Origin of the sequence: Glaciihabitans sp. INWT7 (assembly GCF_014217685.1) — a bacterium.
Taxonomy (GTDB): Bacteria; Actinomycetota; Actinomycetes; order Actinomycetales; family Microbacteriaceae; genus Lacisediminihabitans.
On sequence record NZ_CP043653.1, the window covers coordinates 564,239 to 677,507 of the forward strand.

Here is a 113,269-nt window from a genome sequence, read left to right on the forward strand (position 1 = left end):
CGCGAGGATCTCCGCCGCATCCTGGTCGACCAGGTAGTCGCCACCCTTGACGGTGTCGTAGGTGTGCCACTCCCAGTTGTCTTCCTCGACGTTGGCGAGAGCCGCCGCCATGCCGCCCTGTGCCGCACCCGTGTGGGAGCGCGTGGGGTAGAGCTTCGAGATGACTGCGGTGCTCGCGTGCGGTCCGGCCTCGATGGCCGCACGCATCCCGGCGCCGCCGGCGCCCACGATCACGATGTCGAACTGGTGGTAGTGCACCCCGTCGATGACCGACGAAGTCCCCTGTGCGTCTGTTCCCATTATGTGTCCGGCCCTACTTGGCCGGGCAGAAGGACGGGAGGAGCTCGGCTGGCGAGCCCGCAGGACAGGGATTGAAGGTGTAGATCACGAGGGTTCCCAGCAGGATCAGTAGAACGGCGGACGCGAGGAGTGCGCCCTTGAATATGCGGCGGACAAGAGGGTTGGAGGCGTAGTCGTTCACGATCGTGCGCATGCCGTTCGCGCCATGGATGAGAGCGAGCCAGAGCAGCAGGGTGTCCCAGATCTGCCAGAAGGGCTGCGACAGCTTGCCGCCGACGAAGCCGAAGTCGATGGCTTTGACTCCCTCTCCGGCGACGAGGTTGACGAAGAGGTGTCCGAAGATCAGCACGACGAGAACGACGCCGCTCGCGCGCATGTAGATCCAGCCCCACTTCTCGAGGTTGACCTGGGAGTTGTGCTGTGCTCGTGGTGAACGCGGCGTTTCAATGGTGGTGGTCATGATCACGCCCCTCCGAAGATGTGCATGAGCTGACGGGGGAGGAAGCCCGCCATCAGGACGACCCAGATTCCGATGACGATCCAGAACATGAGGCGCTGGTGCTTGGTGCCGACGCTCCAGAAGTCGATGAGGATGATGCGCAGGCCGTTGAGGGCGTGGAAACCGATGGCGGCGACCAAGCCCGCTTCACCGAGGCCCATGATGGGCGTCTTGTACTGGTCGATCACCGCGTTGTAGGCCTCCGGGCTGAGCCGCACGAGCGAGGTGTCGAGGATGTGCACGAGCAGGAAGAAGAAGATCGCGACCCCGGTGATGCGGTGGAGTACCCACGACCACATCCCTTCCCGACCCCGATACAGCGTGCCTCGTGGCACCCGCGGAGCTGAGATCCTGGGTGTCGGAAATTTCTTATCTGGCGTAGGTGCAGCCAGGGCCCCCGCCGACTTCTCTGGCACGAACAACCCTCCTTGGCGTCGGTGAGCTCCATAACAGAAGCTGTGAAAGTTCACAGATGAACTGAGTCGATTCTATTCCCGGCGATGGGGAGCACTCTGCCAAGAGGCCTCCAGAACGTCTCGGTATCGAGACATTTCCCAGCTTGTGCGGCGCGGTGGACCATGCTGCCCCGGTGAGGGTCGCGGTCCCGACGGATAGTGTGGGCGACATGGTCACACCTCCGGAACCGCTCGCCCGTTTCTACAGCGTGATTCCCGCCGGCGGCATCGGCTCCCGGCTCTGGCCGCTGTCCCGTGCCGATGCCCCGAAGTTCCTCCACGACCTCACCGGCTCCGGAAGCACCTTGTTGCGCGCCACCTGGGATCGCCTCGCGCCCATCTCCGGTCCGGATCGCATCATGGTCGTGACCGGCCGGGCGCATCGCGCGGCCGTCGAGGCGCAGCTGCCCGATCTGACCGACCCGAATGTGGTGCTCGAAAGCGAGCCGAAGGATTCCTCCGCCGCGATCGGACTGGCCGCGGCGATCCTGGTGCGCCGGGAGCCGGATGTCATCATCGGATCCTTCGCCGCGGACCATGTCATCTCCGACCAGCGCGGTTTCCGCCGGGCGGTCGTCGAAGCGGTCGCGGCGGCGGAGGCCGGATATATCGCGACGATCGGCATCACCCCGACGGATGCCGCCATCGGCTTCGGGTATATCCACTGTGGGGAGCCGCTCGATATTGCGGATGCCCCCCGAGCCGTGAGCGTCGACAGCTTCGTCGAAAAGCCCGACCTCTCCACGGCCCAGTCCTACCTCGCCGACGGCAACTACCTCTGGAACGGGGGCATGTTCATCTCTCGTGCCGACGTGCTTCTCACACAGCTCGGGGAGACGGAGCCGCAGCTGCTCGCGGGTCTCGAGGAGCTCGCCGAAGCGTGGGACACCCCCCGCCGCGGAGCCGTGGTCGACAAGGTCTGGCCGGAACTGAAGAAGATCGCCATCGACTACACCGTCGCGGAGCCCGCGGCGGCGGCTGGCCGCCTCGTCGTCATCCCCGGAGACTTCGACTGGGACGATGTCGGCGACTTCGCGGCGATCGCCAAGCTTCACTCCGGAGGGCGCAAGTCCGATCTGGCGATCCTCGGCGAGAACGCGCGGGTGCTCGCCGATGCCTCCAGCGGTGTGGTGATCAGCCAGACCGGTCGCCTGATCTCCCTCATCGGCGTGACCGACATCGTTGTCGTCGACACCCCGGACGCACTCCTCGTCACCACCAGCGCGAACGCGCAGCGGGTGAAGTCCGTGGTGGATGCCCTCAAACTGTCTGGTCGCAGCGACGTCCTCTGACTTCATGGGCGAAATCCGCGTGATTATTTCTGCAACATTTCCTGACCATCGCATCTTGGTAACCATTGGGTCCCAGAGGTCACGGATGGCTGATCCGCTGTCGTAACATTCGGTAACCTGACACCACTATGGCCACGGCAACCGATGCCGTGGCTGCACCTTCTTGGAGGACATCTTGAGAATCACCACCCGTAAGGCCGCGCTCAGCGGTCTTGCTCTGGTCGGCGCCGTTTCCCTGCTCGCGGGTTGCGCAGCAGCGCCCAAAGCCGACACCACCACCGCAGCAACGACGAAATTCCTTCCGTGCATGGTCTCTGATGCTGGTGGGTTCGACGACAAGTCCTTCAACCAGCTCGGCCTCGAGGGCCTGCAGTCTGCGGCCAAGTCTCTCGGTGCTTCGTACAAGAAGGCGGAGTCCAACGCCGACACCGACTACGCACCGAACATCGACAGCATGGTCGCCGCGAACTGCAACCTGATCATCACCGTCGGCTTCAACCTCTCCGCCGCGACTCTCGCTGCGGCCAAGGCCAACCCCGACATCCAGTTCGCCATCATCGATGACGCTGCCGACGCCAACTTCGACGGCAAGGTCGACGAGCCGAACATCAAGCCGATCCTCTTCGACACGGCCCAGGCCGCGTTCCTCGCGGGATACGCCTCGGCGAGCTACAGCAAGTCGGGCATCGTCGGCACCTTCGGTGGCATGCAGTTCCCGACCGTCACGATCTTCATGGACGGCTTCGCCGATGGCGTCGCGCAGTTCAACAAGGACAAGAGCAAGGACGTCAAGGTCGTCGGCTGGGATGTCACGAGCCAGAAGGGTTCGTTCACCGGTGGTTTCGACGCGAACGACACCGCGAAGAGCACGGCCCAGAACCTGATCGACCAGGGTGCTGACGTCATCTTCCCCGTCGGTGGCCCGATCTTCCAGAGCGCGGGAGCGGCGATCACCGACTCGAAGAAGGACATCGCGCTCCTCGGAGCCGACGCCGACGTCTACAACACGTTCCCGCAGTACGACAAGCTCTACCTCACCTCGGTGCTCAAGGGCATCGATCCGGCCACGCAGGCCGTCGTCAAGGCGAGCGCCAAGCAGGCAAAGGGCTCGTTCGACAACGTGGCCTACGTCGGCAACCTGAAGAACGACGGAGTGGGCATCGCCCCGTTCCACGACTTCGAGTCGAAGGTCGATTCCGGACTGCAGGGCGAGCTGGACAAGCTCAAGGCCGACATCATCAGCGGCAAGCTGACGGTGAAGTCCTACCTCTCCGGTAGCTGATAACACACGAAACGACGGGCGGGGAGGCCAGCGATGCTGGTCTCCCCGCTCTGCTTAACCATCCACTCTGCCGCTCGCAGACCTGATTGACTTGCGGCTACAACTCCTGCAACGTTGCCGGATAGATTGGGACGCATGAAGCTCGAACTCCGTGGGATCACCAAGAGATTTGGTGCCCTTGTGGCCAACGATCACATCGATCTCGTCGTCGAACCCGGCGAGATCCACTGCCTCCTCGGGGAGAACGGCGCCGGCAAGTCCACGCTCATGAACGTGCTCTACGGCCTCTATCAGGCCGAGGAGGGCGAGATCCTGCTCGACGACGCCGTGCAGCACTTCGCCGGCCCCGGTGACGCGATGGCGGCCGGTATCGGAATGGTGCACCAGCACTTCATGCTCATCCCCGTCTTCTCCGTCGCGGAGAACGTGATGCTCGGCCACGAGCAGACCTCCTTCGGTGGCCGCCTCGACCTCGCGGCGGCACGCGAACAGGTGCGCCAGATCTCGAGCCGCTTCGGATTCGACGTCGATCCCGACGCCCTCGTCGACGACCTTCCCGTCGGGGTCCAGCAGCGGGTGGAGATCATCAAGGCACTCTCCCGCGACGCGAAGGTGCTCGTCTTCGACGAACCGACCGCGGTGCTCACCCCTCAGGAGACGGATGAGCTGATGGTGATCATGAAGCAGCTCAAGGCGGCAGGCACCTCCATCGTCTTCATCACCCACAAGCTGCGCGAGGTGCGCGAGGTCGCCGACCGGATCACCGTCATCCGGCTCGGCAAGGTCGTCGGCGAAGCATCCCCGACCGCGACCAACACCGAACTCGCCTCGCTGATGGTGGGTCGACCGGTCGAACTCACTGTGAACAAGGGCCCGGAGAAGCCCGGCGACGCGGCGCTCGTGATCAGTCACCTCTCGGTCATCGATCACCGCGGGCAGCTCGTCGTGAACGACGTGAGCTTCGAGGTGAAGTCCGGGGAGATCCTCGCGATCGCCGGCGTGCAGGGCAACGGGCAGACCGAGCTCACCGAGGCGATCATGGGGCTTCAGCCCCGGGTCACCGGATCCATCATGCTCGACGGCACCGATCTGCGTCGCGGATCGACCAGGAAGGTGCTCGACTCCGGAGTCGGCTTCGTGCCGGAGGACCGCGGGGAAGACGGACTCATCGCGGAGTTCACCATCGCCGAGAATCTCATGCTCGACCGATCCGACGGGGCTCCGTTCGTGAAGGCGGGGACCCTCCAGCTCGGCGGCCTCGCGGAGTTCGCCGAGCAGAAGATCGTGGAGTTCGACATCCGCGCTCAGGGCATCGGCACCCACGCCGGCAAACTCTCCGGGGGCAACCAACAGAAGGTCGTGCTCGCCCGCGAGCTGAGCCGCGACCTCCGGCTCTTCGTGGCCGCGCAGCCGACCAGGGGACTGGATGTCGGCTCGATCGAGTTCGTGCATACGCGCATCGTCGCGACGCGCGACGCCGGCACCGCCGTGATCGTCGTGTCCACCGAGCTCGATGAGGTCGTCGCGCTCGCAGACCGCATCGCCGTGATGTACCGGGGAGGGATCGTCGGGATCGTGCCGGGCAACACCCCTCGTGAAGTGCTCGGGCTCATGATGGCGGGCGAACTGCCCGACACGGCGGAGGTGGCGGCGTGACCGACTCGCAATCGCCCTCTCCGGCATCTCCACAGCCCCAGACGACGGTCGGACCTGTCGACAACCAGCCCTCCCGGTTCAGCGGGGTGTTGCGGGAGATCACCACGGGCAACGCCCTCATCTCCGTGCTGGCCGTCGTGCTGGCACTCGTGGCTGGCGGCGTTCTCATCGCGCTGACGGACCCGGCGGTCAAGACGGCCTCCGGCTACTTCTTCTCCCGCCCCACCGACACGCTCCAGGCCATCTGGACCGCCGTGTCCGGAGCGTACATCGCCCTGTTCCAGGGGTCGATCTACAACTTCGGCCGGCCAGACTTCGCCAGCGGCATCAAGCCGTTCACCGAGACCCTCTCCTTCGCGACGCCGCTCATCGCGGCCGGTCTCGGGGTGGCGCTGGCCTTCCGGGTGGGGCTGTTCAACATCGGTGGGCGTGGGCAGATGCTCATCGCCGCCGCCGCCGCCGGCTGGGTCGGCTTCTCCTTCGACCTGCCATTCCCACTCCACCTCATCGTCGCGCTGCTCGCGGGGATCGCGGGCGGCGCGATCTGGGGCGGCATCGTCGGACTGCTCAAAGCGCGAACCGGGGCGAACGAGGTGATCGTGACGATCATGCTCAACTACGTGGCGTATTACCTCCTCGCCTACATGCTCCGCACCCCCGGCCTTCTGCAGGCCAAGGGGTCGAGCAATCCGAAATCCCCGGCGATGAAACCCTCCGCGATCTTCCCCGACCTCCTGGGGCCGAACTACAACCTCACCATCGGGTTCATTCTCGTGATCGTCGTGACCGTCTTCGTCTGGTACCTGCTCAACCGGTCGAGCCTCGGCTTCAAGTTCCGGGCGATCGGCGAGAATCCCCACGCCGCGCGCGTCGCGGGCATCGACGTGAAGAACATGTACGTCTACGCGATGCTCATCTCCGGTGGGCTCATCGGGCTCGCCGGGGCGAACCAGGTGCAGGGATCCATCACCTCGGGATTCGGATCGGGCATCGACGCGGGTATCGGGTTCGATGCCATCACCGTCGCCCTCCTTGGTCGGTCACAGCCGTGGGGCGTGTTCGTGGCAGGCATCCTGTTCGGCGCGTTCAAGGCGGGGGGATTCACCATGCAGGCCTCCCAGGGCATCCCCATCGAGATCGTGTCGGTCGTCCAGTCGCTCATCGTGCTCTTCATCGCGGCTCCTCCGCTGGTGCGGGCGGTATTCCGACTCCCGAAACCCTCCGGCATCCCGAGAACCCGAAACTCGAAGATCTCCGGCAAGAAGGCTGTGGTGACCAAATGACCACCGTGACAGGCAATCAGGGCGTCTCGAGCAGCGCCCCCATCGCGCTCGAGTCGGCAGTGGTGAAAAGCTGGAAGGCACCCATCGCCCTCGGCTTCTTCGCCCTGCTCTCGCTCGTGCTCTTCGGCATCTTCGGCCGCTCGGGAATCAGCACCTTCCGGCTGTCCACCGACTCCGACTTCTTCCAGATTCCCCCCATCCCCGTCGACGCCCGCCCCGCCTCGATCGTCACGTCGGTGCTGTTGCTGCTCATCGCCGGTTGGGCGGCCTGGCTCGCGCAGCACGCGCGACGCGTTCCGCTCTGGGTCACCGCCGTGTTCGCGATGCTGTTCCTGTTCACCTTCCTGGTCTGGGCATCCGCGGGTCTGCGCTCCATTCCCGTGGCCGGACTGCTCGTCGGCGCCGTCGGACTCAGCGTTCCGCTGATCTTCGGGGCGCTCGGAGGAGTGATCTCGGAGCGGGTCGGTGTGGTCAATGTGGCCATCGAAGGCCAGCTTCTCGCCGGAGCCTTCGTTTCGGCGCTCGTCGCCTCCGCGACCCGCCTTCCCCTCCTCGGGTTGCTCGCGGCTATGGTCGCCGGCATGTTGGTGTCGTTCGTGCTCGCGGCTTTCTCGATCAAGTACTTCGTCGACCAGGTGATCGTCGGCGTGGTTCTCAATGTGCTCGTCACCGGGCTCACGAGCTTCTTGTACACGACCCTGTTGAGCCCCAACCAGACCACCCTCAACTCCCCGGAGCGGTTCCAGCGAATCAACATCCCGCTGCTCAGCGAGATCCCGATCATCGGACCGACGCTGTTTCGGCAGACGATCATCATCTACATCATGTACGTCGCGGTCTTCGCCGTCTGGTACGCCCTCTTCCACACCAAGTGGGGTCTCCGGCTGCGGTCCTCGGGAGAGAACCCGCAGGCCGCGGACACGGTAGGCATCAACGTCAACCGCACCCGCTTCTGGAACGTCTCCCTCGCCGGCGCCATCGCGGGGTTCGGCGGAGCGTACTTCACCCTCGGATCCGTGGGCAGCTTCAGCAAGGAGATGACGGCCGGCGCCGGGTTCATCGCCCTCGCCGCGGTGATCTTCGGGCGCTGGGATCCGATCCGCGCGACCCTCGCCGCCCTGCTGTTCGGGTTCGCCACCAACCTCCAGAGCGTGCTGTCGGCCATCGGCTCCCCGGTGCCCAGCGAATTCATGCTGATGTTGCCGTACGTGATCACCATCTTCGCCGTCGCCGGGCTCGTCGGATCCGTGCGACCCCCCGCCGCATCGGGCAAAGCGTACGTGAAGGGCTGATGATGTCGGAGATCGACTGGGAGGCCCTGCGGCTCGTCGCCAACGAGGCGAACACGCACGCCTATGTGCCCTATTCGAAGTTCCCGGTGGGTGTCGCCGCGATCGTCGATGACGGAAGGATCATCTCCGGCGCCAATGTGGAGAACGCGTCCTACGGCCTCACCCTCTGTGCCGAGTGCGCCCTGGTCTCCTCGTTGCACATGACCGGGGGCGGGCGCCTCGTGGCCTTCACCTGCGTCGACGGCCACGGCAACATCCTCATGCCCTGCGGCCGGTGCCGGCAGCTGCTCTACGAACATTCCGCACCTGGCATGCTTCTCGAGACCGTCTCCGGCGTCAAGACGATCGATGAAGTGATCCCGGATGCCTTCGGGCCGCGACAGCTCGCCGAATACCGCGACGCGGACTGAATTCTCTCTTCCCCAACGATCGGACTCTCCATCATGGCCATCGAAGCCTTCGACGTCGTCGACCTCATCCACGCCAAACGCGACCGCGGGGTGCTCTCGACGGAGCAGATCCGCTGGCTGGTGGACGCCTATACCCGGGGCTACGTCGCCGACGAGCAGATGGCCGCCATGGCGATGGCGATCTTCCTCAACGGTATGGAGCGGCGGGAGATCCGTGATCTCACGCTCGCCATGATCGCCTCCGGCGAGACTATGGACTTCTCCGGCCTGTCGAAAAAGACGACCGACAAGCACTCCACCGGAGGCGTCGGTGACAAGATCACCCTTCCGCTCGCCCCGCTCGTGGCGAGCTTCGGAGTGGCCGTTCCCCAGCTCTCCGGACGCGGTCTGGGACACACCGGTGGCACGCTCGACAAGCTCGAGTCGATCCCCGGCTGGCAGGCGAATATCTCCGGGCAACGGATGCGCGAGATCCTGGATGACGTCGGTGCGGTGGTCTGCGCGGCCGGATCCGGCCTCGCTCCCGCCGACGGCAAGCTCTACGCCCTGCGCGACATCACCGGGACCGTCGAGTCGATCCCCCTGATCGCGTCATCGATCATGTCGAAGAAGATCGCCGAAGGAACCTCCGCGCTCGTGCTCGACGTGAAGTTCGGCTCCGGGGCCTTCCTGAAGGACATCGCCCAGTCTCGCGAACTCGCCCAGACGATGGTGGCGCTCGGCGAGGATGCCGGGGTCGCGACATCCGCTCTCCTCACGAACATGAACGTGCCGCTCGGTCTGGCCATCGGCAATGCCAACGAGGTGCGTGAATCGGTGGAGGTGCTCGCCGGCGGTGGCCCTTCGGACATCGTCGCGCTCACCGTCGCCCTCGCCCGGGAGATGCTCAGGCACGCCGGGCAGCCGGACGCCGACGTGGAAGCGGCGCTCTCCGACGGACGCGCCATGGACAGCTGGAACCGGATGATCCGCGCACAGGGGGGGGACCCCTCGGCCGCACTGCCGGTGGCGCGAGAGACCCACGTGGTCAGCGCGGAACGCGATGGGGTGCTCGTCGAGCAGCAGGCGCTGCCCTTCGGAATCGCGGCCTGGCGGCTGGGAGCGGGGCGCGCGCGGAAGCAGGACCCGGTGCAGCACGCCGCGGGCATCGACCTCCATGCGAAGCCGGGCGACCGGGTCACGGCCGGGCAGCCGCTCTTCACCCTCAGCGCCGACGAGCCTGAGCGATTCGCCCGGGCGCTCGAGGCCCTCGAGGGGGCGTACCGTGTGGGAGAGGCGGGCGAGGAGATCCTCGACGGAGGCCCGCTGATCGCCGAACGAATTGGAGCCTGATGTCACGCCGTAAGGACCGCCTGGACTGGATGTTCCGCAGCCGCGAGAACGGCAAGATCACCATCGGCCAGCCCGCCAACCTCGAGCAGAAGATCTTCTCTGGTGCGACGCTGGTGGGCGTGATGCTGCCCGCATCCAAGCTGCGCACCGGAGTCGGTGTCGTCGCGGTGCTCGCGCTGGTCGTCTGGGCGGTCGACGAAATGGCTCGAGGGGTCAATCCGTTCCGCCGCATCCTGGGTGGTGCGGCCCTCGGTGGGCTGGCCTGGCTCGCCGTGCGCCGGCCCCGCCACTGAGGCATCCGCCCCTCAGCTTCCGTCCGCACGCCATGTTCATCATTCAGGAACATGCGGGGCGGGAGTGACTGGAGTAGGTGGAGTGAAACTTTCCACTCCCACTGACCACTCCCGCCACAGAAGCTCCTGAATGATGAGGTCGCGCTCTCCCGATGGGACTGCACGATCGTGCTTTCATCATTCAGGAACACGTGGGGCTGGAGTGAATGGAGTGTCAGATCGATGCCTCACCGGTCTCGGTATTCACTCCCGTCCCGGATGTTCCTGAATGATGCGAACCGGAGGGCAACGGTCGCTATCGGGACGGGTCGCCGATGCGCACCAGGGCATCCACGATCATGGCCCAGAAGCGCGGCACATCCAGTGCGGTCGCCGCATGGGTGGTGCAGCCCTCCGGCGCCTCGGTGCGGAAGTCGGCGACGGTCATTCCCAGGGTCAGCGTGCCCGCAAGCTCGATGTCCAGGGGCACGCGCACGACGGTCATCACGGTCGGGTCGATGACGAGGGCGACAGCGCAGGGATCGTGCACGGGCGGGTGCTCAAAGCCCTGCGCGTTCCGGTAGGTGGTGCCGAAGAAGTCGAGCAGTTCGCCGACGAAGCGCGCCGGCGCGGTGTCGACGGCGGCGATGGCCGCGATCACCTCCGGGGTCGCGAGAGCCTGGTGCGTGACATCCAGCCCCACCATCGTGAGCTTCCAGCTCTCGTTGAAGACGATGTGAGCCGCCTCCGGATCGATCACGATGTTGAACTCCGCGGCGGCGCTCCAGTTGCCGACGTTATAGCCGCCGCCCATCAGCACCACCTCCTTCACGAGGGACGCGATGCGCGGCTCCTTCCGCACGGCGAGGGCGATGTTGGTGAGAGCGCCGGTCGGCACGAGGGTGATGGTGCGGGCAGGCGCGGCCATGATCGTGTCGATAATGAGATCGACGGCGTGCCGCGGATCGGCGGCGAACAGGGGCTCGGGGAGTTCGGGTCCGTCGAGACCGGACGAGCCGTGGATCGACTCTGCCACTTCGGCGGTGCGCACCAGGGGCCGATGGGCGCCGGCGGCGAACGGAATGCCGGTGATTCCGGCGATCCGGGCGATGGCCAGCGCATTGCGCGTGACCTTCTCGATGGTCTGGTTCCCGTGCACCGTCGTCACCGCGACCAGCTCGATCTCGGGGTTGCCGTGGGCGAGGATCAGCGCGATCGCGTCATCGTGCCCCGGGTCACAATCCAGAATGATCTTCTTGGCCATTCCGTCAGGTTAGCGGCCGGCGGCACCCGATAGATTTGGGGCATGACCACCTCAGACTTCTTCATGCCCGGCGGCGGCGCGAACATCACCGCGCTTCCCAAGGTCTCCCTCCACGACCACCTCGACGGGGGCCTCCGTCCGCAGACCATCGTCGAGCTCGCCGCCGAGATCGGCCTGGAGCTCCCCGAGACGGATGCCGCGGCGCTCGCCGACTGGTTCGCCGAGAAGGCGGATTCCGGCTCCCTCGTCGACTACCTGAAGACCTTCGACATCACCACCGCTGTCATGCAGACGGCAGCGGGGCTCACCCGCGTCGCCCGCGAGTTCGTGGAGGATCTGGATGCCGACGGCGTGATCTACGGCGAGATCCGTTGGGCCCCCGAACAGCACCTCGCCCGCGGCCTCAGTCTCGATGAGGCCGTCGAAGCGGTGCAGGAAGGCATCGAGGAGGGCATCAACGCCGTCGCCGAGGCGGGGCGCAGCATCCGGATCGGGCAGTTGGTCACCGCTATGCGTCACGCCGATCGTGGGCTCGAGATCGCAGAGCTCGCCGTGCGCCACCGCAACAACGGGGTCGTCGGCTTCGACATCGCCGGCGCAGAGGCCGGATTCCCCGCGGGCAACCACCGCCATGCCTTCGACTATCTCGCGTCGCACTTCTTTCCCACGACAGTGCATGCGGGGGAGGCCGACGGCCTCGAGAGCATTCGTGGAGCGCTGTTTGACGGCCGCGCGCTGCGCCTCGGGCACGGCGTTCGCCTCGCCGAGGACATCACGGTGGACCGTTCGGACGACGAGAACACCTACGTGGAGCTCGGGCGGCTCTCGCAATGGGTGAAGGATCGGGAGATCGCGCTCGAGTTGAGTCCCTCGTCGAACCTTCAGACGGGTGCTATCGCGCAATGGGGCGACGAACTCATCGATCACCCCTTCGACCTGCTCTACCAGCTCGGCTTCCGAGTGACGGTCAATACCGACAACCGGCTGATGAGCCGTACTTCGCTGAGTCGCGAGCTCGCACTTCTCGCGGAGACATTCGACTACGACCTGACCGACCTCGAGGTGTTCCAGCTCAACGCCGCCGGATCGACCTTCCTCCCGTTCGAAGAGCGCGAAGAGCTGGCCGATCGCATCAGCGCCGGTTTCGAGCGGGCCTGATGCCACTTCCCCTTCTCGCCGAATCGGCGATCATCGTGGGAGCCGAGGCCGGTGACTGGCGCGAAGCCGTGCGGCTGGCCGGCCGCGCCCTCACGGCTTCCGGTGCCACCAGACCGGGTTACGCCGACGAGATGATCCGCATGATCGACGAGCACGGACCCTACGTCGTGATTGCTCCAGGGCTTGCACTCGCTCACGCGCGACCGGGACCGGATGTGCTGGCCGACGGTCTCGCGGTGGTGACGCTTGCCACTCCGGTGTCGTTCGGGCATCCGCACAACGACCCGGTCAGCGTGGTGCTCGGCCTCGCGATCAAGTCGGCGGACTCGCACATCGAGGCCGTCGCCGAGCTCGCGAACGTCTTCAACGACTCGAGCGCGATCGCCAGGCTCACGGCGGCGACTTCGGTGTCCCAGGTGCTCGAGATCATGGGGACAGGCTCGTGAAGATCGTTGCTATCTGCGGGGCGGGGATCGGCAGCTCCGGCATCCTCAAGGTGAACGCGGAGCGGGTGCTCGCGCGGCTCGGCCTGGAGGCGGATGTCACGGCAGCCCATCTCTCGAGCCTCAGCACCGATGCGGCGGATGCCCAGGTCATCCTCACCTCTGCCGAATTCGTGGATGCGATCGGACCGACGAATGCCGACGTCATCGTGATCGAGAACTATTTCGACACCGCCGAACTCGCTCGGAAGCTCGAAGAGTCACTCGGCTGAAGTTTCATATATAAAAACTGCTTTCATAGGCGTAAGCTCGATGGCATCATCCCATCCGAGTGAGGAACGACCATGTCCAGTGAGCTCGTCGAACGCGGCCATCAGCGGCTGGAATGGATCCGGTCGCGAATGTCGCTGCTGGCGGCCGCACGGCAGGAGTTCTCCGCCTCCCAGCCCTTCGCCGGGCGCCGGATCGGCGTCGCAATCCATCTCGATCCGAAGACCGCGGTGTTGCTCGAAGTGCTCGCGGTGGGCGGGGCGGAGATCGTGGCCACCGGGAATCACGGATCCACCCAGGACGACATGGTCGCCGTGCTTCGCGAGCAAGGCCTCGTCGTGTTCGGGCGGCGGGACGACACCATCGAACAGCACCGCGCCAACGTCGCGAGCGTGCTCGATACGAAACCCGACATGATCCTCGACAACGGGGCGGACCTCATCGCCGGGGTGGTGCACCGCGGTGTCGCCGCAAGCGTGATCGGGGCGACCGAAGAGACTTCATCGGGTGCCGACCGGCTGCGCGGCGAACTCGCCGACCACATCCCCTTTCCCGTCATCGTCATCAACGACAGCCCTCTCAAGGCGATCGGCGAGAATCGGCATGCGGTTGGACAGTCCGTCGTCGAGAGCCTCATGCGCATCACCGGGCTCATGGTGCCCGGCCGCCGCTACGTCGTCGTGGGATACGGCTGGTGCGGTCGAGGCATCGCCCAGTACCTTCGCGCGCTCGGCGGTCGGGTCGCGATCGCGGAGGTGGACGACCTCAAGGCATTCGAGGCGGCGCTCGACGGCTATCGGGTTGCACCGATCGCCGAGCTCGCGGGATGGGCGCAGACGGTCATCACGGCCACCGGGCGGCCGGGGGTGATCGGGGCATCCGAGTTCGCGCTGCTCGAATCCGGCACCGTGCTCGCCAACAGCGGGCACTTCGACTGGGAGATCGACGTGCCGGCCCTCACCGCCTCCGCGAGTCGGGTCGTGCCGGTGGATGACGCGATCGAGCGGGTGGAATTCGCGGACGGGCGTCACGTGGTGCTTCTCGCGGGTGGGCGCATGGTCAACCTCGCCGGCCGAGAACCGCGCGGCAATTCGCTCGAATCGATGGATCTCGGCTTTCTCCTGCAAGCGCTCTCGCTAGAACGGATCGCCGGATCCGCCGCCCTGCTCCCCTCGGGCGCCCAGCCCGTGCCCGACGACCTCAACCGCCTGATCGCACGTCGGATGGTCGCGGCGATGTCGGCGTCCCGATGAGTGGTACCGCACTCCCGGGCTCCGCCGCTCCGATGCCCGGCTCCCAGCGGTCCGACTCCCCGGCCCCCGACTACTCGGTTCCGGCGCTGGACAAGGCGCTCGATATCCTCGAACTCCTGGCGGCACGATCAGGCGGGCTCAGCCAGGCTGCCATCGCGGAGGCGGTCGGTCGATCGGTCAGCCAGGTCTTCCGGGTTCTTCAGACCCTGGAGGGGCGGGGATACCTCGTGCGCGAGGAGCGCTCGGGGCTCTACCGCTTGTCGATGCAGCTGTTCACGCTCGCCCATCGGCAGGAGCCGCTTCGCGGTCTCGAGACTGCCGCGCTTCCGGCGATGCGGGCCTTCGCGGACGAGGTGCGGCAATCCTGCAACCTCGGAGTTCTCTCGGCCGGCCGGGTTCTCGTGCTCGCCCAGGTGGAGAGTCCGGCGAACTTCGGATTCCGCGTGCGGGTCGGTTCGGAGTTCCCGCTCGAGGGCACCGCGACCGGTGCCGTGCTCGCGGCCTTCGGCGAGGAGTCGGTGACCGAGCCGTGGTTGTCGGGTCTTTCCCGCGGCGCTCGGGATCGGGTCGATCGTGTGCGACTCCGGGGCTTCGAACGCGCGGACGACAGCCTCCAGCCGGGCATCACCGACATCGTCTTTCCGGTCTTCGGGAGGGGAGGCTCGGCGGTGGCGGCACTCACCGTGCCCTATGTCTCGACGAGTTTCAGCGCGGCACGCACCCACCAGGTCGAGGCCCGGGCACGGGCGGCAGCCGAGACGATCTCAGGCGCGCTCGGCCATTAGCTGGCGCATGGCGGATTCGAGCCGGTCGACGGCACCCTGGGCGACCGCCTGCCGGTGCGCGGCGGTGCCCTCGGCGCTCGAGGCGTCGATGTAGACCTTCACCTTCGGCTCGGTGCCGCTCGGACGCACGATCACCCGCGATCCATCATCGAGCAGGTAGCGCAGGATGTCGCTGGCGGGCAGGCCGGCGAAGCCATCCGCGAAGTCATCGACCTGTCGAACGGCCACGGCGCCGATCCGCTCTGGTGGGGACAGCCGCAACGCAGACATCAGGCGCGGGATGTCGGCGAGATCAGTCATCCGAATCGACACCTGCGACGAGGCGAAAGCGCCGAAGCGCTCGGCGAAGTCGGTGAGGTGATCGGTGACGGTGCGGCCGACGGCCTTGAGGTCCGACACGAGCCCCAGGAACTCGACCGCCGCCGAGATCCCGTCCTTGTCGCGCACCTTTTCGGGGTCGACGAGGTAGCCGAGGGCCTCTTCGTAGCCGTAGGAGAGGCCGGGCACACGCGACACCCACTTGAATCCGGTGAGCGTGTCGACGTAATCGAGCCCGTACTGGCGCGCCACCTCGGCGAGGGCCGGGGAGGAGACGATCGATGCCGCGAGGGTGCCAGAGGCGCCCGCCGCGGCAAGTCGCTCGGCCGCGCGCCAGCCGAGCAGCGCACCGACCTGGTTGCCGCTCAGCCGCTGCCACTCGCCGTCAACGTCGGGGATGCCGATGGCGAGGCGGTCGGCATCCGGATCGTTGGCGATCACGAGTTCGGCGTCGGCGGTGATGGCCGCATCGAACGCGAGATCCATCGCCCCGGGTTCTTCCGGGTTGGGGAAGGTGACCGTGGGGAAGGCCGCATCCGGCTCGATCTGTGCCGAGACGACTGTGGGTTCGCCGAATCCGGCGTCGAGGAAGACACGATGTGCCGTCTCCCAGCCGACCCCGTGCATCGCGGTGTAGACGTAGCGCACCGCGGCCGGGGGGCGCCCGGCGATGGCAGCCGTGCGGCGCACGTAGGCGTCGATCACCTGCTCGTCGGCCGTCTCATAGGCCGTGGATCGGGGCAGCTGCAAGACGCTCTGGTCGGCGGCGACGGTCAGGATGTGCGCCGCGATCTCGCCATCCAGCGGCGGCACGATCTGGGAGCCCTGGTCGGCGTCACCGAGGTAGACCTTGTAGCCGTTGTCCTGTGGGGGGTTGTGGCTCGCCGTGACCATCACCCCGGCGCTGACGCCGAGCTCGCGCACGGCGAACGCCAGAACGGGAGTGGGAAGCAATCGGGGAAGCAGCACGGCGCGCACTCCGGCGCCGGCCATCAACTCCGCGGTATCGGTGGCGAAGATCTTCGAGTTCTTGCGGCCGTCGTATCCGATCACCACGCTCGGTGCGCCCCCGCGGGAGACCAGGAAGCTCGCGAATCCGGCGGCGGCCTGACTCACGAGCACCCGGTTCATCCGGTTCGAGCCGGCCTCGATCCGGCCGCGAAGCCCGGCGGTGCCGAACTCGAGTCGGGTATCGAAGCGGTCGTGCAGTTGCGCGAGCGCGATGTCGGAACCAGACTCGGCGTCTGCCAGGAGCAGGGCGAGTTCTGTTCGGGTCTCGTCATCCGGATCCTGGTCGTGCCAGGCGCGCGCGACATCGACGACGCTCACTACAACTCCTGCACAATGCGCGCCAACAGCGCCGAGATCACCGGTTCGGCATCCCGACCGGCCTCGAGCACCTCGGCGTGGCTCAATGGAGACTTCTGGATGCCCGCAGCGAGGTTGGTGATCAATGACAGTCCGAGGATCTCCATGCCGGCCTGCCGGGCCGCGATCGCCTCGAGGGCGGTGGACATCCCCACGATGTGGCCGCCGATGGTCTTCGCCATCTGCACCTCCGCGGGAGTCTCGTAGTGCGGTCCGCGGAACTGGGTGTACACGCCCTCGTCGAGGGTGGGATCGACGGACTTCGCGATCGCACGCAGGCGGGCGCTGTAGAGGTCCGTGAGATCGATGAAGGTCGCACCCTCGAGCGGTGAGTCCGCGGTGAGGTTGATGTGGTCGCTGATGAGTACCGGGGTGCCGGGCTTCCAGGTCTCGCGGATGCCGCCGGCACCGTTGGTGAGGATCATGATTTTCGCCCCGGTGGCTGCCGCTGTGCGCACGCTATGCACGACCCGGCGCACGCCGTGGTTCTCGTAGTAGTGGGTGCGCGCCCCGATCACGAGGGCGTTCCTGCCATCGGCGAGGCGGATGGATCGCAGCGTTCCCACGTGGCCCTCGAGCGCGGGAGCGCTGAACCCGGTGATCTCTGCAGCGGGAATGGTCGTGGTGGTCACACCGATGAGGTCGGCCGCCTTGCCCCAGCCGCTTCCGAGTGTCAGGGCGATGTCATGGTGGTCGACACCCGTCCGCTCGGCGATCTCGGCCGCTGCGAGAGCAGCGATCTCGAAGGGGTCGGCAGCGTTGTCGTCGAGAGGATTCGGCATCCGCCCAGCCTATGGGAGAGCCGCGTCGGTTGCGCGGATGCCGGCCTTCGCTGCCCTGATTCGCCGCTCCGCCGCTCTCTACGGGAGAATGGGCGCATGTCCTATGAATTCGAGCGCAAGCAACGTATCGCCGTGGTCGGGGGCGGTCCCGGGGGATACGAAGCTGCGCTCACCGGAGCCCAGATGGGCGCCGAGGTCACCGTCGTCGAGCGCGTGGGGGTCGGCGGATCAGCCGTGCTCACCGATGTCGTCCCCTCGAAGACGCTCATCGCGACCGCCGAGGCGGCGAACGCGATCGGCGAGGCTGCCGATCTCGGAGTGCAGTTCTTCGTGCGCGGAGATTCCGGCAGACCCGTGCGGCCAGAAGTCACCGTCAATCTCGCCGCTGTCAACCAGCGCCTCCTGCGCCTGGCCCGCCAGCAGTCCGAAGACATGAAGTCGCAACTCATCAAGGCCGGCGTCACCGTGATCCAGGGTGACGGTCGACTGGACGGACCGAATCGCGTCATCGTGTCCACCGGCAAGGGCAAGACCAGCACCGACTTCGACGAGATCAATGCCGACACGATCGTCGTCTCGGTCGGCGCGAGTCCGCGCATCCTTCCTTCCGCCGTTCCCGATGGCGAACGCATCTTCACGTGGACGCAGCTGTACACGCTCAAGGAGACGCCCGAGCACCTGATCGTGGTCGGATCCGGTGTCACCGGCGCGGAGTTCGCTTCGGCGTTCACGGCGCTCGGCTCCAAGGTCACGCTCATCTCGTCCCGCGACCAGGTGCTTCCGGGCGAGGATGCCGATGCCGCGCGCGTGATCGAGGACGTCTTCAAACGCAATGGCATGACCGTGCTCTCCAAGTCCCGGGCAGATTCCATCGTGCGAACCGCGGATGGCGTCGTCGCGACCCTCTCGGACGGCCGCACCGTGGAAGGCAGTCACTGCCTCATGGCGGTCGGCTCGGTACCGAACACCGCCGGCATCGGGCTGGAAGAGGCTGGCGTTCAGCTCACCGACTCCGGGCACATCCGGGTGAACCGGGTGGCGCGTACCTCGATGCCCTCCATCTACGCGGCCGGTGACTGCTCGGACTTCCTGCCCCTGGCATCCGTCGCGTCCATGCAGGGCCGCACCGCCGTCTTCCACGCCATGGGCGATGCGGTGAACCCGACGGAACTCCGTAACGTCACCTCGAACATCTTCACGCAGCCGGAGATCGCAACTGTCGGCTGGTCGCAGAAGCAGATCGAGGACGGCATCGCGCAAGGCGTGATCTACAAGCTGCCCCTCGCCTCGAATCCGCGGGCGAAGATGATGGGGATCAGGGACGGCTTCGTCAAACTGTTCGCCCGCACCGGCTCCGGCACCGTCATCGGCGGCGTGATCGTCGCGCCCCGGGCATCCGAGCTCATCCTGCCGATCGCGATCGCAGTCGAACACCGGCTGACCGTCGACCAGGTGGCGCGGGCCTTCGCCGTCTACCCCTCGCTCTCCGACAGCATCACGGATGCGGCGCGCGCGATGCACATCGTCAACTAGCGCCGTCGCCCGTCACCCGTCCCGACTGCGGTTCATGCGGCCTTCATCATTCAGGAAGGTTTGTGACGGGAGTGGCGGGAGTACACGGTGGGGTGGTCTCGCGCCTCCTTAGCCCCTTCCCTCACAGGAATTCCTGAATGATGCTTCTCCACCGGGTGCTGAGGTGGGGGAGCGGAGCGGATGCTGGCAGCCCACGCTGGCGCGATGACAGACCTTGCTCACGCCATCGACGTCCTCGGCGGCATCGCGACCAGGCAGCAGCTCCTCGCGATCGGCTTCACGGGCGCTGACCTCACTCGCGCCGTGCGAGGTGGCGGGATATGGCGCGTCCGGCAGGCACGCTACGCCTCGCCGACAGCGCACATCGACCGTGTCGCCGCGGCACGGGTCGGTGGCCTGCTCGCCGGGCCGAGTGCCGCGGCGACATACGGACTGTGGGCGGGCCTCGATCCCCGACTCCACATCAGCGTCGGCCGCAATTCGGCACGTCTGCGCACCAATGTCGCTCCCTCGTTCAGCGACCGGATGACGCTCAGTCCGGACTCGTCGGGACGACCGATCGTGCTGCATTGGATTGGCGGAGGGGCCGTTCCCGAACGGGGTCCGGAATGCTGGCGGACGTCCTTCGAACAATGCCTTCGCCAGACCGTGGCCTGGTGCGACACCGAGACCGCAGTCGCGTGCCTCGACACCGCGCTCGCGGTGGCGAACTGCTCGCCCGCCCGGATCTTCGAGATCTTCTCACCTGCTTCGGCATCGGACCGACTCACCGCTTCTCTCTGCCGGCAAGGGAGCGATTCCGGCAGTGAGTCGCTCGTGCGCCAGCGGCTCGACCGGCTCGGCATCCGCTATCGACAGCAGGTGGAGGTTGCCTCGGTCGGTCGGGTGGACTTCGGTCTGATTGGCACGCGCATCGTCATCGAAGTCGACAGCTGGCGATATCACGGCGACCGAATCGCGTTCGAACGCGACCGCCGGCGCGACGCCGAACTCGTGGCTCGCGGGTATACCGTCATCCGACTCACCTATCAGCGGATCATGAACGACTGGCCGTGGTGCGAGCGCATGATCCTCGCCGCGCTCGCTGCGGGGCGCTGACGATCCTCCGCCCGCTCGTCGGGCGACGATGCTGCCTCGCATCATTCAGGAACATGTGGGGCCAGTGAGGCTGAAGAGTCGCGTGTATGCCTCGGGCGTCACTCTTTCCTCGGGAATCACAGGAGTTCCTGAATGATGCGGGGATGCGGAGATGCGGGGATGCGGGGATGCGGAGATGTGGATATGCGGGGGTGCGGAGATGCGGAGATGCGGGATGCGGAGGCGGGGATGCGGTAGGCGGGCTAGAACGGCGGCGCAGCCGGCCGCTCAGGAAACGATATCGAGCAGCAGGTAGCCCGACGACACGGTCTCACCGACGGCGGCGTTCACGTTGGCGATGACCCCGTCTTTGTGGGCGGCGATCGGCTGCTCCATCTTCATCGCCTCAAGCACCAGGATCAGGTCGCCCTTCACCACGGTGTCGCCCTCGGCGACGGCGAGTTTCACGATCGTGGCCTGCATCGGTGCCTTGACCGAATCGCCGGTGGCCGTCACGACCGCGCCAGCGCCACCGCGGCGCTTGGGAGCGGCCCCGAGGGTAGCGGAGGCGCCTCCGGATGCCGCGGCAAGGCGAGCCGGGAGTGACACTTCGATGCGCTTGCCGTCAACCTCGACGACGATGGTCTGGCGTGCGGCTGTGGACGCCGCATCCGGGAGGGATCCGCTCCACGGCTCGATGTCGTTGACGAAGTCGGTCTCGATCCAGCGGGTGTAGATGGAGAAGGGGGACGACGTGAAGGCCGGGTCGCGCACGATCTTGCGATGGAACGGCAACACGGTCGGCAGTCCGGCGATCTCGAACTCGTCGAGGGCGCGGCGGGAGCGCTCGAGGGCATCCGCGCGGGAAGAGCCGGTGACGATCAGCTTGGCGAGCAGGGAGTCGAACGCGCCGCTGATCACGTCGCCGGTGGTCACGCCGCTGTCGACCCGCACGCCAGGACCGCCGGGAAAACGCAACGCGTGCACGGGGCCGGGAGCGGGGAAGAAGTTGCGTCCGGGATCCTCGCCATTGATGCGAAACTCGAAGGAATGCCCCTCGGCAATCGGGTCGTCGTAGTCGAGGGCGCCGCCCTCGGCGAGGCGGAACTGCTCGCGGACGAGGTCGATTCCGGTCACCTCTTCGGAGACGGGATGCTCGACCTGCAGTCGGGTGTTGACCTCGAGGAACGAGATTGTGCCGTCCTTGGCGACGAGGAACTCGCAGGTGCCGGCACCGAGATAGCCGACCTCCTGGAGGATCGCCTTGGAGGCGGAGTAGAGAAGAGCGTTCTGATCGTCGGTGAGGAACGGCGCCGGCGCCTCCTCCACGAGCTTCTGGTGACGTCGTTGCAGGGAGCAGTCGCGGGTGGAGATCACGACGACCTTGCCGAAGGCGTCGGCGAGACACTGCGTCTCGACGTGTCGCGGCTGGTCGAGATACTTCTCGACGAAGCACTCTCCCCGGCCGAAGGCGGCGATCGCCTCGCGGGTAGCCGACTCGAAGAGCTCGGGGATCTCTTCGCGCGTGCGCGCGACCTTGAGCCCGCGGCCCCCTCCGCCGAAGGCCGCCTTGATGGCGACGGGAAGGCCGTGGATGTCGACGAAGTCCAGCACCTCCTGGGCGCCGGAGACCGGGTTGAGGGTTCCGGGTGCGAGCGGGGCGCCCACCTTCTCCGCGATGTGACGGGCGGAGACCTTGTCGCCGAGCTTCTCGATCGCATCCGGCGACGGCCCGATCCAGATGAGTCCGGCATCGATGATGGCGCGGGCGAACTCGGCGTTCTCGGCGAGGAATCCGTATCCCGGATGCACAGCGTCGGCTCCGGAACGGCGTGCGATCGACAGCACCTTGTCGATACGCAGGTAGGTGTCCGCGCTGGTGGACCCGTCTAGGGCGTAAGCCTCATCGGCGAGTTTCACGTGCCGGGCATCCCGATCCTGGTCGGCGTAGACGGCCACGGAGGTGATTCCCGAGTCCTTCGCGGCCCGGATGACTCGAACGGCGATTTCGCCGCGATTGGCGACTAGGACCTTCGTGATGCGGGGCATAGTCCTTTAGCCTATGGGGCGAAGACGGGCACCCTTTGGTGGTGGGCTACAAAAATGCCAGATGAGTCCGTGACGGGTTCCACAAGATCACCGGTTCCACAGCGACGGCCAGCCCACATCGAACTGGAGCAGCAGCGACCGCAGCGTCGACAGCGACAGACCGACGACCGCGTGAGGATCCCCGTCCACTGCGGTGATGAATGGCGCGCCGAGACTGTCGATCGTGAACGCGCCGGCCACCTCGAGCGGTTCGCCGGTGGCGATGTACGCGTCGATCTCCTGATCGGAGATGTCGGCGGCGAACGTGACCCCGGCCGTCGCGACCTCGCCGACCGCTCCACGATGTCGCCCGCCCCGATGATCGATGAGCCAGTGTCCGGAGTGGAGGTGTCCCGTTCGGCCGCGCTGGAGCATCCAGCGTTCACGGGCCACCTCGGGAAGGTGCGGCTTGCCGTAGACGGTGCCGTCGAGCTCGAAGACCGAGTCCCCGCCGAGCACGAACCCGTCCACCTCCGGGCCGAGCACCGCGGATGCCTTGAGCCGGGCAAGCAGCAGCACCATGTCGACAGGGGTGATCGGCGTCGCCGCCTCAACGGCGGCATCCTCGTCGACATGCGAGGGCATGACAACGGGCTCGATCCCCGCCGCGCGGAGCGTCGCCAAGCGGGCGGGAGAGGTGGAGGCGAGGTAGAGGCGGGTGGGCGAAAGAGGCTCGGATGAGTGGGGCACGGCGCCTCCTGTGGCAAGCTCGAGGGATGGGTGAATTGCTGGGCACAGAGGTCGAGATCGACGTAACCAACGTAGCCCACGGGGGTGTTGCGGTGGCGAGGCACGAGGGCCGCGTGATCTTCGTGAGCGACGCCATCCCTGGAGAGCGGGTATTGGCCCGCATCACCGAAGACTCGAAGAAGTCCTTCTGGCGGGCCGAAACTGTGGCGGTGGTGACGGCATCCGAGCACCGCCAGCCGCACATCTGGGGCGCGGCATCCATCGATCGTGCGCCGGAGGAGCGTGCCGGCGGTGCCGAGTTCGGCCACATCGAGATCGGTCACCAGCGCGAGCTCAAGCGCCAGGTCCTCGCCGATTCCCTGAAGCGCATGGCCGGTGTCGAGAGCGACGTCATCGTCGACGCGATCCCCGGCAACGCGGATGGCACGGGATGGCGCACCCGCCTCCGACTGCACGTCGCGGCCGATGGCACGCCCGGACCGTACGCCGCGCGCTCGCACCATGTCGTGGAGGTCACGGACCTCCCGCTCGCGACCGCCGAGGTCGCCGCGATCACTCCCCTCGATGAGAGTTTCCCCGGTTTCGACCACGTGGACGTGGTCGTTCCGAGCGCGGGCAATCCCTTCGTTCTCACCGGCAACGCGCCGAAGCCCAGCCGGGAGCGGGGAAAGGGTGAGAAAGCGGAGCGACCGAAGCCGCAGCGCATCGTCGAGCGCGTGGGCGACCGGGAGTTCCGCCTGGATGCCCGCGGTTTCTGGCAGGTGCACCGTCACGCCGCGGAGACCCTCACTCTCGCTGTCCAGGAGGCGATCGACGCGAGCCTGTTCGATCCGCGCGCGGCAAACCTCGACCTCTACGGCGGCGTCGGTCTGCTCGCAGCGGCCGTCGGGGACCGCTTCGGCAACCACCTGCGCATCACCACGGTGGAGAGCGACCCGCTGGCGACTGACCACGCCGCCGAGAACCTCTCGGAATGGGTGGGGGCCGCCGCCGTCACCGCGCGGGTCGACAACTTCCTGCGGCAGCTACGATCCACCGCGAGCCCGAGCGAGCGCGCCAGGCTCGGCGCAGGGACCGTCGTCCTCGATCCTCCGCGTGCAGGGGCCGGAAAGGGCGTGGTCGACGAACTGCTCACCCTCGACCCGGCGCAGGTCGTCTACGTGGCGTGCGATCCGGTGGCTCTTGCGCGGGATGTCGCCCTGTTCGCCGCCGGAGGCTATGCGCTCACCCGGCTGCGCGCATTCGACCTCTTCCCGAACACGCATCATGTCGAAGCGGTGGCGACCCTCACGAAGGCGTAGAGGCGACCTCTCCGCGAGGAACGGTGGCGGTTCTCTGCCGCAGTCCCTCGATCAGCGCGCGGCTGGCGGGTGCTCGACGCCCAATTGCGACACACGTGCCCCGATGCCGCGGCTCTCGCCTCCGGGTGCTCCGCCGGCCGGTACCATGGTCTCCGGGGGAATGACTGAATTACCAGCAACACGGGGGCAGACGGGATCGACCATGGCGCAGACCACAACAGAGGAAACCACACCCGGATTGCACCAGAGTGCAGTACGGGTGTCGGTCGTAGACGACCATGAATCGGTGCGGCTGGGGCTCAAGGCCGCCTGTATCGAGGCAGGATTCGACTTCATCCTCGCGGCGGCGTCGGTGCAGGAATTCGTGGACAATCTCGACGGTCGGGAGAACGACGTCGTCGTGCTCGACCTGTCGCTCGGCGATGGTTCGACGGTGACCGAGAACGTGAAGCGGGTGCAGGCCACCGGCTCGGCCGTGCTGATCCATTCGATCGCCGACCGGGTCGCCTCGGTTCGCGAGGCGCTCGCGGCCGGAGCGGCCGGAGTCATCCCCAAATCATCAGCGACGAAGACCGTCATGTCGGCGGTGGAGACCGTCGCGCGCGGTGAGGTGCTCAACAACCTCGAATGGGCGACCGCGATCGACGCGGACCGCGACTTCGCCAAGGCCCAGCTCGGTCGTCGCGAGCGCGAGATCCTGCACCTCTATGCGTCTGGCCTTCCGCTGAAGCTCGCCGCGCAGCAACTCGGAATCGGATATTCGACCGCGCGGGAATATCTCGACCGCATCCGGGTGAAGTACGTGGAGGTCGGCCGACCGGCACCGACAAAGGTCGATCTGCTGCGTCGAGCCGTGGAAGACGGAATCCTGCCGGGTCTTGACCCGGATGGTGGTGATGGCCGCTAAGGGAGGTTCGCCGCCGCCCGGATCGCTGGCCCGGCAACCACACAATCCGATCAGCCGACCGCAGATCGAGACCGTCGTGTCCCGATCCGTGGCCATCTTCGGGTTGGTGTTCGGCGCCCAGGCCGTGCCCGCAGTACTTCAGCAGTTGCCGACCGCATCGACGGTCTGGGCCATCACCTTCGGTGTCGGCATCTATGGCGGCATCGTCGCCACCCTCGTCGCATCCTTCGCCAAGCGGTGGGTTCGCGGTGTGAATGCCTACGTCTCGTTCGCCTACCTCGTCGCCCTCGCGGGCTGGCCATTCGTCGTCGACGAGCCACTCACCGTGGTGACGGAACGACCCTGGCTCTGGCTGTTGTGCACGGTTGCCACCTCCACAGCCGCCATCGCCTTCAGCACCTGGCAGGCGACCGCCTACCTGTTCGTGACCCCGGTGGTCTACGGCCTTGTGCGGATCACGCCGGCCGGCGGCGGTGCGAGCGTCGCGTCGGCGACCCTCGATATCGCGTACGCGATAATCCTGGGCGGTGCCGTCCTGATCCTCATCACGCTCTTGCGCCAGGCCGCTGCCTCTGTTGACAACGCGCAGGGCACCGCGCTCGACCGTTATGCGCACGCCGTGAGGCAACACGCGACGGAGGTGGAGCGGGTGCAGGTGGACTCCATCGTGCACGACAGCGTGCTCACCACCCTTCTCTCGGCGGCTCGGGCCTACACCCCGGAGGCGAAGGAACTCGCCACGCGCATGGCCCGCAACGCCATGGGCCACCTGAAGGATGCCGCGGCCGCGTCACCCGACGACGATGCGACGGTCACCCTCGATCAGCTCGCCCGGCGAATCGCGGATTCGATGAGCACCCTCTCCGGGCCATTCGAGCTGCGTACGCGGTCCGTCGGCATGCGGACCATCCCGGTGCAGTCCTCAGAAGCCGTCTACTCGGCCGCGATGCAGGCGATGGTCAACAGCCTCCAGCATGCCGGCACCGGCGACGACGTGCACCGCTGGCTCGTCGTCGAGGGCGCTGAGGGGGGAGGCATCCGCATCGGTGTCGGTGACGACGGAGCGGGATTCGCTTTGGACAGCGTCCCGAGCGAGCGTCTCGGGCTCCGCGTGTCGATCATCGAGCGTGTCGCGAACGCGGGCGGCTCGGTCGAGATCGACGCGGGCATCGACCGCGGTGCCGTGATCTGGATCACCTGGCCTCAGCCGGATGCATCCTCGGACGGGCGGGGGCAGTTCGATGCCGAGGTCTCGACGTCCGCCGGTGCCCCCCTGGCGACCGGCGCTGCGACCTCCAGCTCAGCGATGACAGGGGAAGGCCAAGCGCTGTGATCGTCTCCGTGCCCCGACTGCTCATCGTCTCCCTCGCGGCCATCTTCTCGGCCTACCACCTCGTGCTCGCCGTCGTATCGATCGATGTGCCCCACCAGAAGGCCCCCTATCTCGCCGCAATGGCGCTGTATGGGCTGGCGACGCTGCTCAGCCTTCTCCTCTCGCGCACCCAACGGATGCCGACCTGGGTCGCCGCATTCAATGTCGCCGTCGCCGTGGTGGTGCCCCTGCTCGTGACCAGTCAGTTCGACCAGGTAGAAGCCAAGGGCACCTATGCCGCCTGGCACACGGCAGCCATCGGCACGCTGATGGTCATCACCTCCACCCGGCGACGCCACACCTTCGCCTGGATCGGCACCGCAGCGCTCGTTGTTCAGACGGTGGCGTGGGCCGGCCCGGGAGGTCTCGTCACGTATGGGGTGATCGGCAGCGTCGGCTGGGTAGCCGTGTCGCACGCGCTGTCCCTCTCCCTCGCGAAGGCGGGCAGGGATACCCGGCAGTACGCCCTCGCCGAGCGAGAGGCGGTGGAATGGCGTGCGGCCCAGGAGGCTCACGTCTCCGAGCGGCAGTTCCGTCTCGGCCAGACGAGCCGGATGTCACTGCCGATGTTGCGCCAGATCGTCGCGGTCGGTGGCGAACTCACCGATTCGCAGCGACTCGAATGTCTCTACCTCGAAGGCGCGATCCGCGACGAGATCCGCGGTCGAAAGCTCTTGAACGATCGAGTGCGCGAGCAGATCATGATCGCCCGCCGCAATGGGACCATCGTCACCCTTCTCGACGAGGGAGGCATCGACGACCTCTCCGACGGGGATCTCGAACGGGTGCTGAATCGGCTGGCAGACGCGATCCGCGACACGAAGACCGGCAAGCTCATCGCGCGCACCGTGCCGGAGGGTTCCGACATCGCGGTGACGGTGGTGGGGCTCTCGTCGCTCGACGAGGGACATTCCAGCGCGCTCGGCAGCCAGGGCATCGATGATGAAGAGGATCGGGTGGATCTCTGGCTCGAGATCCCGCGCACCGGGGCGACAGTCTCCGCCTGATCCGCGATCATCGGCAGCCGGTGTCGCCGGGCGTCTCTCCGCGCCCGCAAGCGGTGCCCAGCCGACAAAGCCGAAAGCGGCGACAGCCCGGTCTTGAGCCCGCACATGGAAAACGGGACCGGCCCCCGAAGGCCGATCCCGTTTCAAGCTCCGGGTCAGGGCAATAACCCGAATATTGCCCTGACCCGCCCCCAAGCCATGAACCCGCTTACCCTAGTCGGTCCATGGTTGGCGGTGTAACTCGAAGAGCAACACCTAGCAAGATCAATAATGCGTGCCAGAGGCATGCCCGCAAAGTCGACACTTCGGGGGACATTCGGGGGACAGTTTTGTCCCCCGATTCGGAAAAGAAGCCCGTCAGACGCAATATATCGTTGTCCCCCTCGACGAATCCCGGGGTACATTTCGCGATTCCCTGAGCTATTGAGCAGTGCAGTTGGCGCAACAATGCGGATTCCGTCGCCGTCGCTGCGGAATTCGTACATTTCGAACCCAGAATTGCGCGATACCGAAGTATCACCCCTCAACGGGGCACACTTTCGTCGGCGAGCTATCCCGAGAAGGAGCGCCAAGCTCCGGCACCGCGAAGCAGCGGTCTGCGGATGCTGCGCTGACTGCGTTGCCACGCACTGACGACGGCTCCCTCGGCGCGCTGCCCATCCTCGAGTTCTTCGATCATGGACGTGAGCACCGCGGTCACCGCGGCAAGCTCTGCCGGGGACGGTTGACCCGCGATCACCTCGAACTCCGGGCCATCGCCCCGCTCCCGAGTCTCCGCCTCGTCGTTCCCCGGCTGCTGGAGGGTCACAGCGGGATGTTCCCGTGCTTCTTGGGCGGCAGGGTGGCCCGCTTTGTCCTGAGCGCCCTCAGGGCCTTCACGACCACCACGCGGGTGGCCGCCGGCTCGATCACCCCGTCGAGCTCACCGCGCTCCGCCGCCAGGAAGGGGGATGCCACGTTGTAGGTGTACTCGTTGGCGAGCTTCGTGCGCACCGCCGCGACATCCTCTCCCGCCGCTTCTGCGGCCTTGATCTCGTTGCGGTAGAGGATGTTCACGGCCCCCTGCCCGCCCATGACCGCGATTTCGGCGGTCGGCCAGGCGTAGTTGAGGTCGGCTCCGAGCTGCTTGGAGCCCATCACGATGTAGGCCCCGCCGTAGGCCTTGCGGGTGATGACGGTCACGAGCGGCACGGTGGCCTCGGCATACGCGTAGAGCAGCTTCGCGCCGCGGCGGATGACCCCGGTCCATTCCTGGTCGGTGCCGGGAAGATAGCCGGGAACGTCGACGAGGGTCAGGATCGGGATCGAGAAGGCATCGCAGAAGCGCACGAAACGGCTCGCCTTCTCGCCGGCCTCGATATTGAGGGTTCCCGCCATGGCGTTCGGCTGGTTCGCCACGACACCCACCGCGCGCCCCTCGACCCGGCCGAAACCGACGACGATGTTGGGGGCGAAGAGCGGCTGGGTCTCGAGGAAGTCGCCGTTGTCGACGATGTGCTCGATGATCGTCTTCACGTCGTAGGGCTGATTGGGGCTGTCGGGGATCACCATGTTGAGCTTGCGGTCCGCGTCCGTCGTCTCGAGTTCGACCGCGCTCTCGTACACCGGATGCTCGGCGAGGTTGTTGTCCGGCAGGAAGCTGAGCAGCGTGCGGGCGTAGTCGAGCGCGTCATCCTCGTCGCTGGCGAGCCAGTGTGCCACGCCTGAGATCTTGTTGTGGGTGAGGGCTCCACCGAGCTCCTCCATGCCGACGTCCTCACCGGTGACGGTCTTGATCACGTCTGGCCCGGTCACGAACATCTGGCTGGTCTTGTCGACCATGATCACGAAGTCGGTGAGCGCGGGGGAGTAGACGGCGCCACCGGCTGCCGGTCCCATGATGATCGAGATCTGGGGGATGACTCCGGAGGCAGCGGTGTTGCGGCGGAAGATCTCGCCGTACTTACCGAGCGCGACCACGCCCTCCTGGATGCGGGCGCCTCCAGAGTCCAGCATCCCGATGATCGGCACGCCGGTCTTGAGGGCGAGATCCATCACCTTGATGATCTTCTCTCCGGCCACCTCGCCGAGCGATCCGCCGAAGATGGTGAAGTCCTGGCTGTAGACCGCGACCTGGCGACCGTGGATGGTGCCGGTACCGGTGACGACCGCGTCGCCGTAGGGCCGCTTCTTCTCCATGCCGAAGGCGTGGGTGCGGTGGCGGACGAACTCGTCGAGCTCGACGAAGGATCCGTGATCGAGCAGCTGCTCGATGCGCTCCCGTGCGGTCTTCTTGCCCTTGGAGTGTTGCTTCTCGATGGCCGCCTCGCCGCTCGCGGTCACAGCTTCGTGGTAGCGAACCTTGAGGTCGGCGAGCTTGCCCGCGGTGGTGTACAGGTCATTCGTGGCGTTCGTATCAGCAGTCACGCGTTCACTTTACCGTCGGGCTTCTGCGCGAACCGGTGGTGGGATCCTACAAAGCTCGTCGATGGTGCCCGTAGCCTTGGGGGATGCAGCTTCCCCGCAGCGCCGCAGTCGCCTCCCGCCTCGAGATCCTCGACGAGTGCGGATCGACCAACACCGAGCTGGCGTCCCGGGCGTCCGGAGCCGAGGGGGACGGCTGGCCCGACTTCTCCGTTCTCGTCACGGCAAGCCAGACGGATGGACGGGGGCGACTCGGCCGTGTCTGGGTTGCGCCGCCCGGCCAGACTCTGGCGATCTCCGTGCTGCTCCGGCCGCGCCTTCCCGCCGGCGAGCCCCTCGATATCGACCACTACGGGTGGTTGTCCCTCATCGCGGGAATCGCCATGACGAATTCGCTCGCGCCGCTCGTTCCGTCGCATTCCGTGCGGCTGAAGTGGCCCAACGACGTGCAGATCGACGGACGGAAGGTCTCGGGGCTCCTCGCAGAGCTGCTCCCCGGCGGGCGTTCCGTCGTGATGGGCGCCGGCCTCAATCTCAGCATCGGTGAGCCGGACCTGCCGACGCCGACCTCGACATCCTTGGGGCTCAACGATCCGATTGCTCCGGATGCCGAACTCGCCGACCGCGCGCTCGCTGGCTACCTCGGCGAGCTGGGAAGGCTGTACGCCGAATTCCTGCGTTTCGGTGCCGACCCGGAGGCCAGCGGCATCGGGGAGCAGCTGCGCGAGCTGTGCAGCACTCTCGGCAGCCAGGTGCGGGTTCTCCTGCCGGGCGGCGATGAGCTTCTCGGCACGGCGGTGGGCATCGACGGCAGCGGCAGGCTGAGGGTGAAGAAGTCTTCGGATGGCCGTGTAGTGGCTGTCGCCGCCGGTGACGTGACCCATCTGCGGTATGAATAGGTGATGAGCGACGCACAGGACACCGAGCGGGTGGTGGCCCGCCTGAGGCCGCATGGGCGCGTCCTGTTCTGGCCGAGCGTGCTGTTCATCGCGGTCGCGGCCGCCGTCGGTTATTTCCAGGGGAGTTTTGCCCAGTCCTGGCAGAACATCGCCCTGCTCGCCGGTGCCGCCCTCGTGGTCGTGCTCCTGTGGCTGCTCCCGCTCGTGGCGTGGCTGGGGAAGCGATACGTGATCACGACACGTCGCATCATCCTGCGCACCGGCTTCTTCGTGCGCATCCGCCAGGAGCTGCTGCACAGCCGGGGCTACGACGTGACGGTGCGCCAGAACGGTTTGCAGAGCATGTTCCGCAGCGGCAACATCCTGATCAACACCGGGCTGGACCAGCCCGTGGTGCTTCGAGACGTGCCCGGGGCGGACCTCGTGCAGGCCGCGCTCCATGACCTGATGGAGAAGAGCCTCAACCCGATAGCGGCCCGGCGTCAGGCCGAGGCCTCGCGTTCGGGGCGGGATGTGGCACCCAGCGACGAGACGACCGCGTGGGGACAGCGCTAGGGTCGCGCTGCTTCTTCACTCGCGGTCTGCTCGTCTTCGAAGATCGACAGGCGGGCCGCCTCGGCCTTGTGCTCGCGAGCCGTGAGGCCGTCGGCGCGGTGGTGCCCGTAGACCCAGAAGCGGTAGAGCAGGAAGCGGAACGAGGTGCCGAGCACGAGTCCGACGAGGTTCGAGGAGATGTTGTCAGCGAATAACGAGGTGAAGCCGAGGAGATAGTGGGAGACCCACAGGCAGGCGAGCCCGATGAGGATGCCGCCCACCGACACCGCGCTGAATTCCGCGAGCTCGAGCACGAAGTTCTTGCGCCGATGTTCCCGGAAGGTCCAGTAGCGGTTGCCGAACCAGGTGACGACGGTCGCAATGCCGGCCGAGAGGATCTTGGCGCCGATCGGCCCCTGGAAGAAGTGGCCATCGCCGAAAGCACCGAGGCGGAGGGCGTTGAAGAGCCCAACGTCGACGAAATAGCCGGCGAGACCGACGACCCCGAATTTGAGCACATACCGCAGGAGCTTCTCATAGAGCAGACGTGCGAGGGAGACGAGGCGGGAGGGCATGGCGCCCTCCTTCAAAGGATCGGTGAACGGGCTCGAGAATCATAACCGGCTGCCCCGATGCTTATCCGAAAGTAGGCTGGCAGCGTGACTCTTCGGGTAGGTGTGATCGGTGGCGGACAGCTCGCGCGAATGATGATTCCCGCGGCGGTGAACCTCGGCATCGAACTGAGTGTGTTCGCCGAGACCGCAGGCGAATCGGCTTCCCTCGCGGTGACAACCCTTGGCGACTTCCGCGATACCGCAGATGTCCTCCCCTTCGCCCGCACGGTGGATGTCGTGACCTTCGATCACGAGCACGTGCCGCAGGAGGTGCTCGCGGCCCTCATCGAGGCGGGCGTGGCAGTGCGCCCCGGTCCCGAAGCCCTGCTCTACGCCCAGGACAAACTCCTCATGCGGGAGCGCCTGACTGCTCTCGGGCTCCCGGTGCCGGACTGGGCGCGGATCGACGAGGAAGCTCAGCTCGCCGAATTCCTGTCCGATCACGGCGGCCGTGCCGTGGTGAAGACCGCCACCGGCGGTTACGACGGCAAAGGGGTGCGGGTGGTCCGCGCCGCGTCAGAGGCCTCCGATTGGCTTGCCCTCGGGCATCCGCTGCTCGCCGAGGAGTTGGTGGATTTCCGACGCGAGCTCGCCCAGTCGGTCGCCCGTCGCCCGTCGGGTGAACTCGCTTGCTGGCCGGTGGTGGAGAGCATCCAACGCGACGGCGTCTGTGCGGAGGTGATCGCCCCCGCCCCCTCGTCCCGCGGAAGGCTCGCGGATGTCGCGGAAGAGATCGCGCGGTCTGTCGCGGAGAACCTCGGGGTGACCGGCGTGCTCGCGGTGGAGCTCTTCGAGACCACCGACGATCGGCTTCTGGTCAACGAGCTCGCGATGCGCCCCCACAACACCGGGCACTGGACGATCGACGGCTCCACCACGAGCCAGTTCGAGCAGCACCTGCGCGCAGTGCTCGACCTTCCCCTCGGCGCGACCGGATGCCGTGACGAATGGTCGGTGATGGTCAATATCCTCGGTGGTCCGGCGACGGGCGACCTCGACGACCGCTACCCGCACGCCTTCTCCGATGAGCCCTCGGTGAAGGTGCACAACTACGGCAAGGCGCCGAGGCCAGGGCGCAAGGTGGGCCACGTCACGGCCGCGGGATCCGACCTCGACGAGGTCGTGTTCCAGGCGCGTGCCGCTGCAGAGCATTACCAGAACTGACCTTTAGGCTGATCGCTATGCTCGAGCCCCTGTCTTCTGCGCTGCCCGTCGTGGCCGTCGTCATGGGATCCGACTCCGACTGGACCGTCATGAAAGACGCCGCGGCGGTGCTCGCCGAGTTCGATGTGCCCCACGAAGTCGAGGTGGTCTCGGCCCATCGCACCCCCGAGAAGATGATCTCCTTCGGGCGGGAAGCAGCCGACCGCGGCATCCGCGTGATCATCGCCGGTGCCGGTGGCGCCGCCCACCTTCCCGGAATGCTCGCGGCCGTCACCACCCTTCCCGTGGTCGGAGTGCCCGTCGCGTTGGCGAAGCTCGACGGACTCGATTCCCTGCTGTCGATCGTGCAGATGCCCGCCGGGGTTCCCGTGGCGACGGTATCGATCGGCGGCGCACGGAACGCCGGGCTGCTGGCCATCCGGATGCTGGCGATCTCCGATCCGGCGCTCTCGGCGGCGCTTGCCGGCTTCGCTCGCGATCTCGAAGCCTCAGTGGCGGCCAAGAACACCGCGCTGAAGTCGAGCCTGTGAGCGCGATGACCGCGACCAGCCCGATCCGAACCCCGGATCTGCGGTCTACCCCGACCATGACCAAGCGAGCCTGGTGGCTCGTCGGTCTCAACCTCCTCATCCCGGGCTCGGCGCAGATTCTCGCCGGCAATCGTCGTCTCGGTCGTTTCGGTGTCGGCACCACGTTCCTGCTCTGGGCAATCGGCGTCGTCGGCATCATCACCTGGATCGTCGCTCATACCGTGATCCTCAGCATCGTGACCAATCCGATCGGGCTCACCGTCATCCAGGTCGTCCTGGCCGCCTACGCGGCGCTCTGGATCGTGCTCACCCTCGACACCCTTCGGCTCACCAGGCTCATCGCCACCGCGCCGGCGATGCGGCCCGCGATCGCCGCCCTCTCGATCCTCGCCCTCGTCGCCACGGCCGGTATTGCGGGATACGGGGCCGTCAGCGCGGGTAGCGCGCGCAATGCGGTCAGTGCGATCTTCGCCGGGAGCGACATGGCCCCGCCGGTCGACGGTCGATACAACATCCTGCTGCTGGGAGGGGATGCCGGGCCAGACCGCACCGGCCTCCGACCCGACAGCACCTCTGTGGCGAGCATCGACGCGCAAACCGGAGCCACGACGATCATCGGCATTCCCCGCAACATGGAGCAGATCCAGTTCGCGAAAAGTTCGCCGCTCTACGGTCCCTTCCCGAACGGCTACGACTGTGGCGACCAGTGCCTCATCGACTACCTCTACACCTATGCGGAGGAGCACAAGTCCCTTTACCCCAATGCGGAATCGAAGGGCAGCTCGGCCGGCATCGAGGCGATGAAGGATGCCGCCGAGGGCGTGACCGGCCTCAAGATCCAGTACTACGGGCTCATCGACATGCAGGGCTTCGCCGATCTGATCGACGCACTCGGCGGCGTGACGATCGACGTGCCGGCCAAGCTCCCTTATGGACCCGTGACCGCGACGAAGCCCTACGGCACATTCCCGGCAGGCTCCCAGCACCTGGATGGCGCGCTCGCGCTCTGGTACGGGCGATCCCGCTACATGGGCAACGACTACGAGCGGATGGCCCGCCAGCGGGTGGTGCAGGAGGCGATGCTCAAACAGTTCCAGCCCCAGATCGTGCTGACGAAATTCCAGGACATCGCCAAGGCCGGAGCGCAGGTGGTGAAGACGGATATCCCCTCAGCGGCGCTGCCCGGTTTCGTCGATCTCGCCGAGAAAGCCCGAAAGCTTCCGGTGACCCAGCTCGAGCTGGTGCCCCCCGCGTTCGACCAGACACACCCCGACTACGCGAAGCTCCATGCGGCGGTGCAGGCGGCGACGCGCCCGACGACGGCGACGCCTGCTCCGTAGGGTCTCGATACGCGTTCTGGCGGGCGCTACTCGACAGCGGAAGAGCGCTGGTCGAGGAGGGCGTTCCACGCCCCTAACCGGTCCTCCGAAGCCACAGGTGCGCGGCTACAGGTCGGCGTGCAGCTGCCACACCTTCTCGGCGGAATCCTTCCAACTGAAGGTGCGCGCGCGGTCCCGACCCGCGAACCCCATGCGCTCCGCACGAGCCGGGTCCGAGGCGACGGACGCGATAGCGTCCGCCAACCGCTCGGGGTACGACTCCGCGGGTTCCCGTGCCACCGCGAGGCCGGCCCCGGCAGACACCTCGAGCACTGCGGGTGCATCCGAGTGCACCACCGGGGTTCCGAAGTGGAAAGCCTCGATCACGGGCAAGCCGAACCCCTCCGCCAGACTGGGGAACACAAACACCGTTGCGCGGTCGAGAGCGACCGCGAGATCGGCGTCGGCGAGATAACCGAGCGCCCGCACCCGTCCTTCCGCGAGTCCCGCTTCCGACGCGATCCCCGCGACATCGAGCCCCTCTGATCCCTCGGGCCCGGCGATCAGCAGGGTGTAGCCGTCCAGCTCGGGCGCCGCCATGGCCCGGATGAGCTCGGCTATGCCCTTGTGCGCCTGAAGAGTTCCGACGCTCAGAATGAATCGTTTCGGCAGTTCGAGGCGCTCCGCACGGACGTCCGGATCCACGGGAAGAGTGAGCTTCGAACTCACTGCTCCGCCGATCACCCGCACCCGATCGCCGAAATCGTGGATATTGGAGAGCTGGGACGCAACCGTGTGGGTCGGCACGACCACGGCATCCGCGTACCGGTAGGCCCGCTTCACCATCGCCTTGTACCAGCCGAGGCGTCGCGAAGAGAGGGCCTCGGGGTTGGTCCAGGGGATGGCGTCGTGGATGGTCACGGCGATCTGCTCGCCGACGCTGTTCACGCGATCGTGTTTGAACAGGGGGGCGAACAATCCGGTCGCGTGGATCATGCCGCTCCCCGGCAGGCGGGTGAATCCGTGTTGCCAAGCCAGCTCCAACTCGCGGCGGGCGAGCGCGCTCTTGAAGAGTCCGTCGAGGCCGGGAAGCACTGTCTCGATCAGTTCGTAGTGCGATTCGGGGGAGGACGAGACGATCCCGCTCACGTGACAGCCCCTCGGCGCGGTACGGATCAATTCGCGGGTGAGCTCTTCCGTGTAGCGACCGATGCCGCCGGGGATGGGGGCGACGATCTGGTCAACGATCACGCGCAGGGTCGTCGTCATTCCACTCCAATGAAGTTGTCGGGGATCGCCGATTCCCCCGCATCGACATTACCAGCGAGCCGCAGACCCCGCGAATGGGGGTCAGCCTTGAGAGCTTCGCTTCCGTCATCGTCCCGCGTCTCCGGTCCTCTCAGACACCGTGCCATCATGGGAGTGCAATCTCGAAGAAGCTCTCGAATCGAAAGTCCACACGTGTCGAATGACGAACCAGGCTCCGGCAGCTCCGACTATGTCGAGTGGAAGGGGTGGGTAGACCAGACGCCTTTCGGTTTGCTTTCCGCCGGCGAAGCGGCCTATTTCACCAGTGAGCTGAAAGACGTGCGTGCGGGTCGAGACGGTATCCGGGATGTTCTCGAAATCGGATACGGCAATGGATCGTTTCTCGCCTACTGCCGGTCGAAAGGCTGGAATATCACGGGGACCGAATTGGATCCCGGACTCGTGCAGGCCGGGATCGATTCGGGTTATGAGGTCTTTGCCGCCGATCGCATGGATCGACTCGCCGGCCGCACCTTCGACCTGATCGCGGTCTTCGACGTGCTCGAGCACATACCGCAGGAGGCGGTGCCGGCTTTTCTCATCGAGTTGTCCGGCGCGCTCCGCGAGGGGGGCAGGATGATCTTCCGCTTCCCGAATGCCGACAGCTGGCTGGGCAACCCGCTCCAGAACGGCGACCCGACCCACGTGACCGCAATCGGGTATCTGAAGATGACGTTCTTCGCTCTCCAATCCGGACTCGAGGTCGTCGCCTTCCGTGGTGCGCGTCGCCATGGCTTCGCGACTTCCGTCGCCAACGGGGTCTACTCTCTTGTCGCTGGACCGGTCATCGCAGTTTCAGCCGCCGTCAAGCGAGCGTTGTACTTTCCCGGACTGCCCGTCGTGCTTTCGACTTCCAACGTCGTGTGCATCGTTCGTCGTGCGGGCGCATCGCGCTAGAACTCAGCGAGCGAGATCAAGAGCTCCGGCGGAAAAGGCCGCAGAAAGAGCGGCTTTCCAATTCCTCATCGGCGAGAGGCCCGCGGCCGCCCAGCCATCATGCCCGAGCACCGAGTAGTCCGGGCGGGGGGCCGGGCGCACGAACTCCGAGCTCGTGGTGCTCTTCACCCGCTCCGGGTCGAGGCCGACCACCTGGAAGATCTCGCGGGTGAAGTCGTACCAGCTCGCTTCGCCGGAATTGGTGGCGTGATAGACGCCCGGAGCGGCATCCGCGTCGAGCAGCTCGACGATCTGGCGGGCGAGATCACCGGTCCAGGTCGGTTGTCCCAGCTGGTCGGTCACCACGCTCACCGTATCGTGGCTCGCCGCGAGTCGCAGCATGGTCTTGGCGAAATTGGGGCCGCCGGCGCCGTAGAGCCAAGCGGTGCGCACTATGTAGGTGCCTTCGGGATTGGCGGCCAGCGCGAGACGCTCACCCTCGGCCTTGGTGCGACCGTAGGCCGAGATCGGGTTGAGCGGAGTCGCCTCGTCGTAGGGAGAAGTCGCCGACCCATCGAACACGTAGTCGGTGGAGACCTGCACGAGCTTCGCGGCGGCCTCGGACGCCGCGATGGCCAGGTTCTGCGCACCCGTTGCGTTGACGGCGAAGGCATCGGCCTCGTTTGTCTCGGCATCATCTACCTTCGTGTAGGCGGAGGCATTGATCACGACGTCGTGTCCGGCCACCGCTGATCGCGCGGCTTCCAGGTCGGTGACGTCTAGGTCAGCGCGAGCGAGAGCGGTGAACTCCCGGCCGGCGAGGGCCTTCTGCAGGTCCTGGCCGAGCATTCCGGATGCTCCGGTGATGAGGTATTTCGTCACAGCGCGGCGCGCTCCTTCAGGGGTTCCCACCAGGCGCGGTTGTCGCGATACCACCGCACGACATCCGCGAGCCCTTGCTCGAACGGCACCTGGGGCTCGTAGCCGAGTTCGGCCTGGATCTTGCCGATGTCGACGCTGTAGCGGAGGTCGTGACCGAGGCGATCGGTGACCCGGTCCACGTAGGACCAGTCCTTGCCCGTGGCATCCAGCAGCAGCTGCGTGAGCTCCTTGTTGGTGAGTTCTGTGCCCCCACCGATGTTGTAGATCTCACCCGCGCGACCGCCGACGAGCACCATGGCGATGCCGCGGCAGTGGTCGTCCACGTGTAGCCAGTCCCGGATGTTGTTGCCCTCGCCGTAGAGCGGCACGTGCTTGTCGTCGATCAGGTTCGTGACGAACAGCGGGATCACCTTCTCGGGGAAGTGATATGGGCCGTAGTTGTTGGAGCACCGGGTGATCGAGAGGTTGAGGCCGTGGGTGCGGAAGTAGCTGCGGGCGAGCAGGTCGCTTCCGGCCTTCGACGCCGAGTATGGCGAGTTCGGTTCGAGCGGCCGTGACTCGTCCCAGGAGCCCTCGGCGATCGATCCGTAGACCTCGTCGGTGGACACGTGCACGAAACGCTTGAGCTCGGCGCGCAGCGCCGCGTCGAGCAGGCGCTGGGTGCCGAGCACGTTCGTCTCCACGAAGATGCCGGAGTCGCGCACCGAGCGGTCGACGTGGGACTCCGCAGCGAAGTGAACGACGGCATCCACGGTCGGAAGGAGCTTATCGAGCAGCTCGGAGTCGCGGATGTCCCCGTGCACGAACTCGTACCGCGGGGAGTCGGCGATAGGCGCGAGGTTCTCGAGGTTGCCGGAGTAGGTGAGCGCGTCGAGCACCATCACATCCGCACCCTCGAGGCCGGCATAGGCGTCCTGCAGGGTGCGGCGAACGAAGTTCGAGCCGATGAAACCGGCGCCGCCGGTGACGAGGATTTTCATGGGACAGCGTTCCTTTATTGCGACGAGACGAGCAGGGACGGAGCCCCTGGAGTGGCGTTGGTAGGCTTACAGCGTATTCTTCCAGCCAGCGATGGGATGACGATGACGGAAATTACGCCGAACGACGCCATCGATTACGAGCGGGATGCGCGGCAACTGGCGCTCGTGGATCGGATAATCGGGCTCGAGGCACAAGTTGCACATCTCCGATCCGTCAACACGTCGCAGGCACTCCGAGAGCAGCTCAATGAGGTGAAGTCCTCGACCACCTGGAAGGCTGGCCGACTCGTTCTTGCGCCCGCTCTCGCACTCAAGCGTCTCATGGGTCGGACCGCTGCTAAATGACTTCTGCGGTAACCGTGGTGGTGGTGTCGGCCACGCAACCCAGCGGAAGGCTCGAAGAATCTGTGACGGGTGAGGGTTTCGAACTCCGAAGAGTCAACCGGGTGCCCGACGAGTCTGTTGCGACAGCAGTGGTGCAGGCTCTCTCCGATTCGACGAGCGAGTTCATCGCTGTCGTAGAGAGCGATGGCTGGATGTCCCCGCACGCGGGTGACGCGATTCGGCAATATCTGAGTGCGAACCCGTCGGTCGACGTGCTCTACGCAGATGGGGCTGCAGTGGGACGACGAGGGCGCACGACATCGGTCGCGCGTCCCGACTATTCCCCGGAACGCCTACGCTGTCAGTTCTACTGGGGCGATCTCGTGATCTACCGCAGGTCGGTATTCGAGTCGCTCGGCGGTCTCGATTCGACGGTTCCCGGAGCTGAACTCTATGATCTGGCACTCCGGTCGACAGCGGTTGCCCACTCGATCGAGCACCTCGCCCTTCCGGTTTTCACCCGTCCGAGCGCAGCCATCCGTCCGCTCAACTACCAGGAGCTCGAGTCCACCCGCGTCGCTCTGGAGCGCCATCTTGCCGCGACTGGCGGAGGCACCGTCAGGTCGGTCGGAGCCGATGGTGTCCACGACACCCGTCGCAGTGTCAAGGGCGAACCCCTGATCTCGATCGTGATCCCATCACGGGGAATCCATAGCATGGTCGACGGCCGGACACGGTGCTACCTTATCGATGCTGCCCAAAGCATTATGGATCTCTCGACATATCGCAACTTCGAGATCGTGGTCGCGCTCGACAGCGTCGCTGAACCGGCCGTTGTCACCGAGCTTGCAGACATCGTGGGCGATCAACTCCGAATCGTCGAATGGACGAGGCCGTTCAATTTCTCTGAGAAAGTCAATGCGGGAGTGCTCCACTCGCGAGGCGAGTTCGTCCTTCTCCTGAATGACGACGTCAGGGTCCTCGACGAGGATTGGCTCGAATCGTTGCTCGCTCTTGCACAGCTACCGGGCGCCGGTATGTCAGGCGGCCTCCTCTACTACGAAGACGACACCATTCAACATGCGGGACATGGCTACTTCGAGGGAGACGCGTCGCATATCGGGTTGGACGCGCAAAGGACGGACCCTGGCCCCCTGGAGGGATACCGCGTTGAACGCGAAGTGTCCGGCGTAACCGCCGCCTGCGCGATGATGCCTCGGTCGGTCTATCTCGAAGTAGGCGGCCTCTCCAATCTCCTTCCCGGCAACTTCAATGACGTAGACCTGTGCATGAAAGTCACCTGGCGGGGATACCCGATCTATTGGACTCCTCACGCCGAGTTGTACCATTTCGAGTCGAAGACCCGCGACGCATCTGTGCACGCTTTCGAAGTGGACGTCGCGTGGGGACGCTGGGGGTTCCGCATGCATGACCCGAGGTACTGGCCGTACCCGCACAATCGGCCACCAAGCTAGTCGCGACCTGGCGAGTAAGTAAGCACATAATATCGATTGTGTGCCGGATCGCGCCCCTGGACTTGGGGCGAATGCAAACACGACATATGGGCGCTCGGCTACCATTTCTTCGGTGCCGCTTCGGTAGGAATTCACAAGGTGCTGGCGGTCACGACACGGCCCAGACTCCTCTACGGTGAGGCGGTCCGCGTGTAAGCAGAAGGGTCGACGACGCGGCCGCGCGAAGCCGCCTTGGTAAGCTCTCGGTGTGCAAATTCGCGAACTCTCTATCCCTGACTCCTATGAAATTACGCCAAATCCGTTTTCGGACGATCGGGGTGTGTTCATGGAGTGGTACCGGTTCGACCGGTTCGCGGAGGTAGTGGGGCATCCAATCGATCTGCGCCAAGGCAACCTCTCCGTCTCCAAGAAGGGTGTGGTGAGGGGCATCCATTTCGCTGATGTGCCGCGTGGCCAGGCCAAATACGTCAGCGCAGTACACGGAGCAGTACTCGACTTCGTCGTCGACATTCGCGTGGGATCGCCGACGTTCGGCCAGTGGGATTCGGTGCTCCTCGACGATGTGCAACATCGGTCGATCTACATCGCCGAAGGGCTGGGTCATGCGTTTGTCGCTCTCACCGAAGGAGCAGTGGTGAGCTACCTGGTGAGTGACACCTACAACGCCGCTCGTGAGCACGGCATCGACCCCCGTGACGGCCAGATCGGATTGGTCTTTCCGCCCGAGGCCGGAGAACTCATCCTCTCGTCGAAAGACACCGATGCGCCGACTCTCGCCGAGGCGGAAGTGAGCGGACTCCTTCCCTCCTGGGTAGACCTCCGGGCCTTCTATTCGTCCAACGACGCGACGGGAAGCTGAACAAATGCGTGGAATCATCCTCGCCGGGGGATCTGGCACGCGGCTCTGGCCCATCACCAAGGGCATCTCGAAGCAGCTGATGCCGATCTACGACAAGCCAATGATCTATTACCCCCTTTCCACCCTGATGATGGCTGGAATCAAAGAGATACTGGTGATTACGACCCCGGAGTACAACGACCAATTCAAGGCCCTTTTGGGAGATGGTTCCCAGCTGGGAATCACGATCGAGTACGCCGTTCAGCCGTCACCGGACGGTCTGGCTCAGGCCTTCATCATCGGCGAAGAGTTCATCGGCGACGACAGCGTGGCGTTGGTTTTGGGGGACAATATTTTCCACGGCGCGGGACTGGGCGCATCTTTGCGCGCCCACGAATCGATCGACGGAGGATTGATTTTCGCTTACCACGTCTCCAATCCCGCGGCCTATGGAGTCGTGGAGTTCGACGAGAATATGGTAGCTCGTTCTATCGAGGAGAAGCCTGTTTCTCCAAAGAGCAGCTACGCGGTTCCGGGCTTGTATTTCTACGACAATTCGGTCGTCGGTATCGCGAAGACAATAGCGCCGAGTTCTCGCGGTGAACTCGAGATATCGACGATAAACGAGAGATATCTCCAACGCGGCAACCTCCAGGTGCAGATCCTCGACCGAGGCGTGGCCTGGCTCGACACTGGCACCTTCGAATCGATGATGCAGGCTTCCGAGTATGTGCGCGTGATCGAAGATCGTCAGGGGTTCAAAGTCGGTTGCATCGAAGAGATCGCGTGGCGGGCTGGCTGGATCGATGATGACGAGTTGGCCGCTCTTTCCGTTCCATTGATAAAAAGCGGCTACGGCACGTATCTAGCGAGCCTGCTCGGCTGATTGGCGAGGGCGCGTAGAGCTCAATCGTGAACGAGCCATCGTGCCCGGAATTCCAGGCCGACGCGAAGCGCGACTCGCAACGGGGCGAGGTACCACGCGGCATATTTTCGGGAGAGGTAGAGATACGCGCTTTTGTGGTGCGCAGTGATCATGCGGGAAGACTCGGTGTTCGTGGAGTGCGCGCCGGTGTGGGTGACTACAGCCCCCGGTTCATAGATATTGGACCAGCCCGCCTTACCGAGTCGATAGCCGAGATCGACATCTTCGAAATACATGAAGAACGCGTCATCGAAGCCGCCGAGTTGTTCGAAGGCCGTGCGCCGCACCAAGAGGCATGAGCCCGACAACCAGCCGGCAGGGCGTCGCACTGCGGCGGCGCTGAAATCCGAAAGGTATCGAGTGGTCCACGGATTTGATCGCCAGATCCGGCCAAGGAGGGCATGACCTATTCCCGTACGAAGAGAGGGAAGCTCCCGCGCGGAAGGATAGCTGGATCCATCTGAATTGAGGACTTTGGGGCCGACGGCCCCCGCTGTCCCGTCTCGCTCAAGCGCGGTCCGAAGCGTGCTGAGAGCGCCTCCACGGAATTCGACATCGGGATTGCTGATCAGTACGGAATCGATTGTCCCGGGAAGTGTAGCGACAGCCCGATTGACCGCCCCGCCGTACCCGTAATTGTCCCCGAGTTCGAGGAGCACCGCGGAGTATTCCACGCAGGCCAAGCGTGTCTGAGCGAGGTCGTTCGATCCGTTGTCGGCCACGATGATGGTGACGGTACTGGACTCTGTCGCGCGGACGGAGGAGAGAAACGCCCTCAGATGGGCGCCCGAGTTGTAGGACACCGTGACCACTGCAGTCGATGCAAGCGCAGTGTCAGACATGATTCACGAGCTTACTCTGACCTCTGACACCGCCGTTGCGGGGGGCATTGCTAAGGTTGACTGTTCGCAAGTAATACGGGCGGGCCCGGGATGTAAAGGACCAAATGAGATTTTTGAGACTGGTCGCCGTCGGCCTTCGAATACTTCGGACCGAAGGTTGGCAGTCGTTTCTCGCCCGTTCGCGCAAGCGGCTCACTTCGGAGATTTCGGGTGAGACCGTGGACATGGCCGTGCGTACCGAGGACGCACTCGAAGCGGATTGGGCTCGCCCTCCCGTGCAACTGTCGAGCCCCGACACGGTCAAATCCGGTGAAGTGACCATCGCCTGGATAATGTCTCCCCCGAGTGCGAATAGCGGCGGTCACCAGAACCTGTTCCGTTTCATCGACTTCGCCGAGAAGGCGGGGCATATCTGCAAGGTCTACTTCTACACGAGCACGCCGGTCATTGTGAATCCCAAGGACATGCGGGCGATGATGCGTGAATCAGGCGGATATCCCGATGTTCGTGCATCGATGGAGATGTTGGACAGGAGGAAAGGAGTCGACGACTCTGTTCAGGCGATCTTCGCTACAGGATGGGAGACCGCCTATCCTGCGTTTCTTGACAAATCGACCGCCCGGCGGTTCTATTTCGTCCAGGATTTCGAGCCGGGTTTCTACCCGCTCGGCTCGGAATCGATACTCGCTGAGAACACTTATAGGTTCGGATTTCACGGGATCACTGCGGGTGGATGGCTTTCCCAAAAGCTCCACGACGAATACGGAATGAAGACCGACCATTTCGATTTCGCCGTCGAACGGAGTCTCTATTCGGTGACCAATACCAGTCCCCGAACCGAGATCTTCTTCTACGCACGTCCCGTGACCCCACGGCGAGGCTTTGAGATCGGTATTATGGCGCTCGAAGAATTCGCCGCCCGGAAGCCGGAGATAACAATCAACCTGGCCGGGTACGACGTTTCCCGCTGGAAGATCGGATTCCCCCACAAAAATCTTGCCGGTGTGGACGTTCCTGCGCTGAACGAAATCTACAACCGGTGTGCTGCCGGTCTTGTAATCTCCGCGACCAATATGTCGTTGTTGCCGCTTGAGTTGATGTCAGCCGGGGTTGCTCCGGTCGTCAATGATGCCCCCAACAATCGCCTCGTCTCGGACAACCCGTACATCGACTATGTGGCATCTTCGCCCGGTGCGATCGCGGATCGGCTAGTGGAGGTCGTGGAGAGAGCGGATGCGACCGAGCGCGCCGTCGCGATGTCGGAGTCACTGGACGGACTCACCTGGGAGCGTTCAGGTGAACAATTCGTGGACGCTTTCGAAAGGGCCATGCGTGGCTAAAGCTGTTGTCATCGGAGCCAATGGTTTCATCGGTTCCCACCTCGTCGATGTCCTGGCCGCTGAGGGGCACGATGTGGCAGCGTTCGGGCGTTTCAGCTCTTCAGCGCCGAAATTCACGGCGAAGGGTGTTCAAATCGTGCGCGGGGAGTTTCTCAATCGCACGGATGTCGACTCCCTCGTCGAAGGAGCAGATTCCGTATTCCACTTCCTCTCGACGACGACTCCGGCCACTGCGGAGAGCGACCCGACACTCGACATCCGCACGAACGTCGTGCGGTCGGTCGAATTGCTGGAGGCCTGCGTGGCCGCCGAAGTGGGGCACGTCTACTTCGCTTCGACGGGAGGGGCGATCTACGGGCCTCAGGGGAAACAAATCTACGTCGAGACGGATCGAACGGATCCAGTCTCACCGTATGCGATCGGCAAGCTCTCGATCGAGAACTACCTACGCTATTTCGAAGTCATGCACGGATTGCGGTCTACCGCACTCAGGATTTCCAACCCCTACGGCACACGGCAGCCGCCCCTGCGGCGACAGGGTCTGATCCCGATCGCGCTGCGCCAGATCCTGACCGATCAACCGATCGTGCGATTCGGTGACGGATCGATGGTGCGGGACTACTTATACGTCGAAGACCTGGTGCGGATGATTGCGCGAATGGTTGATAAGACGCCGGCCCAGTCCACGTACAACCTCGGCAGCGGCGTCGGGCATTCGGTCGCCGACGTGCTCGATTCGCTTCACCGCGTAACTGGTCGGGAATTGGTGGTCGTCGAGAAGCCGATTCCCGCGACTTTCGTCGACCGAGTCGTGCTCGATACGTCCCGGTTTCGGACCGAGTTCGGCGAATTCGACCTAACCTCGCTAGACGAAGGTGTCAGCCGCACCTATGAAGAAATGAGAGCCCAACATGAACAGTGACAAGGACTCTGCTCCTATCGTGGCAAGCGTTGTAATCCTCACCTTCAACGGCGAGAAGTACCTGCGGCGTATTCTCGACTCCGTTCTCGCCCAGGATCTCGAGGGCGAGTTCGAGGTCCTGGTCATCGATTCGGGATCCACCGACGGCACCCTGTCAATCGTCTCCGAGTATCCCGCGGTGAGGCTGCACCAGATCCCGAACTCTGAGTTCGGCCACGGTAGGACGCGAAATCTCGCCGCCTCACTTGCGACAGGAGAATTCATCGCCTATCTGACACACGATGCCATCCCAGTCTCACCGTCGTGGCTCCACGAGATTACGGCGCCGTTCGGGATTGATGAGCGAATTGTCGCCGTTATGGGCAAACAGATTCCGAGAGCAACCTGCTTTCCGCTCATGAAATATGAGATCAACGGCGTTTTCGCACAATTCGGACCTGACTTCGGCACCAGCGTTTTCTATCGCGACATGTTCGTCAAGGATGCCGGCACACTGGCAGCGATAACCTTCTACTCAGACGTGAATTCCGCGGCTCGCCGCGCCCTTCTGGTCGATACGATCCCGTATCGGGACGTCCGATATGCCGAAGACCAGATGTTCGGTCAGGACGTGATCGAGGCAGGGTACTGGAAGGCCTACGCACCGCGCGCGGCGGTGGAGCACTCGAACGACCTCACTTATTCGGAGTTCGGAGCGAGGATCTTCGATGAGACAGTCGGGTTGCGGCAGATCGGTGTCGAGGTCCCGCAGATGTCCAGGCTGGGCCTGATTCGGAGGGTTCTGCGGTCCGCCGCGGGAGATACCGAGCGGATTCTGCGGGACCGGTCCTACAGCTGGAAGCGCCGCCTGTTCTGGCTGGTCATCAACCCGTTCTATCAGGCTCGCAAGTGGTCAAGCCTGAGGGCCGCGGCAAATATCGATCTCGAGGACTCCGCCGGTATCGCGGCAGGTTCACTCGAGCATCAGCGCAAGGGGGCTGATGCTATCGGCGATCACACCGGAGGAAGCGAGTAGACGTGCGTGCTCAGGTCCATGCGAAGGTAGCCCGTTCCCAGTGACGCGCTGCTCACGGTGAACGTGGAGGCGGGACTGAGTTGGTGCAGCTGTTCCCCGGCAAGGGTTTCGAGCCCACCGCGCAAGATGTAAGTGCCTGTGCCGAGAGCAGGGTCGGTGAAGGTGAAGTCCACCTGGTGACGTCCGACGGTGTGTGGAATCTCGGAGTCCAGCATCCGCGTGGAGAAGCCGTAAACGAGGGCACCCTGTGGAGTCTCAATCGTGAGGTTCGCGATAATCGGCTCTTCGGGCTCTAGGATCTCGTAACCGAACGAGACCGTCATATCTGCGCCCGAAACGACGACCTTCTCATCCTCGGGCTCCGCGGACGCGATGAGCACACTCGTGACACGTGTGGCGGGAGCGGAATCCGCGGCGTGGAGGCTCTCCTCATGTAGTCGTTGGGCTTCATAGCCGCCCTGAAGCACGCGAATGCCATCCTCGGTCTTGCCGTCGAAGATCATCTCGCCATGGTTCATCACGACGACGCGGTCAGCGAGCAACTCGATCTGGGCCGCAGAATGACTGACGACCACAATCGTGCGCCCCTCCTTCTGGAACTCGGCGATTTTTGCGACGCACTTGTTCTGGAACGGCTCATCGCCGACGGCGAGCACCTCATCCACCAGGAGCAGATCCGGGTCCACGTGCACCGCCACGGCGAAAGCGAGCCGAACGTACATGCCAGAGCTGAAGAACTTCACCTGGGTATCGATGAAGTCTTCGATTCCGGAGAAGTCGACGATCGCGTCGAAATAGCGATCGATCTCACGCTGGTTCAGCCCGAGGATCGCGGCATTCAGGTAGACGTTCTCGCGACCCGTGAGGTCTGGATGAAAGCCCGCTCCGAGCTCCAGGAGAGCTGCCATCCGACCGCGGCGTTCCACTTTCCCCGTCGTCGGCTCGATGATTCCGCCGATGACTTTCAGGAGAGTGCTCTTGCCCGAACCGTTGTGTCCGACGAGACCGAGGGTCGAGCCGGCCTTGATATCGAGGTCGATATCCCTCAAGGCCCAGAAATCTTCCCTGAACTTCTTCTCGACCGCGGAGTTCACCAGCCGCTCTTTAATCGACTTGTGGCGATTGAGGGTGAACTTCTTCGAGACGCCGGATACGTTGACGATCGTGGGGAGGGACATGGTTTACAGCTCCTGCGCGAAATTGCCCTGCAGGCGGGAAAACACCCGCTGCGAAATCCACAGAAGAACCACACTCACAACCAGCGCTATCACTAGTCGGAGTTCGAGGTGCGCTGGCCAAAATTGTACGATTCCGCCGGCACCATTCGAGCCCGATGTCCAAAGCGCTTTCTGTGCGCCGACTATAGCGATAGTCACGGGGTTAGCAAGATAGAGCTCTTCTAGCCAGTTCCCTCCGAGCTCGCGGTGCACGAAGGTGAATGGGTAGACGATCGGGGAGGCCCAAAAGAAAACGAGCAAGTAGATCTCAACGAAGTGTTGCACGTCGCGGAGGTAGACGTTCAGCGCCGCGACGAGTAGCGCAATAGCTGTCCCGAAGGTGAGGAGCGTGATGAAGGACAACGGCGCGAGCAGCAGGGTCGGAGCGAATGCATAGGTACTGAGCAGTGCGATTCCGATGAGAAGCACCGCGAACTGGATGAAGAAGTTCACTAGGGCGCTACCGATCGAGCTCAGCGGGAATATCTCTCGGGGGAGATAGACCTTTTTCACCAAGCCGGCATTGTCCATAATCGAGCGCACCCCGCCAGCGATTATCTCGCTGTAAAGCATCCAGAAGGTCAGTCCGATGAAAACGAAAATTGCGAAGTCAGGCGTCTGCCGCCCGGCACCCATAATTTTGCCGATGGCAAAATAGTAGATGAGCAGTTGAATGAGCGGCCGGAACAGACTCCAGACGATCCCGAGCTTGCTGTCTTTATATCGTGCCTTCACCTCGCGCCTGACCAGGCGACCCAGCAGTTCGCGATGCTGCCAGATTTCGCTGATCGACTTCACTGTGCCGCCGAAGAATCCGCCCGACGTGCCGACATCGAGAAACGGCATCTCGTTAATTTTGGCGAGACGTTCTGCCTTGATGAGGCGGGTCTGAGTCAGTGAGTCCAATGGCTTGATTCGTTCTTTCTCTGCCGGCACACCCAGCACTCGATTATAAGTCGCACCGCCCTGAAGTCAGACGGGTGACGAGTTCGCGAACTTGGCGCGCGAACTCGAGCGGATGGCGGGGGATCGCTACATACTAGACGGAACGTCTGCGGGGAACATGGACTGCGTGGCATAGGAATCCAGAATGTCCGGCCATTTCGGCCAATCCTAGGTAATCTGAACACCGGGGGGAATGCGCTGCGACTCTGCAGCGGGCTGTGAGCGGGCGTCTTCCCTTAGCGTTCGCTCTTCTGGGAGATCTCGTGAAATCGAAATATCGAATTGTCGCAATAATGACGGCGGCTGTGCTGGTGGCGTCGATACTGCCCGCCACCGCGCCGGCCCATACAGCCGACGCGGCCGTCGGAAGTCAATTCAACGCCGGGATGATCATCAGCGATTCCATGTTCTACGACGGCGGCGCCATGTCTATCGAGACTGCTCAGAATTTCCTGAACTCCAAGGTTCGGAGCTGCCAGGCTGGCTACACCTGCCTGAAAGACTACCGGCAGGACACGCCGTCACGCGCCGCAGTTGCCGGGAGGTGCGCGGCATACCAGGGCCTTGCGAACGAGTCGGCAGCCCAGATCATCGCCAGAGTGGGTGCTGCCTGCGGAATAAGTCAAAGAGCCCTTATCGTCTTGCTGGAAAAAGAGGAAGGTCTCGTCACCTCTACCGCACCGTCGGCCGGCCGGTACAAGATAGCCACCGGATTCGGATGCCCGGATACTGCTGCGTGCGATTCGACCTACTACGGATTCTTCAACCAGCTGTGGGCCGCATCCCTCCAGTTCAAGATTTATTTGACTTCGCCCGGTTCTTTCAACATCAGAGCAGGCAGGGTGAACCAGGTTCGATGGAGCCCCAACGCTGCCTGTGGCGCGAGTGCGGTCTTCGTCCAAAATTCCGCGACCGCCGGCCTCTATAACTACACGCCGTATCAGCCCAACGCGGCTGCGCTGGGCAACATGTACGGTACCGGAGACGCGTGCAGTTCCTACGGTAATCGCAACTTCTGGGCTCTGTTCACAGACTGGTTCGGCGCCACAACGGCGTCTTCGATGCTGCGGACCGCAGCGGACCCCACGGTCTACATGGTCGTTGGAACCAACAAATACCCGGTCACCAGTTTCGCGGTGTACAACGCGTTCGCTCCACTCGGTCCGGCGAGCATCGTTTCGCAGACCTACCTCGACACACTCACTACGGGCCGAACCCTCGGACGTATTGTCCGCGGTCCTGACGGCGCGATTTATTTCATAGATGCGGCGATTAAACTTCAATTCACGTCCTGTGCCCAGGTGGTCGACTATGGCGGATCCTGCGCTGCTGATGGGTATGTGAATATGACCGATGCGCAGGTCGCCGCCTTCCACACCGGACCTTATGTAACGCCGGTCCTCGGCACGCAGGGGGGCCCGCGTTACTGGCTTTCCGCGGGTGTTAAGCACGAGGTTTTGGACAACGCTTCGCAGTCTGCGGCGGGGATAGTCGCTGGCTTTAACGTCCTCACTGAGGCGGCCCTCGCCGATCTCCCATTCGGCCCTCCCGTAGTGCGCGATTCCGTCTATGTCGGGCAACGAGGGACTGGAGAGTACTTCTACCTTGGGTCGTCCAAGAAATTCCCCCTCGCACCGAGCGACGTGTCGACAGTCGGAGCGGCAGCACGGGCTGCTGGCTCGTTGCGTGCAGAGAGCCTGGCTTTGATCGCTTCCGGCGCGAGCAACTTCACCGGTGCGGTGACTGCACCAGCATCCACCACACCGCAGGTTCTCAGTGCTGGTGGCAGATATGCGTCAGTCTTGCTTCCGTCGGTACCCACTGCAGCCGTCCTGCCTGCGAGCCAGGCCTTCGTGGATTCGTATGCAGATTTGGGGACCCTGCCGGAGGGTTCCTTCGTGAAATCACCGATCGACGCATCAGTATTCGTGACTACTCCGACGGCTTTGCGCCCGGTTGGTGGGTGGGATGCACTGGTCGCGATCGCGAATACAGCCAATCCGACAATCCTCAGTCTCCCAGGTGCGCTCGTCTCGGGGATGGCCAAGGGACCACTGGTTCTCGGGCCGGGAAATATGTACCGAACCACCGGTAATCCGCAGATCTTCCTTCTCGATGGACTAGGTGGGAAGATCCCCGTGGGCAACTTTGACTACACCACTTCCGCCGGCTTCACGATGTGGTCGTACGCGACGGCAGGCAGCTTGGACAGCTACGCACTGAACCCCAGTCGGCTCACTTTCGGTATCCAGTGCGGCAGCACGAAGTCGGTTTCGGTGGGCGGCGCTCTTCGGCCCGTCGATTCGCTAATGCAGTCGCTCTTCCCATTCACCTATGTGCAACTAGATCCGCTCACCTGTGCTCACACGACAACAGCGGCGCCGGCGATCAATTTCATCCGCACGGCCGACGGCGCCATCTACCAGATTGCCGGGGGGCAGCGCCACCACGTGGGAGCCTCAACTTTCGCTGCGCTCAACGCAGGCAAGGGCTGGATGCAGGTTCCATTTAGCTTCGCTGCGTCCATCCCGCTCGGCGCGAACGTCTGAGGCCGGCATCCTCCGAGAATCCATAGATGAGGGTCGGGCATGACCGGGACCGTCTCAGTCGCTTTGTGTACTCGCAACGGTGCAGATTTCGTCGTTCCCCAGGTTGAAAGCATTCTTCGACAGTCATCGTTGCCGATCGAGGTGATCGTCTCGGATGACGCTTCGACGGACGACACAGTTCACAGGATCAGAGCCGTGTTCGCGGGGCTGCCCGAGGGAAGCCGGGAGGCGCGTGTGCGTCTCGTCGTGATCGAAAATCCGAAACCTCTCGGTGTCACAAAGAATTTCGAACAGGCTCTGCTGGCGTGCTCCGGCGACCTGATCGCACTCTGCGACCAAGACGATCTGTGGGACGAGGGGCGGCTGGAGAAACAGGCAGCGGAGATGTGGTCGCACCCCCATCTGACGGCGCTGTTCGGCGACGCACGCCTTGTTGATGCATCGGGAACGAGCCTCGGCCTTGGACTCTTCGACGCCCTCGAGATCGATGCCGATGTGATCCGGCAGGTTCGTAGTGGAGCCGCCTTCGACGTCCTTCTCCGGCGGAATGTCGCGACCGGAGCAACGATGATGGTGCGTCGGGAGCTTCTCGATTCTGCTGCTCCCTTCCCGCTCCCCTGGGTGCACGATGAATGGTTGGCCATCATCGCCGCGGCCACTGCCAGCGTCGATCTGATGACAGAGCGCCTCGTCGACTATCGGCAGCATGGCGCAAATCAGATCGGCGTGCGACGAGCAACGCTGAGGGTGAAAATCAGGCGTGTGCTGGAGCCTCGCGGTGATCGTAATGCCGGTCTTGCCGTGCGGTCCGGACTTCTCGTCGAACGCTTGACCTCGCTCGGTTCGCGAGTTCCGGCGCCGTATCTTGAGCGCGCGCGTGCGAAGGAGCGCGTCGAAGAGTGGCGCACGAGGCTTCCCGACGCGCGACTCCTACGTCTTGGTCCGATCCTTCAAGCGAATGCCCGACACTGGTACAGCGACTTCACCAGCCAAGGACGCCTCGACATGGTGAGAGACCTGCTCCAACCCCATCGTTAGAGTTGACTTGATGGAAGACAACGCCCGACCTATGACCAGCCAGAGTCCCGACCTCGCCAAGGCGACCACCGGGCAAGTTGCGACGTCGTCTTGGCTTTCGCCCCGGACGATTTCTGAAGGTCTGTCCGGTCACAGCAACTCTTTTGGCGTAATCAGGCTGGTGCTCGCCTCCTCAGTTATCTTCTCCCACGCGTTTCCTCTCGGTGGTTGGGGCGAGGATCCCCTCCTGCTCCGGTCCAAAGGGCAAGAAAACATCGGGGGCATCGCTGTTCTCGGCTTTTTCGCGATCAGCGGATACCTCATCGCGAAGAGTGGTCTCGGTTCTGATCCCCTTCAGTTCATTTGGCGACGGATCCTCCGAATATTTCCCGCGTTCTGGGCCGCTTTGGTCGTCGCAGCTTTCGTCGTCGGGCCTATCGCGTGGCTCATGGTCGGGCGTCCCCTCGGAACCTACTTCAGCTTCAGCTCAGCGGGCCCCTTCAACTACGTGATCTCCAATGCGGATCTCACCATCCGGGCTTATGGGGTCTATGACATATTCGCGTCAACGACGCCATATGGAGAGATCGGCGGAGCCGTTTTCAACGGATCGATTTGGACACTGTTCTACGAGTGGAGCTCATACCTCATCATCCTGGTGTTGGTCATTTTCGGGGTGCTCAAAAGAGCGCCGTTCCTCGTTCTGGTGCTAACTGCCTTCTACTTTCTCGCAAACGTCGCGAGGCTCGTCGCGCCAGGATCTACAGGGCAGCTGCTTCCTCTTCTCGAGGACAGGTATCAGATCACCCTGCCACTCATCTTCTTGTATGGGGCTTGTTTGGCCGTGTACTCGCGTCGAGTGACGCTCGATTGGCGTCTTGCCGCGTTTGCCGCCGTCATCGCATTCGGCACCCTGTGGAAGGGGGGATTGACCGTCCTGGGCTATCCCGCGATCGCGTATCTCGTGATCTGGCTCGCGGCGAGCCTGCCCAAATCGTTCCACTGGATCGGGAGCAAGAACGACTATTCATACGGAATCTACGTGTACGGATTCCTGGTGGCACAGTTCACCGCTTTCCTGGGCTGGTACCACTGGGGATACGTTCCCTGGGTGCTCGCAACCCTCGTAATCACCGTTGGTATGGCGTGGTTGAGCTGGCACGGGATAGAGAAGCGTGCTCTCTCATTGAAAGACGTCGGCCCCGGCAGGGGACTGCGGATCTGGTACGACCGCGTTCGGGCTCTCGGGCGTCCGAAGCCGGTGCCGGAGCCCGTATCGATGGCCGAGTGAGGCCGCCGCTCTTGTAGGCTCGAATTCGCTTATCCACCCCGCCCCGCAAAATTAGGATGTCCGTGACCGGATCAACTATCGGCACCGTGCTCGTGACAGGCGGCGCCGGATTCATCGGCAGCGCGCTGTCCCATCTGATGGCATCCTCAGCAGAGCGCTGGGTCGTCTTGGACAACTTGCACCCGCAGGTCCATCCGTCAGGTGAACGGCCCCCATCGCTGCACCCTGCGGCGGAACTGGTCATCGGTGACGTCTCGGACCCATCCGTGTGGACCGGATTGCTCGCTGATTTCCGCCCCGAATTCGTCGTTCACCTTGCCGCAGAGACGGGGACTGCCCAGTCCCTTCACGAGGCCAGCCGTCACGCCGAAGTGAACGTACTCGGCACGACGCGGATGCTGGATGCTTTCGCGACAGCTGGGCATGTGCCGAGCCACTTCATCCTGAGCAGCAGCCGTGCAGTCTACGGAGAGGGCGTGTGGCTCCGGGAGGATGGGACGAGCTTTCTCCCCGGTCAGCGTTCGCATGCGCAATTCGAGCGCGGGGAGTGGGACTTTCCCGGCGCAGTAGCCCAGGCGAGCGAAGCGACGAGAACATGGCCTGCACCTACCAGCGTCTATGGCGCGACGAAACTCGCGCAGGAGCACCTCCTGCACGCCTGGACGGGATCTCACGACTCTCAACTGACAGTTCTCAGATTTCAGAATGTCTATGGGCCGGGACAATCGCTCATCAATCCCTACACCGGGATCGTCTCGCTCTTCTCTCGGATGGCAATGCGCGGGGAGTCGATCCCGATTTACGAAGACGGAGCCATCGTGCGCGATTTCGTCTACATCGATGACATCGCCGCATCGCTCGGTGCGGTCATCGAAAGACGGCCGACTGTGCATCCGGCTATCTTCGACATCGGATCGGGAGTGGGAACGACGATCCTCGAGCTCGCCCAGCACATTGCCGCCTTTCACCACGCACCCCCGCCCCACGTGACCGGTGCCTACCGGGACGGAGACGTGCGGTTTGCCGAATGCGATATCTCCCGCTCCGTGACCAACATCGACTGGACGCCGAAGTGGGATGTCGAGCAGGGAGTGGCGCGATTGCAGGAGTGGATCGCATCTCAGCCGTGAACTCGGAGTCATCGGCGACGCCGGCCACTCGAGACCGCAGTGCTCTCCTCATCATCGGAGCGACCGTCGTTGCGGGTATCACGGGATATGCCGTGACGTTCGTGGTTTTCCGCGCGACCGGTGCGGCGGCATACTCAGTGTTCGCGGTCTTCTGGGCGGCCCTCTACCTCGTGATCGGTGGTCTGTCCGGGATCCAGCAAGAGATTGCGCGGGCCACGCATCGAATCGACGCAGAGTCCAGGACCGCGCCTAGTAGGGCACGTACATTCGGTATCGTCACCGCTGGTGTGGTGTTTCTCCTGGTCGTGGTCTCCTCGCCCCTGTGGTCTTCGGCGAGTTTCCGGACCGATGCTCAGGCGCTGGTCTTGCCGTTGGCGGTCGGAAGCGCCTGCTACGTGTTGGTAGCGACCATGAGCGGCTCGCTCTACGGCGTATCGCAGTGGCGCTCAGTCGCCCTCCTCGTCGCCGCGGACGGCGTCCTGAGGCTCGTTCTCCTGCTGGTCGCCCTTCTCTTCACTAGGGACATCGTGGTGCTGGCGTGGGTGGTCGCCCTTCCTTTCCCCCTCGCCCTCGTTCTCTCGTGGAGGTTCATCCGCGGGGGTTTCGTCGGGAGGAGCGATCTGGACGTGGGATACCGCGCTCTGACGTGGAATGTCGCCCGCACGGTGCTGGCCTCCGCTTCGACGGCTATTCTCGTCAGCGGCTTCCCCCTGCTGCTCGGCCTCACCGCGAAGTCCGAGCCCGGCGGATTGGTGGGTCAGTTGATCTTCACCATCACCCTGACTCGAGCGCCCCTGATCGTCTCGGTGATGGCACTTCAGAGTTACTTTGTCGTGCGTTTCCGCGACGGTGCACGCTCGATGTCCCGGACCCTTCTTTACGTGCTTCTCGCCGTCATAATCGGCACGTTGCTCCTGGCAGGACTGGGCTGGCTTTTCGGTGCGCCGCTCTTGGAGTGGGTATCGGGGTCCCGCCACATCTCAATCGAAGGAAACGTCATAGCCGTTCTCATTGCATCCTCCGGGCTTGTTGCGGCCCTCTCGGTCACGGGATCTGCCGTGCTCGCCAGATCGAGACATCTTGTGTACTCGTCGGGATGGTTTGCCGCAGCGATCGTGACCATCGGGGTGATGTTGACCGGAATAGATTTCATTCCCCGAGTTGAAACTGCGCTGATTCTCGGACCTGCGGCCGGCCTACTCTTTCACCTCGCAGTATTTGCGGCTCGACCGCGTCGGGTTGCCTCGTGAGCTTCCCCATTCCGCAATCCCTCGAACCGAGGTCGGCCAGGTGGCGTCCATCGGTGTTTGCGATCATCTTCGCTTCGATAGTTGTGGCAGCGGGTACCGCGGGGCTCTTCGGATTTCCTAGCTGGATTCCGATCGTCCTCAGCTCGGCTCCTTGGGCGCTGTTTTTGCGCGAACGCTGGGGAGGGTCGATAGCATTCGTGACAATTGTGATCGTCGATTTCTGGGCGATCCTCGGCGTGATGATGGCTACGACGGTGACGCATCTGCCGCTTATACCGACGGTCATCGTGTTGTGGGTTGTGACCGGCCTGTCCGGACTGGTCAAACTCGATCGGTTGGTGGGACGGCTGCCCTCGCCGATTCGAGGTCGAAGCGTCTGGTTCTCGGCCTTGGTAGGCCCGGTCATCTGGCTGGCTTCGATCGGTGTCTCGAGTTTGGTCCCGGGTGCTGCGCGCTACCTCTGGGTGATGTCGAATGACATGGCAAACAACTTGTTGTTTGCTCGGGAGATCATCTATCGGGGCGGTATCGGAGTCGGATTCAATGAGAACCCCGTGCCTCTCCCGGCGGCGGTCCTCGCCCTAGCGATGTCGTCGGGTCGCGATTCGGTGTCATCGGAGATGCTGCTCCGACACGACATCGGAGCATTCGTGCAGGTCTGGGCCCTACTGATCGCGCTTCTGTGCTTCCTCACCGGTTTGCTCACGGCTCAGATCGTTCGCCTAATCGTCGACCGCCCACGTATCGCGGCCATGGTCGGGGTCACTGGATCGATCGTCCCCCTGTCTTGGTTCTTTACGAGCTATCCCCTCGACTACGGTTTCATCAGCACCCATTTCGCACTAGTAATAGTGCTCGGATGTGTTCTGGTCTCAATCCGGCCGGGACAGCATCAGCGGATCGCCTTCACTTTGCTTTGTCTTGCCGCCACGTGCCTCCTGGCGGTGTGGAGTCCCCTCGTCCTGATACCGGCAACGATCGCTGCGGCCCTGATCGTTTCTCATCGACGCGCATTTCTGCCCCTGTCAGGGCGGGACGCCTTTATTCCCTGGTTCGGTTTGATTCAGGTGGCGGCGTACGGTATCGGAATCGCGCTTCCGAGTTTCTTGAGCCTGCGGGCTTTCCTCAAAGCTCCCGGGGGCGTTTTCGCGTTCCCTCATTGGATGTTTCCGGTTCTCGCCGCGATCGCAGTCCTTCTTGCCGGTGTTGCGCTATGGCGAAACCACAAGGCTGCGCTCGTCGCCATAGTCGGAGTAGCGACGGGTGCTCTACTCGGCCTTGGCGGGCTGCTCTTCTTCACCAGGAACGCTCCCGATCCTTGGACGTACTATCCCACAAAATACGCCTGGATCGCCTCGGCTGTTCTCGTGGTGATGATCATCGGCCTGCTGCCCGCGGCAGTGGCGGCAGTATCCAAGCGAGGTGCCGTACGAATGGTGGCCGTTGCGGTTGCCGCCGCGGCGGCGACGGGTATCGTCGGGGCAGCTCCTCCCTCTGACGCACTGCATAACTGGGAACAGCCGATCGTCTGGATCCTCTCCGGAAACGTGGTCGGGGCGGGTGATGACGTGGCCGAGAAGATCCTCACGGCAGCTGACCTGAAACATCCGGCGATCTACTGGCAATCGAGAGAGAGGCACCAGCTTTTCATCAACTTCTGGCTTCTCGAGGTGGCCGCCGATTCGATGACGAAGAGCAATGCGCTCCGTGTGGCGTCATACGGCGGCTACAACGAGGACAAGATCCTGGACCTGTGTTCGATCATGAAGACCCTCGGCGGCTCAGTTCGGGTTCACACCGCAAACAGCGGTCTCGAATCCCAAATAGCCTCAGCGTGCCCGACTCTGGGAGCCAGGGTGATCGTCAACCGCTGAGTCGACGATCGGCGGGCTCTCCGACCGAGTGATCGGCTTCTCCGCCTCCGGCGACGAACCACGCTTCCTAAGATCCAATTCCATCAGGGCTACGCGCTCAGCCAACGTCCTCGTCTTGCTCTCGAGTTTGGTGAGCTCCGAGCTGTGTTGGAGACAGACGAGGAAGAGGATCGTGATGCTGACGAAGAACACCAGGTTGATCGGTACTTCGATGCCGATCAGTCCGGCAGCCCACTCCAGCGTCGAAGGAAAGACCCCAGCGACGAGCGCCAGCAGGCCGGCGATGAACCACCATACCGCATGACGTTCTCGAAGATGACGACGTCTCAGCAATTCCACGACAACGATGAGGATCATGACGGCCGAAACGATGCCGAAGACATAGCTGGCGACGCTCATGCGCTCCCTCCCACTCGGTAGGTCGAGGGTGGTCGAATCATCGCGAATACGAGCGCGAGTCCCGCTCTTGCAAGGTACGCAGCTGCACGGAAAGGGTTGTGTGAGGGAACTCCGCCCGCCCGCTGCCGCATGGCCACTGGAACCTGTCGGATCACGAGCCCCGATCTCGACGCGATAACCAGTGCCTCGATTGTGTCTCCCAGGTACTCGGCAGGGTAGTGCTCGGCGAACAGGGCGACAGCTCGAGGGCCGGATGCCCGGAATCCCGAAGTCGTGTCGGTGAGTCGAGTGCGGGAAGTGCGGCTGAGGATAGAGGCGAGCGCGACCATCGCCCACTGACGTGGCCCTGTGGCGCGATAGTCGCCGGCACCGGCGAAGCGTGCGCCGAGGACCAGATCAGCAGTGGCCAATTCAGCGAGAAGGGCGGGTACGCCGAGAGGGTCGTGTTGGCCATCGGAATCGATTTGGACGACGTTGCTGAAGTCGTTTTCAATGGCGTAACGGAATCCCGTCCGCATCGCGCCACCGACACCGAGGTTGAAGGGAAGGATGGCTACAAGAGCGCCAGCGGCTGCCGCTTCCTCCGCGGTCGTGTCCGCTGACCCGTCATCCACCACGAGGATCGTTACATCGGGGAGGGCGGCAAAGACCTCGCGGACCACCGCGCCCACCGAAGCCTCTTCGTTGAACGCCGGCATCACTATCAGCGTGCGTTCGGTTGATTTCGACACGCAGGCGATTCTATCGAAGGCGCTCGCGGGCGGAGTTCACGGAGTAATCGGAACGACCCGATAGATCGTGTATGGCGCCTTTTGGGTGCGTGTCCTTTCATCCACGGCCAGGCATTTCGCGTCGATGCTGCCCTCTGCCAGCACGTATTTGACGTGCCGTTGGGCGAAGTCAGAACACGCATCGAGTGTCACGACGATCTGATCCAGCGAGGGATTCAAAACCTTCGGCTCGCCGGTGCCGAGCTTCCAGTTCACGAAGCCGATTCGGTCCCATTGGTTTCGGTATCGATTCGATGGATCAACCTGCTTCCACATGAGCGGAGAGGGAGCGCCCTGCACGCCGTTGTAAGCCCGGACACCTGCCTCGACGAGGCTCGCGGTCACCAAGGGATTGCCAATGCCCACCCACGTTCCGGGATCCTCCGCATTGACCTGAATGACCTCGCGCGAGATTGGAGCCTGTCTCAGGTCGAAAACTCCGATGTAGGCCGGGTTTACCGAGAAGGATGCAGGAACGGTCGCGAGAAGCAGCGCCAACGCCCCGAGTGCAGGACGCCGTCGCGCGAAATGAAAGAGTGCACTCGTGGAGGAGAGAGCGAAGAACCACCAAAACGGGCTTGCATCGTTAAGGGCGTGGATACCTCCGCGATACACCAAGGCACCGCCGATCACCAATTGCGAGAGCAGGAACGCACCCGCACCAACACCGGAAAGGCGCCACCCCGGGGGTGTGCCGGCGTCGTCGAGAATTCGAATCACGCAGATCAGGAGTGCCACGGAGGCGAGTCCGAGGCCGATCTCGAAACCAACGCGCTGAGCGTCGATGGGGATTCGGTCCAGGAACAGGACATGGGCGATTAGATCCCAGCCGGGGATGAAGGCGTAGGCGAAGAAGAGAACGACGATTGCGAGGAGCCCAATCAGCGTCCACGGCAACACTACGCGGGATCGCCGCGCTCGCCGCGCTCGCCAGACCGCCCACACCGCGATGGGTACGAGGAATATCCCTACGAAGAAGAAGGTTGATGCTTCGGATGAGTTCGCCCCGAGGAAGCCTCCCGCATTCTGCAGCGACTCGGTGAACGACGAGGCAAGCACCCTCGCCAAGGAACGCAGGGGAACTGAACCAGTCTCCGATAGACGAGCTCCGGGATACACGGTCGAGAGAAACCCATCGACGGTGCTCGATCGTATGGCGAGGAAGATTCCGGTGATTGCGGCTCCCACCGCGCCCCCGGCGAAGATCGGGGCGATCGACGAGAGGACTCGACGCCAGGTCGCTCCACGCCGCAAGTTCTCGACCACGAGTCCGACTCCGAAGAACGCGACCACGTAAGCAACAGCGAGGATGTATGGGACGTAGATCCCCATCGCCATCACCGCGGTGAGATATGCGATCACCGCGCCCCATATCCATCGCGGCAGGGCGCGCGACGTCTTCGTCGCCCATACAAGCCCTGCCATCGTCGCGAGCCCCCAGACCGCGGGCCAAAAAGTGGATGACTGGTACCACCACTGGAAGAAGGGACTGTAGAAGAATGCGACAGCGATGGTGGCGCCGACCAGTGGTCGGCGGGGGAGCACAGTGACCGAGAACGCATAGAGGGCTGCGATCAGGGCGAGCCCGCTTGCCCACCACCGCCAGGACTGGCCGTGGTCTGCGTCAAGGAACAAGAAGCCGATGAGGTGTGGACGGAAGGCAACTGACCAGTCGAGCCGAGGAAGATCGTAGGGAAGAGCCGCGTCCATTCCGCCGGGGAAGGTCTCGTTGCGCTCCGGCAAACCCTGCTGGAGTTGGGAAATGGTCCAGGAGGTTCCCGTATTCCATTCGTCCGAGCGGATTGTCTGCGGAGTTCCACTGATCAGGTCGGGATCTGCACCGTTGTAAACGCTCGAGTAATAGGCACCAGAAGACGTGCCGTTCAGGCCGAGTCCCACGAGGACTGCGCCAAGCAGGAGGAGGATCAGGGGAAAAGCGAAAAGCACCCGCAGGCGAGGCAGATCATCCGTTGTCGGAGTGATGAAGGATCTGTAGCGAGCCAGGATCTTCTTCGCCCGAATGGCGGGGTTGCTCACTGTTGGCCTCGTCCGGTAGGTACTGAATTTTTATGCGCGTCCACCCTATCCTCGATTTCCAATGCCATCGGTAGACTGCAAATCGGATCAGCAACTGGGGCACTGGCCCCGAACCGACGGGACAAATATGGCCGCGCTTTCTCCATACGCAACGCATTCTTTCGTTGCCGAGTCGACGAACAACAGCTGGTCGAATATGTTCAGATTCATCCCTGACGGCTCGAGAGTCCTCGATGTGGGATGCTCGACCGGCAATTTCGGAAGCGCGCTGCAGGAGCTGAAGGGATGCACCGTGGTTGGCGTCGACATCAACGATGCCGACATCGAGGAAGCTCGTTCGCGCCTGACCGAGGCCCATGTTCTCGACATTCGAGATGAGGGCGTCGGAGACGTCCTCGGCCGCTTCGACGTCGTAGTGTTCGGAGATGTCATCGAACATCTTCCTGATCCACGGTCGGTGTTGCAGGCAGTTCATGGGCTACTGACTCCCGGCGGCGCAATCGTGTACTCGATTCCGCACATGGGCCACATCTCGGTGCGGATGGACCTCATGGATGGGAGGTTCGGCTACACGGAGATCGGGTTGCTCGACAAGACTCACCTGCACTTCTACGACCGCCAGGAGGTCTATTCCGTCTTCGAGGACTCAGGATTTGTGATTGCGGATGAGCTGCCGACCGTTGCAAGCTATCCGGAGAAGTGGCTCACGACACGGCTCGCTTCTATGGGGCTGTCCCCGTTACCGCAGTACTTCGCCATGCTTGCGAGCACGGACGCGCACGTGTTCCAATATGTCGGCATCGCACTGCCTGCCGGTGAATACGTCACCGAGCCGCACGTCATCGCGAACGAGATGATGCCGCAAGACGAGATTCTGCTCAAGTCCAACGAACTCATCGTCGAGAATGAGCGATTGGAAGCGCAGCTTCGGGACTTGTACGCGCGGATCGCTCGAATTCGTCGCAATCCCCTCGCCGCGGTCGCGTTTGAGGCGCGCCGTCGATTGCGCCGAAATCGATAGGATTCAGCGCAGGCGCTGCCTGTCGTCGCCTCGCAGTATGTGATTGGTGAGGGCTCGCCGACCGATCGAGTTGCGGGACAAGATCGCACCGGGCAATTCGCTGGCGGCATTCAGTCGCGAGGTGAAGTGCCGTCGCGCGGCGCGCGCGGCACCTTTCCACCCCAGCGCTTCGGCCGCCTCCGCTGCTTCGGAGAAGAAGGTGCGCTCCTGCGTGAACTTGGAACCGTCGGTGCCGGTGACAGCGGACACGCTGGCAGAGTGTCGGCGGTAGTTGAAGACGATCTCGTCGTCGAGAACAAGGCTCCCACCCGCCTTCGTGATCTCGAAGAGCATGGCCAGATCCTGGACCACGTCGAGGTCCGTCCGGAAATCTGATGTGGCGAGCCGATCCCGACGCCAGACCAGAGAGGGGAAGTAGGTCCAGTTCGCCCGAAGCAGGCTCACGGCGAGCTGCTCGCCCTGATAGCGACGAGCCCCGGTCCCGCGGAAGCGATACAGCGCCTTGACGCGATCAGCGAGGGGATTGCTCGCCTCTCCGTTCTCATCGACCACCGAGACTCCGGGCTGGATGATGTCGGCATCCGGGAACTCGACGATGAGCTCGTGGACGCGCTCGACGAAGCGCGGGAGCATCACGTCGTCGCACCCCATGATCTGCAAGAATTCGCTCGTCGCGATCCGAACGCTCTTGTTGTAGTTGCGGCTCGGGCGAAGATTCGTGTCATTGCGGATATAGGCGACACGGGGGTCCTCGATCTGCTTCACCCATTCGCCGGGCGCGAGGTCGGGATAGACATCGTCGACAACGGTGAGGCGCCAGTCGGGGTCGGTTTGTGCGAGGACGCTCTGCACGGCGAGTTTCAGGTGGTCGAAGCTCCCGTAGAAGGGCATCATGATGTCGAGGGTCACGGTCGCCCAGCCTAACGGGCGAGGAGGCCCGGCCAATAGTTGCCTCGGGTAAGCTTGCAACGGCTATTCCCGCCCCCTCTCCCACGAAGGACATTTCGACATGACCGAGACCCGGGCGAAGCGCGCCATCATCACCGGAATCACCGGGCAGGACGGCAGCTACCTTGCAGAGTTGCTGCTGGCGAAGGGCTACGAGGTGCACGGATTCATCCGGCGCTCGTCGAGCTTCAACACCCAACGCATCGACCACATCTACGAAGTCCCCCAGGAAGAAGTGCAGAAGCTCTTCCTCCACTTCGCCGACCTCACGGACGGATCCCGCCTCGTGACGCTCCTCAATGAGATCCAGCCCGACGAGGTCTACAACCTGGCGGCGCAGTCCCATGTCCGGGTGAGTTTCGACGAACCCGAGTACACCGCCGAAACGACGGGGCTCGGCACGGTGCGCCTGCTCGAGGCCATCCGTTCTGCCGGAGTTTCGCCGCGCTTCTATCAGGCGTCGAGCTCGGAGATGTTCGGGGCGACTCCGCCGCCGCAGAACGAGGAGACGCCGTTCTACCCCCGGTCGCCCTACGGCGTCGCGAAGGTGTATTCGTACTGGATCACGCGCAACTACCGTGAGGCCTACGACCTCTTCGCCTGCAACGGCATCCTGTTCAATCATGAATCGCCCCGTCGCGGTGGCACCTTCGTGACTCGTAAAATCACCCGTGCCGTGGCGCGGATCGCTGCGGGCCAGCAGACCGAGCTCTACATGGGCAACCTCGACTCCGTCCGAGACTGGGGCTATGCGCCCGAGTATGTCGAGGGCATGTGGCGAATGTTGCAGGCTGACGAGCCGAGCGACTACGTGCTCGCGACGAACACGGCGTACACCGTTCGCGACTTCCTCGAACTCTCGTTCTCGCACGCCGGCCTCGAATGGGAGAAACACGTGCGTTTCGACGAGCGATACCTTCGCCCGACGGAGGTCGACTCCCTTATCGGAGACCCATCAAAGGCGAAAGAAGTCCTGGGCTGGGTGCCGAACGTGCTCCCGCCACGGCTCGCGCAGATTATGGTGGATGCCGACATCGCGGCTCTCGCCACCGAGGGCACGCACTACGTCGACGCCGTGCAGAGCTAGTGCCGAATTGCGCGTAATTCTCACCGGCGGCCGGGGGATGCTCGGCTCCAGCATTGCCGAGCGATGGGCGATTCGTCGCCCGTACGACGAGTTGGTGTTGCTGACGCGCGATCTGGTCGACCTGCGGGACAAGGATGCGACGCGGGAAGCCGTGGAGCGGATCCAGCCGGATTCGATCGTCCACGCGGCGGCGGTTGTGGGCGGCCTCGCGGCGAAGCTCGCAAACCCGACGAAATACCTGCTCGACAACCTCCTGCTCGATTCGAGCGTTATCTCGGCTGCGATCGACGCCCGCGTGCCGGAGTTGCTCTATATCGGGAGTGCCGCGGTCTATCCGGAGCACTATAGGCAGCCATTTCTCGAGAGCGATCTGCTTGCGGCTCCACTCGAGCCGGCAAACGAGGGTTACGCGATCGCGAAAATCGCCGGCATCAAGCTCTGTGAGTACGCGAGCTCGGAGTTCGGCCTCGACTATCGCGTGGCGCTCCCGTCCAACCTGTATGGGCCCAACGACGACTACTCGCTCTCCCACGGGCACCTGATCGCTGCCGCGATTGCGAAGGTGCATGCCGCTCACATCGCGGGCGACGCGAGCGTTCTCATTTGGGGTGACGGCACGGCGCGACGCGAATTCACCTATTCCCTCGATCTCGCCGATTGGTTGGTATCTCAGGTAGGGGCACTCAGCAAGTGGCCCACCCGCCTGAACCTGGGGGTGGGGCATGATCACACGATCACTGAGTATTACGACTCCGCCCGAAGAGCGGTCGGATACGCCGGCGGATTCCAGTACGACACGGGGAAGCCCGCTGGGATGAGACAACGCATCCTCGACTCAGGCGTCGCACATACTCTGGGGTGGTTGCCGCAGACCGCCCTTGACGATGGTATTGCGAGGGTCTATCAGTCCTATCTTGCGGCACAACAGGAGTAACGCTATGAACACACCACCCGAAACAAGCCCTGGGTTCCCCTTGGCGACATCGTCTTGGGACGAAAAGGAGTATGCCGCGCTCCAAGCGGTGATCTCAAGCGGCCGGTTCACGATGGGGCCGCTCGTCGCGCAGTTCGAACGCGAGTTCGCCGATCATTTCGGCTCTGGCTATGGCGTGATGGTGAACTCGGGCAGTTCGGCCAATTTGTTGGCCATTGCCGCCGCGGTGCTCGATCCGCGAAGCGACCTCAATGCTGGAGACGAAGTGCTCGTGCCCGCGGTCTCCTGGGCCACGACTTACTATCCGCTGCAGCAGTACGGGCTCATCCTCAAGTTCGTCGACATCGACATCGACACCCTTAACATGGATCTCGACCTGGCCGAAGCGGCGATCGGCCCGAAGACCAAAGCGATCTTCGCCGTCAACTTGCTCGGCAATCCGAACGACTTCTCGCGTCTCACGGCGCTTGCCGATCGCCATGGCCTGGTGGTCATCGAGGACAACTGCGAGTCGCTCGGAGCGATGTTCGACGGCAAAGCGGCAGGTACCTTTGGTCAGATGGGCACCTTCAGCGCCTTCTTCTCGCACCACATCTCCACGATGGAGGGCGGAATGATTCTCACCGATGACGAGCAGCTGTACCAGATGCTGACCTCACTGCGGGCCCATGGATGGACCCGCGAACTGCCCACGGAGAACTTCGTCCACCACAAGTCGGGAGACATGTTCGACGACCTCTTCCGCTTCGTGCTTCCGGGCTACAACGTTCGCCCCCTCGAAATGTCGGGAGCCCTCGGGATCGAGCAATTGAAGAAAGTGCCCTCGCTCATCGCGGGTCGACGCGAGAACGCGAGGTATTTCGCGGCTGCATTTTCGGGCCTCGACACGGTGCGCCTGCAGCGCGAGGTCGGGGAAAGCAGCTGGTTCGGATTCTCACTCGTGCTCGAGGGCTCCCTTGCCGGGCGGCGATCAGAAGTCGTCGAGGCTCTCGCGGCGGCATCCGTCGAGTCCCGCCCGATCGTTGCCGGCAACTTCACCAAGAACCCGGTGATGAAGTATCTGCCCTCGATCGTTCCGGATGTGCTTCCCGCCGCCGACAAGATCCACGACGACGGACTCTTCGTCGGCAATCACCACTTTTCTGTGCACGAGGGAATCGATCTGCTTCGGCAGACCATGGAGCGGCTCAGCTAGCCAGTTCGCCTGCGTGCTCGAGCGCCTTTTCAAAGGTGGTGAGAGTGTCGGTCGCGACGGTGTGCCAAGAGTACTTGGCCGCGCGCTCCAGGCCGAGCCGCGTGAGGTCCACACGGCGCGAACGGTCACCCGAAAGGGTGCGCACAGCCGCCGCTAAGGACGCCGGGTCACCGGGGGCGAAGTAATCGGCGGCATCCGCTCCGACCTCCCGGAAGACCTCCGTGTCTGCAAGCAACACGGGCAACCCCACGTTCATCGCTTCGAGGGTCGGCAAGGAGAATCCGGTCGCGAGGGTCGAGTCGATCAGTGCCGTGGCCGTCGCGAGCAGTTCCCTGAGTTCCTCTGTCGATACCCACGTCTTGAGGTCCACCGAGTCCTCGAGTCCCAACTCGCGCACAAGTGGCGCGAGCGGATCGTCGCCCTGTCCTCCTGTGATCACCAGCGTCGGGCGCTCATCCGGCCTCAATTCCGCCCAGGCGCGGACGATGGTCTCGAAATTCTTGTACGGGCTTCGCTGCCCCATCGCCAGGAAGAGGTCGCCCCGACGGGTGCGCAATTCTGACCGGGCGACCGCCCGCGTGCGCGGTGCGAGCGGAATCACATCGATCAGCTCGTTCGGGAATCTCAAGTACCGGCGAATGGCCGAGGCCGAGTACTGGCTGATGGTTATGAGCCGGCTCGCGTTCGCAGCGCCGCGTTTCTCCATCCACTTGACCGGACCGGTGAAGATCTTGGTCTGCATCAACTCGGGATGTGAAAAATAGAGGAGGTCGTGAACAGAGATCACGACGGGAACCGATGAGTGGAGCGGGCCGAACATTGCGGGTCCGTGGATCAGGTCCGCACCGAGTCGACGGGCGGCACGCGACACGGCGAAGAGCTCGCCGATCGCCCAGGTAAGACGATTTTCACCGCTGATGCCGGAGTCGACCACCTCGCCCGGAAACCACGAATGGTCGGTTCTCATGAGCTCGGCGCTCGCGAAACCGACGAATTCGAAGTCGGAATCCAGCTGCCCTACAGCGCGGTAGAGCTCGCGAGCGTAGACCTCGATGCCGCCTTTGGTCCCCGTCGATTGCAGGAGGTCGACGAGAACACGGGGCATGCCGCCATCGTATCTTTCCTGTCACCGGTAGGCTTCCACGCATGCCGACCAGTTCCCTGTGGACAGGGCGTTGGGGACTTCTCGTATGTGCATTCCTCCTACTGCTCGCCCCGATGCTCATCTGGGCGCTGGCGTCTCCGCTCGGTTCGGTGCCCGATGAGCCATCTCACGCCATTCGCGCCGCCGCCGTAGTCCGCGGCGAGCCTGTTTCGCAACAGTGGGCTGAGCACCCTTCATTGGCGACCGCACGGGTGCCCCGCTATGTCGCCGAACTCCGGGACCGCACCTGTTTCGCCTTCCACCCGCGGGTTTCAGCGGCCTGCGCGGTGTTCGCTGTGGACAATCCGAATGAGATGGTCTTGACGGGCACCAGCGCGGCAAACAACGGGCCGCTCTACTACGCGATTGTGGGAACGCCGACACTCTTCCTCAGCGGGGACGTCGCCCTCTACGGGATGCGGTTCGTCAACGCGATCCTGTGCGCAGCGCTCCTGGCGGCTACTTTCATGCAGACTTCGCAGTTCACGCGATCGCGATGGACTATGGCCGCTGTGACCCTCGCAGTCACCCCCATGATGCTCTTCCTCGGTGGCTCGATCAATCCGAACGGCGTGGAGGCGGCCTCGGCTGGGCTGCTCTTCGTGACACTCTTGGGTATATTGCGATCTCCGAACACGGGAAGGATCCTGTGGGAGCGGGCCATCACGGTTGTACTAGCAGTGGTGTTGCTCGTCAGCACACGCAGCATCTCCCTGCTGTGGCTGATTGCCGTGATCGCTGCAGCCCTCATTTTCGCCGACCGCTCGGTTTTTCGCGTGCTGGTGAGAAGGCCAGCCGCGTGGATCGCGCTCGGGGGATCGGCAGTGGCCGCCTTCAGCGCGCTTGTTTGGTTCGCACACCCACCGAGCCTCGTCGAAGTGCCCCTTGCGGGTGCAGGAACGAAACCGGGCACGGCATTTGTGAGCATGCTCGCGCGTTCCTTCGATTTCTCCAGCAGCTACATCGGAATCTTCGGTTGGCAAGACACGCCGTCGCCGTCTTTCACCATTCTCGTGATTGGATCGGCAGTACTGCTTCTCGTGCTCGCCGCCCTCATCTGGGGTACCGGGCGGGCCCGTTGGGTTGCCTTGGGCTTTGGAGGACTCCTGCTGTTGGTACCCCCCGTCACCCAAGCCATCGTGGCTCCGCACCTGGGGTACATCTGGCAAGGGCGCTACATGCTCGCCATATTCTTGTGCCTCCTGATCTGTTGCGGCGTGGCAATCGATGAATCCTTCGACGGTCGCGCTCTTCTCGGTCGATCTCGGGTCGCGCTCAACGTGGGCGTGACGTTGGTCGGCCTCGGCCAGATCGCGAGTCTGGAGACGGCTCTGCGCAGGTACATGGTGGGAGATCACGGGGCGATCCAAAGGATGATCCTGAATCCGGAATGGCAGCCACCGTTTGGACTCGCTGCGCTCACTTTCGCGATGCTGGTGTGGGCCGCTGTAGCGGGTAACGCTGTCGTTCGTCGGCTGGCGCGCGTCCAATCGATTCCATGACGACAGGCAAGTAGCCAGCTAATCCATCCCCGAGGGCACACGGATGGCCGCAAAGGCCTTCCGCCAGCTCAACTCCCGCGAGGCCTTCACCGAACACACCACGAAGGTGAGCCAGCCGAACTCCACCAGGAGTGAACTCTCGGCCAGCCCCGTGACGAGCAGCACCACGAGCACGAGGGCGGGCCAGGCGTAGACGAAGCTTCGCTGGCGGGAGGCGAGCAGCCAGGAGCGGATGAAGGCCAGGCCGAGCATGAAGACGAAGGCGAAAAGGCCGATGAGCCCGACCTGGAACCAGACATCGAGGTAGGCATTGAGGCCCGATGGCTGCAGCCCGTCCCGAATATACGTGAAGGGGGGGATGCCTTCCCACCAGTGGCCTGCCCAGCCCCAGCCCTCGAGTTCGTGGGTGGGGATCAACAAACGGATCGGGCGCCAGATCGCCAGTCGCTGGTTCAGCTCGTTGCTCGCGCTGAGCGCATTGATGATCGGCGTGCGGACGGCCCACGCGATCGTACCCACCGTGATCGTCGATCCCAGGAGCACGAACTGCCAGATGCGCTTGCGCTCCGATGAGACGCGCCGAAGGCCGTAGAGGGCGAGGGTGGCGAGCATCACCACCATGAGGGTGCCGAAGGCGATCGGAGACCGGGCGAGCAGCAGGGTGAGCCCACCGAGCACCAGGGACCCGATCGCGAGGTTGCGGGGGACCGATCTGGTGCGCAGTTCCGTGCCGAAGGTCACGATCGCCACGAGCGTGACGATGCCGAGCTGGTTGCGGGTTCCGAAGATGCCCTGGATCGGCCCGAGCACATCGAGGTTGCCCGCGATCGCGAGGAAGTGGATGGGGCTGTCGATGAGCACGCCGGAGAAGATCTCCAGCACCAGGGAGAGCAGCAGGGCTCCGCGCAGCACGTTGCCGAAGGCCCGGGCGATCTGGATCGTGTCCCGGATGAGCGCGACGTAGATTCCGAGCATCGTCACCGCCAGCAGGTAGATCGCGCTGCCTGCGGTCGCCCAGTTGTATTGACTCCAGAAGACCGAAATCGTCGCCCAGCCGACGAAGACGAGGAGCGAGATCGGCAGAAGGCCGTGCCACTCGATCTCCTCGCGCTGGGCGAGCAGCGAAAACGACGCGAGCACGACGAGGCCGCCGAGAATGGCGAGGGCGCCTGCCCATCCCATCAGTTCGTGCAGCAGGAGCGTAGCGAGCTGCGACCCGATAATCACCTGAGTGAGCGCCGCCGAGAAGCGGGGGGCCCCGAGAAAGCCCTTGGCCAGTTCGAAGGCCGGATGTCTCGGCTCGGCCATGCTCACGGTCTGCTCCGCAGGGTGGCGGGGGAGAGCTCCGGGGGTACCGGCTCGAGGCCGAGCGGACTGGTCTTCGTCTTGACCGCCCAGATCACCAGCAGCATCAGTCCCCCCTCGAGCAGGATGCGGCTCTCGGCAAGGCTCTGCACCAACTGCGCGGTGAGGATGAGGAGAGGGAGTAACGAGAGCCAGAGGTGGGAGCCCGGGTCGCGAGGCGAGGTGACAACCGGGTCGATGGCGATCAGCCAGGAGCGCACGAGGGTCGCAAGCACGAGCGCACCGAAGACGACGAGTCCGATGACACCGAGCTGCAGCCAGACATCGAGCCAGGCGTCGTGGGCGTGGGGTGGCTGAACGCCCCCGGCCTTCTTGAGGGTGTCGAATGGCGCGATCCAGACGATCCAGTAGCCGAGCCATCCCCAGCCCGCACCCGGACGCTGCTGGGCAAGCGCGATGACCTCGTGCCAGATGGTGAAGCGGCCGGTGAAGTCGGAACTCTTGCCGAGCAGCTCGAGAATGCGGCTCTGCGCGACATCCGCCAGCACCGCGAGGCCCGCGGCGACGATGACTATTCCGCCGTAGGCATAGGCCCGTCGACGGGGAGTACCGGCCCGCCGCACGATCAGCGCGGCAAGCGCCACGACTACCACGGCAGCCAGTGCGACGAAGATGGTGGCGGATCGGGTGAGCGCGATCGTGAGGATGGCGACGGCCAGCCAGAACCAGCCCCATCCGCGTTTCACTGACTTCGAGGCGAGCTGGATCGCGAACACGATGAGCCCGAGCAGAGCGGCCATGGCCAGGAGGCTCGAGTTGCCGACGATACCCTGGATCTTTCCGAGATCGAAGAGCAGGTCTCGCGACCAGTAGAGCAACTTGGCGGGGTTGCTTTCGGGCGTCACCCAGACCGGGTAGATCGGATGCCGGATGATCGCCGAGACGATGAATTCGAAGAGGAACGAGAGCCCGAGCACCAGCCGGAAGACCCAGCCGAGCACGATCAGGAGCTCCGGCCACGTCACCGTCACCGCGATCGAGACCACCGAAGCGGTGGTCAGCAACAGCACGACGGCGCCGAGCGCGGTGAATCCGGGATAGAACGACCAGGCGATCGAGAGAAAAGCCAGGGCGATGAAGGCGAGCAGCGGATAGGGCAGCGATCCGAGACGGAAGCGTGCTCGATTGTGCACCAACACCACGACCGAGATCGCTGCGATGACCACGACGAAGACGCCGTAGCCGTACCAGCTGAAGGAGTTTCTCCAGAAGTCGCCGGCGATTCCGGTGAACAACACGAAGGTCGCGAATCCCAAGCGGAACCCGTGGCTGTCGAGTGTGTTCATAGAGAACAGGGTATGCGGTGCGGGGAACCGCTGGTCGAGAAGCGCGCTCTGGCGCGCGTATCGAGACCGACTCGGGGTCTCGATACGGTCGCTGGGCGACCTACTCGACCACCGGGGGCTGCCCGCTGGGCGACCTACTCGAGCTCTGGTGCGGATCAGACGAACGCGGCCTTGCCGGTGATCGCGCGCCCGACGATGAGGGTGTTCATCTCGCGCGTCCCCTCGTAGGAGTAGATGGCTTCGGCGTCCGCGAAGTACTTGATGACGCCGTAGTCCATGACGATGCCATTGCCGCCGAAGAGCTCGCGGCACCAGGCGACCGTCTCGCGCATGTGTCGGGTCGTGAACTCCTTCGCCAGAGACGAGTGCTCGTCGCGCTGAGTCCCCTCGTCCAGCATGTCGGAGACGCGAGTGACGACTCCGATCGATGCGGTGATGTTGGCGAGGCTCTTGGCGAGCAACTCCTGCACCAGCTGGTGGCTGCCGATGGGCTTTCCGAACTGGATGCGGGAGCCGGCGTACTCGACGGCCGCCTCGTAGGCGCCCACCGAGTTGCCGACCGCGGCCCAGGCCACTTCGGCCCGTGTCAGTCGAAGCACGGCGGCGGTCTCGCGGAACGACTTGGAACCCTGAAGGCGGTTCGCTTCCGGCACGATCACGTTGGTGAGCACGATGTCGGCGTTCTGCACGATGCGCAGGGCCTGCTTGTTCTCGATCCGCTTCGCGGAGTATCCCTCGGTGGTCGTCGGCACGATGAAGCCCTTGACCTGGTTGTCGTCGGCATCCCGCGCCCAGATGATCGTGACATCGCTGATCGAACCGTTGCCGATCCATCGCTTCGCACCATTGATCACCCAGTTGTCGCCGTCGCGCTTCGCGACGGTCTGCAAGCCCTGGGCGGTGTCGGATCCGGAGAGGGGTTCGGTGAGTCCGAATGCCCCGAGCAGCTCGCCGCTGGCGAAGCGGGGCAGCCACTCGGCGCGCTGCTCCGGCGATCCGGCAACGGCGATGGACCCCATCACGAGGCCGTTCTGCATGCCGACGAGGGTGGCGACCGAGGCATCCACTCGAGCGAGTTCCAGGGCGACCCAGCCGCGGAACGTCGCGCTATTGGGAAACTGCTGGGTCTCCGGGTAGGACTGCCCGAAGAGACCGAGTTCGGCGAGACCGTCGACGATGTGACGGGGGAAGAATTCCGCCTTGGTCCAGAGGTCGTTCATGATCGGGCGCACCTCGGACTCGAGGAATGCACGGAGCTTCACGATGTACTGCTTCTCGTGTTCGCTGAGCAGGCTCTCGTATCCGTAGAAGTCGCTGATCAGCGGGGTGAAGGGGGCCAGTTCGTCGGCGGACTGCGCGTTTTCTGCGGTGAGGGTCATCGGGGCTCCATTGCGTGAGAGAGACATCTTTCCCACTTTAAGCGCCGATTCTGGGCGTTGGCCAAGCGATTGGTAGTTTTGTCTAACCCCCGATCGAAGGAACCCGCGGATGTTTGTAGGCATCACCAACACCCCCCGGCCGTACGCGTGGGGATCGACGACCGCGATCGCGAAACTGCTCGGCCGCGAGATATCCGGTGATCCTGAGGCCGAGCTCTGGCTCGGGGCGCATGCCGGCTCGCCGAGCACGATCCTCGATCCCACCCAGACGGGCGGCGCGACGGATCTCGCTGAGTGGATTGCGGCCGACCCTCAGACGACGCTCGGGCGGTTCGCGGCATCCGGGCGGCTCCCGTTCCTGCTGAAGGTGCTCGCCGCCGCGTCCCCGCTCTCGCTGCAGGCACACCCGACTCTCGATCAGGCACAGGCCGGATTCGACCGCGAGAACGAGCTCGGCATCGCCCTCGATGCTCCGCAGCGCAACTACAAAGACGCTTTTCCCAAGCCGGAGTTGATCTACGCGCTATCGCCGACTTTCGACGCGCTCTGCGGATTCCGCCCTCTCGATGAGGTTCGCGCGCTACTTCACGCATTGATCGAGGCGTCCAATGCGCTGGAGGACCCCCAGCCGCAGCCGCTCGAGGACCTGCTCGACTCCCTCTCGGGGTCGGATGTCGCGCTGCCGGAGACCTTCGAATGGCTCATCGGCAGGCGCACCGGGGTCGCGACCCTCGTGTCGCTCGTCACCACGCTGGCGTCCCGCGGAGTGGCGGGATACGACGCCGAGATGGCGACGGTCTCGCAGCTCGCGGAGGAGTATCCGGGGGATCCTGGCATCGTGATCGCCCTGTTGCTCAATCGTGTGACGCTCAGGGCGGGGGAGGCGCTCTACCTGCCAGCCGGCAACATCCACGCCTACCTCAGCGGCCTCGGCGTAGAGCTGATGGCCGCTTCGGACAACGTGCTGCGCGGAGGCCTCACGCCGAAGCACATCGATGTGCCGGAGCTGCTCGACGTGCTGGACTTCACACCGGTGCCCGTTCCCTACCTTCAGTCGACCTCTCCCTCCGAAGGCGTCGCGGCCTTCACCCCGGATGTGCCGGACTTCGAACTCGTTCGCGTGGACGGCATGTTCCTCGACGCCTCGGTCGCGCTCACTGGGCCGGCGATCGCACTGTGCACGGCGGGCGAGGTATCGATCTCGGGCTCGGTGTCATCCGTCTCGCTGGAGCTCGGGGACGCGGTCTTCATCACGCCGGATGAGGCGGGGTTGCGGTTCACGGGGTCCGGCACCGTTTTCGTGGCGACGACGGGGGCGTAAGCGGGTAGTGCGCGCGGCGTGAGTGTGCCGTGGTGCCCATTCCGTGTCGAGCCCTCCCCAAAACGCAGGAGATTCGCCACGAAACGCTACGGTTTGCCGCCGAAGGGGCGTTGTGGCGGCGAATCTCCTGCGTTTTGGTGACGACTCGCGCGGTGACCTGTCCTCCCCCGGCAGATGCGCGCGACGATCTCCCCAGATCGGTAGGCGGTGGCACGCAGGATCTCCGGGTGCCGGGATGCTTCGGCGATGACGCCCATCGACACGCTCGTTCGACGATCTGGCTGGTTCCTGCGACGGAGGGACCTTCTGGCGCTCGGCCATTCCGACAGTTCGATCCGCGCAGCCCTGGGTGACCGCCGGATATTCCGGGTGAGGCAGGGCTGGTACTCGGTGCCGGATGCCCCGGAGTGCGCGATCCGCGCGGTGAGGGTGGGTGGGCGTTTGACCTCGATCTCCGCGCTCGAGTCCTACGGAATCCCCGTTCCCCGACGACCGGAGACCCACATCGCGGTCAAGGCGACCGCCGGTCGGCTTCGATCGACACACGATCGCCGGACGCGTCTCGCGAGCGAGCGCGATGTGCGCATCCACTGGGTGGACCGTCTGGCTTCCGCGGAGTCCCGCTGGAGGGTGTCCATGGACGATGCCCTTCTGCAGGGGTTGATCGATGAACCTCGTGACATTGCTGTCGCGTGCGCGAGCCTCGTGATGCATTTCGAGAAGTGGACCGATCGCCGGATGGATGCCGTATTCGCCCGCGCGCCGGGTGACGTGCGCAAGTGGCGAGAGTTGGTGAGTGCGCTCGACGAATCGCATGGCGAGACGTTCTTCCGACTCTGGGCCACGGACTCGGGTCTCTCCGTGGTTCAACAGGTGTTGCGCCGGGGTGTCGGACGACTCGACTTTCAGGTCGGGCCCCACACCTTCGTCGAGATCGACGGCGGGCAACACGATCCGGCGTGGACGGCCACGACGTCGAACTCGTGGGAGAACGACCACGACAGGGATACGACGATGTCGATCACGGGGGATCGGGTCCTGCGATTCACCTATAGGCAGCTCTACGGTGACTTCGCGCGCATCCTTCTCGCCGTACGGCGATGCCGAGCGGATGACCTCGCGCTCACCGCGATCCGCGCTCGCCGGCCGTATCGCCTCGAACCGCGTACCGATCGCGTGCGAGGCATCCTCTCGCGATCGAAAGCGCGATCCCACGTCCAACGAAAACGCGGGAGATTCGCCACGAAACCGTGACGAACGCCGCCGAGTGGGCGTTTTCGCGGCGAATCTCCTGCGTTTTGAGGGAGGTGGCGGCGGAAGGCGGTCGGAGAAAGCGCAGGCTGCTACGCCGGCACCCTTTCAGAGAACGCCCGCCGGTAGGCCGTGGGGGTCACCTGCAGCACCTTCACGAAGTGATGACGCATCACCGCCGCGGCACCGAAACCGGTGTCGGCCGCGACAGTCTCGAGGCTCAGCTCGGTCTGCTCGAGCAACTGCTGGGCGCGGATGATGCGCTGCCGGTTCAGCCACGCCGCGGGAGTCGTCCCCATGTCTGCACGGAACCGCCGGGCGAAGGTGCGCGGCGACATGAGTGCTCTCCGCGCGAGCTGCTCGACAGGAAGGTCTTCACCGAGGTGCTGCAGCATCCACTCCGCGACCTCGGCGAAGGAGTCGGCGCAGTCCTCACTGAGCGGCGACTGGATGTACTGGGCCTGGCCGCCGTCGCGCTGGGGTGGCACCACCATGCGCCGGGCGACGACGTTGGCAACCGATGCTCCCAGCTCCTTGCGCACGATGTGCAACGCGGCGTCGATGCCCGCCGCCGTGCCCGCGCTCGTGACGACCTTGCGATCCTCCACGTAGAGCGCGTCGGCGTCGACGGTCGAGCCCGGATAGCGCGCGGCGAGCTGTTCGGCGTGCATCCAATGGGTCGTGGCGCGGCGCCCCTCGAGGATGCCGGCCTGGGCCAGAGCGAAGGCTCCGCTGCAGACGCTCAACACCCAGGCGCCGCGAGCCTCCGCGGCGCGGATCACCTCGAGGTAGCGCTCGTCGATCGGACTGAAGTCCGCGGGATCCACCGAGTGCGCCGGCACCGCGATGAGGTCGGCATCGGCCGCAACATCCAGTCCGGATTCGATGACCATGTCGTAGCCGAGGCTCGTGCGCACACGCCCCGGGGTGGCCGTCGCGATTGTGAAGTCGAACGAGGGGCCGCCCATGTCGGAACGGTCGATGCCGAAGACCTCGCAGATCACTCCGAATTCGAAGGGGGCGACTCCGGGGAGGGCGAGGAGCACGATCTTCTTCAACACGGCGACTCCTGTGGCGGGAATGAGCGGAACGATGGCAATCCTGCCACTCGTGGCAGTAACTCTCAAGTCATAGATTTTCTGCCATGATCACTTTCGCACTCGTCATGGGAACACTCACCGCATGGGCCGTCGTCGGCTCGATAGTCGTCGGTCGGCGAGACGGGTACCGCCGGCAGCCCGGGCGACCCCACTAGCCTGTAGCCATGACCTGGTTAGTGACCGGCGGCGCCGGCTACATCGGAGCCCACGTGGTTCGAGCGCTGCAGGATGCCGGGCTCACGCCGGTGGTGCTGGATGACCTCTCGAGCGGCCACGCGGAGTTCGTGCCGAGAGGCGTCCCCTTAGTCCGCGGCACGATCCTCGACGGCGACCTGGTCCTCGACACTCTCAAGCGACACCACGTGACCGGGGTCATCCACGTCGCGGGCTTCAAGTACGCCGGGGTGAGCGTGCAGCGCCCGCTTCATACCTATGAGCAGAATGTGACCGGCACCGCGGTTCTCTTGGCCGCGATGCAGGACCGTGGAGTCGACCGCATCGTCTTCTCCTCGAGCGCCGCGGTGTTCGGAACGCCGGATGTCGATCTGGTCACCGAGGACACCCCGAAGAACCCGCAGTCGCCCTACGGGGAGTCGAAGCTCATCGGCGAGTGGCTGTTGCGCGACCAGGGGGTCGCCACCGGGCTCCGCCACACCTCCCTTCGCTACTTCAACGTCGTGGGCTCGGGAGACCCGTCGCTGCGGGACACGAGTCCGCACAATCTCTTCCCGCTGGTGTTCGACGCGCTCGCCGAAGGGCGGACTCCGCACATCAACGGCGACGACTACCCCACGCCCGACGGCACGAACGTGCGCGACTACATCCATGTCTCCGACCTGGCGGTCTCTCACGTCGCTGCCGCTCGGCGTCTCGATGCGGGAGAGCCGCTCGAAGCCGCCTACAACCTCGGCAGCGGAGACGGCGTCTCTGTTGGCCAGATCATGGCGACGGTGGCGGATGTCACGGGCATCCCGTTCACCCCGGAGATCGCCCCACGGCGCCCCGGAGACCCGGCGCGCATCGTCTCCGCTGGCGACCTCGCCGCCCGTGACCTCGATTGGACGATGCGCCACAGCCTCGCCGAGATGGTCTCCAGCGCGTGGGCGGCCCGGCAGAGCTCAGTCGCCTGACAGGCTTTCGCCGCAAGCGCACGATATGCTGCCCCCCATTTGAGGGGCCCGGCGCGTCGCGAACCCTCGAGGCGGGATTGAGCCTTTACGATTTGCGACTTGACGGATGCCTAACTACACCGGTGTAATTATCCCTAACGCGTTTGCGCAAGTCGTACGTGATCGCGGAGGGGAGACTGTGTTATGGCGCCAGAAGATTATCGCCGCGCTGTACCAGGGGGCGTCGTCCCGGACAACTGGTTCGTGGATCCGGTGCGCCTCGGTGTTCCCGGCGTGCGCCAGGTCGATGCGATCGCTGCCGATGAAAACCAACTCGCGTGGCAGACGGATTCGCTGTGTGCACAGACGGACCCCGAGGCATTCTTCCCCGAGAAGGGTGGATCAACGCGGGACGCGAAGAAGATCTGCACCTCCTGCGAGGTGCGCAACCAGTGCCTCGAGTACGCGCTGGCCAACGACGAGCGATTCGGCATCTGGGGCGGACTGTCGGAGCGCGAGCGACGCAAGCTGCGGAAGCGCGCCTAGGGGCGATGCACCTGGCGGTCTCGATGTGCGCCCTGGAGGGCGCTACTCGACCAGCGGGCGCTCTCGCCGGGCGGCGATCTGGGGCTCCCGTGCGTGTCACGTCGCGCTGACCGCTGAGCGCGCTTAGTCTCGACAGGATGCAAACGAGAGTCACCGCGATACTCGTTGCCCGGTCGGGGGCGGCGCACCTCGAACGAACCCTCGCGGGGCTCGCTCGCCAGACCCGTCGACCCGATGCGATAGTCGCGGTGGATGCCGGATCCAGCGACCGCACCGCGGAAATGCTCGCCGCATCCGCTCCCACTCAGCTCGTGACGACCACCGGCAAGGTGGATTTCGGCTCCGCCGTGGAGCGCGCCCTCACCGTCGCGGCACCGGCGGAATCCGTGAACGACTGGCTCTGGCTGCTCGCCCACGACAACGCGCCCCAGCCCGCCGCGCTGGAGGCCATGCTCGGCGCGGTGGAGATCGCGCCATCCGTCGCCGTCGCCGGTCCCAAGCTGATGCGCTGGGATGAGCCCGACGTCATCGCCGAATACGGCGAGACGATGACCTACTACGGCGCGTCGATCGCCCTCGTCGAGGGAGAGCTCGACCAGGCCCAGCACGATGTGCGCTCCGACGTGCTCGGGGTGGCCGCCGGCGGCATGCTCGTGAGGCGCACCCTCTGGACCGCCCTCGGCGGGTTCGATCCGGCTCTGCCGAGCGTGGATGCCGCACTCGACTTCTCGGTGCGGGCGCGACTCGCCGGTTTCCGGGTCGTGGTCGTGCCGGGCGCCAAGGTCGCCAGCGACGGCGGACCCGAGATGTTCGGGCGCGCCAGCGTGTCCGACCGGCGCAGGGCCAGCTCCCGCCGTGCCGCGCAGTTGCACCGCCGACTCGTGTACGCGCCCGCTGCTGCCCTGCCGTTCCACTGGCTGTCGCTCCTTCCTCTCGCCATCATCCGTGCCATCGGCCAGTTGCTTGCCAAGCGGCCCGGAGCGGTCGGTGGCGAACTCGGTTCGGCGCTCGCTGCGGCGTTCGGCGGCAGCCGGATCGGGCCTGCCCGTCGCAGTCTCAAACGCACCAAGCGGGTCGGGTGGGCGTCGATCGCCCCGCTCCGGATGCCACCTGCGGCCGTGCGCGAGCGGCGAGCCCAGGCGAGGGATGCGCAGCGCACCCAGTCCACCGTCACGGTCACGGAGGCTCGCGCCGGTTTCGTCGCCCACGGCGGTCTGTGGATCGTGGTGCTTGCCGGCCTCATCGGCCTGATCTCCTGGGGTTCCCTCATCGGGGCGCCGTCGCTCACCGGCGGAGCTCTGTTGCCGCTCAGCGACAGCGTGCAACAACTCTGGTCACACGTCGGGTACGGATGGCGCGACATCGGGGTCGGCTTCGTCGGGGCGGCGGACCCCTTCACCTACGTTCTTGCCGTGCTCGGATCGATCACCTTCTGGTCGCCATCATTCAGCCTCGTGCTGCTCTACCTGCTCGCGCTACCGCTGGCCGCGCTGGGTGCCTGGTTCGCCGCCCGGCAGCTGAGCACCCGGTCGTCTCTGCCCGCTCTCGCCGCGTTCCTCTGGGCCATCGCCCCTCCGCTCTCCAGTGCGCTGAGCGGAGGGCACCTCGGAGCGGTGATCGCCCACCTGCTGCTTCCGTGGCTCGTGCTCGCAGCGCTCAACGCTCCGCGATCGTGGGCCGCGTCGGCCGGGGCCGCTCTGCTCTTCGCCGCCACTGCGGCATCCGCTCCGAGCCTCGTGCCCGCGCTCGTGATCGCGCTCCTGGCCTGGATCGTCGCCCGGCCGAAGAGCGTGCACCGGCTCCTCGGCATCCCCATTCCGGCTGTGGCCCTCTTCGCGCCCCTCATCGTGCAACAGGTGGCGCGGGGAAATCCGCTCGCCCTTTTCGCCGACCCCGGCGTGCCCGCTCCCACCACGCCGAGCAGCTCACTTCATCTCAGTCTGTTGTCACCCTCCCAGGGACTCGACGGATGGTCGGCGGTGGCGCAGTCCTTCGGACTCCCCGGAGTCTCCGCGACCGTGATCGTCGCGGCGCTTCTTCTGCCGATCGGCGTTCTCGCGCTGCTCGCCCTCTTCGTTCCGGGATCCCGCCGGGCTATCCCGTCCATGATCCTCGCGCTTCTCGGTTTCGGCACCGCCGTCGCCGCGTCGCACCTGCAGGTCGCGCATCTCGGCTCGAGTGCAGTGCCCATCTGGACCGGGGCGGGGCTCAGCCTGTTCTGGCTCGGCCTTGTTGCCAGCGCTCTCGTGGCGCTCGACGCCCTCGGGCGATTCGCCGTGCCCGTGGGCATCCTCACTGCGGTCACCGCGACGATTCTCGTGCTGCCCCTGCTCGGAAGCGTGCTGCTGAAGACCGCAGTGGTCGAAGCCGGGTCGCGCATCCTTCCGGCGGTGGTCACGGCCGAGGCCGATGAGCATCCGCGCGTCGGCACCCTGGTGCTCACTCCCCAGCCCGGCGGCTCCCTCGCGGCCACAGTGCAACGAGGCTCGGGAGCGACCCTCGACGACCAGTCGACCCTCGCCGCCACCTCCACCTCTGCCGACGCGACGTCGCGACGCATCGCAACGGTCGCGGGCAACTTGGCCTCGCGCAGCGGATTCGACGCGGGGGCGGAACTGACCAGACTCTCGATCGGTTTCGTCTTGCTGTCGCCGGATGACGCTGCGGTGCACAAACGCACTTCTGAGGCACTGGACAGCAATGCCCTGTTCGCGCCGGTCGGAGCCACAGACAACGGCCTGCTCTGGCGCTTCAACTCTCTCGCGAACGAGAAGACGGTCACCCCGGTCGGCAACACCGAGACGGCCCTCGGCAGCCTGATCTTGATCGCCCAGGGCATCGTCTTCGGCATGACTCTGTTGCTCGGAATTCCCACCGCGCGCCGCCGCCGTCGTCTCGCCGTGAGTGGATCGAACCCCGGACAACCGGCCGACACCTTCGACGGGGATGGTGAGAATGACTGAGCCCACCGACGAGACTCCGCCCACTGGCGAGACAGGGCCCATGATCGACGCTCGGCCGAACGAGCCCCTCGAGACCCGCGCCTACGTCACCGAGGTCGAGGATGTCGCAGAGCCGGTGACGAAGGCTCCCAGAACGGCGCGCGGCGCGCTTCTCGTCGGTGCGCGGGTGCTCACCGGGGTGATCGGCATCGGTGTCGCTGCTGTCGCCATCGGCGCAGCTGTGCTCGTGCCGTTTCCCAGTCACACGGCGCCCCCCGCCTCCCGGCTGGTCACCCCCGTGGCATCCGCCCAGCAGCGCATCTGCGCCGGCCCCCTGTTGCGGCTCGGGGATGACACCGGGCAGGCGGCGACCTCGGTCTCCTCGGTCGGCAGACCAGCAGTGCGCTTCGGCCAGACCGTCGGCAAGGCGACCCTCGAGCCCCTTGCGTCGACGGACAGCACCACGGGTGTCGGCCCCGACCTGCTGACCCTCCCTCCGCGGTCGAACTCATCGTCGGTACCGCTGCTCTCGGGCAGCCAGGTGCAGGCCGTCTCATCGGGTGACCTGGTCGGACTCGCTGCCGCCGAGTGCGCAGAGGGAAGCAGTGACAGTTGGCTGGTCGGCGGTGCCACGGACACCGGTCGAACCACACTCATCACCCTCAGCAACCCGAGCAATGTCGTCGCGACGGTCAATCTCAGTATCTTCTCCGAGACCGGCCCGATCGTCGCCGCGGGCACCGATGGCATCGTCGTGCCTCCCGGTGGGCAGAGAGTGCTGTCGCTCGCCGGCTTCGCGCCGAACATCACTTCCCCGGTCGTGCGGGTGCAGAGCCGTGGCGGCCAGGTCGTCGCCAACCTGCAGCAGTCCATAGTGCGCACCCTCGAGCCCGGCGGCGTGGACATCGTCGGCACGTCGGCCGCGCCCTCTACCCTCACTGTGATCCCCGGACTCGTCCTGTCGAACGGCACGGCGGTGGCCGCCCGCCAGGCGGAGAGCGGATTCGGCGACCTGAGTGCGATCATCCGTCTGTATGTGCCGGGCACGGACTCTGCCAAAGCCGAGATCACGATAGTGCCGGAGAACGGTTCGGAGGCCGCGACCCCGGTGCGGGTCGTGGTGCAACCGGGAATCGTCACCGAGGTGCCACTCGACTCCTATCCCGACGGCAGCTACACGGTGACCATCGCCACCGACAAGCCGCTCGTCGCTGGCGCACGCATCTCCACTGTCGGCACGACGGGCCAGTCCGACTTCGCCTGGTCGACCTCGACCAGGAGTGTGGTCGGCCGCGCGCTGGTGACTATCGCCCCCGGCCCGACGCCCCTGCTCCACCTCGCGAATCCGACCCAGAAGGATGCCACGGTCACGCTCTCCCGCTCGGGTGAAGCCGACCTGTCCGTCGCCGTGCCTGCGGGGCACACCATCACCCAGGCGGTGGTCGGGGGAGCGAACTACCGCGTCACCGGTTTCGACGAGCTCGCTCTTTCGGTGAGCTACCTCGGTGACGGACAGCTCGCCACGTTCAGCGTGAGCCCGTCGGCACCCGCCTCCCGCCCGATCGTCATCTACCCCTGACGAACGGCGGCCGCGCCGACGGCCCTAGAGGTGGCGGAAACGCTCCGGTGCCAAGTCCCAGGGGTCTTTGCCGAGAAGCTCGGCCACGGCCCTGAAGACACAACTCTCGATGAGCATCCGCCGGTGAATGTCGTCGGTGCGATGCAGCCGGGCTAGGCGTTCGATCGGCAGCCGGAACAGGATCACGCGGTTCTCGGGCACGATCACGCACCAGCGATCGATTCCCCCGGCGGGCGCGATCTTGCTCGGGAGGCCGGCGACTTCGAAGGAGACGCCGGCGAGGTCATCCGGCCACAGGTCTTTGAGATATTCCGCCGTCGCCGACACGGTGAGGTCGAATTGATCGGCGCGGGTGTGCAGCAACGGCAGGTGCGGCCCGGTGACCGCGGAGCGGAGGCCGCGGCCGTGTCGGTCGCGGGATCCGGATCGTCCCGACGGAGTGGCGATGCGGGAGCGGACCATACGTCGATTCTACGCGGCGGGATCCGGGCGGATGCGGCGCTAGGGTGGAGTCAAATGGACGGTCGACCGTGTAGCAAAGTCGCGTGCGCGAATGACGCCGTATCGACTCTCACCTATGTCTACGCCGATTCGATGGCGGTGCTTGGGCCGCTCAGTCGCACCGCGGAGCCGCACAGCTACGATCTCTGCGCGAAGCACTCCGATCGACTCTCGGTGCCGCAGGGCTGGCAGGTCATCCGTCACGTCTCGCTGGGAACGGCAGGCGAGGCGCAACACCGACCCCTGTAAATTGGCAGTATGACTGCCCCCATCGACCTCGCACCGTTCATCAAGGCCTACGACGTGCGAGGCCTCGTCGGGTCGCAGCTCACGCCGGAGGTCGTGACGGCTCTCGGAGCCGCATTCGTGGATGAGATCGACGCTGCGGGCAAGGACGTCGTTGTCGGGCATGACATGCGAGACTCGTCCCCCGGCTTCGCCGCGGCGTTCGCGCTGGGCGTGCAGGCCCGGGGTGGCAACGTGCTCTCGATCGGCTTGTGTTCCACCGACGAGTCGTACTTCGCATCGGGCCACTTCGACGCTCCGGCAGCCATGTTCACCGCAAGCCACAATCCGGCCACCTACAACGGCATCAAACTCAGTCGCGCGGGCGCGCAGGGCATCAGTTTCGACACCGGCCTCAAGGGGATCCGCGACCGCGCGCAGGCCTACCTCGAAGCTTCGGTCGAGCCGGTCGCCGAGCCGGGTACCTTCCGCACGGTTGACGTGATCGCCGACTACGCGGTCTATCTGCGCTCGCTGGTAGACCTCGCCGGCATCCGTCCCATCCGGGTCGTGGTGGACGCCGGCAACGGCATGGGGGGGATGACCGCGCCCGCGGTACTCGGGACCGCTGCCGGGTTGCCGGCATTGCCGATCGAGATCATCCCACTCTATTTCGAACTGGACGGAACCTTCCCCAACCACGAAGCCAATCCCCTGGACCCGAAGAACATCGTGGACCTGCAGAAGGCCGTGGTCGAGCACGGGGCCGACCTGGGGCTCGCTTTCGACGGCGATGCCGACCGCTGTTTCGTCGTGGACGAGAAGGGCGAGGCGGTCACCCCCTCCGCCGTCGCGGCGGTAGTCGCGCTGCGGGAGATCACCCGGGTGCGCACGCTGCAGCCGGAGGGCGACATCTTCGTGCTCCACAACCTCATCACCTCGAACATCGTGGCGGAGACCATCGAGGCGGCCGGTGCGATTCCGGTGCGCACCAAGGTCGGTCATTCGCTCATCAAAGACCAGATGCGTCTCACCGGCGCGATTTTCGGCGGTGAGCATTCCGCGCATTACTACTTCCGCGATTTCTGGGGTGCGGACAACGGCATGCTTGCCGCGATGCATTTCCTGGCCGAGTTCGGCTCGGGGTCGGAACCGGTCTCGGCGATCTCGAAGAGATACACCCCGTACGCGATGAGCGGAGAGGTCAACTCGACAGTCACCGACATTCCGGCCGCCTACGACCGCATCGTGGAGGCCTACACCGGAACGGGCGACTTCGATGAGCTCGACGGGCTGACGGTGACCGGGATGGTCGGTCAAGACGAGCCGTTCTGGTGGTTCAATGTGCGGCCCTCGAACACGGAGCCGTTGCTTCGGCTGAATGTGGAGGCCGGCACGGTGGCGGTGATGGAACGGATCCGCGACGCCGTACTCGCCCTGATCCGCGAATAGTCCCGCCCTTCTTCTCGCATAACTCCTGCAGTCTGCCGATGGAGTGCTCGGCGCACCAACGGGCTGGGGGTTCCATCCGCCGTGGTTGGGAGAATTGCAGGAGTTATGCAGCGGGGATAACAGGAACAGTGCAGGCGCTGTCGCGTAATCTAGGCCCATGACGATCACCGCGCCCAGCAGCACTCCCAGCACAGCTCTCCAGTTCAAGGTCGCCGACCTCTCCCTCGCCGAGTCGGGGCGTCACCAGTTCCGCCTTGCCGAGAACGAGATGCCCGGCCTCATGGCACTGCGGGAGGAATTCGGTGAGTCGAAGCCTCTCGCCGGTGCGCGGATCGCGGGATCGCTTCACATGACCGTGCAGACTGGTGTGCTCATCGAGACCCTCGTCGCGCTCGGGGCGCAGGTGCGCTGGGCGAGCTGCAACATCTTCTCTACCCAGGATGAAGCGGCGGCCGCGATCGCGGTCGGACCGAACGGCACCGTCGAGAACCCTGCCGGGTCGCCGGTATTCGCCTGGAAGGGCGAGACCCTCGAGGACTACTGGTGGTGCACCTCCCAGATCTTCGACTGGAGCGCCGAAGCCGCCGCTGCGGGCGAGAACTGGGCCGGTCCGAACATGATCCTCGACGATGGCGGAGACGCCACGATCCTCGTGCACAAGGGCCGTGAATACGAGCTAGCCGGAGCGGTTCCGGATGCCACCGAGAGCGACACGCACGAATGGCGTGTGATCCTCGACACCCTTCGCGCCTCCCTCGCGTCGTCACGCGACCGGTGGACGAACATCGCCTCCGAGATCATGGGCGTGACCGAGGAGACCACCACCGGTGTCCACCGCCTGTACGAGTTGGCGCGAGCCGGCGAGTTGCAGTTCACGGCCATCAACGTCAACGATTCGGTGACCAAGAGCAAATTCGACAACAAGTACGGCATCCGTCACTCGCTGCCCGATGGCATCAACCGGGCGACCGATGTGCTCATCGGCGGCAAGGTCGTCTTCGTCGCGGGCTATGGGGATGTCGGAAAGGGCGCCGCCGAAGCGCTCAAGGGTCAGGGTGCTCGCGTGATCGTGAGCGAGATCGACCCGATCAACGCGCTTCAGGCCGCGATGGACGGCTTCCAGGTGACGACCATCGAAGATGTCGTCGGCGACGTCGACATCTTCGTCACGGGCACCGGCAACGAGAACGTGCTCACCGTCGAACACATGCTCGGGATGAAGCACCTCGCCATCGTCGCGAACGTGGGCCACTTCGACAACGAGATCGACATCGCCGGGCTGGAGAAGCTCGCCGGTACCGAGAAGATCGAGATCAAGCCGCAGGTTCACGAATGGCGGCTGCCCACCGGTCGCAGCATCCTCGTGCTGTCCGAAGGTCGGCTGATGAACCTCGGTAACGCCACCGGGCACCCCTCGTTCGTGATGAGCAACTCCTTCACCAACCAGGTGCTCGCGCAGATCGAGCTGTACGTGCGGGGCGAGAACTATCCGCTCGGCGTTTACGTGCTTCCGAAGCACCTGGACGAGAAGGTGGCCCGTCTTCACCTCGATGCGCTCGGTGTGAAACTCACTGTGCTGTCGGACCAGCAGGCGGCGTACATCGGCGTTCCCGTCGACGGACCGTACAAGGTCGACCACTACCGGTACTAGGGGCCGAGGCTGAACCTTCCCTAGCGCTCCGGGAAGCCGTGCGGCAGACCCTCGAGGGCGGGGCGCACGTGCTCGAGGCGCTGAGCCTCGAGCGTCAGGCCGGTGAACTCGCGGTCGCGGCGCAGAGCGGATACCGCGGCGAGGAAGAGTTCCGCGTCCGCCTGCGGGAGTGGCGAGACGAAGACGGATGCCTCGGTGGCGAGCGAGCGGGAGAGGCGGGCGCGCGCGTCCGGGGTCAGTCTCGGTGCCTGGCGCAGGAATTGGGCGATGCGGCGGGAGAGGCCGTCGGGCAGGCGCGCGACGTCGGCTGTCGTGGCCCAGCCGAGCAGTTCGACCGGCACCCCGAAGACCGGGGGAGTGACCTTGGAGACCCTCTCGTTCTGGCTGTAGGTGCCGGCAAGAAGGTCGCCGATGCGCTTGGTGCGACCGTTCAGCAGTGCGGTGATCGACGCGATGCCCCCGAAGGTGGAGAACACCTCCAGCACGCCGGTGAGCGCGCGGATGAAGGCGTGGCGCAGGCCGATCGATCCGCCGTCATCCCGCACGATCCGTGCACCGACCGCGAGCTTGCCGAGGGATTTGCCCTGGGTGAGGGTCTCCACGGCGGTCGGGGCGATGACGAGGCAGAACACGAGGGCCGTGACGGTGACCGCCGCGGCGCTCGCCTCGTCGAGGAATCCGCGGAAAAAAGGCGAAGACACGGCGAGCAGGATGAGCAACCAGAGGCCGAAGTAGACGGCGAAATCGATGATCGCGCCGGCGGCGCGCAACACGAAGCTCGTGGGCCTGAGGTCGAGGCTGACGGCCTCGCCGGTCATGAGCTCCAGCTCGTCCGAGCCGTCCGGAAGCCCCGCGCTGTCCTGCGTCGCCGTCGCCATGTCTAGTATCTAAACAGATGGATCTCGATGCCTACTCCGCCGCGCACCGCGATGAGTGGGACGAGCTTGCCCGGCTCGGCGCCAAGAGACGGTTCACCGGCAGCGAAGCCGACGAGCTGATCGAGCGGTACCAGTCCGGCGCCAGTCAGCTCTCCGCGATAAAGACCACCGCGGGGCAGTCGGTGCAGGGTGACCGCCTGTCGCTGTCGCTGTCGCGGGCGAGGCTGCGATTCACCGGCGCGGGCAGCAACGTGTTGAGCCAGCTGCCCACGTTCTTCGGGGCGCAGCTTCCCGCGGCGCTGTACCGCATCCGCTGGACCAGCCTGATCGTCGCCCTGGCAACGGCGGCGATCGCCCTGCTCTACGGGTACTGGGCGCTCACCACCCCCGGCGTGCTCTCCCACTTCGGCACCGAGGAGTTCCGCAAGCAGTTCGTGGAGCAGGACTTCGTGAACTACTACTCGAACCACTCCCCGTCGTCGTTCACCGGGCAGGTCTGGACGAACAACGCGTGGCTCGCCGCCCAGTGCATCGCCTACGGCATCGTCGGGGTCTACTCGCCCTATCTCCTGTTCTCGAATGCGCAGAACATCGGGCTGTCCGGTGCCCTCATGGCGTCCCACGACCGGCTCGACATCTTCTTCCTCTACATCGCGCCGCACGGACAGCTCGAGCTGTACTCGATCTTCGTCGCGGGGGCGGCCGGGATGACGATCTTCTGGGCCTGGATCGCGCCCGGTGCCCGCACCCGGGGGCAGGCGCTCGCCGAGGAGGGACGCGCCCTTTTCGCCGTGGCCATCGGCCTGGTCCTCTCCCTGCTCGTCTCCGGCATCATCGAGGGCTTCGTCACCCGCCAGGACTGGCCCTGGGCGATCAAGATCGGTATCGGCACCGTGGCGCTCGGGTCGTTCCTGTTCTACCAGTGGGTCATCGGCCGCCGTGCCGTGCGCGCGGGCGAGACCGGCGATCTCGACGAGTTCGAGGCGGGATCCCGCAGAATCGTCGCGGCCTGAGCGCATCGTAATTTTGAGTGGTTCACGATTAGTGGCACACTGGAAGTGATGGATGTCGAGCTGGGGACCGCGCTTCGAGCCGCAGGGCTGCGCGTGACGCCGGGTCGTCTCGCCGTGCTCGAAGCGCTCGCGGAGCATCCGCACTCCACGGCGGAGAGGCTGAGGGTGGCCTCTGGCGCCGGTCTCTCCATCCAGTCCGTGCACAACGTGCTCGCCGACCTGACCGCCGCCCGGATGATCCGTCGCATCGAGTCGGCCGGATCCGCCGCCCTCTACGAGCGCCGGATCGGAGACAACCATCATCATGTCGTCTGCACGACCTGCGGCGCGGTTGCCGATGTCGACTGTGCTCACGGTTCGGCTCCCTGCCTCACTCCGATCGACACCAACGGCTTCGCGATCGCCACAGCCGAAGTGACCTTCTGGGGGCAGTGCGCCTCCTGCCAGGAATTGACGCTCCCCGCGCTCCCCATGACTTCTCTACTGCCAACGATTAAGGAGATAGACCAGTGACAGAACCGACTACCACCCAGTCCGGAACGCCGGTCGAGAGCGACGAGTATTCGCTCACCACCGGGCCCGACGGGGTCACCGCTCTGCACGACCGTTACCTGGTCGAGAAGCTGGCCTCGTTCAACCGGGAGCGCGTGCCGGAGCGCAACCCCCACGCGAAGGGCGGCGGCGCTTTCGGTGAGTTCGTGGTCACCGAGGACGTGTCGATGTACACCCGTGCCGCAGTCTTCCAGCCGGGCGCCAAGAGCGAGGTGCTGCAGCGCAACTCCTCCGTCGCCGGCGAGCAGGGATCCCCCGACACTTGGCGCGATGTGCGCGGCTATGCTCTCCGTTTCTACACGACCGAGGGCAACTACGACATCGTCGGCAACAACACGCCAGTGTTCTTCATTCGCGACGCGATGAAGTTCCCCGACTTCATCCACTCCCAGAAGCGCCTCGGTGGTTCCGGACTGCGCGATGCAGACATGCAGTGGGATTTCTGGACGCTGTCGCCGGAGTCGGCCCACCAGGTCACCTATTTGATGGGCGACCGCGGACTCTCCCGTTCATGGCGCGAGCTCAACGGCTATGGATCGCACACCTACCAGTGGATCAATGCCGAGGGCGAGCGATTCTGGGTGCAGTACCACTTCAAGTCCCGCCAGGGTGTGCACAACATCACCGCGGAGGAAGCCGAGAAGATCGCCGGCGCCGATGCTGACTACTACCGCCGCGACCTCCACGAGGCGATCGAGCGCGGCGACTTCCCGACCTGGGACGTCTTTGTGCAGATCATGCCCTACGAGGAGGCGAAGACCTATCGGTTCAACCCCTTCGACATCACGAAGGTCTGGCCGCACTCCGACTACCCGCTCATCCCGGTGGGCCACTACACGCTGAACCGCAACCCGGAGAATTTCTTCGCCCAGATCGAGCAGGCCGCATTCTCGCCCTCGAACCTCGTGCCCGGCATCGACATCAGCCCGGACAAGATGCTCATGGCACGCGTCTTCTCGTACCCGGATGCCCAGCGCGCCCGCGTCGGCACCAACTACAACCAGCTCCCCGTGAACCAGCCGCACGCCGCCGAAGTGCACAACTACGAGCACGAGGGACACATGCGTTACGAGTTCAGCGATGCGACGGCGCGCACCTACGTGCCGAACTCCTACGGTGGGCCGGTCGCCGATCCGGCCAAGGCCGGAGTCGGCGGCTGGGACACCGACGGAGAGCTGATCCGTGCGGCGCAGACCCTGCACTCGGAGGACGACGACTTCGGCCAGGCGGGCACGCTGTACCGCCAGGTGTTCGATGACGCCTCGAAGGAGCGTCTCGTCGGCACCCTGGTCGGTCAGTACAACTCGTTGACCGTCGACCGTATCAAGGAGCGATTCCTCTGGTACTGGACGAGCGTCGATGCGGGCCTCGGAGACACGCTCCGCTCCGAACTCGGAATCGTTGCGCCGGACTCCTCCCACCAGCCGGTGAACGTCGGGAGCTAGCGCAGCAGCCCCTCACGACGAGACGCCCGGCCCTCGCGGACCGGGCGTCTCGTCGTGTGCTGTGCGCCCCGAACATCCGCGCCCTCCTCAACCGCTCCCTGCTCAACGCAAAACGCAGGACATCCGCCACTAAATCGTCACTTATGCCAGGACAGCGGGTTTTTCGTGGCGAATGTCCTGCGTTTTCGGAGATGGGGAGGGTCTCGGGATGCTTGCTGGAGCTCGCTGCTCGACGGGGGGGGGGGGGGTTACAGCCGCCCGGCGGCTTTCAAGGCGATGTAGCGGTCAGCGAGGGTAGGCGGCAGGTCCGCGGGGGCGCCGGTGACGACATCCGCTCCGAGCTGCCGGATGGCTGCCGATACGCGGGTGGTGTCGAGCATGGAACGTTCGGCTGCTGCCGCGCGATAGACCTCGTCCCGGTCGCCGCGCTCCACCGAGGCCGAGAGCACGGAGGGGTCGGTCACGGAAGACACGACGACGGTGTGTTTGCGCGTGAGCTGGGGCAGCATCCCGAGCAGTCCGCGCGATCCGCCGCCCGCGTCGATCGACGTCATCAGCACGACGAGTGCATGCTGACTCGTCACCGATCGCACGAGCGAGGGCACCGCCGACCAGTCCATCTCGATGAGTTCCGGGTCGATCGGGGCCATCACGTCGACCATGCGTGAGAGCAACTCTGGCCCACTCGCCCCCTGGATCCTGCCGCGCACTCGACGGTCGAAGACCACGACATCGACCCGGTCACCCGCCCGGGTGGCGAGCGCCGCGAGCAGCAGTGACGACTCGAATGCCGTGTCGATGCGGGGCTCGTTAGCGATGCGGGCGGCGGAGGTGCGTCCGCTGTCGATCACGATCACGACGCGACGATCCCGTTCCGGGCGCCAGGTGCGCACGACCAGGTCGCTGCGCCGTGCGGTCGCGCGCCAGTCGATCGAGCGCACGTCGTCGCCGCGCACGTATTCCCGCAGGCTGTCGAACTCGGTGCCCTGCCCCCGGATCATCACACTGGTTCGACCGTCCAGCTCGCGCAGGCGGGCGAGGCGGGAAGGCAGGTGCTTGCGGGAGTTGAAGGGCGGGAGCACCCTGATCGCGCCGGGCAGCTCGATCGTCGCCTGGCGGGCAAGCAGTCCAAGGGGCCCGAACGACCGCACGGTCACCTGCGCGGCACGGCGTTCGCCCCGACGGAACGGGGTGAGGGATGTCTCGATCCGTCGTCGCTCGCCGGCCGGGAGCGCCAGACGGGCCCGCGTCGGTGCCGCGCCGGCGGAGGGTTGCCAGCCGTCGCGCACGATGCCGCGCACGGTTCGTCGACCCGCGTTCGTGAGCAGCAGGGCGGATGCCACGGTCTCGCCGAGTCGCACCCGCTCGGGCAGTTCCCGCTCGAGCCGGAGCTGGCGGGGAGAGCCGGCGAGCAGCAGGTCGAGCGCCCCGACGAGCGCAGCGAAGAGCAGCCAGAGGCCGAGCCAGTCGGGCTGGTCGAAGACGACGATCGGCACGATCCCGAGCGCGACGAGCAGAACGAATCGTCCGGACCACGCCATCAGAGGGCTCGCATCTAGATCGGCACCTGCACCTGGCTGAGGATCGCGCGCAGGATGGAATCCGACGCGACCCCTTCGAGCTCGGCCTCCGGTCGAAGCTGGATGCGGTGCCTCCACACCGGAAGCACCATCGCCTGCACGTGGTCGGGAGTGATCGAGTCGAATCCGTTGAGCCACGCCCACGCCTTGGCGGCAGCGAGCAGCGCGGTGGTGCCGCGCGGGCTCACCCCGAGCTTCACGCTCGGGCTCTGGCGGGTGCCCCGCGCCAGGTCGACGATGTAGGCGAGCAGATCGGGGGATGCCCGCACCCGACCGACCTCCACTTGCGCGGCGGCCAGCTGCGCGGCATCCAGCACCGCGGTGACGCCGGCGGCTTGGAGGTTGCGGGGATTGAAGCCCGCGGCACTGCGGGTGAGCACCTCGACCTCGTCGGCGCGCTCGGGGATCTCGAGCACGAGCTTGAGCAGAAAGCGATCCAGCTGAGCTTCCGGCAGCGTGTAGGTGCCCTCGTACTCGATCGGGTTCTGGGTGGCGGCCACGATGAACGGCACCGGCAGCGGACGGGTCTCGCCATCCACGCTCACCTGGCGTTCCTCCATCGCCTCGAGGAGTGCGGATTGTGTCTTCGGCGGAGTGCGGTTGATCTCGTCCGCCAGCAGGATGTTGGTGAACACGGGTCCGGCACGGAAGTCGAACTCTCCACTGCGCGCGTCGTAGACCAGCGAACCCGTGACGTCTCCCGGCATGAGGTCCGGCGTGAACTGCACACGCTTCGTCTCGAGCTGCAGTGCCCGACTCAGGGTGCGAACGAGGAGCGTCTTCGCGACGCCCGGAACACCTTCGAGCAACACGTGACCGCCGGCCAGCAGCGCGATGATGAGCCCGGTGACCGCTCCATCCTGCCCGACGACCGCCTTGCCGACCTCTACCCGCACCCGGGCGAATTGCTCCCGGAGCGCGGGGGATCCGGCCGCGGTGTCGGTCGCGGACAAATCGGGGGACGATGCGGCCAGGTCGGTCTCGGTCATTCGTTCATTCTCCATGGTGTCGGTCGGGGTCAGGACGGGCGGATGTCGCGGGCGACGGTGCGTTCGAGATCGAGCAGCTCATCGGAGAGCCGCACCAGCTCGCGGTCGTTTCGAGGCTCCGCGGTGAGGAGGAGGCCGCTGATTTCTGCGGGGTCCCTGGCGGTGACGCGCGCGACCGCCGCAATCACGTCGTCCACCGTCGCGAGACGCGGCAACCCGCACAGGATGGCCAGTCGAGAGACCGAACCGATGCGCAGTGAGTCGAGCGCCCGCAGGCGAGCCGCGCCCTTCTGGTAGAGCCGCGCGCGGCCCTCCATCGTCTCGCTCGCCCGCACGACGACCGGAAGGTTCTCGACCACGAGCGGGCCGAGGCGTCGTCCGCGCCAGAATGCCGCGGCGATCGCGACGACGACCAGCAGGGCGGACACCCCGCCGACCCAGGCCGGAGTGAGCTGGGCGATGCTCGGGCCGCTGATCGAGGAGTCGTCGATCGTGGGCAGATACCAGACCAGTCGGTCACTCTGCCCGAGCAGGCTGAGCGCGAGCGCCGCGTTGCCGCGTTCGGAGACATGCTCGTTGTCGAAAGCGTCCGTCGTGCCGACCACGGTGATGTGCCGGCCGTCCCGCACGATGTCCACGACGGAGAAGGTGCGCTTTCCGCTCGCGAAGCACGCGGTCGTCTCTGCGGCGGGATCCAGCACGCGGAACCCGGATCCGGCACCGCTCACCCGACCGGCCGCGCGGGCCGCGGGAAGGTCGCAGCCCGCGGCGAGGGAGCTGCGGCTGACGATGCCGGCGAGACCGACTTCCGGGGCCAGTGCCGAGACCTGCGCGTAGGTGGGCGACAGCACCACGAAACGCTGCGCAAGCGCCGCGAGGGTCCGCAGCTGGGCTTTGTCGAGATTGCCGTCCGGGTCGAAGAGAAACAGCGTCGAGCCGGCGGAGCGACGGAGGGCGGACTTTGCGCCGGAGAGAGTGGCGGGCACCGACACATCCACCCCCTGCTGGCGCAGCACCTCCGCGATGGCTTTGCTGCCCGCGGGTGCTGCATTGGTCGCCGAGAAGGGCACTCCTCCGCTCGAGGCGCCGGTGGCGGCGAGAGCGATCACCGCGATCAGGATGAGGAAGACCGCCGCGACGATCCAGAACAAAGACCTGCGCGTCGCCACGCGGATGGTCGGCGTGACGGTGGTTGCCGTCGCAGTTGCCGTCGCAGTTGCCGTCACTGTCGCCGTCACCGTGCGCCCACTGTCGATTGCTCCGCCGGGCGCACCGATCGCAGGTCCTTCTCCAGCCTCGCCGCCTCGCCGTAGGCCGACTCCGTGCCCTCCCGGCCGAGGTAGCGCACGTCGTCGAAGGCGGATGCTGCGGTCGTGAGCCGCTCGGAGTATCCGGGAAGCACGACCCCGGCTCGCACGGCGAAATCCCGCGCGGTGGTGCCGGGGGAGACCGTGACGAGGGTGCGTTCGGCCAGCCCCCGGGCTATCGAGCGGAAGATCTCCTCGATGGCGAGAACCCAGTCCGAGCGGCCTGCGGCGTCTTCGGCGGCGCGGCGCATCGCGGCGGCGTCCCTGGCGTCGTCGTCGCCGAACAGGATGCCGCTCGCCGCGCTGCGTCGGTTGAGCCTCGGGGCCCCGAAGATGAAGAAGGCGGCGACGAGAGCGGCGACGATCACGATCAGCGCGAGGATCAGGATCGGCCCCTGCACGCCGGCTCCGCTGTCGATCCTGAGCGACTGCAGCCAGTCGAGGAACGCCTTCGAGGCACGGTCGAACCAGGTGGGCTGCGCGGCCCGGTATTCGGGTTTCGACAGTTCCTGGATCACCCAGCGCTGTGCTTCCGCGGAATCCGGATCCACCGGCACGTCCGCGGGGACCCCCGCGAGAGACGTGAAGATCACGCCCACGGAGACTCGTCGGGCACCGGCTGGCTCGCGACCGGCGCGCCGTGAAGAAGGGGGTCCGGCACAGCGGCATCCGTCTGCTTCGCCTCGACGTAGCGCACCAGCTCCAGGTCGAGACCCTCCTTGCGGATGCGCAGGTCGAGGTAGAGCAGCCCCGTGGTGGCCGATTGCACCACCGAGGTGATCGATTGGAACACGACCGCGACCACGATGACGAGCAACGAGAGGACCGCGACGAGCACGACAGTCCCGGTGCCGTTCTGACCCTGCGGGTCGATGAGGCCGGTGGCGATCGGGGCGATGAAGTTGATCGGGAAGGTCACCACCTGGCTCACGATCCCCACGATCACGGCGACAAGCGCGGAGATCCCGAAGGTGCGCCAGAAATACCCCTCGGTGAGGGACCAGGAGCGCGCGACGGCATTGCGGACGGTCATCCGCTCGATCATCAACGCGCTCGGGACGAGAGCGAGTTTCGTGCTCAACCACACGTAGACCACGGCGAGGCCGAAGAAGGCCAAGATGCCGATGATCACCGCCGCGACGATGCCTCCGTTCCCGAGGCTCACGACGAGAAAGACGATGATCACGACGATGATGCCGATCACGACCGTCGAGGCCAGAACGAGCAGGGCGGCCCAGCCGATGAGCGCCCCGATGCGACCGCGGGCCCTCTTCCACAGTGATCCGAGAGAGAGCTTCTCGCCGACGGCGCCGCGCGAGACTTCGAGCACGATGATGCCCTGGAGCACGGCTGCGGCGACGACCGCAAGCAGGCCGGGGATGATGGACGCCACGACGATGAGACCGGTCGCTCCGGCCGTGATCTGGTCCGCATTCTGGCTGCTGCTCGAGTCGATCCGGGAGAGCGCCCCGAAGGTGACCCCCGCCACCACGAGGATCAATAGGAGGTAGACGCTGCCCTGAATGAGGAGGGCCGCGCCGAAGGTCGCCTTGGGGTTGCGGCGCAGCACCCGGAATGAGGCGCCGAGGATGGTGCCGAGGTCGAGGGGCCGCAAGGGGATCAGCCCGGGTTTCGGCGGAGGTGTCCAGCCGGGCTGGGCCCCGCTGCCATACCCGGTGCTGTAGCCGTATCCTGGGCCGTTCGGGGCGCCGGCGTTCTGCCCGCGGAACCGGGGGTCCGGCGGGGCGATCGGCGGCACGGGTGGAGCGGGCGTTGGCGATGCCCCCGGGCTCGCCCACTGTTGTTCGTTGGTGCCGTGTCCGTCGGTCACAGGTGATCCCCTCGTCTCGCCAATGCTCTCAGTTTGCGGGCATCCGGCGGCCTCTGCAGCCCATGCGATTATGCTTTCACACTCCACTACTCTTATGCGAAAGCATCTGAGTCTGTCTCAGACCCGAACCGCACCATGAAGACCGGAATATGACCGCACGAATTCTCGTAGTCGATGACGACACCGCCCTGGCGGAAATGATCGGAATCGTGCTGCGCTCCGAAGGCTTCGAGCCTTCCTTCTGCGGCGACGGCAGCCTCGCGCTCGCCGCGTTCCGCGAGAGCAAGCCCGACCTCGTGCTTCTCGACCTCATGCTTCCCGGCAAGGACGGCATCGAGGTCTGCGCGGAGATCCGCACCGAGTCCGGAGTGCCGATCATCATGCTGACCGCGAAGTCGGATTCGACGGATGTCGTGCGCGGGCTGGAGAGCGGAGCCGACGATTACGTCGTCAAGCCCTTCAACCCCAAGGAGCTGGTGGCTCGCATCCGCACCCGCCTCCGTCCCACGCCGACGGCATCGACCAGCGTGTTGCAGGTGGGTGACCTGCAGCTGGATGTCGCGGGGCACGAAGTGAAACGCGGCGCCTCGAAGATCAACCTCACGCCTCTCGAATTCGAGCTGCTGCTCGCCCTCGCCCTCAAGCCGCAGCAGGTCTTCACCCGGGAGATGCTGCTCGAGCAGGTGTGGGGCTACCACTACAAAGCCGACACCCGCCTCGTCAACGTGCACGTGCAGCGACTGCGCGCAAAGGTGGAGGAAGACCCGGACAACCCCCGCATCGTCATGACCGTTCGGGGCGTCGGCTATCGCGCGGGCTCCAGCAACTGACATCAGCGGTGTGTCATGACGATCTGTGATTCGTGAATAGCCTCGACTGGCGCTCCTACCTCAATCGCCTCGTGCGGTTCTGGCGGGTCTCTCTGCAGTTCCGCACCGTGGCGATCACGGTGCTGCTGTCGGGACTGGCCGTCATCGTGATCGGCGGATTCATCTCCGTGAGCATCTCCAACAACCTGTTCGCGTCCCGCAGCGTGCAGGTGCAGGAGGAGGCGCGCACCATCCACAATCAGGCCCAGAGCACCTTCGACGCCGCACAGCCGACCGACGACCAGGCGCCGACGGTCGAGCTGGACAACGTGGCGAACTCCGTGACGGACAAGATCCTGCCCTCGACGACGTCGCCGGGCAGCACCAAGTTCGCCATCAAACGAACCCCGGGGCAGGCGGAGACCCCGCAGAACATGCAGCCCCTGTCCTCCACCAACTTCCCGGACGGCGTCGTCACCGACTCGCTCCGTGCGCGGGTGATCAAGGATGTCACGCACGTGCAATACCAGTCGGCGACGCTTCCGAATGGGGCACCCGGGCTCGTCGTCGGGTCACAGATCAGGGTGCCGGCGGCCGGCAGCTACGAGCTCTACCTGGTCTACGACCTCTCGTCGGTGCAGACCACTCTCGGGTACGTGCAGCGAACCCTCGCCCTCGGCGGTCTCGCGCTCGTCCTGCTCATCGGCGCGGTGACCTACACGGTGGTGCGACTGGTCGTCGGCCCGATCAGGCTCGCCGCAGAAACCAGTGAGAAGCTGGCCGCCGGTCAATTGGAGCAGCGCATTCCGGAGAAGGGGGACGACGTGATCGCCACCCTCGCGCGTTCGTTCAACGGCATGGCCGACAGCCTCCAGAAGCAGATCACCCAACTGGCCGAGCTGTCACGACTGCAGCAGCGCTTCGTCTCCGATGTCTCCCACGAACTGCGAACGCCCCTCACGACCATCCGTCTCGCCGGGGATGTTCTCTACGACCACCGCGAAGACTTCGCCCCCGCGACAGCTCGCACGGCCGAGCTTCTGCACACTCAGGTGCAACGCTTCGAGGTGCTTCTCGCCGACCTGCTCGAGGTGAGCCGGTATGACGCCGGCGCTGTGGAGCTCGAGCTGGAGCCGACCAACCTCGTGCTCCTGGTGGAGGATGCCGTCGACGGCATGCAACCGCTCGCCGAACAGCGCGGATCATCGCTGCGTCTGGTCGCGCCGGGTGGGTATTTCGAGGCGGAGATCGACGCTCGCCGCATCCGTCGCGTGCTGCGCAATCTGCTCGGCAATGCGGTGGAGCACGGCGAGGGCAACCCCATCGTGGTGATGGTGGACAGCAATGCCACGGCGATCGCGCTCACGGTGCGTGACTACGGCATCGGAATGAAGCCGGCGGATGTCTCGCGGGTCTTCGACCGGTTCTGGCGGGCGGATCCGTCTCGCCAGCGCACGATCGGTGGCACGGGCCTCGGCCTGGCCATCTCGCTCGAAGATGCGACTCTGCACGACGGCACGCTCGAAGTCTGGTCAGAGCTCGGTGTCGGCACCTGCTTCCGCCTCACCCTTCCACGGGAGCGCGGGCTGGCGATCGTCTCCTCTCCGCTCGAATTGCCACCGGACGACGCCATCCATCTCGAGGAGGTGCAGGGTGCCTGAGCGTCGCGGTCGATGGCCCCGTCCCGCGCTGCTCGCCACTCTGCTTGCGGCATCCATGCTTGCGCTGAGCGCCTGCGTGAGCATCCCCGATTCTGGCCCGGTGAATGCCGGGTTGTCGCTGAGCGAGGACAACAGCGGGTCGAATGTCGCCTTCAACCCGGAGGGGCCCGAGCGCGGCGCGACCCAGCAGGGCATCCTCAAGGGCTTCATCGCCTCGTTCACCTCGGCTACCGGCGGATATGCCATCTCCAAGCAGTTTTTATCGCAGGCGTTCTCGACGAAGTGGGATCCGCGGCAGAGCGTGCTGGTGCGCTCTGGCGCGCCGCAGATCAGCCCGGTCGACGACACGAAACTGAGCTATTCCTTCGATACCACGGGCACCGTCGACGGCTCGGGCGCCTACTCGCAGAGCAGCCAGTCCTTCACGCTGCCCTTCAGTTTCGTCAAGGAAGGCGGCCAGTGGCGCATCAGCGCGGCACCGGATGGCATCGTGCTCGCGGACCAGACTTTCGAGCGCATCTTCCGCCAGTACCCGGTGTACTTCTTCGCGCCCGACAACCAGTATCTCGTTCCCGACATCCGCTGGTACCCGAGCGGCACGGCATCCACGCGCATCGTGACCGCATTGCTCGCGGGTCCGCCGGACTGGCTCAAGGGGGCGGCATTCTCGCGGTTCCCCGACGGCACCAAGCTCTCCGACGCCAGCAGCGTGGTGACCCAGGTGGAGGGGGTTGCCGAAGTGGACCTCTCGAAAGAGGCCCTCGAGGCCAGCGCGCGCGATCGCCAGTACATGTACCTGCAGCTCACCGAGAGCCTGCGGTCGGTGCCGAGCATCTCGCAGGTGAGTCTGTCGATCCAGGGGACGCCGGTGCAGATCGACGATCTCGGTGCGGCGGCGCCGCAGGTCGACATGTCCGTCGACAGCCAGGCTCTGGTGTTGCGCAAGAACGAGTTCGGGTTCTACGCCAACAACCGCGTGGCCGACTTGGCCGGCATCAGCTCGAAGGTCATCGCTCTCACACCGAAGGATGCCACCCTGTCGTCGGACCAGCAGGAGGTCGCTGTGCTCGGCAGCGCGGGGGTCTCGCTCGTGCGCAAGAGCGGCGCCCCCGTCTTGATCGATCCGCGACCCGACCTCATCGCCCCTTCGCTCGACGAGGACGGGTACCTCTGGTCGGTTCCCGCGAGCGCACCCAACTCGATCATCGTCTTCGACTCGAACGGCACTCAGCACAGCATCTCGGCCAAATTGCAGGACGGATCGCAGATGGTCTCCCTCGAGGTCTCCCGCGAGGGCGCGCGAGTGGTGATGCTCCTGTCGACGCCGACCGGCCCGCGGCTCATGGTGGCAGCGATCCTGCGCAACGAGAAGCTGGAGCCCACCGGACTGGGTCCCGCCATCGTGGACGTCTCCCTCGGTAACGGGGTGGCCGTGGACGCGACGTGGGTCGACCAGTGGACAGTCGCGACGCTCATCACCGCCGATGGCGAGTCTCGAGTAGAGCTGTTCGCTATCGGCGGGCAGAAGACCGCCCTCAGTTCGCTGATCCCCTCTCGACAGATCGTGGGCGGAAACAAGGGCAAAGACGGCCTCCGGGTGGTCGGTCGGGACGACTCGGCCATCTACACCTGGGGTGGCAGCAGTTGGCAGTCCTCCAAAGTGCCCGTGGACTTCGTCGCCACGCAGCGTTAGTTCCCTGACTCTCGTCCTCCGGTCTCTCGTCCTCCTGTCTCTCGTCCTCCGGCCTCTCGTCCTTCTGGCTCTCGTCCTCCCCAGGGCTTGCGCTCCTCACCGAGCCCGCGGATAGATCGACGGAGCCCACCACGGGCGGTGAGCACGCAAGACTCGTTCCATGTCATTCGCCCCGGAGCCCTCGTCTGAGCAGGAGCCGGCCACGATGGCGAGTAGGTTGCGGGAGGCGGCCCTCGATGCGCTCGCGGTGCTGCTGCCCGTGTCGTGTGCCGGTTGCGGCGGCGAGGACCGTGCGCTCTGCGCGGCCTGCCGCAGTCAGCTCGCCCCACGGCCATTCCTCCGGTCGCTCGACGACGGCACTCCAGTGTGGTCGGCTCTCGCCTACGACGGAGTGGTTCGCCGGGTCATCCTCGGTTTCAAGGAGCAGGGCAGAACGGATGTCGCGAGGGCGCTGGGAGTGGCACTCGGCGGTGCGGTCGATCGCGCCGTCGCGTGGGACCCCGGCGAGCTGGAGCTCGCGGTGCCTCCCACGAGGCGAGCCTCGTTTCGCCGTCGGGGCTACGACCCGGTGCCCGTGCTCGCCCGCGCGACGGGGCTGCCCCGCCCGGTGCGGGCGCTCGGAAACCTGCACCACCGTGCGAGCCAGAAGACCCTCGACCGGGATCAGCGAGCAGTGAACCTCGCGGGATCGATGATCGCATCCCGAGGTCTCGAAGGCCGACGATTTCTCGTGCTCGACGACGTGCTGACCACCGGCGCAACCCTCGCCGAGGCCACTCGCGCGCTGCGCGCCGGCGGTGCCGAGGTGGTGGCGGCGGCGGTCCTCGCGGCAACTCCCCGACATTCGCTGGGTTTGTCATAAGAGCTTCAGATAAGCAGTGACAGCGATGCATGGCGAGGGCTACGGTGGGGAAAAGAGGCGCGGAATTATCGCCTGGTTCCACTGGGCGTCGTGCCGTCAAGTCAATAGGAACTGGGGAGCGCCATGGAAATTTCCATCAACGGTCGCAACGTAGGGATCACGGATCGATTTCGGTCATACGCAACCGAAAAGGCCGAGAAGATCTCCCACCTCGCAGATAAGGCCCTCGCTTTCGAAGTCAAGGTGAGTCGACACAACGAGAAGAACGGCTCGAGTGGCGACGATCGGGTCGAACTCACCCTCATCGGACCGGGACCGCTCGTGCGGGCGGAGTCCAATGGGTCCGACAAGTACGTGGCTCTCGATCTCGCGCTGGACAAGCTCGTCGAGCGACTGCGACGGGCCAAGGACCGGCACAAGGTGCACCGCGGACAGCACCGGCCGACCTCGCTTCGAGAGGCGACCGCCGGAGGATTCAGTGGCACCGATGTGCGACCGGCCGATGCCGCCGTGATGGAGAAGGTGCGCACCGGTTCCGTCTCCGTGATCGAAGACCCGGATGCGGAAGCCGAGGAGGAGGCCTGGAGCCCGGTGGTCATCCGCAAGAAGGTGTTCGCCCAGGTGCCGATGACCGTGGACGATGCGCTCTACTTCATGGAGCTCGTTGGTCACGACTTCTATCTGTTCATGGATGCCGAGACCGACCGGCCGAGTGTCGTCTACCGACGGAAGGGCTGGGACTACGGGGTCATCGGTCTGGACGATTCCTCCGCCGAGTTGCAGGAGGCATCGGCCGCTTCGCGCAAGAAGCGCGGCTGACCGCGGAGTCCGTTCAGACCGTGGGGTCACCGCTGTCGCGGTGGCCCCACTTCTGGGTCGCCGCACAGCGGGCTCACAGTACGCGCGGATCCGACCGACAGCTATGCCACCGGCTAGTCTTGTTACTATTACGAACTGGTCACAGGCGCCGCTCCGCGGTGCTGTCGTGGCGTATCCCACATTCATCTGGAGTTAGCAGTGGCCAACGTTCTCGAAAAGGTCCTCCGTGTCGGCGAGGGTCGAGTGCTTCGACGGTTGGAGCGATACGCGCAAGCGGTCAACCACCTGGAAGACGACTTCAGTGCCCTCAGTGACGAGGATCTGAAGAACGAGACCGTGGAGTTCCGCGAGCGCTATTCCAACGGCGAGTCGCTCGAGGATCTGCTGCCGGAAGCGTTCGCCGCCGTGCGCGAAGCCGCCAAGCGCACCCTCGGCATGCGCCACTTCGACGTGCAGCTCATGGGTGGCGCGGCACTTCATCTCGGCAACATCGCGGAGATGAAGACCGGCGAGGGCAAGACCCTCGTGGCGACTCTCGCCGCCTACCTCAACGCCATCCCGTCCCGCGGCGTCCACGTGATCACGGTCAACGACTACCTCGCCAGCTACCAGTCCGAGCTCATGGGTCGCATCTTCCGCGCGCTCGGGATGACCACCGGCGTCATCCTGTCCGGCCAGACGCCGCAGGAGCGGGCAGAGCAGTACTCCGCAGACATCACCTACGGCACGAACAACGAGTTCGGATTCGACTACCTGCGAGACAACATGGCCTGGCAGGCCAGCGACATGGTGCAGCGCGGTCACAACTACGCGATCGTCGACGAGGTGGACTCCATCCTCATCGACGAGGCCCGCACGCCGCTCATCATCTCGGGCCCGGCGTCCGGCGAGGCCAACCGCTGGTTCGCGGAGTTCGCAAACCTCGCCACCAAGCTGGTTCCGGAGGTGGACTACGAGGTCGACGAGAAGAAGCGCACCGTCGGCGTGCTCGAGCCCGGCATCGAGAAGGTCGAGGACTACCTCGGCATCGACAACCTGTACGAGTCGGCGAACACCCCGCTCATCTCCTTCCTCAACAACTCGATCAAGGCCTCGGCCCTGTTCAAGAAGGACAAGGACTACGTCGTGATGAACGGCGAGGTGCTGATCGTGGATGAGCACACCGGCCGCATCCTGATGGGACGTCGCTACAACGAGGGCATCCACCAGGCGATCGAGGCCAAGGAGGGCGTCGAGGTCAAGGCCGAGAACCAGACCCTCGCGACCGTCACGCTGCAGAACTACTTCCGCCTCTACAAGAAGCTCTCCGGCATGACCGGAACGGCCGAGACCGAAGCCGCAGAGTTCATGGCCACCTACAAGCTCGGTGTGGTTTCCATCCCCACCAACAAACCGATGCAGCGTATGGACAAGTCGGACCTCGTCTACAAGAACGAGGAGGCCAAGTTCGGTCAGGTCGTCGAAGACATCGTTCTTCGCCACGACAAGGGCCAGCCCGTGCTCGTGGGCACGACGAGCGTCGAGAAGAGCGAATACCTCTCGAAGCTGCTCGCCAAGCGCGGTGTCAAGCACGAGGTGCTCAACGCCAAGAACCACGCTCGCGAAGCCGCCATCGTCGCCCAGGCCGGACGCCTGGGCTCCGTCACGGTGGCCACGAACATGGCAGGCCGAGGCACCGACGTCATGCTCGGAGGCAACGCGGAGTTCCTCGCCGTCGCCGAGATGAACCAGCGCGGTCTCAGCCCGGTCGACACTCCGGAGGAGTACGAGAAGGAGTGGGACACGGTCTTCGACCGGGTCAAGAGCGTCGTGCAGGAGGAAGCCGAAAAGGTCGTCGCCGCCGGAGGGCTCTATGTTCTCGGCACCGAGCGCCATGAGTCGCGTCGCATCGACAACCAGCTTCGGGGACGCTCGGGTCGCCAGGGCGACCCGGGTGAGAGCCGTTTCTACCTCTCGCTCACCGACGACCTGATGCGACTGTTCAATTCCGCCGCCGCCGAGTCCCTCATGGGTCGCGGCAGCGTTCCGGATGACCTCGCCATCGAGTCGAAGGTGGTCAGCCGTGCCATCCGCAGCGCTCAGAGCCAGGTCGAGTCGCGCAACGCGGAGATCCGCAAGAACGTGCTCAAGTACGACGACGTGCTCAACCGTCAGCGCGAAGCGATCTACGGGGACCGCCGGCACATTCTCGAAGGCGACGATCTGCAGGACCGCACCTCCAAGTTCCTCGAAGATGTGATCACCGAGGTCGTCGATGTGCACACCTCCGACGGGCACGCCGACGATTGGGACTTCGAAGCGCTCTGGACCGAGCTCGGCACGCTCTACCCGGTGTCGATCACCATCGATGAGCTGCTCAGTGAGGCCGGATCGCGAAACCGCGTAACCACCGCCTTCCTCACCGAGGAGATCCTCTCGGATGCCCGGGTGCAGTACGCCGCCCGCACGACCGCACTCGGCGAACCAGCGATGCGCGAGCTGGAGCGTCGGGTCGTGCTCTCCGTGATCGACCGTCGCTGGCGCGATCACCTCTACGAGATGGACTACCTCAAGGACGGCATCGGCCTGCGGGCGATGGCCCAGCGCGATCCCCTCGTGGAGTACCAGCGTGAGGGTTTCGCCCTGTATCAGAGCATGATGGGCCAGATCCGCGAGGAATCCGTCGGATTCCTGTTCAACCTCGAGGTCGAAGTGACCGGTGGCGAGGCCACCGCTGCTGTTCCGACCGTCGCGGCTAAGGGTCTTACCGGAAACGCCGCCCCGGCCGAACGCCTGAGCTATTCCGCGCCGGATGCCGACAACCAGGGAGAGGTGGAGGTGCGCAATGCGCGCGGCCAGCTCGATCGGGCGTCGACGGCCAAGGCGCAGGAAGCACAGGATGCGGCGGGCGCCGGTTCGGCCTTCGGTAAGGCTGCTACCGCCGAGGGCCAGCGCGGCGCATTCGGTCAGGGTGGCGCCGCTCCGGCGAACCGAGCCGAGCGACGTGCGCAGGACAAGCGAAAGGGCTGATCCTCCCGCTCCTCGTCAGACCACCGATCCGGTGAGCGTCAACCCCCTCGCGCTTCCCGCTGCACTCAATAGGCTGGTCTCATGAGATCCAAGTTCCTGCTCGTCATCGGGCTCGCTGTCGGTTATGTCCTCGGAGCCCGTGCGGGCCGTGAACGCTACGAGCAGATCAAACGGGCGAGCCAGCGACTGTGGCAGAGCCCCGGTGTTCGCAAGACCCGCACCGAGGTCGAGGAGTATGCACGCCAGCAGGCCCCGGTAGTGCGCGCGAAGGCCGAGTCGATCGCCAAAGCTACCCCCGCTGCCGTCGCCGACGGCGCGCGTGCCACGGCGGATGCCGCCCGGGTAGTCGCGGACCGCACCGCAACGGTCGCCACCGACATCGCCGAGCGTGTCTCCAGTGTGGCGAAAGACGTCGCCGGCAAGACGACCACGATGTCGCGCGATGTTGCCGACCGCACCACCGGGATGGCGAAGGATGTCGCGGATCGCACCACCGAGACCGCCGAGGAGTTTCGGGAGCGCGTCTCGAACACGGCAGCCGAGCTGCGCGAACGCGGCGAGGAAGCGCGCGATCGTGTCGTGGTCAAGGCAAGCGAATCCCGCGACGATGCCCTCGCCGAACTCGACGACGACGACGATGACGAGAATTCCGACCGCTAGGCCGGCAGACTTTTCTACAGCACGTTGATGGCGGTCGCGCGCCAGCGGCTGTCGAGGCCTTCGAGCCGGAACGCCACGGCTCGCGTGCGGGCGCGCCCGTGCACGATGACCACGGCTTCGACCACCCCGTCGCGGGGTTCGCACACCGAGGTCGAGCCGACGGAGAAGGTGGGGCGACGCACGACCTGCCCGGTGGCCTGACGGGCACGTGCCGACAACACGACCCGCTTGAGCAGATGACGATAGACGTCGTCGGTGACCCACCGGGAGATCTGCTCCAGCTCGCGCGCTCCGGCCAGGATCTCGATGACGCACCGGGTGAGGTTCTCCAGCAGCGGCTGGGGGTCGGGCAGGGTGGCTCGCGTCGCGGGTTGCGAGCCGAAGAATTCATCCGGTTGGAACGGCGACCGGATGACTTTGCTCGGCAGCGCTTCGAACGGCGCGGGATGTGCCCGGTGCTGTGCTGGAAGTGCATCGCTCATGTGCGGTTCCCACGGGTGAGGGTGAAGAACGGGTCTACCCCCGTATTGGGGTGAGCACACTAAAGCAGTTGCGGGGGCATGCTGTCCATGCCCCAACGCGGGGGTGTGGATAACCTGCTCGATCGGGATGCCCAGCCGCTAGCGTCGCGTCATGCGCTGGGACAACCTGTTCGACGATCTCGAGGGCCAGCTCGAGCAGGAGCTCGGTGCGGAGGAGATCGACCTGCGTGCCGAAGAGGAGCGGTTGCGTCTCGGCCGTCTCAGCCTGCGTGAGCGCCTTCAGGCGCTGAGTCTGGGCGAGGACCGCGAGCCGGTGCGGGTGTGCCTCACCAACGGGGTCACACTCGGGCTGTCCCCGCGTACCTTCGGCCGCGACTGGGTCTCGGGTGACGTGATCGACGCGTCGTCCCGCCACGCCCAGTTCATCCTGCCGCTCGACGCGATCGCCGGCCTCAGGCTCAGCCGTGCTCAGGTGGCCGCCAGCCTCGAGGATTGCGCCAGCCCGGAGAGCGGACGCGGGTTGTCCGGCCGGCTCGGCCTCGCTTTCGTGCTGCGCGACCTGTGCCGGCGCCGGCAGGCCGTCGAACTCGTCGTTCAGGAGGGGATCGTCACCGGCACGATCGATCGGGTCGGAAGAGACCATCTGGACCTCGCGGTGCACGAGCTGGGCACGGCGCGGCGGGAGCGCCTCGTGAGTCACTATCAGGTCGTGCCGTTTTCGCGGATGTTGCTCCTGAGGCTGTAATCGCTATTCGGGCGATGCGGCACCGGCGGCGCCTCGCAGTCCGAAGGAGTACTCCGACAGACTCGCGTAGTCCGATTGCTGCCAGAGACTCCTGCGCCGGGATTCCTCGTATTTGGCATCGATGTAGCACTCCAGTACCGACCGCTCGACGCGCCAGTGACCATGGCCGCCCACCTTGATCGCCGGCAGCTCGCCGGATCGCACGAGGGCATACGCCTGGCTCGCAGAGATGTTGAGCACCTCGGCAGTGTCGGCGAGAGTGAGGAAGCGGCCGAGAGCGGCATCCTGGCCGGGGCGGTCCGAGTGCGGCGTCATCCCTCGATTATGGATCTCGCACAATCCGCGGGACGGGGCTGTGGATAACTTTCGCGAGGGAACGCGATGGTCGGGACCATGGAAGCCTGCGGCGCGGCCGCCCGGGCGAGGAGACAGATGGTGAGTACCGTACACGCGCCGAGGCGCATGCCCAGCGCCATCGGATTCGGTCGCAGCCGACCGGACTCGGAGCGTGCTCCGCGGTCGTTCTGGTTCGATCCCCGCTTCGCGATCGGCGTCGGCCTCGTGATCGTCTCGGTGCTCGGAGTCGTCGGCGTGGTCACCGCAGCCGACAGCAGCGTGTTGGTCTATGCTGCCCGCTCGGCCCTTGTTCCCGGCGATCGGGTGACGCCCGGCGACCTGGATGCCCGCAGCGTGCGCCTCGGGTCCCTCGGAGTCCGATACCTCCGCGAAGGCGATGTGCCGCGAGAGGGATTCGTCGTCACGCGACCCGTTTCGGCGGGGGAGCTGGTGCCGTCATCGGCCCTCGGGGAGGTCGCCGGCGCGGTGGGGGCCCCGGTCGTGGTCGGAGTGAATGGCGAACTCGCCCGATCCATCGCCGAGGGCAGCATCGTCGATCTCTGGAGCGCGAAAGAGGCGGACGACCACGTCTTCGGCCCGCCCTCCGTGCTCGTCGATTCAGCCACCGTCGTGCGGGTGATAGCGAAAGACGGCGTGATCGTGGACAGAACCGTACAGTCGGTGGAGCTCCTGGTACCGCGCACGAAGATCGCCGCGGTCCTCGAGTCGATCGCCAACTCCGACGCCCTGTCGCTGGTGCCCACGAGCATCCCCGCGAAGGGGTGAACGGTGTCGACAGTCGCTCTCGCCCTCCCTCTCGAGCTCGAAGACAGCACCGCGATCCAGCTGGCGCGTCACGGCTACGAGATCGCGAGCCGCTGTTCCAGCGCCGACGAGCTCGCCTCCCAGCTGCGGCAGACGGCCCCGGACTGTGCGATCGTCGCGGCGTCCACCCGCTACCTGAATGACCGCCTGATGGTGGAGGCGGATGCCGTGGGGGTGCGGATCATCGCCCTCGTCGAATCGGATGCCGATCGCCGCTATGCCGCGGGTCTCGGTCTTCTCGAGGTAGTCGCGGCGGGCGCCGAATGGTCCGAGATCGGGGTGCTTCTCGCCGACAAGTCCAGTGCCGGTGAGGCCGCTCCGGGCCCCCGCGACGGAACGGTGATCGCGGTCTGGGGCCCCGCCGGCGCACCGGGCCGCACCTCGATGGCGATCTGCCTCGCCGCCGAACTGGCCGCGTCGGGCGCCACCGTCGTGGTCGCCGACGTCGATACGCACAGTGGTTCGATCGCACCGGCCCTCGGCCTGCTCGACGAGGCGCCCGGTTTCGCCGCGGCCTGTCGGCTCGCCGGCGCGGATGCCCTCACCCAATCGGAACTCGAGCGGATCGGCCAGCGCTACCTCACCGCTCGCGGCAGCTTCTGGGTGCTCACCGGCATCGGCCGCCCGAGCCGATGGCCTGAGCTGTCGGGGGAGCGGGTGACCGCCGCCATCCGGGCCTGCCGGGACTGGGTCGACTACACGATTCTCGACACCGGCGCGAGCCTGGAAAACGACGAGGAGATCAGCAGCGACCTGTTCGCGCCGAGACGCAATGGAGCGACCATCGCGGCCTTGCGGGCCGCAGATGAGGTGGTCGCGGTCGGATCCGCCGATCCGGTCGGGCTCTCACGCTTCCTGCGGGCACACGTCGACCTGCTCGAGACCATCGACACCGATCGGGTGACCGTGGTGATGAACAGGGTGAGGGAGAGTGCGATCGGGCCGGGGGCATCCGGGCAGGTGCGCCAGACGCTGCAGCGCTTCGGGGGCATCTCTAACCCCGTTCTCGTGCCCTTCGACCTCCCGGCATTCGACGCGGCCATCCTCACCGGACGCACCATCGTGGATGTCGCGCCCAGGTCCTCGGCGCGGGCTGCGGTCGCGGCACTCGTGCGCAGCCGCATCCTGCCGCAGCCGCCTCCCACGGTGCGACGCGGGTGGCGCCGGCGCGCAGCCGCGTTACCGGCGTGACCTCGCCCGGCAACTATTTCGAGTTGAGGCTCGCCAGCAGGTCGTCTTTTCTCATCCGCGAGTAGCCGACCACCCCGGCTGCCCTGGCGCGCGCGCGAAGAGCGATGACGGTCAGAGCGGACGATGGTGTCGTCGGGTTCGCGGCCCGGGGGCGCGGCGAGCGCACCGGTGTCGCCTTCTTCGCGTCGGCGACGACCGCCGCAGCATCCTTCTTCACCGTCTTGACCATGGCGGTGGCATCCTTCTTGACCGCCTTCACGACCGCCGCCGCATCCTTCTTCGCGGCTGAGGTCTTATTGGACGCAGCCTTCTTCAGCGCCTTGGTGTCGGCGGACGCCTTCTCCCCTGCCTTCGCTGCCCGCTTCTCCGCCTTGACCAGCAACTTCTTGAGCTCGGTCTGGGCGGTCTTCGAGTCCGATGCCTTCTTCGCGATCGTCTTCTTCGCCACTGATGTCTTCGCGACGGCCTTCTTGGCGACGGCTTTCTTCGCCACGGCCTTCTTCGCCGACTTCAGCTTCTTGGCGATCGACTTCTTTGCCGCTTTCCCTGCCATGTGTGCTCCTCACACCGGGCGCGGGGGGATCCGCGCATCGGCCCCATTGTGCCGCATCCAGTCCCGGGAATGTAGGACCCCTTTCCGTGCGAGCCCGAAATGACTAGCCTGTGGGCATGGGCGGCGATCATCCGATCCGCGCGGTGGCTGTGTCGAGCACCGAACTCTCCCGGCTCCTGGCCGAGCCGGGGTTCGAGGCCGCGCTCCGGGCAACGTGGACGGGCCCGGGATCCCTCGACGATGCTCTGCACTGGCGGCTGCGCCCGTCGATGCCGTCGCCCTCCGGTGCCGCGGATCCCGCCGCGGAGCTGAGCGAGCTGCGGGCGCGGGTCTACGGGCGCCCCATCGCGGACGAACCGCTGGTCGAGATCGCGGATGCGACGGGGTCCGTCTGGGTCGGGGAAAGCGAGGCGCGGCTCTTGCTGCTGGAGCGCCGCCTCGAGCGCGATGCTCACACGCTCGACCATGCCATCGCGAGGGCAGATCGCTCAGCGGCGCTGGTCACAGAGCCGGAGCCCGAGCGGGAATCAGAGGGGGAACCAGAGCAGGAACCAGAGCGGGAAACGGGGCCGGCCGTGCTGTCCGTGCCGTCCGGGCCGTTCGCCCGCCTGCTGCGCCGGCATCCCGTGCCGGTATTCTCGGCAGCTGCCTTAATTCTCACCGTCGCGGTCGTGCCGGTGACCGCGACTGCGCTCGCGCCCGAATTCACGCCATCCGCCGGCCTGCTCAAGGTGTTCAATCGGCCGCAGGGCACACTCGACATCGCCCCGTCGGTCTTCACCGGTGGGCAGCCCGGGGCGCGACAGAAGGTGCGCGACACCACGCGCTTCCTCGGCGCTTTCTATGGTGTGCAGGTGTTCGCCTATCGCGATTCCGATGATCAGGTCTGTCTGCTCAGCACTGCACCGAGCGGTCACGACGTCATCGCCTGCGCGACCGTCCGGGCTTTCGCCCTCAGCGGGCTCTCGATCGCGCCGGTCAACTACCAGGTGGACTCTGCGGCCGCTGATGCGACGGCCGGCGTGACCGCATCCTCCCGCCTGGCGTTCCGCTGGGGGCCGGACGCCGACCTCAGCGTGAGCGTCGTCGGCTGAAACCGGGGCTCTCACCAGCGCGCCTAAACTGGGGCTCGTGTCGACGCTCTCAGACCTCGTTCTCGCCCAGGGCCGCTCCGACGAGGCGGATGTCGAATGGCTCCACCTCCTGGTCGGTGACTGGCAGCTCCTCGCCGACCTCGCTTTCGCCGACATAGTGCTGTGGGTTCCCACCCATGATGACGATTTCGTGGCCGTCGCCCACGCGCGCCCGTCGAGCTCGGCGACCCTCTTCTACCGCGACTTCGTCGGCCAGGCGATCAAGCCGGAATGGAAGGGCCAGGTCACACAGGCGTTCCGGTCGGCGCAGATCGTGGACTCTGCGGCACCCGACTGGTACGAGGAGACCCCCACTCGCGTGCGCGCCGTTCCGGTGCTTCGACGACTGTCGGTGACGGGATCGCAGACCACGGAACATCCGATCGCCGTCATCACCAAACACACCAATCTCAGCGAAGCACGCACGCCGAGCCGGCAGGAGCTCACCTTCAACGAGTGCGCCAATGACCTGTTCGCCATGATCTGCGCGGGAGACTTTCCCGACCTGGGCGCCCCGACCGGGCCGCGCCGCGGCGCCCCGCGCGCAAACGACGGCCTCCTGCGCCTGGATGTCGACGGCATCGTCACCTTCGCGAGCCCCAACGGTCTCTCCGCGTTCAACCGCATGGGGTTCGCCGGCGAACTCGAGGCCGAATCGCTCGCCGAGGTGACGACGACCCTGCTCAGCGGAAAGCTCGTGGTCGACGAATCCCTGCCGCTCGTCGTCACCGGGCGTGCTCCGTGGCGCACGGACATCGAGGCCAAGGGGGTGACGGTATCGCTGCGTGCCATCCCGATCCGGGATCGCGGAGAGCGAGTCGGCGCCATCGTGCTCTGTCGGGACGTCACGGAGCTTCGGCACCAGGAGCGCGAGCTGATCACGAAGGATGCGACCATCCGCGAGATCCACCACCGCGTGAAGAACAACCTGCAGACCGTTGCTTCGCTGTTGCGCATTCAGGCCAGGCGGTCACACTCCGACGAGGCGCGCGATTCGCTCAACCAGGCGATGCGCCGGGTCGCCGCAATTGCCGTCGTGCACGACACTCTGAGCGAGGGGCTGAACCAGAACGTCGACTTCGACGTGGTCTTCGACCGGGTGCTCAAGTTGATCGCGGAGGTGGCGTCCACTCACAACACGAAAGCGCATCCCACTTTCACCGGCAGTTTCGGTGCGCTGCCGAGCGAGTACGCCACCCCGCTCTCGCTCGCTCTCACCGAACTCGTGACGAATGCGGTCGAGCATGGCCTCGCCGGTCGAGAGGGCAACGTGGAGATTCTCGCCGAGCGCAGCGAGGAGACGCTCACCGTGCAAGTGCGGGACAACGGCGGTGGGTTGCCGGAGGGAAAGGTCGGCTCAGGCCTCGGTACCCAGATCGTGCGCACCCTGATTCAGGGGGAGCTCGGTGGAACCATCGACTGGCACACCATGGTGGGCAGCGGCACAGAAGTTACCATCGAGATTCCGCTCGCCTGGCTGACGAAGTAGTCGCCTGTTTGATCGAGCCGGTCTCTGGTGGTCGATCGGGGCGGGTGGTCGAGCAGGGCGCTCTAGCGCTCCTATCGAGATCCGTCGGCAGTCCTAGGAGGCGCGGCGCGCGCGAGCGGCGCGGCGCTTGAGCGCGCGACGCTCGTCTTCGCTGAGTCCGCCCCAGACGCCAGAATCCTGGCTGGTCTCGAGCGCGTACTGGAGGCACATCTCGGTGACGCTGCAGCGTGCGCAGACAGCCTTCGCCTTGTCGATCTGGTCGACTGCAGGACCGGTGTTCCCGACGGGGAAGAAGAGTTCGGGGTCGGCCGTGAGGCATGCGGCTTTGTCGCGCCAGTCCATCTGGGGGTGCTCCTTTTGTTGCGAACGCAGGGCCATTGAGCCCTGAGCAGGGTCGTAGACCCAAGCTTGGGGAAATTTTTCCGGGGGTTTTGGTGGATGCTCACGGCCCTGTGAGTGCAAATCAACCTCACATAGAATCTCATACTGGTTGTAGCAAATCAATAGTCGG

General features: G+C 65.2%; 104 protein-coding genes (1 of these 104 only partly in view). 67 read left to right on the forward strand and 37 right to left on the reverse strand.

Going from position 1 to position 113,269, the window contains the following annotated elements:
- The 3 genes in view from sdhA to sdhC are tightly spaced (at most 13 nt apart) and all read right to left on the reverse strand, a layout consistent with a single transcriptional unit that may run on beyond the window.
- On the reverse strand, positions 1-300 hold the 5' end (the start) of the coding sequence (gene sdhA, locus F1C58_RS02770; RefSeq protein WP_185202503.1) for a succinate dehydrogenase flavoprotein subunit. 1,521 nt of this gene lie to the left of the window's left edge; only the first 300 of its 1,821 coding nucleotides appear in the window; it begins with the start codon at positions 298-300; its stop codon lies off the left edge, out of view.
- A gap of 13 nt (positions 301-313) precedes the next feature.
- A complete protein-coding gene (locus F1C58_RS02775) occupies positions 314-760 on the reverse strand; it encodes a succinate dehydrogenase hydrophobic membrane anchor subunit (RefSeq protein WP_185202504.1) in 447 nt (148 codons plus the stop codon).
- Positions 761-762: 2 nt separating this feature from the next.
- Positions 763-1,098 carry a succinate dehydrogenase, cytochrome b556 subunit gene (gene sdhC, locus F1C58_RS02780; RefSeq protein ID WP_370543697.1) on the reverse strand — a complete coding sequence of 112 codons (336 nt, stop codon included), beginning with the start codon at positions 1,096-1,098 and terminating at the stop codon, positions 763-765.
- 326 nt (positions 1,099-1,424) lie between these two features.
- Here sdhC and F1C58_RS02785 point away from each other — a divergent pair, with 326 nt between their 5' ends.
- The 8 genes from F1C58_RS02785 (at position 1,425) to F1C58_RS02820 (ending at position 10,094) form a co-directional block, all read left to right on the forward strand.
- Entirely contained in the window at positions 1,425-2,546 is a 1,122-nt protein-coding gene (locus tag F1C58_RS02785; RefSeq protein ID WP_185202506.1) for a mannose-1-phosphate guanylyltransferase, read from the forward strand.
- Between the two features lie 175 nt (positions 2,547-2,721).
- Positions 2,722-3,828, forward strand: a complete 1,107-nt coding sequence (locus tag F1C58_RS02790) for a BMP family protein (RefSeq protein WP_185202507.1) — start codon at positions 2,722-2,724, stop codon at positions 3,826-3,828.
- 135 nt (positions 3,829-3,963) lie between these two features.
- Positions 3,964-5,484: an ABC transporter ATP-binding protein gene (locus F1C58_RS02795; RefSeq protein ID WP_185202508.1), complete on the forward strand. Its 1,521-nt coding sequence runs from the start codon at positions 3,964-3,966 to the stop codon at positions 5,482-5,484.
- The gene (locus tag F1C58_RS02800) at positions 5,481-6,767 is read left to right on the forward strand and encodes an ABC transporter permease (protein ID WP_185202509.1); all 1,287 of its coding nucleotides are present in this window, start codon (positions 5,481-5,483) and stop codon (positions 6,765-6,767) included. Before F1C58_RS02795 ends, F1C58_RS02800 begins: the two co-directional genes overlap by 4 nt.
- Complete coding sequence (locus F1C58_RS02805) at positions 6,764-8,059, forward strand: ABC transporter permease (RefSeq protein WP_185202510.1); 1,296 nt, start codon at positions 6,764-6,766, stop codon at positions 8,057-8,059. Before F1C58_RS02800 ends, F1C58_RS02805 begins: the two co-directional genes overlap by 4 nt.
- The gene (locus F1C58_RS02810; protein ID WP_185202511.1) at positions 8,059-8,469 is read left to right on the forward strand and encodes a cytidine deaminase; all 411 of its coding nucleotides are present in this window, start codon (positions 8,059-8,061) and stop codon (positions 8,467-8,469) included. The genes F1C58_RS02805 and F1C58_RS02810 overlap by 1 nt, the downstream gene beginning before the upstream one ends.
- A 33-nt stretch (positions 8,470-8,502) precedes the next feature.
- Positions 8,503-9,801: a thymidine phosphorylase gene (locus F1C58_RS02815; RefSeq protein ID WP_185202512.1), complete on the forward strand. Its 1,299-nt coding sequence runs from the start codon at positions 8,503-8,505 to the stop codon at positions 9,799-9,801.
- Positions 9,801-10,094 (forward strand): hypothetical protein, encoded by a 294-nt coding sequence (locus F1C58_RS02820; RefSeq protein WP_219732022.1) that lies wholly within the window; start codon positions 9,801-9,803, stop codon positions 10,092-10,094. Before F1C58_RS02815 ends, F1C58_RS02820 begins: the two co-directional genes overlap by 1 nt.
- Before the next feature lie 295 nt (positions 10,095-10,389).
- Here the strand turns inward: F1C58_RS02820 and F1C58_RS02825 are convergent, their stop codons facing one another.
- On the reverse strand, positions 10,390-11,337 hold the full coding sequence (locus tag F1C58_RS02825) for a nucleoside hydrolase (RefSeq protein WP_185202513.1): 948 nt from the start codon (positions 11,335-11,337) through the stop codon (positions 10,390-10,392).
- Between the two features lie 42 nt (positions 11,338-11,379).
- On the opposite strand from F1C58_RS02825, the gene F1C58_RS02830 reads away from it, so the two are divergent.
- The 5 genes from F1C58_RS02830 to F1C58_RS02850 all read left to right on the forward strand — a co-directional run bounded on the left by F1C58_RS02830 (position 11,380) and on the right by F1C58_RS02850 (position 15,246).
- Entirely contained in the window at positions 11,380-12,495 is a 1,116-nt protein-coding gene (locus tag F1C58_RS02830) for an adenosine deaminase (protein WP_185202514.1), read from the forward strand.
- Positions 12,495-12,941, forward strand: a complete 447-nt coding sequence (locus tag F1C58_RS02835) for a PTS sugar transporter subunit IIA (protein ID WP_185202515.1) — start codon at positions 12,495-12,497, stop codon at positions 12,939-12,941. Before F1C58_RS02830 ends, F1C58_RS02835 begins: the two co-directional genes overlap by 1 nt.
- On the forward strand, positions 12,938-13,210 hold the full coding sequence (locus tag F1C58_RS02840; RefSeq protein WP_185202516.1) for a PTS sugar transporter subunit IIB: 273 nt from the start codon (positions 12,938-12,940) through the stop codon (positions 13,208-13,210). The genes F1C58_RS02835 and F1C58_RS02840 overlap by 4 nt, the downstream gene beginning before the upstream one ends.
- Before the next feature lie 72 nt (positions 13,211-13,282).
- Positions 13,283-14,461, forward strand: coding sequence for an adenosylhomocysteinase (locus F1C58_RS02845; RefSeq protein ID WP_185202517.1), 1,179 nt, complete (start codon positions 13,283-13,285; stop codon positions 14,459-14,461).
- Positions 14,458-15,246, forward strand: coding sequence for an IclR family transcriptional regulator (locus F1C58_RS02850; protein WP_255461227.1), 789 nt, complete (start codon positions 14,458-14,460; stop codon positions 15,244-15,246). The genes F1C58_RS02845 and F1C58_RS02850 overlap by 4 nt, the downstream gene beginning before the upstream one ends.
- On the opposite strand, the gene F1C58_RS02855 is transcribed toward F1C58_RS02850, so the two are convergent.
- Both F1C58_RS02855 and F1C58_RS02860 read right to left on the reverse strand, forming a co-directional pair.
- On the reverse strand, positions 15,226-16,893 hold the full coding sequence (locus tag F1C58_RS02855) for a phospho-sugar mutase (protein WP_185202518.1): 1,668 nt from the start codon (positions 16,891-16,893) through the stop codon (positions 15,226-15,228). The genes F1C58_RS02850 and F1C58_RS02855 overlap by 21 nt on opposite strands.
- On the reverse strand, positions 16,893-17,714 hold the full coding sequence (locus tag F1C58_RS02860) for a purine-nucleoside phosphorylase (protein WP_185202519.1): 822 nt from the start codon (positions 17,712-17,714) through the stop codon (positions 16,893-16,895). The genes F1C58_RS02855 and F1C58_RS02860 overlap by 1 nt, the downstream gene beginning before the upstream one ends.
- A 96-nt stretch (positions 17,715-17,810) precedes the next feature.
- On the opposite strand from F1C58_RS02860, the gene F1C58_RS02865 reads away from it, so the two are divergent.
- Positions 17,811-19,247, forward strand: coding sequence for an NAD(P)H-quinone dehydrogenase (locus F1C58_RS02865; RefSeq protein WP_185202520.1), 1,437 nt, complete (start codon positions 17,811-17,813; stop codon positions 19,245-19,247).
- 204 nt (positions 19,248-19,451) lie between these two features.
- Positions 19,452-20,345, forward strand: coding sequence for a DUF559 domain-containing protein (locus tag F1C58_RS02870; protein ID WP_185202521.1), 894 nt, complete (start codon positions 19,452-19,454; stop codon positions 20,343-20,345).
- Positions 20,346-20,612: 267 nt separating this feature from the next.
- On the opposite strand, the gene F1C58_RS02875 is transcribed toward F1C58_RS02870, so the two are convergent.
- A complete protein-coding gene (locus F1C58_RS02875; RefSeq protein WP_185202522.1) occupies positions 20,613-22,373 on the reverse strand; it encodes a biotin carboxylase N-terminal domain-containing protein in 1,761 nt (586 codons plus the stop codon).
- Positions 22,374-22,460: 87 nt separating this feature from the next.
- Positions 22,461-23,102 (reverse strand): nucleoside triphosphate pyrophosphatase, encoded by a 642-nt coding sequence (locus F1C58_RS02880; RefSeq protein ID WP_185202523.1) that lies wholly within the window; start codon positions 23,100-23,102, stop codon positions 22,461-22,463.
- Positions 23,103-23,128: 26 nt separating this feature from the next.
- Between F1C58_RS02880 and F1C58_RS02885 the strand changes: the two genes are divergently transcribed.
- The 4 genes from F1C58_RS02885 (at position 23,129) to F1C58_RS02900 (ending at position 27,689) form a co-directional block, all read left to right on the forward strand.
- Positions 23,129-24,403, forward strand: coding sequence for a class I SAM-dependent RNA methyltransferase (locus tag F1C58_RS02885; protein ID WP_185202524.1), 1,275 nt, complete (start codon positions 23,129-23,131; stop codon positions 24,401-24,403).
- A gap of 202 nt (positions 24,404-24,605) precedes the next feature.
- On the forward strand, positions 24,606-25,310 hold the full coding sequence (locus tag F1C58_RS02890) for a response regulator transcription factor (protein ID WP_185202525.1): 705 nt from the start codon (positions 24,606-24,608) through the stop codon (positions 25,308-25,310).
- On the forward strand, positions 25,300-26,643 hold the full coding sequence (locus F1C58_RS02895; protein WP_185202526.1) for a sensor histidine kinase: 1,344 nt from the start codon (positions 25,300-25,302) through the stop codon (positions 26,641-26,643). Before F1C58_RS02890 ends, F1C58_RS02895 begins: the two co-directional genes overlap by 11 nt.
- Entirely contained in the window at positions 26,640-27,689 is a 1,050-nt protein-coding gene (locus F1C58_RS02900; protein ID WP_255461228.1) for a hypothetical protein, read from the forward strand. The genes F1C58_RS02895 and F1C58_RS02900 overlap by 4 nt, the downstream gene beginning before the upstream one ends.
- 550 nt (positions 27,690-28,239) lie before the next feature.
- On the opposite strand, the gene F1C58_RS02905 is transcribed toward F1C58_RS02900, so the two are convergent.
- Positions 28,240-28,497: an acyl-CoA carboxylase subunit epsilon gene (locus F1C58_RS02905; protein ID WP_255461229.1), complete on the reverse strand. Its 258-nt coding sequence runs from the start codon at positions 28,495-28,497 to the stop codon at positions 28,240-28,242.
- Positions 28,494-30,095 carry an acyl-CoA carboxylase subunit beta gene (locus F1C58_RS02910; RefSeq protein WP_185202527.1) on the reverse strand — a complete coding sequence of 534 codons (1,602 nt, stop codon included), beginning with the start codon at positions 30,093-30,095 and terminating at the stop codon, positions 28,494-28,496. The genes F1C58_RS02905 and F1C58_RS02910 overlap by 4 nt, the downstream gene beginning before the upstream one ends.
- An 83-nt stretch (positions 30,096-30,178) precedes the next feature.
- Here F1C58_RS02910 and F1C58_RS02915 point away from each other — a divergent pair, with 83 nt between their 5' ends.
- Both F1C58_RS02915 and F1C58_RS02920 read left to right on the forward strand, forming a co-directional pair.
- Entirely contained in the window at positions 30,179-30,991 is an 813-nt protein-coding gene (locus F1C58_RS02915) for a biotin--[acetyl-CoA-carboxylase] ligase (RefSeq protein WP_185202528.1), read from the forward strand.
- 3 nt (positions 30,992-30,994) lie between these two features.
- Positions 30,995-31,546 carry a PH domain-containing protein gene (locus tag F1C58_RS02920; protein WP_255461230.1) on the forward strand — a complete coding sequence of 184 codons (552 nt, stop codon included), beginning with the start codon at positions 30,995-30,997 and terminating at the stop codon, positions 31,544-31,546.
- On the opposite strand, the gene F1C58_RS02925 is transcribed toward F1C58_RS02920, so the two are convergent.
- Entirely contained in the window at positions 31,543-32,100 is a 558-nt protein-coding gene (locus F1C58_RS02925; protein ID WP_185202529.1) for a GtrA family protein, read from the reverse strand. The genes F1C58_RS02920 and F1C58_RS02925 overlap by 4 nt on opposite strands.
- Before the next feature lie 84 nt (positions 32,101-32,184).
- Here F1C58_RS02925 and F1C58_RS02930 point away from each other — a divergent pair, with 84 nt between their 5' ends.
- From F1C58_RS02930 to F1C58_RS02940, 3 genes are read left to right on the forward strand one after another with little or no spacing between them, the layout of a single operon-like run.
- Entirely contained in the window at positions 32,185-33,303 is a 1,119-nt protein-coding gene (locus F1C58_RS02930; RefSeq protein WP_185202530.1) for a 5-(carboxyamino)imidazole ribonucleotide synthase, read from the forward strand.
- 17 nt (positions 33,304-33,320) lie between these two features.
- On the forward strand, positions 33,321-33,833 hold the full coding sequence (purE, locus tag F1C58_RS02935) for a 5-(carboxyamino)imidazole ribonucleotide mutase (protein ID WP_185202531.1): 513 nt from the start codon (positions 33,321-33,323) through the stop codon (positions 33,831-33,833).
- A gap of 5 nt (positions 33,834-33,838) precedes the next feature.
- Positions 33,839-35,173, forward strand: a complete 1,335-nt coding sequence (locus F1C58_RS02940) for an LCP family protein (protein ID WP_185202532.1) — start codon at positions 33,839-33,841, stop codon at positions 35,171-35,173.
- A gap of 105 nt (positions 35,174-35,278) precedes the next feature.
- Here the strand turns inward: F1C58_RS02940 and F1C58_RS02945 are convergent, their stop codons facing one another.
- Positions 35,279-36,421 carry a glycosyltransferase family 1 protein gene (locus F1C58_RS02945; RefSeq protein ID WP_185202533.1) on the reverse strand — a complete coding sequence of 381 codons (1,143 nt, stop codon included), beginning with the start codon at positions 36,419-36,421 and terminating at the stop codon, positions 35,279-35,281.
- Positions 36,422-36,613: 192 nt separating this feature from the next.
- Between F1C58_RS02945 and F1C58_RS02950 the strand changes: the two genes are divergently transcribed.
- The gene (locus tag F1C58_RS02950; protein WP_185202534.1) at positions 36,614-37,357 is read left to right on the forward strand and encodes a bifunctional 2-polyprenyl-6-hydroxyphenol methylase/3-demethylubiquinol 3-O-methyltransferase UbiG; all 744 of its coding nucleotides are present in this window, start codon (positions 36,614-36,616) and stop codon (positions 37,355-37,357) included.
- 3 nt (positions 37,358-37,360) lie between these two features.
- Here F1C58_RS02950 and rfbD read toward each other — a convergent pair whose 3' ends face one another.
- Positions 37,361-38,218, reverse strand: a complete 858-nt coding sequence (gene rfbD, locus F1C58_RS02955; protein WP_185202535.1) for a dTDP-4-dehydrorhamnose reductase — start codon at positions 38,216-38,218, stop codon at positions 37,361-37,363.
- Positions 38,215-39,198, reverse strand: coding sequence for a dTDP-glucose 4,6-dehydratase (gene rfbB / locus F1C58_RS02960; protein ID WP_185202536.1), 984 nt, complete (start codon positions 39,196-39,198; stop codon positions 38,215-38,217). Before rfbB ends, rfbD begins: the two co-directional genes overlap by 4 nt.
- Before the next feature lie 102 nt (positions 39,199-39,300).
- Here rfbB and F1C58_RS02965 point away from each other — a divergent pair, with 102 nt between their 5' ends.
- The 4 genes from F1C58_RS02965 (at position 39,301) to rfbA (ending at position 42,721) form a co-directional block, all read left to right on the forward strand.
- On the forward strand, positions 39,301-39,543 hold the full coding sequence (locus F1C58_RS02965; protein ID WP_185202537.1) for a hypothetical protein: 243 nt from the start codon (positions 39,301-39,303) through the stop codon (positions 39,541-39,543).
- Positions 39,540-40,997: a glycosyltransferase gene (locus F1C58_RS02970; RefSeq protein ID WP_185202538.1), complete on the forward strand. Its 1,458-nt coding sequence runs from the start codon at positions 39,540-39,542 to the stop codon at positions 40,995-40,997. The genes F1C58_RS02965 and F1C58_RS02970 overlap by 4 nt, the downstream gene beginning before the upstream one ends.
- Positions 40,998-41,244: 247 nt before the next feature.
- Positions 41,245-41,856 carry a dTDP-4-dehydrorhamnose 3,5-epimerase family protein gene (locus F1C58_RS02975; RefSeq protein ID WP_185202539.1) on the forward strand — a complete coding sequence of 204 codons (612 nt, stop codon included), beginning with the start codon at positions 41,245-41,247 and terminating at the stop codon, positions 41,854-41,856.
- Between the two features lie 4 nt (positions 41,857-41,860).
- Positions 41,861-42,721: a glucose-1-phosphate thymidylyltransferase RfbA gene (gene rfbA / locus F1C58_RS02980; RefSeq protein ID WP_185202540.1), complete on the forward strand. Its 861-nt coding sequence runs from the start codon at positions 41,861-41,863 to the stop codon at positions 42,719-42,721.
- A 20-nt stretch (positions 42,722-42,741) separates the two neighbouring features.
- On the opposite strand, the gene F1C58_RS02985 is transcribed toward rfbA, so the two are convergent.
- Positions 42,742-43,602 (reverse strand): glycosyltransferase family 2 protein, encoded by an 861-nt coding sequence (locus F1C58_RS02985; RefSeq protein ID WP_185202541.1) that lies wholly within the window; start codon positions 43,600-43,602, stop codon positions 42,742-42,744.
- Between the two features lie 224 nt (positions 43,603-43,826).
- On the opposite strand from F1C58_RS02985, the gene F1C58_RS02990 reads away from it, so the two are divergent.
- From F1C58_RS02990 to F1C58_RS03000, 3 genes are read left to right on the forward strand one after another with little or no spacing between them, the layout of a single operon-like run.
- Positions 43,827-44,942, forward strand: coding sequence for a glycosyltransferase (locus tag F1C58_RS02990; RefSeq protein ID WP_185202542.1), 1,116 nt, complete (start codon positions 43,827-43,829; stop codon positions 44,940-44,942).
- Positions 44,935-45,864 carry an NAD-dependent epimerase/dehydratase family protein gene (locus tag F1C58_RS02995; protein WP_185202543.1) on the forward strand — a complete coding sequence of 310 codons (930 nt, stop codon included), beginning with the start codon at positions 44,935-44,937 and terminating at the stop codon, positions 45,862-45,864. The genes F1C58_RS02990 and F1C58_RS02995 overlap by 8 nt, the downstream gene beginning before the upstream one ends.
- Positions 45,854-46,879 (forward strand): glycosyltransferase family 2 protein, encoded by a 1,026-nt coding sequence (locus tag F1C58_RS03000; protein ID WP_185202544.1) that lies wholly within the window; start codon positions 45,854-45,856, stop codon positions 46,877-46,879. The genes F1C58_RS02995 and F1C58_RS03000 overlap by 11 nt, the downstream gene beginning before the upstream one ends.
- Here F1C58_RS03000 and F1C58_RS03005 read toward each other — a convergent pair.
- Both F1C58_RS03005 and F1C58_RS03010 read right to left on the reverse strand, forming a co-directional pair.
- Entirely contained in the window at positions 46,858-48,057 is a 1,200-nt protein-coding gene (locus F1C58_RS03005; protein ID WP_185202545.1) for an ABC transporter ATP-binding protein, read from the reverse strand. The genes F1C58_RS03000 and F1C58_RS03005 overlap by 22 nt on opposite strands.
- A 3-nt stretch (positions 48,058-48,060) precedes the next feature.
- The gene (locus tag F1C58_RS03010; RefSeq protein WP_255461231.1) at positions 48,061-49,032 is read right to left on the reverse strand and encodes an ABC transporter permease; all 972 of its coding nucleotides are present in this window, start codon (positions 49,030-49,032) and stop codon (positions 48,061-48,063) included.
- Between the two features lie 272 nt (positions 49,033-49,304).
- On the opposite strand from F1C58_RS03010, the gene F1C58_RS03015 reads away from it, so the two are divergent.
- The 6 genes from F1C58_RS03015 (at position 49,305) to F1C58_RS03040 (ending at position 58,152) form a co-directional block, all read left to right on the forward strand.
- The gene (locus F1C58_RS03015; RefSeq protein ID WP_185202546.1) at positions 49,305-51,590 is read left to right on the forward strand and encodes a hypothetical protein; all 2,286 of its coding nucleotides are present in this window, start codon (positions 49,305-49,307) and stop codon (positions 51,588-51,590) included.
- A gap of 39 nt (positions 51,591-51,629) precedes the next feature.
- On the forward strand, positions 51,630-52,628 hold the full coding sequence (locus F1C58_RS03020; RefSeq protein WP_185202547.1) for a glycosyltransferase family 2 protein: 999 nt from the start codon (positions 51,630-51,632) through the stop codon (positions 52,626-52,628).
- Positions 52,629-52,638: 10 nt separating this feature from the next.
- The gene (locus tag F1C58_RS03025) at positions 52,639-53,898 is read left to right on the forward strand and encodes an acyltransferase (protein WP_185202548.1); all 1,260 of its coding nucleotides are present in this window, start codon (positions 52,639-52,641) and stop codon (positions 53,896-53,898) included.
- A 62-nt stretch (positions 53,899-53,960) separates the two neighbouring features.
- Complete coding sequence (locus F1C58_RS03030) at positions 53,961-55,028, forward strand: NAD-dependent epimerase/dehydratase family protein (protein WP_370543681.1); 1,068 nt, start codon at positions 53,961-53,963, stop codon at positions 55,026-55,028.
- Positions 55,025-56,278 (forward strand): hypothetical protein, encoded by a 1,254-nt coding sequence (locus F1C58_RS03035; RefSeq protein WP_185202550.1) that lies wholly within the window; start codon positions 55,025-55,027, stop codon positions 56,276-56,278. The genes F1C58_RS03030 and F1C58_RS03035 overlap by 4 nt, the downstream gene beginning before the upstream one ends.
- A 197-nt stretch (positions 56,279-56,475) precedes the next feature.
- The gene (locus tag F1C58_RS03040; protein ID WP_185202551.1) at positions 56,476-58,152 is read left to right on the forward strand and encodes a hypothetical protein; all 1,677 of its coding nucleotides are present in this window, start codon (positions 56,476-56,478) and stop codon (positions 58,150-58,152) included.
- On the opposite strand, the gene F1C58_RS03045 is transcribed toward F1C58_RS03040, so the two are convergent.
- The 3 genes from F1C58_RS03045 to F1C58_RS03055 form a co-directional block, all read right to left on the reverse strand.
- Positions 58,108-58,551: a DUF2304 domain-containing protein gene (locus F1C58_RS03045; RefSeq protein WP_185202552.1), complete on the reverse strand. Its 444-nt coding sequence runs from the start codon at positions 58,549-58,551 to the stop codon at positions 58,108-58,110. The genes F1C58_RS03040 and F1C58_RS03045 overlap by 45 nt on opposite strands.
- On the reverse strand, positions 58,548-59,249 hold the full coding sequence (locus F1C58_RS03050; RefSeq protein WP_185203961.1) for a glycosyltransferase family 2 protein: 702 nt from the start codon (positions 59,247-59,249) through the stop codon (positions 58,548-58,550). Before F1C58_RS03050 ends, F1C58_RS03045 begins: the two co-directional genes overlap by 4 nt.
- A 69-nt stretch (positions 59,250-59,318) precedes the next feature.
- Positions 59,319-61,358 carry a hypothetical protein gene (locus F1C58_RS03055; protein WP_185202553.1) on the reverse strand — a complete coding sequence of 680 codons (2,040 nt, stop codon included), beginning with the start codon at positions 61,356-61,358 and terminating at the stop codon, positions 59,319-59,321.
- A 127-nt stretch (positions 61,359-61,485) separates the two neighbouring features.
- Here F1C58_RS03055 and F1C58_RS03060 point away from each other — a divergent pair, with 127 nt between their 5' ends.
- Entirely contained in the window at positions 61,486-62,379 is an 894-nt protein-coding gene (locus tag F1C58_RS03060) for a bifunctional 2-polyprenyl-6-hydroxyphenol methylase/3-demethylubiquinol 3-O-methyltransferase UbiG (RefSeq protein ID WP_185202554.1), read from the forward strand.
- A 3-nt stretch (positions 62,380-62,382) separates the two neighbouring features.
- Here F1C58_RS03060 and F1C58_RS03065 read toward each other — a convergent pair whose 3' ends face one another.
- Positions 62,383-63,288 carry a glycosyltransferase gene (locus F1C58_RS03065; RefSeq protein WP_185202555.1) on the reverse strand — a complete coding sequence of 302 codons (906 nt, stop codon included), beginning with the start codon at positions 63,286-63,288 and terminating at the stop codon, positions 62,383-62,385.
- Positions 63,289-63,388: 100 nt separating this feature from the next.
- Between F1C58_RS03065 and gmd the strand changes: the two genes are divergently transcribed.
- From gmd to F1C58_RS03080, 3 genes are read left to right on the forward strand one after another with little or no spacing between them, the layout of a single operon-like run.
- Positions 63,389-64,414 (forward strand): GDP-mannose 4,6-dehydratase, encoded by a 1,026-nt coding sequence (gene gmd, locus F1C58_RS03070; RefSeq protein WP_185202556.1) that lies wholly within the window; start codon positions 63,389-63,391, stop codon positions 64,412-64,414.
- Between the two features lie 7 nt (positions 64,415-64,421).
- Entirely contained in the window at positions 64,422-65,348 is a 927-nt protein-coding gene (locus F1C58_RS03075) for an NAD-dependent epimerase/dehydratase family protein (RefSeq protein ID WP_185202557.1), read from the forward strand.
- 40 nt (positions 65,349-65,388) lie between these two features.
- Positions 65,389-66,543: a DegT/DnrJ/EryC1/StrS aminotransferase family protein gene (locus F1C58_RS03080; RefSeq protein WP_255461232.1), complete on the forward strand. Its 1,155-nt coding sequence runs from the start codon at positions 65,389-65,391 to the stop codon at positions 66,541-66,543.
- Here F1C58_RS03080 and F1C58_RS03085 read toward each other — a convergent pair.
- On the reverse strand, positions 66,536-67,648 hold the full coding sequence (locus F1C58_RS03085) for a glycosyltransferase family 1 protein (protein ID WP_185202559.1): 1,113 nt from the start codon (positions 67,646-67,648) through the stop codon (positions 66,536-66,538). The two genes, F1C58_RS03080 and F1C58_RS03085, sit on opposite strands and share 8 nt — an antisense overlap.
- 41 nt (positions 67,649-67,689) lie before the next feature.
- Between F1C58_RS03085 and F1C58_RS03090 the strand changes: the two genes are divergently transcribed.
- A complete protein-coding gene (locus tag F1C58_RS03090) occupies positions 67,690-69,189 on the forward strand; it encodes a DUF2142 domain-containing protein (protein WP_185202560.1) in 1,500 nt (499 codons plus the stop codon).
- An 18-nt stretch (positions 69,190-69,207) separates the two neighbouring features.
- Here the strand turns inward: F1C58_RS03090 and F1C58_RS03095 are convergent, their stop codons facing one another.
- The 3 genes from F1C58_RS03095 to F1C58_RS03105 all read right to left on the reverse strand — a co-directional run bounded on the left by F1C58_RS03095 (position 69,208) and on the right by F1C58_RS03105 (position 73,219).
- A complete protein-coding gene (locus F1C58_RS03095; RefSeq protein ID WP_185202561.1) occupies positions 69,208-70,497 on the reverse strand; it encodes an O-antigen ligase in 1,290 nt (429 codons plus the stop codon).
- 2 nt (positions 70,498-70,499) lie between these two features.
- On the reverse strand, positions 70,500-71,840 hold the full coding sequence (locus F1C58_RS03100; protein WP_185202562.1) for an O-antigen ligase: 1,341 nt from the start codon (positions 71,838-71,840) through the stop codon (positions 70,500-70,502).
- Between the two features lie 155 nt (positions 71,841-71,995).
- A complete protein-coding gene (locus F1C58_RS03105; RefSeq protein WP_185203962.1) occupies positions 71,996-73,219 on the reverse strand; it encodes an acyl-CoA dehydrogenase family protein in 1,224 nt (407 codons plus the stop codon).
- 109 nt (positions 73,220-73,328) lie between these two features.
- On the opposite strand from F1C58_RS03105, the gene manA reads away from it, so the two are divergent.
- On the forward strand, positions 73,329-74,540 hold the full coding sequence (manA, locus tag F1C58_RS03110) for a mannose-6-phosphate isomerase, class I (RefSeq protein ID WP_185202563.1): 1,212 nt from the start codon (positions 73,329-73,331) through the stop codon (positions 74,538-74,540).
- 246 nt (positions 74,541-74,786) lie between these two features.
- A complete protein-coding gene (locus F1C58_RS03115; protein ID WP_185202564.1) occupies positions 74,787-75,794 on the forward strand; it encodes a hypothetical protein in 1,008 nt (335 codons plus the stop codon).
- Positions 75,795-75,883: 89 nt separating this feature from the next.
- On the opposite strand, the gene F1C58_RS03120 is transcribed toward F1C58_RS03115, so the two are convergent.
- Positions 75,884-76,918, reverse strand: coding sequence for a GlxA family transcriptional regulator (locus F1C58_RS03120; protein ID WP_370543682.1), 1,035 nt, complete (start codon positions 76,916-76,918; stop codon positions 75,884-75,886).
- A 137-nt stretch (positions 76,919-77,055) separates the two neighbouring features.
- On the opposite strand from F1C58_RS03120, the gene galE reads away from it, so the two are divergent.
- From galE to F1C58_RS03140, 4 genes are all read left to right on the forward strand, one after another.
- Positions 77,056-78,021, forward strand: a complete 966-nt coding sequence (galE, locus tag F1C58_RS03125; RefSeq protein WP_185202565.1) for a UDP-glucose 4-epimerase GalE — start codon at positions 77,056-77,058, stop codon at positions 78,019-78,021.
- A gap of 183 nt (positions 78,022-78,204) precedes the next feature.
- Positions 78,205-78,546 carry a WhiB family transcriptional regulator gene (locus tag F1C58_RS03130; RefSeq protein WP_185202566.1) on the forward strand — a complete coding sequence of 114 codons (342 nt, stop codon included), beginning with the start codon at positions 78,205-78,207 and terminating at the stop codon, positions 78,544-78,546.
- A gap of 137 nt (positions 78,547-78,683) precedes the next feature.
- Positions 78,684-81,509 (forward strand): glycosyltransferase family 2 protein, encoded by a 2,826-nt coding sequence (locus F1C58_RS03135; protein WP_185202567.1) that lies wholly within the window; start codon positions 78,684-78,686, stop codon positions 81,507-81,509.
- Positions 81,502-83,067 (forward strand): DUF5719 family protein, encoded by a 1,566-nt coding sequence (locus F1C58_RS03140; protein ID WP_185202568.1) that lies wholly within the window; start codon positions 81,502-81,504, stop codon positions 83,065-83,067. The genes F1C58_RS03135 and F1C58_RS03140 overlap by 8 nt, the downstream gene beginning before the upstream one ends.
- Positions 83,068-83,091: 24 nt before the next feature.
- On the opposite strand, the gene F1C58_RS03145 is transcribed toward F1C58_RS03140, so the two are convergent.
- Positions 83,092-83,529: a metallopeptidase family protein gene (locus F1C58_RS03145; protein ID WP_185202569.1), complete on the reverse strand. Its 438-nt coding sequence runs from the start codon at positions 83,527-83,529 to the stop codon at positions 83,092-83,094.
- Between the two features lie 54 nt (positions 83,530-83,583).
- Here F1C58_RS03145 and F1C58_RS03150 point away from each other — a divergent pair, with 54 nt between their 5' ends.
- The 3 genes from F1C58_RS03150 to ahcY all read left to right on the forward strand — a co-directional run bounded on the left by F1C58_RS03150 (position 83,584) and on the right by ahcY (position 86,896).
- Positions 83,584-83,817 (forward strand): DUF3499 family protein, encoded by a 234-nt coding sequence (locus F1C58_RS03150; protein ID WP_185202570.1) that lies wholly within the window; start codon positions 83,584-83,586, stop codon positions 83,815-83,817.
- A gap of 9 nt (positions 83,818-83,826) precedes the next feature.
- Positions 83,827-85,245 (forward strand): phosphomannomutase/phosphoglucomutase, encoded by a 1,419-nt coding sequence (locus tag F1C58_RS03155; RefSeq protein ID WP_185202571.1) that lies wholly within the window; start codon positions 83,827-83,829, stop codon positions 85,243-85,245.
- A 157-nt stretch (positions 85,246-85,402) separates the two neighbouring features.
- Positions 85,403-86,896 (forward strand): adenosylhomocysteinase, encoded by a 1,494-nt coding sequence (gene ahcY / locus F1C58_RS03160; protein ID WP_185202572.1) that lies wholly within the window; start codon positions 85,403-85,405, stop codon positions 86,894-86,896.
- A gap of 20 nt (positions 86,897-86,916) precedes the next feature.
- Here ahcY and F1C58_RS03165 read toward each other — a convergent pair whose 3' ends face one another.
- A complete protein-coding gene (locus F1C58_RS03165; protein WP_255461233.1) occupies positions 86,917-87,774 on the reverse strand; it encodes an RDD family protein in 858 nt (285 codons plus the stop codon).
- Positions 87,775-87,791: 17 nt separating this feature from the next.
- Here F1C58_RS03165 and F1C58_RS03170 point away from each other — a divergent pair, with 17 nt between their 5' ends.
- The 3 genes from F1C58_RS03170 to F1C58_RS03180 are packed head-to-tail and all read left to right on the forward strand — an operon-like array spanning position 87,792 to position 90,784.
- The gene (locus F1C58_RS03170; protein ID WP_185202573.1) at positions 87,792-88,787 is read left to right on the forward strand and encodes a stage II sporulation protein M; all 996 of its coding nucleotides are present in this window, start codon (positions 87,792-87,794) and stop codon (positions 88,785-88,787) included.
- 48 nt (positions 88,788-88,835) lie between these two features.
- Positions 88,836-89,300 carry a Fur family transcriptional regulator gene (locus tag F1C58_RS03175; RefSeq protein WP_185202574.1) on the forward strand — a complete coding sequence of 155 codons (465 nt, stop codon included), beginning with the start codon at positions 88,836-88,838 and terminating at the stop codon, positions 89,298-89,300.
- Positions 89,297-90,784 (forward strand): catalase, encoded by a 1,488-nt coding sequence (locus F1C58_RS03180; protein WP_185202575.1) that lies wholly within the window; start codon positions 89,297-89,299, stop codon positions 90,782-90,784. Before F1C58_RS03175 ends, F1C58_RS03180 begins: the two co-directional genes overlap by 4 nt.
- Positions 90,785-91,032: 248 nt before the next feature.
- On the opposite strand, the gene F1C58_RS03185 is transcribed toward F1C58_RS03180, so the two are convergent.
- The 5 genes from F1C58_RS03185 to F1C58_RS03205 are packed head-to-tail and all read right to left on the reverse strand — an operon-like array spanning position 91,033 to position 96,491.
- On the reverse strand, positions 91,033-92,325 hold the full coding sequence (locus tag F1C58_RS03185; protein ID WP_185202576.1) for a DUF58 domain-containing protein: 1,293 nt from the start codon (positions 92,323-92,325) through the stop codon (positions 91,033-91,035).
- Positions 92,326-92,339: 14 nt separating this feature from the next.
- Positions 92,340-93,353 (reverse strand): MoxR family ATPase, encoded by a 1,014-nt coding sequence (locus tag F1C58_RS03190; protein ID WP_185202577.1) that lies wholly within the window; start codon positions 93,351-93,353, stop codon positions 92,340-92,342.
- A 29-nt stretch (positions 93,354-93,382) separates the two neighbouring features.
- Complete coding sequence (locus F1C58_RS03195) at positions 93,383-94,579, reverse strand: DUF4350 domain-containing protein (protein WP_185202578.1); 1,197 nt, start codon at positions 94,577-94,579, stop codon at positions 93,383-93,385.
- 8 nt (positions 94,580-94,587) lie between these two features.
- Complete coding sequence (locus F1C58_RS03200) at positions 94,588-95,253, reverse strand: DUF4129 domain-containing protein (protein ID WP_255461234.1); 666 nt, start codon at positions 95,251-95,253, stop codon at positions 94,588-94,590.
- On the reverse strand, positions 95,250-96,491 hold the full coding sequence (locus tag F1C58_RS03205) for a hypothetical protein (RefSeq protein WP_185202579.1): 1,242 nt from the start codon (positions 96,489-96,491) through the stop codon (positions 95,250-95,252). The genes F1C58_RS03200 and F1C58_RS03205 overlap by 4 nt, the downstream gene beginning before the upstream one ends.
- A gap of 149 nt (positions 96,492-96,640) precedes the next feature.
- Between F1C58_RS03205 and mtrA the strand changes: the two genes are divergently transcribed.
- The 7 genes from mtrA (at position 96,641) to F1C58_RS03240 (ending at position 106,004) form a co-directional block, all read left to right on the forward strand.
- Entirely contained in the window at positions 96,641-97,321 is a 681-nt protein-coding gene (mtrA, locus tag F1C58_RS03210; RefSeq protein WP_185202580.1) for an MtrAB system response regulator MtrA, read from the forward strand.
- A 32-nt stretch (positions 97,322-97,353) separates the two neighbouring features.
- Entirely contained in the window at positions 97,354-98,961 is a 1,608-nt protein-coding gene (gene mtrB, locus F1C58_RS03215; RefSeq protein ID WP_185202581.1) for an MtrAB system histidine kinase MtrB, read from the forward strand.
- Positions 98,954-100,654, forward strand: coding sequence for an LpqB family beta-propeller domain-containing protein (locus tag F1C58_RS03220; RefSeq protein ID WP_185202582.1), 1,701 nt, complete (start codon positions 98,954-98,956; stop codon positions 100,652-100,654). The genes mtrB and F1C58_RS03220 overlap by 8 nt, the downstream gene beginning before the upstream one ends.
- A gap of 160 nt (positions 100,655-100,814) precedes the next feature.
- Positions 100,815-101,516 (forward strand): ComF family protein, encoded by a 702-nt coding sequence (locus F1C58_RS03225; RefSeq protein ID WP_255461235.1) that lies wholly within the window; start codon positions 100,815-100,817, stop codon positions 101,514-101,516.
- Positions 101,517-101,639: 123 nt separating this feature from the next.
- The gene (gene hpf, locus F1C58_RS03230) at positions 101,640-102,335 is read left to right on the forward strand and encodes a ribosome hibernation-promoting factor, HPF/YfiA family (RefSeq protein WP_185202583.1); all 696 of its coding nucleotides are present in this window, start codon (positions 101,640-101,642) and stop codon (positions 102,333-102,335) included.
- A 198-nt stretch (positions 102,336-102,533) separates the two neighbouring features.
- Complete coding sequence (gene secA / locus F1C58_RS03235) at positions 102,534-105,344, forward strand: preprotein translocase subunit SecA (protein WP_185202584.1); 2,811 nt, start codon at positions 102,534-102,536, stop codon at positions 105,342-105,344.
- A gap of 81 nt (positions 105,345-105,425) precedes the next feature.
- On the forward strand, positions 105,426-106,004 hold the full coding sequence (locus F1C58_RS03240) for a protoporphyrinogen oxidase (protein ID WP_185202585.1): 579 nt from the start codon (positions 105,426-105,428) through the stop codon (positions 106,002-106,004).
- 14 nt (positions 106,005-106,018) lie between these two features.
- Here F1C58_RS03240 and F1C58_RS03245 read toward each other — a convergent pair whose 3' ends face one another.
- Entirely contained in the window at positions 106,019-106,486 is a 468-nt protein-coding gene (locus F1C58_RS03245; protein ID WP_219732023.1) for an Rv3235 family protein, read from the reverse strand.
- A 151-nt stretch (positions 106,487-106,637) separates the two neighbouring features.
- On the opposite strand from F1C58_RS03245, the gene F1C58_RS03250 reads away from it, so the two are divergent.
- Complete coding sequence (locus F1C58_RS03250) at positions 106,638-107,231, forward strand: hypothetical protein (RefSeq protein ID WP_185202586.1); 594 nt, start codon at positions 106,638-106,640, stop codon at positions 107,229-107,231.
- Between the two features lie 3 nt (positions 107,232-107,234).
- On the opposite strand, the gene F1C58_RS03255 is transcribed toward F1C58_RS03250, so the two are convergent.
- Positions 107,235-107,546 (reverse strand): helix-turn-helix domain-containing protein, encoded by a 312-nt coding sequence (locus F1C58_RS03255; RefSeq protein ID WP_185202587.1) that lies wholly within the window; start codon positions 107,544-107,546, stop codon positions 107,235-107,237.
- Positions 107,547-107,663: 117 nt separating this feature from the next.
- Here F1C58_RS03255 and F1C58_RS03260 point away from each other — a divergent pair, with 117 nt between their 5' ends.
- Positions 107,664-108,353: an SAF domain-containing protein gene (locus F1C58_RS03260; protein ID WP_185202588.1), complete on the forward strand. Its 690-nt coding sequence runs from the start codon at positions 107,664-107,666 to the stop codon at positions 108,351-108,353.
- Between the two features lie 3 nt (positions 108,354-108,356).
- Positions 108,357-109,583 (forward strand): regulator, encoded by a 1,227-nt coding sequence (locus F1C58_RS03265; protein WP_185202589.1) that lies wholly within the window; start codon positions 108,357-108,359, stop codon positions 109,581-109,583.
- A gap of 13 nt (positions 109,584-109,596) precedes the next feature.
- Here F1C58_RS03265 and F1C58_RS03270 read toward each other — a convergent pair whose 3' ends face one another.
- Positions 109,597-110,136, reverse strand: a complete 540-nt coding sequence (locus F1C58_RS03270) for a hypothetical protein (RefSeq protein ID WP_185202590.1) — start codon at positions 110,134-110,136, stop codon at positions 109,597-109,599.
- 116 nt (positions 110,137-110,252) lie between these two features.
- Here F1C58_RS03270 and F1C58_RS03275 point away from each other — a divergent pair, with 116 nt between their 5' ends.
- Positions 110,253-111,230, forward strand: coding sequence for a hypothetical protein (locus tag F1C58_RS03275; protein ID WP_185202591.1), 978 nt, complete (start codon positions 110,253-110,255; stop codon positions 111,228-111,230).
- 37 nt (positions 111,231-111,267) lie between these two features.
- The gene (locus tag F1C58_RS03280) at positions 111,268-112,758 is read left to right on the forward strand and encodes a sensor histidine kinase (RefSeq protein ID WP_185202592.1); all 1,491 of its coding nucleotides are present in this window, start codon (positions 111,268-111,270) and stop codon (positions 112,756-112,758) included.
- Positions 112,759-112,851: 93 nt separating this feature from the next.
- On the opposite strand, the gene F1C58_RS03285 is transcribed toward F1C58_RS03280, so the two are convergent.
- On the reverse strand, positions 112,852-113,100 hold the full coding sequence (locus F1C58_RS03285) for a WhiB family transcriptional regulator (RefSeq protein WP_147784762.1): 249 nt from the start codon (positions 113,098-113,100) through the stop codon (positions 112,852-112,854).
- Between the last annotated feature and the right edge of the window lie 169 nt (positions 113,101-113,269).

What these genes read in the sequence shown, in the direction of transcription:
- F1C58_RS02775 (WP_185202504.1), bottom strand. Translation starts at nt 760, where the DNA reads ATGACCACCACCATTGAAACGCCGCGTTCACCACGAGCACAGCACAAC.
- sdhC (WP_370543697.1), bottom strand. Translation starts at nt 1,098, where the DNA reads ATGTGGTCGTGGGTACTCCACCGCATCACCGGGGTCGCGATCTTCTTC.
- F1C58_RS02785 (WP_185202506.1), top strand. Translation starts at nt 1,425, where the DNA reads ATGGTCACACCTCCGGAACCGCTCGCCCGTTTCTACAGCGTGATTCCC.
- F1C58_RS02795 (WP_185202508.1), top strand. Translation starts at nt 3,964, where the DNA reads ATGAAGCTCGAACTCCGTGGGATCACCAAGAGATTTGGTGCCCTTGTG.
- F1C58_RS02805 (WP_185202510.1), top strand. Translation starts at nt 6,764, where the DNA reads ATGACCACCGTGACAGGCAATCAGGGCGTCTCGAGCAGCGCCCCCATC.
- F1C58_RS02810 (WP_185202511.1), top strand. Translation starts at nt 8,059, where the DNA reads ATGATGTCGGAGATCGACTGGGAGGCCCTGCGGCTCGTCGCCAACGAG.
- F1C58_RS02815 (WP_185202512.1), top strand. Translation starts at nt 8,503, where the DNA reads ATGGCCATCGAAGCCTTCGACGTCGTCGACCTCATCCACGCCAAACGC.
- F1C58_RS02820 (WP_219732022.1), top strand. Translation starts at nt 9,801, where the DNA reads ATGTCACGCCGTAAGGACCGCCTGGACTGGATGTTCCGCAGCCGCGAG.
- F1C58_RS02825 (WP_185202513.1), bottom strand. Translation starts at nt 11,337, where the DNA reads ATGGCCAAGAAGATCATTCTGGATTGTGACCCGGGGCACGATGACGCG.
- F1C58_RS02830 (WP_185202514.1), top strand. Translation starts at nt 11,380, where the DNA reads ATGACCACCTCAGACTTCTTCATGCCCGGCGGCGGCGCGAACATCACC.
- F1C58_RS02835 (WP_185202515.1), top strand. Translation starts at nt 12,495, where the DNA reads ATGCCACTTCCCCTTCTCGCCGAATCGGCGATCATCGTGGGAGCCGAG.
- F1C58_RS02845 (WP_185202517.1), top strand. Translation starts at nt 13,283, where the DNA reads ATGTCCAGTGAGCTCGTCGAACGCGGCCATCAGCGGCTGGAATGGATC.
- F1C58_RS02850 (WP_255461227.1), top strand. Translation starts at nt 14,458, where the DNA reads ATGAGTGGTACCGCACTCCCGGGCTCCGCCGCTCCGATGCCCGGCTCC.
- F1C58_RS02860 (WP_185202519.1), bottom strand. Translation starts at nt 17,714, where the DNA reads ATGCCGAATCCTCTCGACGACAACGCTGCCGACCCCTTCGAGATCGCT.
- F1C58_RS02865 (WP_185202520.1), top strand. Translation starts at nt 17,811, where the DNA reads ATGTCCTATGAATTCGAGCGCAAGCAACGTATCGCCGTGGTCGGGGGC.
- F1C58_RS02870 (WP_185202521.1), top strand. Translation starts at nt 19,452, where the DNA reads ATGACAGACCTTGCTCACGCCATCGACGTCCTCGGCGGCATCGCGACC.
- F1C58_RS02875 (WP_185202522.1), bottom strand. Translation starts at nt 22,373, where the DNA reads ATGCCCCGCATCACGAAGGTCCTAGTCGCCAATCGCGGCGAAATCGCC.
- F1C58_RS02885 (WP_185202524.1), top strand. Translation starts at nt 23,129, where the DNA reads ATGGGTGAATTGCTGGGCACAGAGGTCGAGATCGACGTAACCAACGTA.
- F1C58_RS02890 (WP_185202525.1), top strand. Translation starts at nt 24,606, where the DNA reads ATGGCGCAGACCACAACAGAGGAAACCACACCCGGATTGCACCAGAGT.
- F1C58_RS02895 (WP_185202526.1), top strand. Translation starts at nt 25,300, where the DNA reads ATGGCCGCTAAGGGAGGTTCGCCGCCGCCCGGATCGCTGGCCCGGCAA.
- F1C58_RS02915 (WP_185202528.1), top strand. Translation starts at nt 30,179, where the DNA reads ATGCAGCTTCCCCGCAGCGCCGCAGTCGCCTCCCGCCTCGAGATCCTC.
- F1C58_RS02920 (WP_255461230.1), top strand. Translation starts at nt 30,995, where the DNA reads ATGAGCGACGCACAGGACACCGAGCGGGTGGTGGCCCGCCTGAGGCCG.
- F1C58_RS02925 (WP_185202529.1), bottom strand. Translation starts at nt 32,100, where the DNA reads ATGCCCTCCCGCCTCGTCTCCCTCGCACGTCTGCTCTATGAGAAGCTC.
- purE (WP_185202531.1), top strand. Translation starts at nt 33,321, where the DNA reads ATGCTCGAGCCCCTGTCTTCTGCGCTGCCCGTCGTGGCCGTCGTCATG.
- F1C58_RS02940 (WP_185202532.1), top strand. Translation starts at nt 33,839, where the DNA reads ATGACCGCGACCAGCCCGATCCGAACCCCGGATCTGCGGTCTACCCCG.
- F1C58_RS02945 (WP_185202533.1), bottom strand. Translation starts at nt 36,421, where the DNA reads ATGACGACGACCCTGCGCGTGATCGTTGACCAGATCGTCGCCCCCATC.
- rfbB (WP_185202536.1), bottom strand. Translation starts at nt 39,198, where the DNA reads ATGAAAATCCTCGTCACCGGCGGCGCCGGTTTCATCGGCTCGAACTTC.
- F1C58_RS02965 (WP_185202537.1), top strand. Translation starts at nt 39,301, where the DNA reads ATGACGGAAATTACGCCGAACGACGCCATCGATTACGAGCGGGATGCG.
- F1C58_RS02970 (WP_185202538.1), top strand. Translation starts at nt 39,540, where the DNA reads ATGACTTCTGCGGTAACCGTGGTGGTGGTGTCGGCCACGCAACCCAGC.
- rfbA (WP_185202540.1), top strand. Translation starts at nt 41,861, where the DNA reads ATGCGTGGAATCATCCTCGCCGGGGGATCTGGCACGCGGCTCTGGCCC.
- F1C58_RS02985 (WP_185202541.1), bottom strand. Translation starts at nt 43,602, where the DNA reads ATGTCTGACACTGCGCTTGCATCGACTGCAGTGGTCACGGTGTCCTAC.
- F1C58_RS02990 (WP_185202542.1), top strand. Translation starts at nt 43,827, where the DNA reads ATGGCCGTGCGTACCGAGGACGCACTCGAAGCGGATTGGGCTCGCCCT.
- F1C58_RS03000 (WP_185202544.1), top strand. Translation starts at nt 45,854, where the DNA reads ATGAACAGTGACAAGGACTCTGCTCCTATCGTGGCAAGCGTTGTAATC.
- F1C58_RS03005 (WP_185202545.1), bottom strand. Translation starts at nt 48,057, where the DNA reads ATGTCCCTCCCCACGATCGTCAACGTATCCGGCGTCTCGAAGAAGTTC.
- F1C58_RS03020 (WP_185202547.1), top strand. Translation starts at nt 51,630, where the DNA reads ATGACCGGGACCGTCTCAGTCGCTTTGTGTACTCGCAACGGTGCAGAT.
- F1C58_RS03025 (WP_185202548.1), top strand. Translation starts at nt 52,639, where the DNA reads ATGGAAGACAACGCCCGACCTATGACCAGCCAGAGTCCCGACCTCGCC.
- F1C58_RS03045 (WP_185202552.1), bottom strand. Translation starts at nt 58,551, where the DNA reads ATGAGCGTCGCCAGCTATGTCTTCGGCATCGTTTCGGCCGTCATGATC.
- F1C58_RS03050 (WP_185203961.1), bottom strand. Translation starts at nt 59,249, where the DNA reads ATGCCGGCGTTCAACGAAGAGGCTTCGGTGGGCGCGGTGGTCCGCGAG.
- F1C58_RS03060 (WP_185202554.1), top strand. Translation starts at nt 61,486, where the DNA reads ATGGCCGCGCTTTCTCCATACGCAACGCATTCTTTCGTTGCCGAGTCG.
- gmd (WP_185202556.1), top strand. Translation starts at nt 63,389, where the DNA reads ATGACCGAGACCCGGGCGAAGCGCGCCATCATCACCGGAATCACCGGG.
- F1C58_RS03085 (WP_185202559.1), bottom strand. Translation starts at nt 67,648, where the DNA reads ATGCCCCGTGTTCTCGTCGACCTCCTGCAATCGACGGGGACCAAAGGC.
- F1C58_RS03090 (WP_185202560.1), top strand. Translation starts at nt 67,690, where the DNA reads ATGCCGACCAGTTCCCTGTGGACAGGGCGTTGGGGACTTCTCGTATGT.
- F1C58_RS03095 (WP_185202561.1), bottom strand. Translation starts at nt 70,497, where the DNA reads ATGGCCGAGCCGAGACATCCGGCCTTCGAACTGGCCAAGGGCTTTCTC.
- F1C58_RS03100 (WP_185202562.1), bottom strand. Translation starts at nt 71,840, where the DNA reads ATGAACACACTCGACAGCCACGGGTTCCGCTTGGGATTCGCGACCTTC.
- F1C58_RS03105 (WP_185203962.1), bottom strand. Translation starts at nt 73,219, where the DNA reads ATGACCCTCACCGCAGAAAACGCGCAGTCCGCCGACGAACTGGCCCCC.
- manA (WP_185202563.1), top strand. Translation starts at nt 73,329, where the DNA reads ATGTTTGTAGGCATCACCAACACCCCCCGGCCGTACGCGTGGGGATCG.
- F1C58_RS03115 (WP_185202564.1), top strand. Translation starts at nt 74,787, where the DNA reads ATGACGCCCATCGACACGCTCGTTCGACGATCTGGCTGGTTCCTGCGA.
- galE (WP_185202565.1), top strand. Translation starts at nt 77,056, where the DNA reads ATGACCTGGTTAGTGACCGGCGGCGCCGGCTACATCGGAGCCCACGTG.
- F1C58_RS03130 (WP_185202566.1), top strand. Translation starts at nt 78,205, where the DNA reads ATGGCGCCAGAAGATTATCGCCGCGCTGTACCAGGGGGCGTCGTCCCG.
- F1C58_RS03135 (WP_185202567.1), top strand. Translation starts at nt 78,684, where the DNA reads ATGCAAACGAGAGTCACCGCGATACTCGTTGCCCGGTCGGGGGCGGCG.
- F1C58_RS03140 (WP_185202568.1), top strand. Translation starts at nt 81,502, where the DNA reads ATGACTGAGCCCACCGACGAGACTCCGCCCACTGGCGAGACAGGGCCC.
- F1C58_RS03145 (WP_185202569.1), bottom strand. Translation starts at nt 83,529, where the DNA reads ATGGTCCGCTCCCGCATCGCCACTCCGTCGGGACGATCCGGATCCCGC.
- F1C58_RS03150 (WP_185202570.1), top strand. Translation starts at nt 83,584, where the DNA reads ATGGACGGTCGACCGTGTAGCAAAGTCGCGTGCGCGAATGACGCCGTA.
- F1C58_RS03155 (WP_185202571.1), top strand. Translation starts at nt 83,827, where the DNA reads ATGACTGCCCCCATCGACCTCGCACCGTTCATCAAGGCCTACGACGTG.
- ahcY (WP_185202572.1), top strand. Translation starts at nt 85,403, where the DNA reads ATGACGATCACCGCGCCCAGCAGCACTCCCAGCACAGCTCTCCAGTTC.
- F1C58_RS03165 (WP_255461233.1), bottom strand. Translation starts at nt 87,774, where the DNA reads ATGGCGACGGCGACGCAGGACAGCGCGGGGCTTCCGGACGGCTCGGAC.
- F1C58_RS03170 (WP_185202573.1), top strand. Translation starts at nt 87,792, where the DNA reads ATGGATCTCGATGCCTACTCCGCCGCGCACCGCGATGAGTGGGACGAG.
- F1C58_RS03175 (WP_185202574.1), top strand. Translation starts at nt 88,836, where the DNA reads ATGGATGTCGAGCTGGGGACCGCGCTTCGAGCCGCAGGGCTGCGCGTG.
- F1C58_RS03185 (WP_185202576.1), bottom strand. Translation starts at nt 92,325, where the DNA reads ATGGCGTGGTCCGGACGATTCGTTCTGCTCGTCGCGCTCGGGATCGTG.
- F1C58_RS03190 (WP_185202577.1), bottom strand. Translation starts at nt 93,353, where the DNA reads ATGACCGAGACCGACCTGGCCGCATCGTCCCCCGATTTGTCCGCGACC.
- mtrA (WP_185202580.1), top strand. Translation starts at nt 96,641, where the DNA reads ATGACCGCACGAATTCTCGTAGTCGATGACGACACCGCCCTGGCGGAA.
- F1C58_RS03225 (WP_255461235.1), top strand. Translation starts at nt 100,815, where the DNA reads ATGTCATTCGCCCCGGAGCCCTCGTCTGAGCAGGAGCCGGCCACGATG.
- hpf (WP_185202583.1), top strand. Translation starts at nt 101,640, where the DNA reads ATGGAAATTTCCATCAACGGTCGCAACGTAGGGATCACGGATCGATTT.
- F1C58_RS03240 (WP_185202585.1), top strand. Translation starts at nt 105,426, where the DNA reads ATGAGATCCAAGTTCCTGCTCGTCATCGGGCTCGCTGTCGGTTATGTC.
- F1C58_RS03245 (WP_219732023.1), bottom strand. Translation starts at nt 106,486, where the DNA reads ATGAGCGATGCACTTCCAGCACAGCACCGGGCACATCCCGCGCCGTTC.
- F1C58_RS03250 (WP_185202586.1), top strand. Translation starts at nt 106,638, where the DNA reads ATGCGCTGGGACAACCTGTTCGACGATCTCGAGGGCCAGCTCGAGCAG.
- F1C58_RS03255 (WP_185202587.1), bottom strand. Translation starts at nt 107,546, where the DNA reads ATGACGCCGCACTCGGACCGCCCCGGCCAGGATGCCGCTCTCGGCCGC.
- F1C58_RS03260 (WP_185202588.1), top strand. Translation starts at nt 107,664, where the DNA reads ATGGTGAGTACCGTACACGCGCCGAGGCGCATGCCCAGCGCCATCGGA.
- F1C58_RS03270 (WP_185202590.1), bottom strand. Translation starts at nt 110,136, where the DNA reads ATGGCAGGGAAAGCGGCAAAGAAGTCGATCGCCAAGAAGCTGAAGTCG.
- F1C58_RS03275 (WP_185202591.1), top strand. Translation starts at nt 110,253, where the DNA reads ATGGGCGGCGATCATCCGATCCGCGCGGTGGCTGTGTCGAGCACCGAA.
- F1C58_RS03285 (WP_147784762.1), bottom strand. Translation starts at nt 113,100, where the DNA reads ATGGACTGGCGCGACAAAGCCGCATGCCTCACGGCCGACCCCGAACTC.